The 89146-nt window shown below is 71.7% G+C and carries 73 protein-coding genes and 1 pseudogene (1 of these 74 only partly in view); 38 read left to right on the forward strand and 36 right to left on the reverse strand.

The window, feature by feature from the left end; translation table 11 throughout:
* From TU31_RS18730 to TU31_RS18745, 4 genes are all read left to right on the forward strand, one after another.
* Window positions 1-999 carry the 3' portion of an acyl-CoA dehydrogenase family protein gene (locus TU31_RS18730; protein WP_042156004.1) on the forward strand. The gene continues 192 nt to the left of window position 1, outside the view, so only the last 999 of its 1191 coding nucleotides appear in the window; the start codon falls outside the window, past its left edge; it ends in the stop codon at window positions 997-999.
* Entirely contained in the window at window positions 999-2066 is a 1068-nt protein-coding gene (locus TU31_RS18735) for a Zn-dependent alcohol dehydrogenase (RefSeq protein WP_042156010.1), read from the forward strand. Before TU31_RS18730 ends, TU31_RS18735 begins: the two co-directional genes overlap by 1 nt.
* Window positions 2067-2157: 91 nt before the next feature.
* The gene (locus TU31_RS18740) at window positions 2158-3489 is read left to right on the forward strand and encodes an MFS transporter (protein ID WP_042156016.1); all 1332 of its coding nucleotides are present in this window, start codon (window positions 2158-2160) and stop codon (window positions 3487-3489) included.
* Window positions 3490-3572: 83 nt separating this feature from the next.
* Window positions 3573-4223 carry a hypothetical protein gene (locus TU31_RS18745; RefSeq protein WP_042156019.1) on the forward strand — a complete coding sequence of 217 codons (651 nt, stop codon included), beginning with the start codon at window positions 3573-3575 and terminating at the stop codon, window positions 4221-4223.
* Window positions 4224-4281: 58 nt separating this feature from the next.
* Here TU31_RS18745 and TU31_RS18750 read toward each other — a convergent pair whose 3' ends face one another.
* Window positions 4282-4917: a flavin reductase family protein gene (locus tag TU31_RS18750; protein ID WP_245698591.1), complete on the reverse strand. Its 636-nt coding sequence runs from the start codon at window positions 4915-4917 to the stop codon at window positions 4282-4284.
* A gap of 195 nt (window positions 4918-5112) precedes the next feature.
* On the opposite strand from TU31_RS18750, the gene TU31_RS18755 reads away from it, so the two are divergent.
* Together TU31_RS18755 and TU31_RS18760 are read left to right on the forward strand one after the other, a co-directional pair.
* Window positions 5113-5694, forward strand: coding sequence for an RNA polymerase sigma factor (locus TU31_RS18755; protein WP_078885847.1), 582 nt, complete (start codon window positions 5113-5115; stop codon window positions 5692-5694).
* Between the two features lie 8 nt (window positions 5695-5702).
* Entirely contained in the window at window positions 5703-6356 is a 654-nt protein-coding gene (locus TU31_RS18760) for a hypothetical protein (RefSeq protein WP_245698592.1), read from the forward strand.
* Between the two features lie 37 nt (window positions 6357-6393).
* Here TU31_RS18760 and TU31_RS18765 read toward each other — a convergent pair whose 3' ends face one another.
* Window positions 6394-7317: an enoyl-CoA hydratase/isomerase family protein gene (locus tag TU31_RS18765; RefSeq protein ID WP_245698593.1), complete on the reverse strand. Its 924-nt coding sequence runs from the start codon at window positions 7315-7317 to the stop codon at window positions 6394-6396.
* 112 nt (window positions 7318-7429) lie between these two features.
* Entirely contained in the window at window positions 7430-9685 is a 2256-nt protein-coding gene (locus TU31_RS18770; protein WP_042156031.1) for an acetate--CoA ligase family protein, read from the reverse strand.
* Window positions 9686-9995: 310 nt separating this feature from the next.
* Between TU31_RS18770 and TU31_RS18775 the strand changes: the two genes are divergently transcribed.
* Window positions 9996-10481 carry a Zn-ribbon domain-containing OB-fold protein gene (locus tag TU31_RS18775; RefSeq protein WP_042156034.1) on the forward strand — a complete coding sequence of 162 codons (486 nt, stop codon included), beginning with the start codon at window positions 9996-9998 and terminating at the stop codon, window positions 10479-10481.
* Window positions 10482-10636: 155 nt separating this feature from the next.
* Entirely contained in the window at window positions 10637-11125 is a 489-nt protein-coding gene (locus TU31_RS18780) for a GNAT family N-acetyltransferase (protein WP_107070724.1), read from the forward strand.
* Between the two features lie 33 nt (window positions 11126-11158).
* On the opposite strand, the gene TU31_RS18785 is transcribed toward TU31_RS18780, so the two are convergent.
* Together TU31_RS18785 and TU31_RS18790 are read right to left on the reverse strand one after the other, a co-directional pair.
* A complete protein-coding gene (locus TU31_RS18785) occupies window positions 11159-11893 on the reverse strand; it encodes a pyridoxine/pyridoxamine 5'-phosphate oxidase (protein ID WP_042156038.1) in 735 nt (244 codons plus the stop codon).
* A 1-nt stretch (window position 11894) separates the two neighbouring features.
* On the reverse strand, window positions 11895-13244 hold the full coding sequence (locus TU31_RS18790; RefSeq protein ID WP_042156040.1) for an FAD-dependent monooxygenase: 1350 nt from the start codon (window positions 13242-13244) through the stop codon (window positions 11895-11897).
* A 243-nt stretch (window positions 13245-13487) separates the two neighbouring features.
* Here TU31_RS18790 and TU31_RS18795 point away from each other — a divergent pair, with 243 nt between their 5' ends.
* Complete coding sequence (locus TU31_RS18795; protein ID WP_042156043.1) at window positions 13488-14261, forward strand: VOC family protein; 774 nt, start codon at window positions 13488-13490, stop codon at window positions 14259-14261.
* A 111-nt stretch (window positions 14262-14372) separates the two neighbouring features.
* On the opposite strand, the gene TU31_RS18800 is transcribed toward TU31_RS18795, so the two are convergent.
* A complete protein-coding gene (locus tag TU31_RS18800) occupies window positions 14373-15557 on the reverse strand; it encodes a thiolase C-terminal domain-containing protein (protein WP_042156045.1) in 1185 nt (394 codons plus the stop codon).
* A gap of 301 nt (window positions 15558-15858) precedes the next feature.
* Here TU31_RS18800 and TU31_RS39805 point away from each other — a divergent pair, with 301 nt between their 5' ends.
* The 6 genes and pseudogenes from TU31_RS39805 to TU31_RS18825 all read left to right on the forward strand — a co-directional run bounded on the left by TU31_RS39805 (window position 15859) and on the right by TU31_RS18825 (window position 20278).
* Entirely contained in the window at window positions 15859-16131 is a 273-nt protein-coding gene (locus tag TU31_RS39805) for a YncE family protein (RefSeq protein WP_181018629.1), read from the forward strand.
* A pseudogene (locus TU31_RS40615) lies at window positions 16083-16532 on the forward strand (YncE family protein); the annotation flags it as partial. The gene TU31_RS39805 and the pseudogene TU31_RS40615, both read left to right, overlap by 49 nt.
* A complete protein-coding gene (locus tag TU31_RS35980; RefSeq protein WP_370682747.1) occupies window positions 16533-17540 on the forward strand; it encodes an IPT/TIG domain-containing protein in 1008 nt (335 codons plus the stop codon). It abuts the pseudogene before it with no gap.
* A 204-nt stretch (window positions 17541-17744) separates the two neighbouring features.
* Window positions 17745-18248: an allene oxide cyclase barrel-like domain-containing protein gene (locus TU31_RS18815; protein WP_042156047.1), complete on the forward strand. Its 504-nt coding sequence runs from the start codon at window positions 17745-17747 to the stop codon at window positions 18246-18248.
* 210 nt (window positions 18249-18458) lie between these two features.
* The gene (locus tag TU31_RS18820) at window positions 18459-19808 is read left to right on the forward strand and encodes an acyl-CoA dehydrogenase family protein (protein WP_042156048.1); all 1350 of its coding nucleotides are present in this window, start codon (window positions 18459-18461) and stop codon (window positions 19806-19808) included.
* Entirely contained in the window at window positions 19808-20278 is a 471-nt protein-coding gene (locus tag TU31_RS18825) for a nitroreductase family deazaflavin-dependent oxidoreductase (RefSeq protein WP_042156050.1), read from the forward strand. Before TU31_RS18820 ends, TU31_RS18825 begins: the two co-directional genes overlap by 1 nt.
* Window positions 20279-20489: 211 nt before the next feature.
* Here the strand turns inward: TU31_RS18825 and TU31_RS18830 are convergent, their stop codons facing one another.
* Window positions 20490-21137: a TetR family transcriptional regulator gene (locus TU31_RS18830; protein WP_042156052.1), complete on the reverse strand. Its 648-nt coding sequence runs from the start codon at window positions 21135-21137 to the stop codon at window positions 20490-20492.
* Between the two features lie 930 nt (window positions 21138-22067).
* Between TU31_RS18830 and afsK the strand changes: the two genes are divergently transcribed.
* The gene (gene afsK / locus TU31_RS18835; RefSeq protein WP_042156054.1) at window positions 22068-24710 is read left to right on the forward strand and encodes a protein serine/threonine kinase AfsK; all 2643 of its coding nucleotides are present in this window, start codon (window positions 22068-22070) and stop codon (window positions 24708-24710) included.
* Between the two features lie 118 nt (window positions 24711-24828).
* Here afsK and TU31_RS40620 read toward each other — a convergent pair whose 3' ends face one another.
* Entirely contained in the window at window positions 24829-25782 is a 954-nt protein-coding gene (locus tag TU31_RS40620; RefSeq protein WP_042156055.1) for a hypothetical protein, read from the reverse strand.
* 206 nt (window positions 25783-25988) lie between these two features.
* Between TU31_RS40620 and TU31_RS18845 the strand changes: the two genes are divergently transcribed.
* Window positions 25989-26525, forward strand: coding sequence for a hypothetical protein (locus TU31_RS18845; protein WP_245698595.1), 537 nt, complete (start codon window positions 25989-25991; stop codon window positions 26523-26525).
* 4 nt (window positions 26526-26529) lie between these two features.
* Here the strand turns inward: TU31_RS18845 and TU31_RS18850 are convergent, their stop codons facing one another.
* From TU31_RS18850 to TU31_RS18860, 3 genes are all read right to left on the reverse strand, one after another.
* Window positions 26530-27360 (reverse strand): enoyl-CoA hydratase/isomerase family protein, encoded by an 831-nt coding sequence (locus TU31_RS18850; RefSeq protein WP_042156059.1) that lies wholly within the window; start codon window positions 27358-27360, stop codon window positions 26530-26532.
* Complete coding sequence (locus tag TU31_RS18855; RefSeq protein ID WP_042156063.1) at window positions 27357-27839, reverse strand: Zn-ribbon domain-containing OB-fold protein; 483 nt, start codon at window positions 27837-27839, stop codon at window positions 27357-27359. Before TU31_RS18855 ends, TU31_RS18850 begins: the two co-directional genes overlap by 4 nt.
* Before the next feature lie 108 nt (window positions 27840-27947).
* On the reverse strand, window positions 27948-29099 hold the full coding sequence (locus tag TU31_RS18860) for a lipid-transfer protein (protein WP_042156065.1): 1152 nt from the start codon (window positions 29097-29099) through the stop codon (window positions 27948-27950).
* Window positions 29100-29204: 105 nt separating this feature from the next.
* Here TU31_RS18860 and TU31_RS18865 point away from each other — a divergent pair, with 105 nt between their 5' ends.
* Window positions 29205-30845, forward strand: a complete 1641-nt coding sequence (locus TU31_RS18865) for a FadD3 family acyl-CoA ligase (protein WP_042156067.1) — start codon at window positions 29205-29207, stop codon at window positions 30843-30845.
* A gap of 33 nt (window positions 30846-30878) precedes the next feature.
* On the opposite strand, the gene TU31_RS18870 is transcribed toward TU31_RS18865, so the two are convergent.
* Complete coding sequence (locus tag TU31_RS18870; RefSeq protein ID WP_042156069.1) at window positions 30879-31466, reverse strand: TIGR03086 family metal-binding protein; 588 nt, start codon at window positions 31464-31466, stop codon at window positions 30879-30881.
* 196 nt (window positions 31467-31662) lie between these two features.
* Window positions 31663-32385, reverse strand: a complete 723-nt coding sequence (locus TU31_RS18875; protein WP_107070717.1) for a dienelactone hydrolase family protein — start codon at window positions 32383-32385, stop codon at window positions 31663-31665.
* 124 nt (window positions 32386-32509) lie between these two features.
* Here TU31_RS18875 and TU31_RS18880 point away from each other — a divergent pair, with 124 nt between their 5' ends.
* Window positions 32510-32992 carry a MarR family winged helix-turn-helix transcriptional regulator gene (locus tag TU31_RS18880; protein WP_042156626.1) on the forward strand — a complete coding sequence of 161 codons (483 nt, stop codon included), beginning with the start codon at window positions 32510-32512 and terminating at the stop codon, window positions 32990-32992.
* 87 nt (window positions 32993-33079) lie between these two features.
* Here TU31_RS18880 and TU31_RS18885 read toward each other — a convergent pair whose 3' ends face one another.
* The 4 genes from TU31_RS18885 to afsR form a co-directional block, all read right to left on the reverse strand.
* Window positions 33080-34630 (reverse strand): class I adenylate-forming enzyme family protein, encoded by a 1551-nt coding sequence (locus TU31_RS18885; protein WP_042156071.1) that lies wholly within the window; start codon window positions 34628-34630, stop codon window positions 33080-33082.
* Between the two features lie 250 nt (window positions 34631-34880).
* Window positions 34881-35069 (reverse strand): hypothetical protein, encoded by a 189-nt coding sequence (locus TU31_RS18890; RefSeq protein WP_042156074.1) that lies wholly within the window; start codon window positions 35067-35069, stop codon window positions 34881-34883.
* 245 nt (window positions 35070-35314) lie between these two features.
* Complete coding sequence (locus TU31_RS18895) at window positions 35315-35617, reverse strand: hypothetical protein (RefSeq protein WP_042156076.1); 303 nt, start codon at window positions 35615-35617, stop codon at window positions 35315-35317.
* A 215-nt stretch (window positions 35618-35832) separates the two neighbouring features.
* Complete coding sequence (gene afsR / locus TU31_RS18900; protein WP_042156080.1) at window positions 35833-38766, reverse strand: SARP-family global regulator AfsR; 2934 nt, start codon at window positions 38764-38766, stop codon at window positions 35833-35835.
* A gap of 256 nt (window positions 38767-39022) precedes the next feature.
* Here afsR and TU31_RS18905 point away from each other — a divergent pair, with 256 nt between their 5' ends.
* On the forward strand, window positions 39023-40261 hold the full coding sequence (locus TU31_RS18905; protein WP_042156081.1) for an amidohydrolase family protein: 1239 nt from the start codon (window positions 39023-39025) through the stop codon (window positions 40259-40261).
* Window positions 40262-40310: 49 nt separating this feature from the next.
* On the opposite strand, the gene TU31_RS18910 is transcribed toward TU31_RS18905, so the two are convergent.
* Window positions 40311-43121 (reverse strand): TIR domain-containing protein, encoded by a 2811-nt coding sequence (locus tag TU31_RS18910; RefSeq protein WP_042156082.1) that lies wholly within the window; start codon window positions 43119-43121, stop codon window positions 40311-40313.
* 206 nt (window positions 43122-43327) lie between these two features.
* Between TU31_RS18910 and TU31_RS18915 the strand changes: the two genes are divergently transcribed.
* The 6 genes from TU31_RS18915 (at window position 43328) to TU31_RS18945 (ending at window position 50789) form a co-directional block, all read left to right on the forward strand.
* Window positions 43328-44230 (forward strand): DUF4231 domain-containing protein, encoded by a 903-nt coding sequence (locus TU31_RS18915; RefSeq protein WP_042156628.1) that lies wholly within the window; start codon window positions 43328-43330, stop codon window positions 44228-44230.
* Window positions 44231-44388: 158 nt separating this feature from the next.
* Window positions 44389-45300, forward strand: a complete 912-nt coding sequence (locus tag TU31_RS18920) for an LLM class F420-dependent oxidoreductase (protein ID WP_042156631.1) — start codon at window positions 44389-44391, stop codon at window positions 45298-45300.
* 46 nt (window positions 45301-45346) lie between these two features.
* Window positions 45347-46132 carry an SDR family NAD(P)-dependent oxidoreductase gene (locus TU31_RS18925; RefSeq protein WP_042156084.1) on the forward strand — a complete coding sequence of 262 codons (786 nt, stop codon included), beginning with the start codon at window positions 45347-45349 and terminating at the stop codon, window positions 46130-46132.
* Window positions 46133-46245: 113 nt separating this feature from the next.
* Window positions 46246-47370, forward strand: a complete 1125-nt coding sequence (locus TU31_RS18930) for an LLM class flavin-dependent oxidoreductase (RefSeq protein ID WP_042156086.1) — start codon at window positions 46246-46248, stop codon at window positions 47368-47370.
* Window positions 47371-47398: 28 nt separating this feature from the next.
* On the forward strand, window positions 47399-49138 hold the full coding sequence (locus TU31_RS18935) for an N-acyl-D-amino-acid deacylase family protein (RefSeq protein ID WP_042156088.1): 1740 nt from the start codon (window positions 47399-47401) through the stop codon (window positions 49136-49138).
* Between the two features lie 190 nt (window positions 49139-49328).
* Complete coding sequence (locus TU31_RS18945; protein WP_042156093.1) at window positions 49329-50789, forward strand: aldehyde dehydrogenase family protein; 1461 nt, start codon at window positions 49329-49331, stop codon at window positions 50787-50789.
* Window positions 50790-50986: 197 nt separating this feature from the next.
* Here TU31_RS18945 and TU31_RS18950 read toward each other — a convergent pair whose 3' ends face one another.
* Window positions 50987-51688 carry an AraC family transcriptional regulator gene (locus TU31_RS18950; RefSeq protein ID WP_245698596.1) on the reverse strand — a complete coding sequence of 234 codons (702 nt, stop codon included), beginning with the start codon at window positions 51686-51688 and terminating at the stop codon, window positions 50987-50989.
* A gap of 128 nt (window positions 51689-51816) precedes the next feature.
* Between TU31_RS18950 and TU31_RS18955 the strand changes: the two genes are divergently transcribed.
* Window positions 51817-52206: a hypothetical protein gene (locus TU31_RS18955; RefSeq protein WP_042156096.1), complete on the forward strand. Its 390-nt coding sequence runs from the start codon at window positions 51817-51819 to the stop codon at window positions 52204-52206.
* A 127-nt stretch (window positions 52207-52333) separates the two neighbouring features.
* Here TU31_RS18955 and TU31_RS18960 read toward each other — a convergent pair whose 3' ends face one another.
* Window positions 52334-53854, reverse strand: coding sequence for a CehA/McbA family metallohydrolase (locus TU31_RS18960; RefSeq protein WP_181018630.1), 1521 nt, complete (start codon window positions 53852-53854; stop codon window positions 52334-52336).
* A gap of 172 nt (window positions 53855-54026) precedes the next feature.
* Here TU31_RS18960 and TU31_RS18965 point away from each other — a divergent pair, with 172 nt between their 5' ends.
* The 4 genes from TU31_RS18965 (at window position 54027) to TU31_RS18980 (ending at window position 61956) form a co-directional block, all read left to right on the forward strand.
* Window positions 54027-54851, forward strand: a complete 825-nt coding sequence (locus TU31_RS18965) for a TIGR03619 family F420-dependent LLM class oxidoreductase (RefSeq protein WP_042156101.1) — start codon at window positions 54027-54029, stop codon at window positions 54849-54851.
* 308 nt (window positions 54852-55159) lie between these two features.
* Complete coding sequence (locus TU31_RS18970) at window positions 55160-55558, forward strand: VOC family protein (RefSeq protein WP_042156103.1); 399 nt, start codon at window positions 55160-55162, stop codon at window positions 55556-55558.
* Between the two features lie 133 nt (window positions 55559-55691).
* Entirely contained in the window at window positions 55692-58337 is a 2646-nt protein-coding gene (locus TU31_RS18975) for a bifunctional FO biosynthesis protein CofGH (RefSeq protein WP_078885850.1), read from the forward strand.
* A 127-nt stretch (window positions 58338-58464) separates the two neighbouring features.
* Entirely contained in the window at window positions 58465-61956 is a 3492-nt protein-coding gene (locus TU31_RS18980; protein WP_052718981.1) for a tetratricopeptide repeat protein, read from the forward strand.
* A gap of 266 nt (window positions 61957-62222) precedes the next feature.
* On the opposite strand, the gene TU31_RS18985 is transcribed toward TU31_RS18980, so the two are convergent.
* Window positions 62223-62486: a hypothetical protein gene (locus tag TU31_RS18985; RefSeq protein ID WP_018092249.1), complete on the reverse strand. Its 264-nt coding sequence runs from the start codon at window positions 62484-62486 to the stop codon at window positions 62223-62225.
* A gap of 349 nt (window positions 62487-62835) precedes the next feature.
* Entirely contained in the window at window positions 62836-63795 is a 960-nt protein-coding gene (locus tag TU31_RS18990) for a D-2-hydroxyacid dehydrogenase family protein (RefSeq protein WP_042156110.1), read from the reverse strand.
* Window positions 63796-64198: 403 nt separating this feature from the next.
* Here TU31_RS18990 and TU31_RS18995 point away from each other — a divergent pair, with 403 nt between their 5' ends.
* Window positions 64199-65317, forward strand: coding sequence for an ADP-ribosylglycohydrolase family protein (locus TU31_RS18995; RefSeq protein ID WP_042156113.1), 1119 nt, complete (start codon window positions 64199-64201; stop codon window positions 65315-65317).
* 81 nt (window positions 65318-65398) lie between these two features.
* On the opposite strand, the gene TU31_RS19000 is transcribed toward TU31_RS18995, so the two are convergent.
* Together TU31_RS19000 and TU31_RS19005 are read right to left on the reverse strand one after the other, a co-directional pair.
* Window positions 65399-66184 carry an SDR family oxidoreductase gene (locus TU31_RS19000; protein ID WP_042156115.1) on the reverse strand — a complete coding sequence of 262 codons (786 nt, stop codon included), beginning with the start codon at window positions 66182-66184 and terminating at the stop codon, window positions 65399-65401.
* Window positions 66185-66371: 187 nt separating this feature from the next.
* On the reverse strand, window positions 66372-67595 hold the full coding sequence (locus tag TU31_RS19005) for an aminotransferase-like domain-containing protein (protein WP_042156636.1): 1224 nt from the start codon (window positions 67593-67595) through the stop codon (window positions 66372-66374).
* A gap of 255 nt (window positions 67596-67850) precedes the next feature.
* On the opposite strand from TU31_RS19005, the gene TU31_RS19010 reads away from it, so the two are divergent.
* The gene (locus TU31_RS19010) at window positions 67851-68732 is read left to right on the forward strand and encodes a hypothetical protein (protein ID WP_245698597.1); all 882 of its coding nucleotides are present in this window, start codon (window positions 67851-67853) and stop codon (window positions 68730-68732) included.
* A gap of 141 nt (window positions 68733-68873) precedes the next feature.
* Here TU31_RS19010 and TU31_RS19015 read toward each other — a convergent pair whose 3' ends face one another.
* From TU31_RS19015 to TU31_RS19025, 3 genes are all read right to left on the reverse strand, one after another.
* A complete protein-coding gene (locus tag TU31_RS19015) occupies window positions 68874-69083 on the reverse strand; it encodes a DUF397 domain-containing protein (RefSeq protein ID WP_042156639.1) in 210 nt (69 codons plus the stop codon).
* Between the two features lie 197 nt (window positions 69084-69280).
* A complete protein-coding gene (locus TU31_RS19020; RefSeq protein WP_042156117.1) occupies window positions 69281-70147 on the reverse strand; it encodes a helix-turn-helix domain-containing protein in 867 nt (288 codons plus the stop codon).
* A 268-nt stretch (window positions 70148-70415) separates the two neighbouring features.
* Complete coding sequence (locus TU31_RS19025) at window positions 70416-71177, reverse strand: GOLPH3/VPS74 family protein (protein ID WP_042156119.1); 762 nt, start codon at window positions 71175-71177, stop codon at window positions 70416-70418.
* A gap of 224 nt (window positions 71178-71401) precedes the next feature.
* On the opposite strand from TU31_RS19025, the gene TU31_RS19030 reads away from it, so the two are divergent.
* Both TU31_RS19030 and TU31_RS19035 read left to right on the forward strand, forming a co-directional pair.
* Window positions 71402-74548, forward strand: coding sequence for a D-alanyl-D-alanine carboxypeptidase (locus TU31_RS19030; protein WP_245698598.1), 3147 nt, complete (start codon window positions 71402-71404; stop codon window positions 74546-74548).
* A 428-nt stretch (window positions 74549-74976) separates the two neighbouring features.
* A complete protein-coding gene (locus TU31_RS19035; RefSeq protein WP_370682748.1) occupies window positions 74977-76416 on the forward strand; it encodes a glycosyltransferase family 39 protein in 1440 nt (479 codons plus the stop codon).
* Window positions 76417-76668: 252 nt separating this feature from the next.
* On the opposite strand, the gene TU31_RS19040 is transcribed toward TU31_RS19035, so the two are convergent.
* Window positions 76669-77076 carry a hypothetical protein gene (locus TU31_RS19040; RefSeq protein WP_042156123.1) on the reverse strand — a complete coding sequence of 136 codons (408 nt, stop codon included), beginning with the start codon at window positions 77074-77076 and terminating at the stop codon, window positions 76669-76671.
* Between the two features lie 296 nt (window positions 77077-77372).
* Here TU31_RS19040 and TU31_RS19045 point away from each other — a divergent pair, with 296 nt between their 5' ends.
* Window positions 77373-78209, forward strand: a complete 837-nt coding sequence (locus TU31_RS19045; protein ID WP_042156125.1) for an isocitrate lyase/PEP mutase family protein — start codon at window positions 77373-77375, stop codon at window positions 78207-78209.
* 2 nt (window positions 78210-78211) lie between these two features.
* On the opposite strand, the gene TU31_RS19050 is transcribed toward TU31_RS19045, so the two are convergent.
* From TU31_RS19050 to TU31_RS19065, 5 genes are all read right to left on the reverse strand, one after another.
* Window positions 78212-78496: a hypothetical protein gene (locus tag TU31_RS19050; RefSeq protein ID WP_042156128.1), complete on the reverse strand. Its 285-nt coding sequence runs from the start codon at window positions 78494-78496 to the stop codon at window positions 78212-78214.
* 256 nt (window positions 78497-78752) lie between these two features.
* Window positions 78753-80729, reverse strand: a complete 1977-nt coding sequence (gene recQ, locus TU31_RS19055; RefSeq protein ID WP_107070725.1) for a DNA helicase RecQ — start codon at window positions 80727-80729, stop codon at window positions 78753-78755.
* Between the two features lie 101 nt (window positions 80730-80830).
* A complete protein-coding gene (locus TU31_RS39820; protein WP_245698600.1) occupies window positions 80831-80995 on the reverse strand; it encodes a hypothetical protein in 165 nt (54 codons plus the stop codon).
* 5 nt (window positions 80996-81000) lie between these two features.
* Entirely contained in the window at window positions 81001-81351 is a 351-nt protein-coding gene (locus TU31_RS19060; protein ID WP_245698601.1) for a hypothetical protein, read from the reverse strand.
* Entirely contained in the window at window positions 81348-81962 is a 615-nt protein-coding gene (locus tag TU31_RS19065) for a hypothetical protein (protein ID WP_078885851.1), read from the reverse strand. The genes TU31_RS19060 and TU31_RS19065 overlap by 4 nt, the downstream gene beginning before the upstream one ends.
* Before the next feature lie 589 nt (window positions 81963-82551).
* Here TU31_RS19065 and TU31_RS19070 point away from each other — a divergent pair.
* Window positions 82552-83739, forward strand: a complete 1188-nt coding sequence (locus TU31_RS19070; RefSeq protein ID WP_158894534.1) for a sensor histidine kinase — start codon at window positions 82552-82554, stop codon at window positions 83737-83739.
* Window positions 83736-84416: a response regulator gene (locus tag TU31_RS19075; RefSeq protein ID WP_042156133.1), complete on the forward strand. Its 681-nt coding sequence runs from the start codon at window positions 83736-83738 to the stop codon at window positions 84414-84416. Before TU31_RS19070 ends, TU31_RS19075 begins: the two co-directional genes overlap by 4 nt.
* A 555-nt stretch (window positions 84417-84971) precedes the next feature.
* Here TU31_RS19075 and TU31_RS19080 read toward each other — a convergent pair.
* From TU31_RS19080 to TU31_RS19090, 3 genes are read right to left on the reverse strand one after another with little or no spacing between them, the layout of a single operon-like run.
* Complete coding sequence (locus TU31_RS19080) at window positions 84972-85745, reverse strand: ABC transporter ATP-binding protein (protein ID WP_042156136.1); 774 nt, start codon at window positions 85743-85745, stop codon at window positions 84972-84974.
* Window positions 85742-87091 (reverse strand): MFS transporter, encoded by a 1350-nt coding sequence (locus TU31_RS19085; protein WP_158894537.1) that lies wholly within the window; start codon window positions 87089-87091, stop codon window positions 85742-85744. The genes TU31_RS19080 and TU31_RS19085 overlap by 4 nt, the downstream gene beginning before the upstream one ends.
* 5 nt (window positions 87092-87096) lie before the next feature.
* A complete protein-coding gene (locus TU31_RS19090; protein ID WP_042156141.1) occupies window positions 87097-89049 on the reverse strand; it encodes an FtsX-like permease family protein in 1953 nt (650 codons plus the stop codon).
* Between the last annotated feature and the right edge of the window lie 97 nt (window positions 89050-89146).

The following is an 89146-nucleotide window of genomic DNA, read 5'->3' on the forward strand; positions in this document are numbered from 1 at the left end:
GAGTGTGCGGAGGGGGCGTACGGGAACCGGGTGGGGAGTCTGACCCAGCAGGTCGTGTGGGCCGAGGAGTATGCGCGGGTCCGGGCGCCGGGGCGGGTGGGGCACATCGGGGAGAATCTGCTGGCGCCGACGCTGATCGCGGCGGGGGACGAGGCGCAGCGGCGGCGGTTTCTGCCGGCCATCGCCCGGGGTGAGGAGCTGTGGTGCCAGGGCTACAGCGAGCCGGAGGCGGGGTCGGATCTTGCGGGGCTGCGGACGGTGGCGGTCCGTGACGGCGGTGGCTATCGGGTCAGCGGGCAGAAGATCTGGACGTCGCTGGCCGGGGAGGCCGACTGGTGCTTCGTGCTGGCCCGGACCGATCCGGGGGAGCGGCGGCACCGGGGGCTCTCGTTCCTGCTGGTGCCGATGGATCAGCCGGGGCGGATCGAGGTGCGGCCGATCCGGCAGATGTCGGGGACGGCGGAGTTCAACGAGGTGTTCTTCGACGGGGCGCTGGCGCCGCACGTGGTGGGCGGGGAGGGCGCGGGCTGGCGGGTGGCGATGGGGCTGCTGGCGCGGGAGCGGGGGGTGTCGACGCTCGTGCAGCAGATCGGGTTCGCCGCGGAGCTGGCCGCCGTGCTCGCCGCCGCGGTCCGTGGCGGTGCGGTGCGGGATCCGGTGCTAAGGGAGCAACTCGTGCGGCAGTGGGCCGAGTTGCAGGTCATGCGGTGGAACGCGCTGCGGACCCTGGGCGCCGCAGGGGACGCGGGGGCGCCGAGTGTGGCGAAGCTGCTGTGGGGCGGCTGGCACCAGCGGCTCGGGGAGCTGGCGATGCGGGTGCGGGGGGCCGCGGCGGCGCTCGGGCCCGTCGACTGGAGCGCGCGGGCGCCGTACGAACTGGACGCGCTCCAGCGGCTGTTCCTGTTCACCCGGGCCGACACCCTCTACGGCGGCTCGGACGAGATCCAGCGCAACATCATCGCCGAGCGTGTGCTCGGCCTGCCCAGACTGGAGCGGTGATGAGAGGCGTCATATTCGACGGCGAGCAGCCCCGGGTCGTGGACGATCTGGCGGTACGGGACCCGGGGCCGGGTGAGGTGCTGGTCGGGATCCGGGCCGCGGGGCTGTGCCACAGCGATCTGTCGGTGATCGACGGGACCATTCCGTTTCCGGTGCCGGTGGTGCTGGGGCACGAGGGCGCGGGGGTGGTCGAGGCCGTCGGCGCGGGCGTCGGCCATGTGGTGCCCGGCGATCATGTCGCGCTGTCGACGCTGGCCAACTGCGGGGCGTGCGCGGAGTGCGACCGGGGGCGGCCGACGATGTGCCGGAAGGCGATCGGGATGCCGCAGAAGCCGTTCCGGCAGGGCGAGCGCGAGCTGTTCAGCTTCGCGTCGAACTCGGCGTTCGCGGAGCGCACGGTCGTCAAGGCGGTGCAGGCCGTCAAGATCGCCGAGGACATTCCGCTGACCTCGGCGGCACTGATCGGGTGCGGGGTGCTGACCGGTGTCGGGGCGGTGCTCAACCGGGCGAAGGCGGACCGCGGGGACTCGGTCGTGGTGATCGGGGCCGGCGGGATCGGCCTCAATGTGCTCCAGGGGGCGCGGATCGCCGGGGCGTCGGTGATCGTGGCGGTGGACGCCAACCCCGCGAAGGAGGCGGTGGCCAGGCAGTTCGGGGCGACGCACTTCATCGATGCGTCGGCGGTGGCCGACAGTGTCAAGGCGGTGAAGGAGATCCTGCCGACCGGCGCCGACCACGCCTTCGAGTGCGTGGGCAGCACCCGGCTGATCCGGCAGGCCATCGATCTGCTGGACCGGCACGGCCAGGCGGTGCTGCTCGGGGTGCCGCCGGCCACCGCGGAGGCGTCGTTCCTGGTGTCCTCGATGTACCTGGACAAGTCGATACTGGGCTGCCGTTACGGGTCGGCGCGGCCCCAGCGGGACATCGCGCTGTACGCCCGGCTGTACCGGGAAGGGCGGCTGATGCTGGACGAGCTGGTGACCCGGACATATCCGGTGGAGGACTTCGCGCGGGCGGCGGACGACGCGCATCACGGGCGGGTGGCCCGGGGGGTGCTGACCTTCTGACCGGGTCCCGGGGCGGCCCTGGCCCGATCCTGATGAACCCTGGCCTTCCGGCCACTCGTTCCGCCCGGGGGTGACGGACGAAGCTGCTCCGGTGACCCAGACACCCGAACTGCCCCTGCGCAGGGCGGTCCCCGCCCCTGCCCCCGTCCCCGGTCGGCGCCGCCCGCACCGGGCCTGGTCCGTCGCCGCCGTCACCTTCCTCACCCTCATCGGCGCGGCGGGTTTCGCCTCCCTCCCCGGCCTGCTCATCGAGCCGCTGCACGCCGAGTTCCACTGGTCGCGCGGCACCATCGGCCTCGCGGTGTCGGTGAACCTCGCGCTCTACGGGCTGACGGCGCCGTTCGCCGCCGCGCTGATGGACCGGTTCGGTATCCGGCGGGTGGTGGCGGTCGCCCTGACGGTGATCGCGATCGGCGCCGGGCTGACCGTCTTCATGACGACGAGCTGGCAACTGGTCCTGTACTGGGGCGTGTTGGTGGGGCTGGGCAGCGGCTCGATGGCGCTGGCCTTCGCGGCGACGGTCACCGGCCGCTGGTTCACCGCCCGCCGCGGGCTGGTCACCGGCATCCTCACCGCGGCCGGCGCCTCCGGGCAGCTGATCTTCCTCCCGGCCCTCTCCTGGATCGTCGAACGGTACGACTGGCGGCCGGCCGCGGTGACCGTCGCGCTCGCCGCGCTCGCCGTCGTCCCGCTGGTGTGGCTGCTGCTGCGCGACCACCCGGCGGATGTGGGCGTCGCGCCGTACGGGGCGGCGGAGTTCGTCCCCAAGCCGCCGCCGCAGCGGGGCGCGGCCCGGCGTGCCGTACGGGCACTGCTCTCGGCGGCCGGTACGGGTCCGTTCTGGCTGCTGGCGGGCACTTTCGCGATCTGCGGTGCCACGACGAACGGCCTGGTCAAGACGCACTTCGTACCCGCGGCACACGACCACGGCATGCCGATGACGGCGGCCGCCTCGCTGCTCGCGGTGATCGGCATCTTCGATATCGCCGGAACCATCGCGTCCGGCTGGTTCACCGACCGCTTCCACACCCGCCGGCTGCTGGCCACCTACTACGGACTGCGCGGCCTGTCGCTGATGTTCCTGCCGCTGCTGCTGTCCGACACCGTCCACCCGCCGATGGTCTTCTTCATCGTCTTCTACGGTCTCGACTGGGTGGCCACCGTCCCGCCGACCCTCGCCCTGTGCCGCGAGCACTACGGGGACGATGCCGCGATCGTCTTCGGCTGGGTGCTGGCCGCCCACCAGGTGGGCGCCGCGCTGATCGCCTTCCTGGGCGGCCTGGCGCGCGATGCGTTCGGCACGTACAACCCGGTCTGGTACGCGTCGGGCGCCCTGTGCGCCGTCGCGGCGCTGATGGCCCTGGTCATCCGGCAGGGGCGGGCGGGTGCCGGGGACGGGCGGGTGGTCGCGGCCCAAGGGTGATCACCAACACAGGCCGGAGAGCGCTCCGTTGGTGAGGCGCGCCCCTGCCCGGGGCATCATCCCGGTGAGAGGAGTGATGGGGGATGGTGACGACCGGAGGCGTGGTCGGTAGGGCTGAGGGGGCTGGTGAGGCTGACGGGAGCGAGGCGGTCGGTACGCCCGGGCGGGCCGGTGAGCCCGGTACCCTCGGCCCGGTCTGGAGCGGCCGGACCCTGCTGGTCTCGATGGCGGCGCTGCTGGCCGAGGCCGTCATCACGACGGTCGGGCTCACCCTGTACTCCTTCACCCAGGGGGGCCCGTCCGGCAATGGGTTCATGGCGGCTTTCGTGCTGCCGTTCGCACTGGTCCTGGGCGCACTCCCCGGCTTCGTGCTGGCGGCCACCCTGGTGCTGCCCACGGTGTCGCTGGCGCGCCTGGCGGCCCGGTGGGGAGGGTGGCAGGGACGGCCGAAGTGGTGGTGGACGGCGGCCGCCGCCCCGTTCACCGCGGCCGGTGCGACCCTGGCGTACGGGACGGTGCTCGCGCTCCTCGCCCGCTCGGTGGGGCCGCCCCGGGCCTACCTCGTGTGCTGGCTGGCGCTCACCGCGGCCGCCGTTCCCGCGGCTCTGCTCGCCGCGGTCGCCGGGCGGGGTACCGGCGCCCGGCGGACCGTCTGGCTGATGCTCACTGTCGTGGGCACCGGCTTCCTGGCCGCGTTCGTCCTGGGTGCGGGCCTTCTCGCGGCGGGCCTGTAGTCCGTGCAGGAGGCCCCGGGGCCGGGCGGGGTCGGTGCTCGTCGGCGTACCGCCGCCCTCACGGCACGAAGTGCCCGAAGGCCCCCCGGTGAAAGAGGAGCGGGCCGTTCCCGGCGGCGGCCGGGTCGGTGCCGAGCGCCTCGACCCGGCCGACCACGATCAGGTGGTCGCCGCCGGTGTGGACGGCCTGGACCGTGCAGTCGATCCAGGCGGGGACGTCCGCCAGCCGCGGTGAACCGGTCACCGGCGCGGCCCCGTAGGGGACACCCGCGAACTTGTCGCCGCCGCTGACCGCGAACCCGCGGCAGAGACCGCCCTGTCCGGCGCCGAGCACATTGACGCAGAAGACCCCGGCGCGGGCGATCCGGGGCCAGGTGGTCGACGTACGCGCCACCATGAACGTGACCAGCGGCGGGTCGAGGGAGAGCGAGGCGAAGGACTGGCAGGCGAATCCGGCCGGGCCCGGCTCCCCGGGGGCCGTGATGATCGTGACGCCGCTGGCGAAGTGCCCCAGGACGGAGCGGAATTCCGCCGGGTCCAGAGGGGCGCGCTCGTCCTCGCGTACGGCGCGCAGCGCGGGCCGCGGCGGCGCGGTGGCGGGGGACGGCGCGGCCGCCGTGGTGGGCGCGCCGACGGAGCGTAGGTACCGCACGACCGTGGCCGCCATTCCCGCATGTCCCATCATGTCTTTCATTGAATCTGATGGAGCGTCAGATGTGAAGGTGTCCGGCGCGGGCGCCACCCGCAGGTGTGGTTTCCCGTTCCTCCGGGATGATCTGCGGTGGATTCGGGGGAGATTGGGGGCTGGATTCCTGATTGCGTGTCGTTCGCGCGGGTAGCGTCCACTGCGGCCGCGTCCGTAGCCGAGCACGGGGGAGAGTTCCGGTACATGGCCGATGCGAGAGCGTCGTCAGCTTCGTCTGCCGCGCCAACCTTCGACGAGGTCTTCTGCGGGCTGCTGCCCCGGCTGTACCGAAGGGCGGTGATGCTGGCCGGATCGAGACAGTCCGCGGAGGACGTGGTGCACGAGGCCTATCTCAAACTCGCGGCCCGCCCCCAGCGCTTCCTGGCCCATCCCGAGCCCTATGCCTATGCCTTCACCGCCGTCCTCAACGTCGCCCGCGACACCTACCGCAAGGACCGGCGTCAGGTGCTGGTCGACGGCATGGAGGGCGTCGAGGAGGCCGGCGCGGGCGGCGGCGCCGGCGGGGCCCCTGGTGGGGCGACCGGCGGCTGGGACGGCGGGGTGGAGCGGCGGCAGTCCGAGATCGAAGCGGTGCGCCTGCTCGGGAAGTTGTCGCACCGGCAGGCCGGCATCGTCATCCTCGTCGACCTCGACGGTTACACCATCGACCAGGCCGCCAAGATCATGAAGGTGCATCGCGGCACCGCCGCCCGCCATCGCGCCCGTGCGCTGGACAGGCTGCGCGCCTACCTCGTTGAATCGGAGCACGGGCAGGCCGGGAGGTGAGCGGCACGGTGGACGTGGGGCCACGGTACGACGGCGGTGCGGGCGCGGCGGGCGGTGACGGCCCGGGCCACGGCGGTGGCCGGGGCGACGGCGGCGGGGACGATGCCGAGGCGCTGCTGCGCGCCCGGCTGCGGCTCGCGGACGAACAGATCGAGACACCGCCCGGCCTGTGGGACCGCATCCGGGAGCCGGGCACCGCGCAGGCGCCGGCAGTGGTGCCGCTGTCCAGAAGGCGGCCGCGGATGGTCGTGCTCGTCGTGGCGGCGGCGGTGGCAGCGGTGGCACTGGGGGTGTGGTGGATGGTGCGCCCCGGGCCCGTCTCCCTCCAGCCGGCGGGACCGGCCCCGACCGTGAAGATCACGGTCTACAACAGCGAACGGGCCTGTCGCACGGGCCGTTCCCTGGAGTGCGCGCTGCGGCTGGCCAACGATCCGCGCGCCAAGTACGCCGCGCGCGGCAACTCCGCGGGCCGGGTCTGGCACGGCGATGCGCTGGCCGCGCGCTGTGTGGTGACGGACGGCCGGATGGTCCGCGACGAAGCGGGCATCACCTCCACCCGCTGGTATCTGGTCACCAGCGGGCAGGGGGTGCGGGGCTGGCTGCCGGGGGTGCGGACGCGGAACACCCGCGAGGTACCGGAGTGCCCGGGGGATGTGACGTAGGCCCACGGGCTCCGGGAGACCAGGGGGCTCCGGGTGGTCACCGGCCCCGGAACGCCGGGCGGCGGCGCGCCACGAAGGAGGCGACGCCCTCCTGTGCGTCCGCCGTCGTCATATTGATCTCCTGGGCGGTGGCCTCGGCGGCGAAGGCCGCGCTCCGGTCGGTGTCGAGCGAGACGTTGACCAGCTGCTTGGTCAGGGCCAGCGCGCGGGTCGGGCCGGCCGCCAGCCGCTCGGCCCACTCCCGGGCCGTCTTCGCCAGCTCGCCGTCCGGCACGACCCGGTTGACCAGACCCAGCCGTTCCGCTTCGGCGGCCGGCAGGGCGTCCCCGAAGAACATCAGCTCCTTGGCGCGCTGCGGGCCGATCAGCCGCGGCAGGAGGTAGGCGCCGCCGCCGTCCGGTACCAGGCCGCGGCGCACGAACACCTCGATGAAGCGGGCCGATTCGGCGGCCAGCACCAGGTCGCAGGCGAGCGCGAGATGGGCGCCGAGCCCGGCCGCGGTGCCGTTGACGGCGGCGATGACCGGCTTTTCGCAGTCCAGCACGGCCGTGATCAGCCGCTGGGCGCCGTTCCGGATCATCCGGGCGACATCACCGGCGACCCGCTCGCCGGCCGGCGGCGCTCCGCGCAGATCGGCGCCGGCGCAGAAGCCCTTGCCGGTCGCGGTGAGCACCACGGCCCGGATGCCGGGGTCGGCCGAGGCGTCGGCGAGCCGGCCGATGAGGCGTTCGCGCTGGTCCCAGGTGACGGCGTTCATCGCTTCGGGCCGGTTCAGGGTCAGCCACGAGACGCCGTTGTCAGTGGCGTGCAGTACCAATGAATCGACGGCATCGACGGCATCGACGGCATCGACGGCATCGACGGCATCGAGGGCATCGAGGGGTTCCGCGCGGGTGGTGGGCCCGTCGGGCCCGTCGGGCACGGCGGGGGGAACGGAACCGGGGGACGGTGAGGGTGTCATGGGGGAGCGGCTCCAGAGGGTGCGGTCGGGGTGGGCACGGCGGCCGGCGGTCCGGTGGACGGCGGCCTGGGCGCGGGCCGTGGCGTGGGTGCGGTCGCGGATGCGGGTGCGGTCAACGGCAGACGGCGAGGGCGTCGAGGGCCACGGCGCCCTGTCCGCGTGGCAGCACCACCAGCGGATTGATGTCCAGCTCGGCCAGTTCGTCACCGAGTTCGAGCGCCATCCGCTGCACTCTCAGGACGGTCTCGACCAGCGCGTCGAGGTCCGCGGGCGGCGCTCCGCGCACACCGTCCAGGAGAGCCCGGCCGCGGAGTTCGTCGAGCATCGCGCGCGCCTGGTCCTCCCCGAAGGGCGGTACACCCACCACGACGTCCCGCAGCACCTCCACCAGCACCCCGCCGAGGCCGACGGTCACGGTCGGCCCGAAGAGGCTGTCCCGGGTGACGCCGACGACCATCTCGACGCCCCGCTCGATCATCTGGCAGACCAGCACCCCGTCCAGCGGCACGTCCTCGTAGCGCGCGATGTCGGTGAGCTCGCGATAGGCGTCCCGGACCTGGCTGGCCGAGGTCAGCTGGACCTTGACCAGGCCGAGTTCGGTCTTGTGCGCGAGCTGCGGTCCGGAGGCCTTCATGACCACGGGATAGCCGACCAGGCTCGCGGCCCGTACGGCCGCCGCCGCGCTGGTCACCAGCTGTTCCCGCGGGACCCGGATGCCGTAGGCACGCAGCAGCTGCTTCGCCGCGTGCTCGCTGAGCTGCTGACCCGGCCGCATCAGGGCCTGTGCCTTGCGCGCGGACGGGGACAGGACGCGTGGGGCGTCGTCGAAGGGCGAGCGGTAGCCGTCGACGAAGCGGTGGTGGTCGAGGTAGGCGCGGACAGCGGTGATGCAGTTGGCGAAGGTGCGGAAGGTCGCCACCCGCGAGGAGCCGAGGAGGGTGCGGCGATAGGCGTCCTCCGTACCGACCGGCGAGCCCCACACCACACACACCAGCTTGTCCGTCTGCTCCGCCGCGTCCACCAGATCCTGCGCGAGCTTGTCGCTCATCGGCGGGAAGGGGCCGGTGATCGGGCAGATCAGTACGCCGATGGCGGGATCGGCCAGGATCGCGTCGAGGATCTTGCGGCCGCGCCAGTCGCCGACCGGGTGCCCGCCGTTGTCGACCGGATTGGCGACGTGCAGGTACTCCGGTATCCACTGGTGCAGTTCGGCCTGCTTGGCGGGGCCGAGGGTGGGCAGCCGCAGGCCGGCGGCGGTCGCCAGGTCGGAGAAGTGGGCGCCGGTGCCACCGGAGATCGAATAGACGGCGACGCCCTCGGCGGTGGGCTTCCTGGCGCGGGCCAGCAGCGCCGCGGTGTCCTGAAGCTCGTCGAGCCCGTCCACCCGGATCACCCCGAACTGCCGCATCGCGGCGTCCACGACCTCATCCGCGCCGGTGAGCTTGCCGGTGTGCGAGGCGGCCGTACGGGCGCCGGTCTCGGTGCGGCCGACCTTGACGGCGACGACGGGCACCTTGTGACGGGCGGCCCGGTCGGCGGCCAGCAGAAAGCTGCGGCCGTCCTTGAGCCCTTCCACATACGCCGCGATGGCCCCGACCTCGGGGCGGGTGGCGAAGTAGGAGAGGAAGTCGGCGGTCTCCAGATCGGCCTCGTTGCCGGTGGGCGCCCAGTGCGAAAGGCGGATGCCCAGCTCCTGGAGGCTGAAGACGGGACGGCCCTGGTGGCCTGACTGGGTGATCAGAGCGATGGCCGGCCCGTCCAGGTCCGTACGGAACTTCTCGAAGGCGTTGAGGTTGGTGTTCGGGCCGAGCAGCCGCAGCCCGGAGCGGGCGACGGCCTCGGCCAGTCGCTCCTGGGCGGCCGCACCACGCTCACCGGTCTCCGCGAACCCGGAGGCGAAGGCCACCGCGAACTTCACCTTGGCCTCGGCGAGTTGCTCGATGACCGGCAGCGGGTCGCCGACCAGGAGGACCGCGAGATCGACGGGTTCCGGCAGATCGGCGACGGTGGCATGGCAGGGCTGTCCGAAGACCTGGGCGCGTCCCGGGTTGACGGGGTGCAGCCGGGCGCCGACCCGTTCCGCCCAGGCGATCAGCTGACGGGTGATGCCGGTATTGGGACGGCCCTCGCTGTCCGAGGCGCCGATCACCGCCACGGACTCGGGCCGGAAGAACCGGTCCAGGTCGGGCACCGGAGCGTGCAGCGGACGGCCGCTGACATCCCGGTCGACGGGGCAGGCGCCCTGGCCCCCGCCGTCGCGATGCGGTTCACTCATGCCGTGGACGGTGTGTGGTGGTTGCTCCCCACAGGCCACGACGCGGGCCGGCCGGGAGTGAGTGGTGAGGGTGCCGTGAGTCGATCCAAGCATCGCAGACGCCCGCTCCTGTGTGACGGCTCTCCATAACTGACGCATAGTCAGATTACTGAACTGACGCTCTGTCAGGAATGGGGTTGCAGGGGAAAAGGTTGTACGGTCCCCGGTTGTCGCTGCCGGCCCCGGGGGGATCGCGCGGCCCCCTTGCGCGTCCGGCCCGCTTCGGTTCAACTGACGTACCGTCAGGAGCGGGTGGTCGCCCCGCTCGCGATGAGCCGGCAGGCATGGTCGTTCGGCGAGGTGCTGGGGGTGTTCCGTGAGGGCCAGGGCTGATGCGGAGACGCGGGGTGCGGAGACTCGGGGCGTGGCGCGGAGTGCGGCACGGAGCGCCGCGCGGTTCGATCTGCCGGAGGTGGACGACTTCACCCGGCCGTACTGGGACGCGGCGGCCGAGGGGCGGCTGCTGCTGCGCCGCTGCCGGGCCGAGGGCTGCGGTGCGGCCCACCACTACCCGCGCGAGTTCTGTCCCTCCTGTTGGAGCGAGGACGTCGGCTGGGAGCCGGCCACCGGCCGTGCCACCCTCTATACCTGGTCGGTCGTGCACCGTAACGATCTCCCGCCGTTCGGCGACCGGGTCCCGTATGTCGCGGCAGTGGTCGATCTCGCCGAAGGCCCCCGGATGATGACCGAGATCACCGACTGCCCGGAGCCGGAGCTGCGGATCGGGATGCCGCTCGTGGTGCACTTCCGGGAAGCGGGCGAGGGCGTCGGCGGGGGCAAGGGCGGGGCCGAGGGCAACAGCGGGGCCGAGGGCGCCGCGGTCGCCGTCCCCGTCTTCCGCCCGGCGTGAACCCTCGCCCCGGGGCCCGGCCCCGCCCATGGCGCTCGGCCCCGCTCGCGGGGCTCCGGCCCGGTCCACGGCGCCCCGCCCGCACGGCGTCCGGCCCCCGGCCGCCCCCCCGAATTCCGGTGGCGCCCCGCCCGGGCCCGAGGCATGCTGTGGCCGTGCAGATCCGTGAGGCGACCGCGGCCGACTGGCCCGCCATCTGGCCCTTCTTCCACGCCATCGTGGCGGCCGGGGAGACCTATACCTATCCGCGGGACATGGACGAGGCGACGGCCCGCGAGACCTGGCTGCTGACGCCGCCCGGCCGCACGGTCGTCGCCGTCGACGACTCCGGCACGGTCCTCGGTACGGCCAAGATGAACCCCAACCACATGGGCGGCGCCTCGCACATCGCCAGTGCCAGCTTCATGGTCGACCCGCGGTGCGGCGGCCGTGGCGTCGGCCGGGCCCTGGGTGAAAACGTCCTGGCCTGGGCCCGTGCCGAGGGCTACCGGGCGATGCAGTTCAACGCCGTCGTGGAGACCAACACCGGTGCCGTCGCGCTCTGGAAGTCGCTGGGCTTCCAGATCATGACGACCCTCCCCGAGGGCTTCCGGCACCCCACCAAGGGCTATGTCGGGCTGCACATCATGTATCAGCAGCTGTGAGGACGAGCCGGTGTCACCCGCACCGGCCGCGCCTCACGGCCAGAGCAGCTCCTGCGCCCAGCGCCCGTTCTCGTAGCGGTAGTTGAGCCGTACGTGCCGGCGTTGCGCATCGCCCTGGAAGAACTCGACCTCCTCGGGGCGCAGCACATACAGCGTCCAGCTCGGCACCGGCGCCGCCGGCTCGCGCCGGGCGCGCTCCCATGCCGCCTCCGAGGCACGGGCCAGCTCCTCGACCGAGCCGAGCACCTCGCTCTGCCGGCCGACCAGCGCCGCGGCCAGCGCGCCCGTGGAGCGGTGGTGCAGATCGGCCGCGCTCTCCTCGGGTCCCGCCACGGTCACCGGCCCGCTGACCCGCACCTGGCGGCCGACCGCCGGCCAGTAGAAGCCGAGCGCCGCCCGCGGCCGCACCGCCAGCTCGCGGCCCTTGCGGCTGCCGCGGTGCGAGGCGAAGTGCCAGCCGCGCTCATCGGCGTCATGCAGCATCAGGGTCCGTACGGAAGGGGTGCCGGCCGCGTCCGCCGTGGCCAGCGTCATGGTGTGCGGCTCGGGAACACCGGCCTCGGCGGCTTCCCGCAGCCACTGCCGGAACAGGGGAAGCGGCTCGGTCGGGGCCGTCGCCGGGTCGAACGACGGCAGTGCGACATCCCAGACCCGCAGCCCGCGCAGCAGCTCGCGGAACGCCTGGGCGTCCGCGTCGTCGGCGTGCTGCGCCGGGGTGCCGGCGGGGCGGGCGTCCGGAGAGTCCTGGTGCGCGGGGTGATCGCTCATGTCAGGCAGCGTACGTCGGGCTTCCGGTGGCCGGAGCGTGCCCGGTGGCCGGAGCACGCCCGGTGACCGCGGCCGGCGCCGGATGGTCCTTGAGGGTGATCGCGTTGGCGCCCCGCTGCACCTCCTCGGCGATCTTCTTCGCGACCAGGTTCTTCCATGGCATGTACGGCAGGATCCGCATCATCAGATGCCGGAAGCGGATCTGCCGCCGGGTGTCCGCCGTCATCTCCTTGGCGAACTTCGCGGCCAGTGCGTGGTTGACCGCGACATAGCCGCGCAGCTCCTTCTCATAGCGGTCGAACGCCTCCTCCGGCTCGCGGCCGGCCGCCGCGAGCTCCCCCGCCAGCACATACGCGCCGACCAGCGCCATCCCCGTGCCCTGCCCCGAGGCCGGGGAGGTGCAGTGCGCGGCGTCGCCGAGCAGCACCACCCGGCCGCGCGACCAGCGGTCCATCTCGATCAGCTGGAGCCCGTCGAAGTAGAAGTCGTCCGCCGCACGGGCCGCTTCGAGCAGCCGCGGGATCTGCGTCCAGCCGCCGGACGGGGGGACGCCGACATCCTTGAACGCGGCGTCGAGCAGCGCCAGTTGTTGGGCGGGCTGCCGGTGGTCGTAGGCCAGTCGCGGCGAGCGGAAGGTGAGCAGTCCCTTGGCCGCCGGGTCCCCGGCCGAGCTGTAGACACAGCTCAGCCTGCCGGGTACCGCGTGGTACAACTCCTCGCGGTCCAGGCCGAGTTCATTCGGCAGCGAGAACGCGGAGATATACGCCCCGAGGTGCCGTACGAACTGCTCCTCCGGGCCGAAGGCCAGTCGCCGGACGTTCGAGTGCACACCGTCCGCGCCGACGACGAGGTCGAAGCGGCGGGGCGCACCCCGCTCGAAGGTGACCTCGACACTGCCGCGACCGTGGTCGTGAGCGTCCGGCCGCTCGGTGAGGGAGGTGATCGAGTCGCCGAAGACGTACTCGACGTCCGCCCGGGTGCGTTCGTAGAGGATGCGCGCCAGGTCGCCCCGCATGATCTCGTCGTCCCGGCCGACCCGGGCGCCGAAGAGGGCGGCGGGGAGGGTGGCGATCCGCTTGCCGTCGTCGTTCACATACGCGCCGGTCCGCATGTCCGTACTGGCGCGCTGGATGTCCGCCAGGATGCCCATCCGTTCGGCGACCTCGACCGCCGCGCCCCGGATGTCGACCTTGTAGCCGCCGGTCCGCAGCTCGGGGGCGCGTTCGACGACGGTCACCGCGAAGCCGTAGCGGTGCAGCAAGTGGGCGAGCGCCGGCCCGGCGATGCTCGCGCCGGAAATCAGCACGGTCCTGGGGCTGGTGCGGGAGGACGGCGAAACGGTGCCGGACATGGCGGGGTTCCCTTCGGGGTCGTGGTGCTCCTGCATGCACTGCGCCACGCGGCCGCGGCGCCCGGTCGTGGTGCATTCGCCGACCGGCAGCCGGAACTATACGAGCGTCTTAAACGCTTGTCTATGACGTTTGTTCAAGGGCGTGTGAGGGCGGCGGGTCCCTGGCGGCTCTAGGACGTCTCCTGTCCTAGATGCTCGCTACCGTCGATACCTACGGGCAATGGCACTGCGAAGGAGCAGACGTTGAGCGAGATCAGCAGCAATCAGCCGCTCGGTACGCCGACTTGGATCGATCTCGGGGTCCCCGACCTCGACCGGGCGAAGGAGTTCTACCGTGCCCTGTTCGGCTGGGAGTACGAGGAGCGGTCGGCGGCGACCGGCCCCTTCACCCTGTGTCTGCTGCGCGGCCGGCGGGTGGCGGCGCTGCGGCCGGTCTCCGCCGCGGATATCGAGGGCGAGTCCTGGTGGCTGCCGTACCTCGCCACGGACGACTGCGACGCCCTGACGAAGCAGATCGCCGAGTGCGGTGGGACGGTGCTGATGCCGCCCTCGGACGTGGCGGGGCTGGCCCGTACGGCCGTCGTGGCGGACCCCGGCGGCGCCCGCTTCGGGCTCTGGCAGGGACGTACGCTGCCGGGCTGTGAGCTGGTCAACGAGCCCAGCGCGCTGATCCGCAACGACCTCGCGTCCCCGGACCCCGAGCCCGCGCGCCGCTTCTACGCCGCCGTCTTCGGCTTCACGCTCGACGGCAACGACGATCTCCCCGACTTCGACTTCACCTTCCTGCGCCGGCCCGACGGCCATGAGATCGGCGGCGTCTTCGGCGATCCCGCGGCGCGGGCGTCCCGCTGGCAGACCGTTTTCGAGGTGGCGGACACCGACGACGTGGCGGCCCGCGCCGTCGCCGCCGGCGGCACGGCCGGCACCCCCGAGGACGCCCCGTACGCCCGCATGGCCGCGCTCACCGACCCCTTCGGCACGGCCTTCAGTATCGGCACCCGCCCGGCCGCCGACTGAGCAACGGCCGGCCTCCCGGGCTCCCCTCGGACCCCGGCGCCGGGCCCGCCCGCGAGTCTCCGCCGGGACTCCGGCCGGGCCCGGCCTCCCGAGGCCGTCGCGGGCCCCGCCTCACCCCCGCCCCAACACCACCGTCCCCGACGAACAGAACCAGCCGCCCGTGCCGGAGGCGACCGCGAGCTGGGGCAGCCGGCCGCCGGGTTTGTGTACCTGGCGGTCCGGGCCGGCCTCGCCGCGGAGCTGGCGTACCGCCTCGACCAGCAGGAACAGCCCCCGCATCCCCGGGTGGCAGGCGGCCAGCCCGCCGCCGTCGGTGTTGACCGGCAACGCCCCGTCCCGCAGCAGCCGTCCCTCCCCGACGAACGCGCCGCCCTCGCCCTTGGCACAGAAGCCCAGGTCCTCCAGCGTCACCAGGGTCATATAGGTGAAGGCGTCATAGAGCTCGGCGAGGTCGATGTCGGCGGGGCGGACCCCGGCGCGGTCGAAGGCCAGCCGGCCGGAGACCGCGGCGGGGGAGACGGTGAAGTCGTCCCACTCCGACATGGTGGTGTGGGATACCGCGGTGCCCGAACCGAGCACCCATACCGGGGGTTTGGCCAGGTCGGGGACGTAGTCCTCGGCGACGAGCAGGACCGCGCAGCCGCCGTCGGAGCGGATGCAGCAGTGCAGTTTGGTGAACGGATCGGCGATCACCGGCCCGCCCAGCACGTCGTCGACGGTGATCGGGTCGCGGTACAGGGCGTCCGGATTGGCCGCCGCGTTGGCCCGCGCCTGCACCGCGACCTGGGCCAACTGCTCCAGGGTGGTGCCGTATTGGTGCATATGGCGGCGGGCGGCCATGGCGTATTTGGCGATCAGGGTGTGCCCGTAGGGGACCTCGAACTGGAGCGGGCCCCGGGTGCCGAAGGACAGGTTCGCGGTACGCCGCCCGGCCTTGATGTCGGCGCGGGCGGTGGAGCCGTAGACCAGGAGTACGGCGTTGGCATGGCCGGCGGCGATCGCGTCGGCGGCGTGCGCGGCGAGCACTTCCCAGGTGGCGCCGCCGACCGAGGTGGAGTCGACCCAGGTGGGGCGCAGTCCCAGGTACTCGGCGACCTCGACGGGCGCGAGGGTGCCCAGACCGGCCGAGGCGAAGCCGTCGATCACCGCCCGGTCCAGCCCGCTGTCGGCGAGTGCCCGGCGGGCGGCCTGGGCGTGCAGGGCGTACGGGGTGGCCCGGTCCACGCGTCCGCAGTCGGACAGCGCGACTCCGGCGACGGCGACCTTGCGATTCCCGTAAGTGGTCCCTGAGGTCATGAATCTGACGGTACATCAGATCTGGTGGGGCGGGCAGGGCGCGGGATGCGGCTCCGGAGGTCCCGCCTCGCCGCCGCGTCGTCGCGGCCCCGCCGCCCTCAGAGGCCGACTTAAAGCGATTATCCGAGAATCGGAGGTTTCCGGTGGCCTTCAAATGACTCCCGGGGGACGGTATTCTCACATCGCTTTGTGCATTTCACCGGTCGCTTCCGGCCGGTTGACTGCTCGCTGTTTGCCCATGCGGTGGAGCAGACATTTCCGTGTGCGGGACGAGATGTTCCCGCCTGCCTCAGGGAGTGTCATGTTCGCCTATACACCACATATTTCGGTGCTTGCGCCGGCCCGTAGTTCCGGATTACGTGCCGAATTCGTTCCGGGGGCAGTTATCCCCGTGGGCACGCTGCCCCAGGGAATTACCCTCTCGCCCGACGGAACCCGTGCCTATGTCGGCAACCGGGGCTCGGACACGATCAGCGTGATCGACACCGCCACCGATACCGTCACGGCCACCATCCCCACGGGGCCGGGCCCGTATTGGTGGCCCTTGGCCCGGACGGCACCCGCGGATACGTGACCGTCGCAGACGCCGGTCTGGTGAGCGTGCTCGACACCGCCACGAACACCCTCGTCACGGACATCCCCGTAGGGGCGGGACCGTCGATGGCGGCGGTCACCCCGGACGGCACCCGGGTCTACGTGACACAGCAGGCCGACACCACGGTGAGCGTGATCGACACGGCCACCAACACCGTCACCGGCACCATCCCTGTCGGGGTCGGGGGGACCGGCGTGGTCATCACGCCGGACGGGACCCGCGCCTACGTGGCGTGCTATTCGGTCGGCGTCCGAGTGATCGACACCGCCACGAACACCGTCACGACGACGATCACGACCGGCGATGTCCCCATCCTGCTGGCGCTCAGCCCCGACGGGGCCCGCCTCTATGTCACCAATGTCGGCAGCGCCACGGTGAGTGTGGTCGACACCGCCACCAACGCCGTCATCGACGCCGTCGGCATCAGCGCTCAGGCGCGGTTCCCGGCGGTGACCCCGGACAACGCCCATGTCCTGGTGGCGAATTCCCTCCCGGACACGGTGAGCGTGATCGACACCGCCACCCATACCGTCGTCGAGAACATCGGCGTGGGGGCCGGCCCCACCGGCCTCGCGGTCTCCCCCGACGGGACGCACGCCTATGTGGTCAACTCCGAGGCCGGCACCATCAGCGTCCTCGCGACGACCGTGCTGCCCGACCAGGGGACCACGGCGGGCGGTGCCACCGTGACGGTGACCGGTCACCACCTGGCCAACGCCACCGCCGTGCGCTTCGGTACCGCGCAGGCCGCCATCACCGCCAATACGGATACCTCGCTGACCGTCACCGAGCCCGCCGGATCGGGTGCCGTCCCCGTGACGGTCACCACCGCGGGGGGCACCGGCTTCCTCGGCACCTTCTACTACGCCCCGCCGCCCGCCCTCACCGGCATCAGCCCCGCCTCGGGGCCGGTCGCCGGCGGCGACCAGGAGATCGTCATCACCGGCCGCAACCTGGCCGGAGCGATCGATGTGTACTTCGGCACCAGCCGCGCCGTCATCCAGAGCGCCTCCGACACCCAGCTCACCGTGCGGGCCTCCGGTGCCCCGGCACCGGGCGGCGTCGCCGTCACCGTGACCACCGCCGGCGGGAGCGCCGGGGGGCTGACCTATACCTACGTCAGTTCCTCCACCGTCACCGACGTCAGCCCCAATACGGGCCCGACCTCGGGTGGCACGGTCGTGACGATCACCGGCACCGGTCTGACCTACACCGAGCAGGTCACCTTCAACGGCACACCGGCGCCCTTCGCGGTCATCTCCGACACCACCGTGAGCGCCACGTCCCCGCCCAGCGGCGCCGCCGGCACCGTCGCCGTCGTGGTCACCGGTCCCGCCGGCGACATGCCCTCCGGCTCGTTCACCTACGTCGCCGATCCCGAGATCTGACCCACCCGGACATGCCGTACGGCCGACCGGGCGGACCGGCCGGCGCGGCACCGGCACACCGAGTTTCCGGCCGACCGGAATCCCGGCCGACGGGCCGGGCGGGAGTCGCGGGGCCCTGCCGTCCACGCGACAGCGGACCGGGAATGAGAGCACCTCACGGCAGCGCGTCAGAGCAATTCCCTTCCAGTCCCAGAGGAGAAAACTGTGCGTCCCTTCAAGCAGATCGTGCTGAGCGCGGCCACCGGAGTGTCGGCCCTCCTTTTCTGCGCACCCGCCGCGGCCGCGGCAAGCGGTGCCGGTGCCGATTCCTTTCCCCCGAGAGAGGAAATCTTCCAGTTGGTCGCCAAGCAGACCCAGGGCACGTTCGTCGATGTGGACGGGTCGTCCGGGCCCAGCCAGGGCGATGAATTCGTCATCTCCGGGAATCTGCTCCGCGGCACCATCCCGGTCGGCACCTACAGCCAGATCTGCACCATGACCCGGACCGCCCCGAACGACGAGTTCGACCTCCAGTGCGCGGCCGATCTCGCGCTTCCTCTGGGGCAGATCACCGTGCAGGGCCGGTTCACCGTCACGTCCGCCGGCCCCGGCGACATCGACCTCGCGATCACCGGCGGCACCGGGCGCTACCGCACGGCCCACGGCCACATCCACGCCGTCAACGTCAGTGACACGGAAACGAACCTCATCGTCCATCTCATCCGCTGACCGGCGGCGAGTCCGGGAGCCGGGTCGCGGTGACGTGACCCGGCTCCGTCCCGCGCTCCGGCGTCGACACCCCCTGGCCCACGATGACTTTGCGGACCCGGCCTAGGAAAGTGCACCCCCCGTCCCTACTATGACGGCCCGTCAGATCGGAAGCGGGGAGGGCCCGTCGGACCGGACGGGCGTTGTCGCACGGCCGGGAGGAGCCCGCCGATGGATGCCGCGTTCACCGAGGAGCAGCACGAAATCCGCCGTACGCTGCGCGAACTGCTGCTCAAGCGCTGCGGTCCGGACGAGGTCAAGGCGGCGGTACGCACCCCACCGGGGTACGACACCCAGCTGTGGCAGCAGCTCGCCGGCCGGCTCGGCCTGCCCGGTCTGGCGCTGCCCACGGCGTACGGAGGGGTGGGCTGCGGGCCCACCGAACTCGCCCTGGCATGCGAGGAAACCGGCCGTGTCGTCCTCCCCTCACCACTGATCGCGACCGCCGCACTGGCCGCCCCGCTCCTCCTCGCGCTGGGCAGCGAGCGCCAGCGCACCGCGCTGCTCCCGGCCCTCGCCGCCGGGGAGCTGACCGCGACACTGGCCGTCCCGGGTGGCCGGCTCGCCACCGCACTGGCGCTGACCGGGCCGAACGACGGCGACTGGGCGGGCGGCGGCCGGGCCGGCGGCATCCAGGCGAGGAGAGTGCCGGAGGAGGACGCGGCGGCCGCTTCGCGGAACGGCGGGCGGCCGGCGGGCGGCGGCTGGCGGCTGTACGGCGAGGCCGGGCAGGTGCTCAACGGGCACACCGCGGAGGTGCTCGTGGTGGCCGCCCACACCGGAGGGTTCGCGCGAAGTCGCACCCTGCTCTTTCTCGTACGGGCGGCGGACGCGGCCCGGCCCGGCGCGGAGCCCGGTGTGCCCGGTCTGCTGCGGACCCGGCAGACCGCCATGGACGAGACCCGGCCGCAGGCCCGCCTCGAACTGCGCGACGTACCGGCCGAGTTGCTGGGCGAGGGGGACGGCGACGCGGCGGCGGTGGCCCGGGCGCTCGCCGCGACGGGGCCGGTGGCGGCCGCGGCGCTGGCGGCCGAGGCGGTGGGCGCGGCCGATACGGGGCTGGCCCGTACCGTCGCCCACGTTCGGCAGCGGGTGCAGTTCGGCCGGCCCATCGGCTCCTTCCAGGCGGTGCAGCACCGGCTCGCCGATCTGTATGTGGCGCTCCAGGCGGCCCGCTCGGCGGCGTACTACGCGGCCTGGGCGGCGGGCGGCGGACGGTCCGCGCCCGAGGGTGCCGGGGCGGCCGAGCCGGGGGTGGGGGCGCTGGCGCTCGCCCAGGCGCTGGAGGCCCTGCGGGCGGTGGCGGCCGAGGCGGTGCAGCTGCACGGCGGTATCGGCTTCACCTGGGAGCACGAGGCGCATCTGTACTTCAAGCGCGCGGCCTGCGACGAACTGCTGCTGGGGCCGGTGCACCGGCTGCGGGCGCGGGCCGCCGAGGAGGCGGGGCTGTTCCCGGGCGGGGCGGGGGAGCCGGGCGGTGCGCCGATTCCGGACGGTGCGCCGGAGGCGGTGGAGGTCTGATGCGCCCGGGTGAGCGGTTGCTGATGAAGGTCTCCGCGACCCGCGCGTTCGCCCGGACCGCGCCGTACGTCATCCCCGCGCTGGACCGTGCGATACACCGGCTGACCCGCGGAAAGGTGCTGCTCAGCGCCCGGATGCTGCCCGGAGTGGTGCTGACCGCGACCGGTGCCAGGAGCGGGCTTCCGCGGCGTACCCCGCTGGCGTGCGTACCGGAGGACGACGGCAGCTGGCTGCTGGTCGGCAGCAATTTCGGGCGGCCGGGACATCCGGCCTGGACCGGGAATCTGCTCAAGAATCCGGAGGCCGAGGTGAGTTGGCGGGGCCGCGACATACCGGTGCGGGCCCGGCTGCTGTCCGGTGAGGAGCGGGCGCTGGCCTGGCGGGCGGCGCTGGCGCTCTGGCCTCCGTACGCGGCGTATCAGGCGCGGGTGACGCGGGAGATCCGGCTGTTCCGGCTGGAGCGCCGCTGACCGGACCGGTGCGCCGGGCCGGCCGGTGGGCCGTCAACGCGCAGCGGGCGCCGTGCCGAACCCCTGAGGGCCGCGCGGCGCCCGCTGCGTGTGGTGTACAGCTATGGCAGGACGGATACAGGACCGATGGCGAACCGTCCCGGGAGCACCGGGACTTCGAGGCGCGGCAGCTTCTCCGGCCGCTTCCCCGACTGCTATCGCGGTGGCTTCGTTATTTGGTCGGCTTCTTTCCGGTGACACCGAGGTGCACCAGCAGCGCCAGATTCGGCTTGAGCTCGGCCTGCTTGACGCCCCAGCTCTGGAAGCCCTTCTGGTGCGCGGCGACCGCCGCCAGCATGGCGACCATGGAGCCGGCGATGGCGGCCGGGCTCACGTCCTTGTCGACCTTGTTCTTGCTCTGGAGGTCCTTGATGGAGTCCGTAAGGGAGTTGGTGACGGCATTGAGGATCTTCATGCGGATCTTGTAGAAACGCTTGTCGCCCTCGGCCGCGCCCAGGTCGACGACGCGCAGAATCGCGTCGTGCTTGCGCCAGAAGGAGAGAAAGCCCTCGACCAGATCTTCCGCGGCCTGCCAGGCGGATTTGCCCACCCAGGAGCGTCCGGCGACAAGATCGGTCAGAGTGGCGCCTTCTTTGGCCATCTCCTCGGCGATTTCGAGGACGGCGCCCTCGACGTCCGGGAAGTACTGATAGAACGTTGCGGGTGAAGTCCCCGCTTTTCGGGCTACATCGATGACCTTGACGTCCCGATAGGGGGACGAACTGAGCATTTCACTGAGGCAGTCGAGAAGCTTTTGCCGCGTCGCCTGTCCGCGGCGGCCGGCAACTCTGCCGTCGACGGTTCGAACTTGTCCTGTCATGCCGTCAGCTTACCGAGGGGTGATCGGAGCGCGATTTGGCTGCCTGCAAATGGGGATGGGGGAGTTAAGGGTGCATGGCCCCGGGGAGTGCCCTGATGGCGGGCCCGGCCGCGGTCACGGTTCATATGGCGCCGCTTGGTCCGAACCAGTGAACGGTGTTATCAACAGCCTGTGGACAACTTTGGTGGATAAGCGGTCACCCTCCGTGCAGCAAGTGCACGCCGGTGACAGCCGGTTGAGCTCCACCGCCTCCCTTACGCCGGTCCCGCCGCCCCTTTCCGGCGCCACCGGACTCGATTCCCCGTTCGAATTCCCGCCGGGCGGACTGTGTGAACCGGCGCTAGCTTGGACATATCGCCGCCACGGCAGCGACCGCTTTCCGCTGTCCGCACATCAATCAAGGCGCCACGCCCGGCGCGCTGGCACCGAAATGACCTTCGAACGCGCAGAATTGGGGCCTGGGGCCGCACGCGACGACGGGGAGGGCAGGGCCGGTGGGGGATGGGTGCGTGCGGTCGGTGGAACGGCATGGTTCCGGCCACCGCGGCCACCGGATGCGCCGGGGACTCAACCGATTTCCTCATGTGCGCGTCAAACGGAATGGTGAACGTCCAGATAGTCGGCGGTGCCCCGCGCAGGGGACCTGGAACCGATCGGTAACCCCGTGGTCAATCGCCCGTCGGCGGACGTATCGGAGCACGTCAGGCGGGGTGGGGTGACATCGGGTAACGGGCCAGGTGTGGGCTACGGGAGGTATGCCGTGACACGACGGACAGGACCCGGGTTCGCAACCGTCGGCTCGGCCAGGAAGAATCAGCACGCGTACGGCCGTTTCGGCCAGGCGGTGAGACGCTGCACGGGGCAGTGGCTCTCGGCGGCTCGTGGCTATTGAGAGTCTCTTTTTACGCCCCACGGGGAGGTGGCAGGTAAGTGGTGGAGCAGCTGAAGCAGCTGACGCAGCACGATCCCCGGCGGATCGGCCCGTTCGAGGTGCTCGGTCGTCTCGGGGCCGGCGGCATGGGACTGGTCTATCTCGCGCGCTCGGCGTCCGGGCGGCGCGTGGCGATCAAGACGGTGCGTACCGAGCTCGCCGAGGACCAGCTGTTCCGGGTCCGCTTCACCCGCGAGGTCGAGGCGGCCCGCGCGGTCAGCGGCTTCTACACGGCCGCGGTGGTGGACGCCGATCCGCGCGCGGCGGTGCCCTGGCTCGCGACGGCCTATGTCCCCGCGCCCTCCCTGGAGGAAATAGTCAATGAGTGCGGGCCGCTCCCGGCCCAGGCGGTGCGCTGGCTGGCGGCCGGGATCGCCGAGGCGCTTCAGTCCATCCACGGCGCGGGCCTGGTACACCGCGACCTGAAGCCGTCGAACGTGCTGGTCGTCGAGGACGGCCCCCGGGTGATCGACTTCGGTATCGCCTCCGGGGTGTCCAACACCCGGCTGACGATGACCAATGTGGCTGTCGGCACGCCCGCCTACATGTCGCCCGAGCAGGCCCGGGACTCGCGCAGTGTCACGGGCGCCAGCGATGTCTTCTCCCTCGGGTCGACGCTGGTCTTCGCCGCCACCGGACATGCGCCGTTCCATGGCGCCAACCCCGTCGAGACCGTCTTCATGCTGCTGCGGGAGGGCCCCGACCTGGCGGGCCTGCCGGACGAACTCCGTCCGCTCATGGAGTCCTGTATGCAGATGGAGGCCGGCCAGCGGCCGTCCCCCGCCGACCTCCAGTCCCAGCTCGCGCCGCACCTCTTCGGCTCCGGCAGCGACGACAGCGGTACCGCCTCGGCCTGGCTGCCGCCCGGCGCGGTGGGCCTCATCGAGAGCCGGCGCGGCGGCCGCACCGCCGTACCCGGCAACGGTCAGCGGGCCGGTTCCGGCCGTGGTGCCGGCCGCCCGGCGCCCGCTGCGCCGCCGGCCCCGCCCGCCTCACCCCCGATGCCCGCCGCGCAGCCCGTCCAGGCGCCGCCGCGGCCGGAGAGCGTCCACGCCGCCGCGGAGTCCGGCTGGCCCGGCCAGATCGGCGCGGGCCCCGGCGCGCACCGCGGCAGCGACCCGCGCAGTGGCCACCCGGGCCCGATGCCGCAGCCCGCGGTGCTCGGCCCGGATGCGTCGACGGCCCGGGTGACCCCGGTCTCCGCGCCGCCGCCCGCCGCCCCGTCCCCCGCCGCCGCGCTGTCCTCCGCCCCGCCCGTCCCGTCGGCCGCCCCCGGGGGCGGCGCCGCCGGTCCGGTACAGCTCGGTGGCTCGGCCGCCCCCATAGGGCCGGGGCCGCGCGCCGACGCTCCCCCGCCGCGGGCTCAGGCCGGTGCCGCGACGAACTGGGTACGGCCGCCCGGCGCCGGACCCACGACCGGGGTGCCCCCGCAGGGCCCGGCCAACGGCGGGGAGAGCCCGCCGCGCGGTGAGGCCGCGCCGCCCCCGCCGCCCGAGGCGCCGCCCGAGGCGGGCCGCTGGCGCCCCTGGCGGTTCCGGATGTCGAACGATGTGTGGGGCACCCCCGCCGTCGCCGACGATCTGCTCTACGTCACCTCCTTCGAGGTGCATGCGCTCGATGTGGCCAGCGGGCGCCGCAAGTTCAAGACCCGTGACGTCGCCTGGGCGATGGCCGTCGCGGACGGCCGGATCCACGCCTCGGACGGCCCGAGCCTGTACGCGCTGGACGCCGACGACGGCACCGAGCGCTGGCGGCTGAACACCGACGGCTGGGTCTACGCCCTCAAGGTCGACCGCGGGACCGTCGTCACCAGCACCCGCGGCGGCGGCGTCCAGGCATGGGAGGCCGCCAACGGCGAGTTGCTGTGGGAGACCGGCGGCGTCCAGACCGACTTCGAGACCGCCGAGGCCGGGCCCGTGGTGCACGAGGGCACGGTCTTCGTGTGGGCCGACGCCCGGCTCAAGGCACTGGAGGCCCGGACCGGCGCCGAGCGCTGGTCGTATCCGGTGGGCGACGCCGCGGCCTGCGGCGGGGTGCCGATGCGGCTGCTGCCGGCGTCGGACGGTGCGGTCTACGTCGTGGCCGGTACCCGGGTGCTGGCGATCGACATCGCACGCGGCGACGTGCGCTGGCACTTCGAGGCGCCCGCGGTGTTCCTGAGCCCGCCCGCCTTCGCCCCCGGCCCGGCCGTCACCGGCGGCGGGGTCTATCTGGCGGACTACCTCGGCACGGTCTACGCGCTGGACCCGGCGGACGGCCGTGACCGCTGGCGGATCGCCACCGAGGCACGGCAGTCCACCGAACCGGTCCTGGTCGCGCACGGTGCGGTCCATCTGGGCAGCGGCAAGGCGCTCTACACCCTCGACGCGGTGACCGGCACCCCGCGCTGGCGGTTCCAGGCCGGCGCGGAGGTCATCGGCGCTCCGGTCGTCGCGGAGGGCCGGGTGCACTTCGGCTCCGCCGACCACTGCCTGTACACGCTCGACGCGATGGGCGGCCAGCTGCGCTGGAAGCTGGAGACCGGCGGCGAGATCACCGGCTCGCCGGTGGCGGTCGGCGGTGTGGTGTACGCGTGCAGCAAGGACCGTTGTGTGTACGCGCTGGACGCGGCCAAGGGGACGGGGCTGGCGCGGCGGTCGTGAGGCGGGGGCGGGCTGTGCGCTGTTTCCCGTAGGGGCTGGGCTGGCGCCCGCTTCCCGTAGGGGACGGGCCGTCGCCCAGGGGCCGGGCCGTTCGTCGGCCCCGTATCTGCCCGTGGGTCTACTCCCGTTCCTCCGGGGGGCGTTCACGCCGTTCGGGCGGCTCGGGCTGCTCGGCCCGGGTGGGGCGCGGCTGACGGTGCTCCCTGCCCCACTCGACCGGTGGTGTGGGCGGCTGCTGATGGCCGGGCCGGGACGGCGGTGGAGGAGGGGGCGGAGGCCGCTGTTGTTGTGGCTGCTGTGGGGGCGGTTGCTGCGGCTGTTGTTGCGTTTGCGTCCACTGTTGCTGTTGCTGCGGGGGCGGCGGTGGGGGCGGGGTGACCGGGAGGGGAGTGGTGGGGGTGTCCTGCCCCTGCCCGTACGGGCCGCCTCCGGGTCCGCCGGGAGCGGTCGGGGGGCCGGCGGCGGGGGTGGGGCCGGTCGGGTACGGCTCCGGATTCCACTCCTCGGCACCGGGGCGGCCCGCGTCCCATGGTTCGGGCGTCCCCGGGGGATAGGGCGTGTACGGGTCGTAGGGCGCGCGCTCGTCGTAGCGCTCGTCGTGCGGATAGCGGCCGTAGTGGCCGTCGTCGTACGGCCGGTCGTCGTAGTCCGAGCCGTAGACCCGGCGGGGGCGGCCCCGCATGATCAGGGCGCCGAGCAGCAGCAGCGCGCCGCCGCCCAGGGCGTTGGCGACGCCCACCCCCAGGCCCCGGGCGCCGGCCGTCAGTTCGCTCGCGGCCTGGCCCTGGCGGACCATCCACAGAATCGTGAAACCCAGCACCACCAGGCCCGCGAGGGCGACCAGCCCCCGGGAGCGCAGGGCGACACCGATCAGGGTCAGCAGGGCGGCGAACGCCATGGGGAGGAGGACGGAACCGAAGAGTGCGGCGCTGTTGCGGGTGACCCCGTTGAAGAGGTCCTCGATCCGCACGTCACTGCCCTGACGGCCGTCGTACCAGGGACGGAAGGGGCTCCAGACGGCGGCCGCCGCTCCGGCGAGGGCGATCAGCGACCCGAGAACGTTGCGCACCACGGGCGTCGCCTCGCTTCGGGTCGTCCGGTCATCCTCCGGGACCGACGCTACGCCTGAGCCCTGGTACTCGCGAGCCACATACGCCCGCCCGCGTTGCCGGGGCCCGTAAGGGGTGTCACCCACGCTTGCTAGGGTGCCGTGCACGCGTCAATTGAAGAGTGACGAGCTCAGAGTTTTCACGGGGGATGGGCAGAATGAAGCAGCGCATGCGCAGGAGCACGGGCATCCGCGGGGGCGCCCGTACGGGTATCAGGGCAGCGGTCGCGGCCGGGCTGGCGCTGGTGACGGTGGCGACGGTGAGCGGCTGCGCCTTCGGCCGGCCCCGGGTGAAGGTGCCGGTCTCCTTCCCGAGCCCCACGTACTCCAGCTCGTACGACGCGTCCGCGTCCCCGGCGTACGAGCCCACCTACTCGCCCTCGCCGACCCAGGAGACCTACGACCCGGACGGGCGGTCGGATGTCAGGGGCAGCAACTGCGACTTCTCCGATTCGCTGCGCCAGTTCACCTACACGGTCTCCATCACCAACCCGTCGATGAACGATTCCTTCTCCTACGACATGGCCGTCAACTGGATGAAGGCGAAGCCGGCCGACGGCAAGGCGTACGGGCTGCACGAGCGCTCGATCACCGTCGGGCCCGGCGACACCGAGACGTACACCGCCAAGTACACCGTCAATCAGTCCTCCATCGGGCAGTTCTGGTTCACCTGCGAGATCACCAGGGCGCACAAGACCCGTATGTGAGGGGTCACCTGACCAAGGGGTGACCGCGCCGCCCGCCGTCCTCGTTGCCGTCCGGCCTCCCGTCCTGGTCGCCGGGCCGGCCGTCCTGCCGCTTCCGGTCGGCGAACAGTCCGGCCTGGCGGTCCGGGGGCAGATTGCCCAGCGCGATCAGCTGGGGGGCGTGCGCCAGGGCCTGCGATCTGGCCGCCTCCTTGGCCGCCCACAGGGCGCGTACCGTGCCCTGGACCGCCCCGGTCGGCTGGGCGGCGAGCACGGCCGCGCGGCGCAGCGCCACCTCGGCCGCGGCGCCGGGTGCGGTCAGTTCGGAGACCAGACCGATCTCGTACGCCCGGGAGGCGCCCAGCCGCTCCGCCGTCCCCATCAGGGCCAGCCGGGCGGCCTCCCCGTAGGGCATCCGCTGCGCCATGAAGACCGCCTCGTACGCACTGACCATCCCGTAGGTGGTGTGCGGGTCGAAGAAGGTGGCGTTCTCGGCGGCGATGAGGAACTCGGCCTCGCCCAGGAGGTAGAACGCGCCGCCGCAGGCCATGCCCTCGACGGCGGCGATGACCGGCTTCCACAGGTCGTTGGCCTTCGGGCCGATGTGGAGCAGCGGATCGTCGACGGAGTAGGGGGAGGACGGCTGGGGGACGTCGACGGAGCGGTCGATGCCGGTGCAGAAGGCCCGGCCGCCGGCGCCGGTGAGCACGGCGGCCCGTACGGTGTCGTCGAAGCGCAACTCCCGCCAGATTCCGATGAGTTCTGCTGCGGTGGCGAGGTCGATGGCGTTGTGCCGCTCGGGCCGGTCGAGGGTGATCAGCGCGACCCCGTCCGCGCGCTCCGTGCGGACCGTCATGGCCGCTCCAGGAGCCAGCGGGGTACGGTCACGCCTCCCGGCATGGTGTGGAAGACGGCCTTCACCGGGGCGCCGATGCGCAGCCGGGCCGGGTCGACGGAGTTGAGCGGGGCGTCGGCGGCGGTGACGAGGTTGCCGACGAGGCGGATGCCCGGGGCCTCGGCCAGTTCCACGACGATCGCGTTGTAGCCCGGCTGTCCGGCGTACGCGGGCAGCAGCGGCGGGTGCGGCAGGACGAAGGACCAGATACGGCCGCGGCCGCTCATCCGCCGCCAGCGGGCGGCGAAGGACCGGCAGTGCGGGCAGCAGGGCCGGGGCGGGAAGCGCAGGGCGTCGCAGTCGGCGCAGGCCTGGATGCGCAGTTCGCCCCGGGCGGCGTACTCCCAGAAGGGCGCGCCGTCGTCGTCCGGGACAGGAAGCAGCAGGTCGGCGCCGCGGTCGGAGCGATTGTCAGTGGCGGGTGTCACGCTCGGTGTCATGGCATCACGAACGGACTCCCGCACGGACTCACGCCCCGGCTCACGAACGGGCTCCCGCACGCTTTCCCGCACGGACTCGGGCGCGGCATCACGAGGGCTCATGGCGTATCAACTCCTCAGCAGCAGGGCCGAGGTGGGCACGCCCTCGCCCGCGGTGACCAGACAGGTGGCGGCGCCGGGGACCTGCGCGGTGCTGGTGCCGCGCAGCTGCTTGACGCCTTCATTGATCAGGTTGAAACCGTGCACATACGCCTCGGAGAGACCGCCGCCGCCGGTGTTGAGCGGGAGCCGGCCGCCGATCTCCAGTGCGCCGCCTTCGGTGAAGGCCGCGCCCTCACCACGTCCGCAGAAGCCGTAGCCCTCCAGCGAGAGGGGGATCAGGGGGGTGAAGGCGTCATAGATCTGTGCCACGTCGACGTCCTGCGGTCCGAGGTCGGCGCCTTTCCACAGGTGCCGGGCGGCCGTCCAGGCCGGGCCGGTGAGCGGGTCGTCGGTCCAGTAGTTGACCATGCCGTGGTGCTGGGCGGGCAGGCCCTGGGCGGCGGAGTGCACGTAGACGGGCCGCTGCCGGCAGTCGCGGGCGCGCTCGGCGGAGACCACGACACAGGCCAGCGCGCCGTCGGTCTCCAGGCAGTTGTCGAACAGGCAGAGCGGCTCGCTGATCCAGCGGGCGGTCATATACATCTCGCGGGTCAGCGGACGTTCGTACATGATCGCGGCCGGGTTCTGGTTGGCCCGGTTGCGGCAGGCGAGCGCGACATTGAAGAGGTGGTCGCGGGTGGCGCCGTATTCGTGCATATAGCGGCGGGCCAGCATGCCGATCTCGTCGGCGGGGCGCAGCAGTCCGAAGGGGCGGGTCCACTGTCCCGGTGTGGGCAGCTGGACCCGGGTGTTCTTCCAGGGGCGCGGTCCCGAGCCGCGTTTGCGGGACCGCCAGGCGACGCCGACGCTCGCCTGGCCGGTGGCGATTGCGGCGGCCAGATGCGCCACCGTCGCGCAGGAACCGCCGCCGCCGAAGCCGACCTTGGAGAAGTGGGTGAGGTCCCCGGCGCCGATGGCCTTGGCTATCTCGACCTCGTCGGTCTCCTCCATGGTGTAGGAGGCGAAGGCGTCCACCTCCGAGGGGGCGATTCCGGCGTCGTCGAGCGCCGCGACGATGGCCCGGCAGGCCAGGGTCTTCTCGGATTCCGGGAGTTGCCGGGCGAACGGGGTCTGTCCGATACCGGCTATCGCCGTAGCGTCCTTGAGGGTCGCCCCCATCGCCACCTCCGTGGTCGGTCGCCAGTGCTGACAGCGGAGGAGGCTACCGCTAATCTGACGGACAGTCAGCTAGTGGCGTACGGCTCTTCGGCGGGAGGCAGTGCGATGCACGACGAGGTGGATGCGCGGGCGGACCTGGAGTACGGCGTCATCCCCCGTCTGGTGCGCGCGGCCGCCCGGCGGTACGGCTCCCGGGAGGCCGTGGTCGAGGGCCGCACCCGGATTTCGTACGCCGAGCTGGGCGAGCGGGTGGAGCGGGCGGCGGCCGCCTGTATCGCCTCCGGGGTCGCGCCCGGCGACCGGGTGGCCGTATGGGCGCCCAACACCCTCGACTGGATCGTCTCCGCCCTCGGGGCCGTCACCGCCGGCGCCGTCCTCGTCCCCGTCAACACCCGCTTCAAGGGCGCCGAGGCCGCCTACGTCCTGCGCCGCACCCGCGCCAAAGTCCTCTTCATCACCGGCACCTTCCTCGGCACGTCCTACCTCGCCGCACTCCGCCGCGCCGCCCGGGAAGGCACCGGCCCCGGCCCGCTGCCCGGACTCCCGCGGCTGGAGAAGGTCGTGGTGCTCTCCGACGACGCGCCCGCCGACTTCACCACCTGGCAGGAGTTCCTCGCCGGCGGCGCCGCGGTGCCGTCGGAGACCGTCCGCCGCCGGGCCGACGCCCTGTGCTCCGACGCCCCCTCGGACATCGTCTTCACCTCCGGCACCACCGGCCGCCCCAAGGGCGCCGTGATCACCCATGCCCAGACCCTGCGCGCCTACGACGTCTGGAGCGAACTGGCCGGTCTCCGGGAGGGCGACCGCTACCTGATCATCAATCCGTTCTTCCACACCTTCGGCTACAAGGCCGGCATCATCGCCTGTCTGCTGCGCGGCGCGACGATGATCCCGCAGCCGGTCTTCAGCGTGGAGACCGCGCTCGCCAAGATCGCCGCCGAGCGGATCTCCGTCCTCCCGGGCCCGCCCACCCTCCATCAGCAGCTCCTCGACCACCCCGACCGCGGCCGGCACGACCTCTCCGCGCTGCGCCTGGTGGTCACCGGCGCCGCCGTGGTCCCCCTGGAGCTGGTCGAGCGGCTGCGCAGCGAGCTGAAGATCTCCACAGTCCTGACCGCCTACGGCCTTTCGGAGAGCTCCGGCGTCGTCACGATGTGCCGCCGCGGCGATCCACCCGAGGTGATCGCCGCGACCTCCGGCCGGGCGCTCCCCGGCACCGAGGTCCGGATCGTCGATGCCGCGGACCGCCCGGTGCCGCCCGGCGAGCCCGGCGAGGTGCTGGTCCGCGGCTACCACGTGATGTCCGGCTACTTCGAGGACCCGGCCGGCACGGCCCGCGCGATCACCCCCGACGGCTGGCTGCGCACCGGCGACGTGGGCGTGCTCGACGCGGACGGCAACCTCCGGATCACCGACCGCATCAAGGACATGTTCATCGTCGGCGGCTTCAACGCCTATCCCGCCGAGATAGAGCAACTCCTCGGCCGCCACCCGGACATCGCCGAGGTCGCCGTGGTCGGCATACCCGATCCCCGCCTCGGCGAGGTGGGCAGGGCCTATGCGGTCCGCCGCGCCGGTTCCCTGCTCACCGCCGACGATCTGATCGCCTGGTCCCGCCGCGAGATGGCCAACTACAAGGTCCCGCGGGAGGTCACCTTCGTCCCCGCCCTCCCGCGCAACGCCAGCGGCAAGATCCTCAAGACCCGGCTGCGGGAGGGCGCCCCGGGGCCCGCGCCCGCCGGGTGACCGGGCCGCCCGCCGGCCGCCCGGGGACTCCGGCTACGACGCCGGCGGCGTCCAGTCGGGCCGCCGGCCGCTGAGCGCCACCACCTGGTCGAGGAGCGGGGCGTCCGCCGCCACCGCCACCGGCGGCCCGAACGGCCCGCGCTCCCCACCCTCGGCCGAGGGCGCCAGCAGCGCGTACGAGACCCCGAGGCTCGCCGCGTCGGGTGCGTACTCCTGGCCGGTGGCACGCGCCAGGTCCCAGCCGTGCAGCACCAGCTCGTTGAGCGCGATCCGGCCCGCGATGGCCGCGGGCAGCGTCACTCCGCCCGCCTGGGTCTCGCCCTCCCAGGCCTCCGGCGCGTGCCAGGCCTCCGTCATGCCCACCAGATTCCGGTCCAGCTCGGCGCGCCAGCCGGACTCCACATCGGGCACCGACGCATCAGGGGCGGTGTCCGTCATCACCCCGAGGTTCTTGCGCGCCGCCTCCTGGAAGGCCGCGGTCAGGCCGACGAGGTGTCCCAGCAGATGGCGCACCGCGTACGCCTCGCACGGCGTGGGGGCTTCGAGCTGCTCATCGGCGGTCCGGGCCGCGAGCTGCGACACCAGCCGGGCCTGCGTCGCGAAGTCGATCGTCTCGGTCATCGTCCGGGTCCTTCCGTCCTGCCGGTGCGTGCTGCCGGGCCGCCACCGGTCGGCCGGCCCACACGCGCTGCCACTCCCAGTGAAGACTCCACCGGCCCCCGGAACTCATCGCCACACCGCGGCCCGGCCCTGCCTGGGGCTGTCCGGCGGAGCAGGGACGGGCTCAGGGGCGCCGGTGGTGACGGGGGCCGGCGCCTCAGCCGTCGGTCAGGGTGCGGCCGAGGAGGGGGAGCAGGCGCTCCCAGTGGAGCTGCCTTGCGGCGGGGTCGAAGGCGTCGGTGTCGGCCATGGTGAAGCCGTGGACGGTGCCGGGGTAGATCTCGGAGGTGTGGTCGACACCCGCCGCGTCCAGGGTCTGGTTGAGCTCGCCGAGGGCCTCGGGCGTCATGTCGGATGCCGCGTGGCCGAGGTAAACCTGAGCGGTGATTCCGGCGAGGCCGTCCGGCCCGTCGGCTGCCACGGGGCCGTGGAATCCGGCGACGGCCGCCACCTGGCCGGGGTGGGCCGCGGCGGTCCGCATCGCCAGGAGGCCGCCTATGCAGTAGCCGGTCACCGCGACCGGGCCGGTGCTGACCTCGGGCCGGGTGGTGAGGAACCGGAGGTAGGCGTCGGCGTCGCGCAGGACACGTTCGGTGGTGTGCGCCTCGATCAAGGGCATCAGCCGGGCGAAGACCGCGGGCCGGACCTCTTCTCCGATGTGCTCGGGGAGTTCGATCACCGGTGCCGGGCCGTGCCGGTAGAAGAGGTTGGGGACGAGCACGTAGTACCCGTGCCCGGCCAGTTCGCGGGCCATCTCCGTCAGCACGGGCCGGATGCCGAAGCCGTCCGCGTACATCAGCACCCCTGGGTGCCGCTCGCCGTCGTCGGGGAAGGCGGCAAGGGCGTCGGCCTGGCCGTCCGTGGTGGGAATCTGCAACATCGTGGTGGGAATAGCGGAGCTTCCTTCCTTGGGGTTCACCGCATAAACGTTTACTGCACTAACGTTTTCGGCGTGAGGACGGTACATCGTTAGTGGGACTAACGCAATGACTAGAATGGGCGTCATGACCAGAGCCGAAGCCGCGGACCGGTCCGACGACGGAGCGCGCCAGACGCCCGCCAGGCTGCGTCGACGGGCGAGCCGGCTGCTGTCGCAGCTGACCGCGCGGTCGGACCGGCTGATCAATGAGGGGCTGGCCCGGGTCGACGCCCGCAAGTGGCACTACGCCGTGCTCGCCTCGCTGGTGGAGTACGGGCCGGGCAGCCAGGCGACGCTGAGCCGGCGCACCGGCATCTACCGCAGCGACATGGTCGGCGTGCTCAACGAACTGGCCGAGCATGGCCTCGTCGAGCGGGTGCCGGACCCCGACGACCGGCGCCGCAACATCATCACGATCTCCGCCCGGGGCCGCCGTCGCCTGCCCCGCCTCGACAAGGTCCTGGACGACCTCCACGACGAACTGCTCGCGCCGCTGAGTCCGGCCGAACGCGACCAGCTCGTGCGGTTGCTCACCCGCTTGCTGGACCACCACACCCGGGCCTCCTGACCTCGGGTAGCGGCATCCGGCAGCAACGCCGTCCGGGGCGCTGTTGCCCCGGTGGTCTCCTGCGTCCGGCGTGTCCGGGGCATGCCCCTACTCCGTATACCGCTCCCGCAGCACCGTCTTGAGCACCTTGTTCAGCGGCCCGCCGCGCGGCAGCTCGCCGACGGTCTCCAGTTGCTCCGGCAGCTTCTGTGTCATCAGCCCGGCCGCCCGCAGATGCGCGGTCAGCCCGTCCAGGGTCAGTGGCGGGGCGGCCGGATCGGCCGGCGTGACCACCGCGCACACCCGCTCGCCGCGCTCCCGGTCCGGCAGCCCGATCACCGCGGCCTCCGCCACCGCTGGATGGGTGCGCACCAGCTCCTCGATCTCCTGTGCGGACAGGTTCTCGCCCTTGCGGATGATGATGTCCTTGAGCCGCCCGGTCAGCACCAGATGCCCGTCGGGGCGCAGATACCCCAGGTCACCGGTGCGGAAGGAGCCCTCGGCGGTGAATGCCTCCGCGGTCAGCGCCGGATCGGTGTAGCGCCGGAACAGCATCGGGCCCTCGACCGTCACCTCACCGCTCTCCCCGGCCCCGGCCTCGGTCCCGTCCGGCCGGACGATCCGCACCCGCGCGCCCACCACCGGCCTGCCGACCGTCCGCGCGAGCTGCTCGTCGCTGTCGTACGGCGTGCCCATCGCGATCATCGGGCACTCGGTCATCCCGTATCCGTGCACGATCGCGCACTCCAGCTCCCGCCCCGCCGCCGCATACAGCTCCGGTGGCATCGGCGCCCCGCCACCGGACAGCAGCCGCAGCGACGGAATCAGCCGCCCCGCGTGCGGCAACTGCTGCCGGTAGCGGCGCGACTCGTCCAGGAACGCCTGGTAGAACGCGGTGCTGCCGCCCGCCATGGTGACCCCGTGCCGCCGGTAGACGGCGGCCGCCCGGCCCGGCTCGAAGGTGTCCAGGATGACCGCGGGAAAGCCGCTGACCAGCATGGCGATGACATAGTCCGGACCGGCGATATGCGCGTACGGAAAGGCGATCGAGCCGATGTCGTCCGCGGACATGCCCAGCGCGGTGGCCAGCCCGACGCCACCGGCGATGAGGGACGCATCGGTGTGCTCCACCCCTTTGGGGGCGGAGGTGGTGCCGGAGGTGTAGTAGATCCAGGTGGTGGCCCCGTCCCCGCCGGCCGACGCGGCGGGCAGCCCGGCCGGGTCCGCCGTCGGCAGCCCGTCCCCGACCGGGAGTACCCGCACCCCGTCCCCGGCGAGCTTCCGGACCATCGCGGTGTGGTCGAACCCCCGCCACACGCCCGGTACGAGCACGAACTCCGCCGCCGACTCCGCCAGGATGAAGCCGACTTCCCGCTCCCGGTGCAGCGGAATCACGGGCGTCTGCACGGCCCCCAGCCTGGCCAGCGCCAACGACGCGATCACCGTCTCGACCCGCGACGGCAACTGCCACGCCACCCGCGTCCCGGCCCCGACCCCCATCTCCCGCAACCCGGCCGCCACCCGCAGCGCCTCGTCCCGCACGCCGTCGAAGGTGACCGACCGCCCGTCCCCGTCGAAGAACATCGGCTTCCCGCACGAGACCCGCGCGCGGTACTCGACCAGTTCCCAGAGCGTCCGTATGCGGGCGGGGTCGAACATGGGGCGCCTCCTGGCTGCTGGCAGGGCAGATGAGTGCCGCGGCACTGTAGCACCGGAACTGACGGAAGGTCAGATGCGCGTCAGGAGAGAAATGTGGCGGCGACGGCTGATCCGTCACGCACCAGCCCAGGGGGAAACAAAGCACAACGGGGCCCGAGCGTCAGCCCGGCCCCCGCTCTGTGTCACGCGTCGCATCGAGCGCCAGCGGCCGAGGCCCTGTGCGATATGCCGGGTGTGCTCCGTGGCCCGATCAGGGCATGTGGTTGTCCAGCGGCGACAGCGGAGTTGCCAGCGATATCGCCTTGGAGTGGTCGGCCTGGGCCGCGAGGGAGTGCGGCGGGCCGGGTATGTGGTTGTCGGCCGTGGCGGGCAGCGTAGCGACGCCCAGTGCGGCCAGTGCGATACCGGCGACGATAAAGGCCTTCTTTGTGTGGGTCATTCCAACTCCTCGGAGAAGGGGAAGGGTTGATGTTCCCGAAACACGCTAGCGGTAATTGCAGGCAGATGTTCGATCATCATGGAAATGCGAGAAATATCGCCAGTTTTGCTGCGGAAGGCAAAAACGCCGCAGGGGCCGGTTTTTGATGGCATCCCCTCCGCGCCATCGAAACCGGCCCCTGCGATCCCCCGAATACCCCCCCGTTGGTTTAACGGGCCCTCACTCGGAGTCATAGTGAACGGGCGTCAGTCCTTCTGGGAAACGCCGTTCCCCGGAGTGGGCTGGTGATTGTCGTCCGCCAGGGGCGTGGCGATCGGCTGGTGGTTGTCCATGGGCTTGAGGATGTCCCGGTCCTCGGACTTCTTCACCTGCGTGCCGACGCCGGCCCCGCTGATGGGCTGGTGGTTGTCCATGGGCTTGAGGACATCCCGGTCTTCGGACTTCTTCACCTGCGTGCCGACGCCGGCTCCGCTGATGGGCTGGTGGTTGTCCATGGGCCGGATGATGTCCCGCTCACCTGGGACGGCGGTCTTGTTGTCGGCGTTCACTTGGATCAACTCCTGTGTGGGCGCTTACTGCTTGGTCACCCGGCCGGCGACTCCCCCGTGGGTCGCCGGACGGGCGTAGCATGGCCGCTCACGATAACTCCGCGGCCTGGGCACCGAGCCGCTTGCCCCCCGAGGCGGCGGATCGATGTTGATAAGAGTGGCCCGCCGCGATGAACGATCGATAAACGTCGGAGTCCACCGCCGGGTGAACGCGCTTATGCGACCACGGTGGGCGAGAGAAGTGCCTGCACAGCGGTGCCGTCAGAAGAACCCAGGCGCTCGAACGTAGCCAGCGCTTCCTGCCAGCACACCCTTGCACGGCCGGTCTGCCCGAGGGCGTGCAGGGCGCGCCCCAGAGTGGTCAGGACCGTGGCGCGCCAGGAATCGCCACCGATGCCGCGCAGTGCGGTCAGCGCCTGTTCGGCATGGTTGGCGGCGGTGGCGGGCCGGTGGGCGGCGAGCTCGACCTCGGCGAGCCGGAAGTTGGTCATCCCTTCCCAGAAGCGCTGCCTGCTGTCCCGGAAGATGGCCAGGGCGGCGGTCAGCTGCTCGGTCGCCTCTTCCAGGCGCATGGCCTGGGTGTATGCGAGAGCGAGGGCGTACATACCGTTCGCGAGCCGGCGCTTGGCCCCCAGCCGGCGGTATATCGAGAGCCCCTCTTCCGCCAGCTCGATGGCGCTGTCGACGCGCCCGGTGTCCAGATGGACACGGGAGAGATTGCACAGGGCGCTGGCTTCGGCCTGCTGGTTCTTGTCGTCGCGGAAAGCGGACAGGGCCTGCCGCAGATAGCCCTCCGCGTCGGCATGCCGGTGCTGCGCGTTGGCGATGATGCCGCGGTCGTTGGGGGCGGACGACGAGACGTAGGGGTCCTCGGAGGCGAGGCCGAGCAGCATGGCGGACTTGGCGTTCTCATCGGCCTCGTCCAGGCGTCCCGACAGCGTGCGGACATACGTGAGCGCCAGGTGGAAACGCGCTTCCGCGTGCTGGTCCTCGGCCTCCCGGGCGGCCGTCAGCAGCGTGACGTTGGCCTGCTCGTACTGGAGCGCGTCGGCACCGGATTCGGCCAGGTCCTTGGTGAGCAGTAGCAGATCGGCGGCCCGCCGCAGGGTGTCCGGGCTGCTGGACTGCCGGGCACAGGCGAGCAGGCATCCGGCCTCGTTGAACAGCCATTCCAAGGCCGCCGCCCGGTCGGCGAAGACGAGGCCCGGGTAGTTGGTGCTCTCCATGTGGTCGATCAGACGGTCACCCGGACGTTCGAGCGCGTACATCCGTGCGGCGGTCGCCAGATAGAAGTCCAGCAGCCGGGAGATCGCCATGTCCCGCTCCGACGGCGGGTGTTCATCCCGCTCGGCGCACGCACGCGCGTAGAGTCGCACCAGGTCGTGGTAGCGGTAGCGCCCCGGTGCGGCGGACTCCAGGAGCGAGCTGTCCACGAGGGATTCGAGGAGTTCCTCGGTGTCGTCGGCGTCCATGTCGAGTACGGCGGCGGCCGCGGCTAGCGAGATGTCCGGGCCGTCCGCCAGCCCCAGCAGTCTGAAGGCACGGGCCTGCGCGGGCTCCAGCTGCTTGTAGCCCAGCTCGAAGGTGGCCTTCACGGCGAGGTCGCCGGCCCGCAGTTCGTCCAGGCGGCGGCGCTCGTCGCCGAGCTTGCGGGCCAGGATGGACACCGTCCACGTACGGCGGGCGGCCAGCCGGGAGGCGGCGATACGGATGGCCAGCGGGAGGAAGCCGCAGGCCCCGACGACGGCCATGGCGGCCTGCCGTTCCGAGGTGACACGTTCCTCGCCGACGATGCGGGTGAAGAGCGCGAGCGCTTCTTCCGGACTCATCACGTCCAGATCGACGAGGTGGGCACCGGCCAGGTCGATCATGCGGGCGCGGCTGGTGATCAGGGCGGCGCAGCCCTCCGTGCCGGGCAGCAGCGGCCGGACCTGGGAGGCGTCCCGGGCGTTGTCCAGGAGGGCCAGCACCCGGCGGCCGGCCAGGATGGAGCGGAAGAGGGCCGAACGCTCCTCCATGCCATCAGGGATGGAGGCGTCGGGCGTCCCCAGGGCGCGCAGGAAGGCGCCGAGGACGGCGACCGGTTCGGAGGGGTTGTGACCGGCGCCCTGGAGGTCGACGTAGAGCTGTCCGTCGGGGAAGTGGTCGCGGGCGGCGTGGGCGACATGCACGGCGAGGGTGGTCTTGCCGACGCCACCGATGCCGGTCAGGGCCGAGACGGCCATCACGCTGCCCTCGGCGGTGGCGAGCTGGTCGCCGAGCTCGGTGACGAAGGCGGCACGGCCGGTGAAGTCGGCGACCGTGGCCGGGAGTTGTTGCGGGCGCACCACCGCGGGTTCGGTGGGGTCGGTGTCGAAGCTGACGGCGGGCGCGTCCAGATCCGGGTCCGCCCGCAGAATCCGCTGCTGGAGGTCGGAGAGCGAGGCGCACGGATCGACCCCCAGCTCGTCCGCGAGCAGCCGGCGGGTGTCGGCGTACACCGCGAGCGCCTCGGCCTGCCGTCCGCTGCGGTACAGCGCGAGCATGAGCAGTTCGCGCAGCCGCTCGCGCAGCGGGTGGGCGGCGGTGAGCGCGGTCAGCTCGGACACCGCGTCGGCGTGGCAGCCGGCTTCCAGTATGAGTTCGAGGCGGGATTCCGTGAGGGACAGCCGCCACTCGTCGAGCCGGGTGCGCTGGGTGTCGGCGTACGGGCCCGCGAGGCCGGCCAGTGGTTCGCCGTCCCACAAGGCCAGTGCCTTGTCGAGGAGTTCACGGGCGCGGCTGCGGTCGCCGGCCGCCCGGGCCTTCTCCGCCTCGGCGGCGTACTGCTCGGCGTGATCGTGGTCGAGGTCCAGCGGGCGGCCGTCCACCGGGCGGATCGCATAGCCGCCGGACTCGCTGACCAGGGTGTCGGCGTCGTCGCCCAGGGCTTTGCGGAGCCGGGAGGCGTAGGTGCGCAGCGCGGCGAGCGCGGCATGCGGCGGCTCATCGCCCCAGAGGGCGTCGACGAGTTCGGCCGCGGTGGCGGTGCGTCCGCCGCGCAGCAAGAGCGCGGCGAGCAGCGCCCGCTGCTGCGGGGAGCCCGCTGCCAGCGATGTTGCGCCGCGCCAGGCCCGTACGGGACCGAGCACGGTGAAGCGGAGCCGCTCCCGCCCCGGACCGTCGTCCATGGTGCCCCCCTGCCGTGTGTGGCATCTGTTCACGCTGTGCGCACTACCTCGCTGTGTGCAACGGCCAGTCTGCCTTGTCGCGGCTGCTTACGTCAGTAGGGGTCCGGACCGTCCACAAAGCCTCCTCGGACGATCGGTGACGGAGGCGGGGCGGCGCAGGGCAGGGGCGCGGAGCTGAAGCTTCCGTGCGCCCCCGGGCGTTCGGCATGCCTGCGCACTAGCTGACGCGTCGTCAGATCGGCGCTACCGTATCGCCATGGAGACCTTCCCGAAGATCATCTCGGTGGACGACCACACGGTGGAGCCCCCCAACGTCTGGCGGGACCGGCTCCCGTCGAAGTACCAGGACACCGGCCCGCGCATCGTCCGGGCGCCGGTGAAGGAAATGAGCTTCGTGGGCGGAAAATTCGCTCCAAAGATGGGTGCCGTCGGTGACGACGGGCCCATAGCCGACTGGTGGGTATATGAAGATCTGCACCGTCCGCTGACCCGCCTCGACACGGCCGTCGGCTATGCGCGTGACGACATCAAACTCGAAGGCATCACCTACGAGCAGATGCGGCCGGGCTCCTTCAGCGTGCCCGATCGATTGGCCGACATGGATGTCAATCATGTCCAGTCAGCGCTCTGTTTCCCCACTTTTCCTCGTTTCTGCGGCCAGACGTTCACGGAGGCCAAGGACCGCGAACTGGGGCTGCTGGGAGTGCGTGCCTACAACGACTGGATGGTGGAGGAGTGGTGCGGCCCGCAGGCGCGGGGGCGGCTGATCCCGCTCGGGCTCATCCCCCTGTGGGACGCCGAACTGGCCGCCGCGGAGGTGCGGCGCAACGCGGCCCGCGGCGTCCGGGCCGTCTGCTTCAGCGAAATCCCGCCCCACCTGGGGCTGCCCAGCATCCACACCGACTACTGGGATCCGTTCCTGCGCGCCTGCGACGAGACCGGCACGGTCATCGCCATGCACATCGGCTCGTCCAGCAAGATGCCCTCGACCTCCGCCGACGCCCCGCCCGCCGTCGGCTCGACGATCACCTTCGCCAACTGCTGCTTCTCGATGGTCGACTGGCTGATGAGCGGAAAGTTCGACCGCTTCCCGGACCTGAAGATCATGTACGCCGAGGGGCAGATCGGCTGGATCCCGTATGTCCTGGAGCGCGCGGATGTGGTCTGGGAGGAGAACCGCGGCTGGGGCGGCGTCGCCGACAAGGTCCTCCGCCCGCCGTCCGAACTCTTCACCGAGCACATCTACGGCTGTTTCTTCGACGACGCCTTCGGCCTGCAGAACCTGGACGCGATCGGCGTGGGGAACGTGCTGTACGAGACGGACTACCCCCACTCGGACTCGACCTGGCCGAAGTCGAGGGAGGTCGGCGAGTCCCAGATGGGGCACCTGACGCCGGACGTGGTGGAGCGGATCGTCCGGGGGAACGCGATCTCGCTGCTGGGGCTGACGGGGGAGGGGCTCTGGGGGCCGTCCGCTCCGAGGCAGGAGGTGTGACGGCGGGGTCAGGTGTGTCACGGGGGCGAATGCCCCTGCCCGGCTGCTGTCAGTCACAGGTGGGCCGGGACGGCGGGGTGGTCCCCACATAGCGGCGCCATTCGGCGTCGGTCAGATTGCGGTCGGCGATCCTGCAGAGGCCCTCGATCCAGGAGTTCACCGAGAAGTCCCAGGAGAGGACCTCGCCGCCTTCGGTGGCTGTCCACAGGGTGCCTGCGTTGTCCACCGCGAAGCCGGTGTGCTCCCCGATGCCGCCGTTCCCGGACATCGTGTTGAGCGGGATGGGAATGTCGGGCCCGCCCAGCCGGTCCCCGGTGTCCGCGTCCCACCGGGTCAAGGCGCCGCTGTCGGTCAGGGTGAGGACCGTACGGCCGTCCGCGCTCGCGGTCACCCGGGCCCCGTTCGGTTCGTCGCTCCGCCAGCGGAACCGCTGTTCGTCCAGGTCCCAGCGGGCGAAGGTTCCTCTGCTGCCGTCGAGGAACAGGGAGTGTCCCCCGCCGGCCAGTGCGAGCGCGTTCACCTTCTCGCCGTCCAGGCGAACCGACTGCATTTTCCGGCCGGAGCCGACGTCGTAGAGGTCGACGGCACCCTTGGTGTTCTCCACGGCGGCCGTCCGGCCGTCGTCGCTCAATGAGGAGAGCAGCCCGCGCTGAGGGTCGGCGGTACCGCGTGGTACCGCGATCCGGGTGCGCTGCGCGGACGGGCCGGCGACATGGACGGCCCCGTCGTCCGTGGTGATGACCAGGGAGCCGTCCGCGTGCGGGGCGATCATGACGGGGTCCCGGTAGTCGTCCTGCCGTCCGGAGAAGGTCACGGTGTGCCGTTTCACCAGGCGGGTGTCCTGGATCTGCCATGACTGCACCTCGCCGCCCAGACCGGCGTACAGGGTCCGGCCGTCGGGGCTGAAGGCGAGCGCGTCGTAGAGGAGGGTGTCCCCGCCCACGAGCGTGCCGCGGCGCTTCGGGCTCCAGACGTGCAGCCCGGTTTCCTTGTCGAAGGGGTCGTCCTGCATGCGGTTGCTCCAGGCGACCTGGCCGTCCGGGCCGGCGGCCAGCGCCGGGCTGTGGATCATGGTCTGGTCGTCCGAGAGGGGCAGGCCGTGTGGATGAGCCGTCCGGGAAGACTGCTGGAAGTTCCACAGCGCGACCGTCCGGCCGTGTGCGGAAGCGAGCCTGTCGCCCGTGTCCGAGAACTTCAGCAGCGAGGGGCGGCCGACACCGGTGAGCTTGCGGAGCTGGCCGGAATGCTCTTTGGTCTGCGCGTCGGCCACCGTGATGCCGGACGCGGTGCCCACGGCCATCCGGCCGTTGTCGGACAGCGCCAGCAACCCGGCTTCCTCGTTGGGGAGCGTGGGGAAGTCCGGGCAGGTGCCGGCGAGGGACTCGTGGCCCTTGACCTTCGGCAGTCCGCCGCTGATGAACTGCCCGAATTTGAGGTAGCCGAAGCAGTGGCCACCGTTGGAGACGGCCGCCACGGCCTGGCCCGCGGGCAGCGAGAACTGATCGCTCTCCAGGACCGTGCGCAGCTCCGGCACGGTGTACAGGGCACCGCCACCCACCCCGTCGCGCACCAGAAGGTGGGAGTCGACGTTCTGGAAGACGGTCACCTTGCCGGAGTGCCCGCGGCGCTTCGCACGGACCATCTTCCCGCTCTCCTCGTACAGTGCCACCGTGCCGGCCTCGTCCACGACGGCCAGCTGTCCCGCCATGCCGAACCCCAGCGAGGAAACGCCCTTCGGCTGGGGAGCGAGCCGCCGCAGTGTCCTGCGCGTCAGGTCATAGACCCCCACATTGCCCTTGCTGTCCCCGGCGGCCAGCCGCTTCCCGTCCTGGCTGAAGCCCACTGCCGTGATACGGCCCGGCAGCGAGCTCCGGGCGCGCAGGGCGCGGCCGTCGGCGCGCCACACCGCCACCGCACCGCCCTCGTCCCCGACGGCGACCGCCTTGTCGTCCGTGCTGAAGGCGAGCGCGCTGATGTCCTCCGCGCTCGACATCATGCTCACCAGATGCGGGCTGTCCGTGGAGAGCCGGTTCAGCGTGGCGATGGCCTCTGGTGACTCCTGCATGCGGTACGCCTCGATCGCCAGCAGCGATGCCAGGCGCAGATTTCCGTCCTTGAGGTTCAGGGCGGTCGCGGCCAGCTGCCGGGAGGTCGCCAGCCGGGCCTGCCGCTGGGCCTCGTCCCGCTGCTGGACGGCGTTCACCCAGCCCAGGCCCGCTGCGACGGCGAGAGCGGTGATGACGGCGAGCGCACCGCGCACGAGCCGCTTCGTCCTGCGCTGCCGGGTGACGTCCGCACCGATCAGATCCTCTTTGGGGCGCCCGTGCAGCGGGGCCGCCAGGTCGGCCACGCATTGCTGGAAGCGCGAGTCCCGCAGTGAGCCGGGATCCTCTTCCGACATCCAGCGCAGATCGACCCACCGTGGCTCGTCGCTGAACATCCCCGCCATGGTGCGCGGCAGGCAGGTGGTGTGCTCCCAGTCGAAGTCCCCTGCCCCGTGGTCCCACTTCAGCTCGCCACCGGTGACGACGATGAGCATCCGCCGCGCCCCGAGGCCGGCGCGCCACCAGTTGATCTCCTTCTGCACCCAGTCCGAGTCGGCGGACCTCGGGCAGGCAAGCAGGATGAAGGCGCCGGAATCCGCGAGATGACGCTCGATTTCGGGCCACAGCCCCGGGTTCGCGGACAGCGAGGCGTTGTCGAGGAAGATGCGCAGCGCGCGTAATTGCCGCCAGCTGCGGCGCGCGAAATTCTGGAGCCCTCGCCGGAGATGATCGGCCTTGGCACTGTCGGCCGCATGGCTGTAGGAAAGGAAGGCGTCGTATCGGTGGGTGTGCTGCGAGACGTTCTGACCAGCCATTCCGGTTCCCCCGTCGTCAGGTCGGGCGCGGGCCACCGCGCGTCCCCGTCGCCGCATCATCCACATCGTCGGGAAGGGTGGCAACGGCGCCTTGGCGCAGTGAAGTTGGCGTCACCGCACCCGTCCCGCCCTCGTCCCGGTCCCCTTCCCTGAATGCCGGGATGACCCCGTCGATCGGCTCTACACTTCTTTCGTATTTCGGACTCATGTTGCGGGATGCGAGGGGGCGGGCTGCGGTGAGCGAGGGACAAAGACTCAACGAAGCGGATTTTCCGGCGGTGTTCCGGTCGGCGGATGCCGCTTCTCTTTCGGGGCAGCGCCGCCATATGTGGGGTACGAAATGGCGGTTGGTGCTGGCGATCCTGGCCGCCGTCTGCGCGGTGTCGAGCAAGGACGCCGCGGTGGCGGTGGTGCTCCTGGCCTTCTTGGCGACCGTCTACTTAGAGGTGTGGATGCTCGCGGAGCGGCCGGAGCGCGCCTGGTACGACGGACGCGCCCTGGCGGAGTCGGCGAAGACGCTGTCGTGGCGGTACGCGGTGGCGGGCGAGCCGTTCCCGGCCGCGCTGCCCGCGGACGCCGCGGACCGCAGGTTCCACGAGCGGCTGGAGGTCCTGCTCAGGGAGGCGCCGGTCGACAGCATCGTCCCGGTCGGCTCGATGGCCGCCACTCCGGCCATGGGCGAGTTGCGCCGCAGCTCGTTCGCGGTCCGTAAGCAGGCGTACCTCACCGAGCGCATCGCGGACCAGCAGCAGTGGTACGGGACCAAGGCGGCCATGAACATCGCCCTGGCCCGTCGCTGGCGGATCGGCCTCATCGTGGTGGAAGGGCTGGGTGTACTCGCCGCCGTGCTGCGCCTGATGGAGGTCATCGACTTCGATCTGCCCGGTGTGCTGGCGGCGGTGCTGGGTGCCGGGGCCGCCTGGTTCGCGGTGCGGCAGTACGAGTCGCTCGGCCGTGCCTACACCTTCGCGGCGACCGAGCTGAGCATCGTGCACCAGCGGCTGTCCGCGACCCATGAGGAGTCGGACTGGACGCAGGAGGTGGCCGACGCCGAGGAGGCGATCAGTCGCGAACACACCATGTGGCGGGCCTCCCGGGGTGCCGTGTAGTCGATTGCCTCAAAGCGCCACCCTTGCCTGATGGTCCGCCAGGCACCACGATGTCCCGCGCAAGCTATGTGACGATGCGTCAGGTATAGCTGGAGGGGCCTGTGGGCGGCGAGCGTGATGGGGTGTGGCGGCCGGCGGACGGGCGGCTGGTGTACGGCATGCAGTTGCCGGTGCAGTCGCAGAGCACGCTGTTCGCGGAGTGCTGGGAGGCGGCCGCGGGGCCCGCCGATCTGGTCGAGATCGCGCGGGTGGCGGACCGGTGCGGGTTCGCGTATGTCGCCTGCTGTGAGCATCTCGCGATCCCGCGGCGGCTGGCCGAGGCGATGAGCACCGTCTGGTACGACCCGGTGGCCACGCTGGCGCATCTGGCCGCCGTGACGGAGCGGGTCCGGCTGCTGAGCCATGTCGCGGTGGCCGGGTTGCGGCATCCGCTGATCACGGCCAAGCAGTACGCGACGCTGGACCGGCTCTCCGGCGGGCGGCTGATCCTCGGGGTGGGCGCCGGGCATGTGGTGGAGGAGTTCGAGGTGCTCGGGGTGGACTTCGGGCGGCGTGGGGCGGTGCTGGACGAGACCGTGGACGCGCTGAAGGTGGCGCTGGGGCCCGAGGAGTTCCCGGAGTTCGCGGGGGAGCGGTTCGCGTTCGAGGGGCTGGGGCAGGCGCCGCGGCCGGTGCAGACGCCGCGGCCGCCGATCTGGGTGGGCGGCTCCTCGCCCGCCGCCGTACGCCGGGCCGCCGAGCGGGGCGACGGCTGGCTCCCGCAGGGTGACCGGCGCGAACAGCTGCCCGGCCAGATCACCAGGCTGCGGCGGCTACGGGAGGCGGCCGGAATCGAGGAGCCGGTCGTGATCGGCACCATCGCCGAGCCGCTGTACGTCGGCGAGCCGGGGTGGGCGGTCGGCCGGCGGACGCTGTCCGGGGCGGCGGAGCGGATCGCGGACTCGCTGCGGGAGTACCGCGCGATGGGTGTGCAGCAGATCCAGGTGCGGTTCCGCAGCCGGAGCCGCAGTGAACTGACCGATCAGATGGTGGCGTTCGGCTCGGAGGTCGCGCCGCTGCTGAACGGCTGACGGCCCGGACGGGCGCAGGGCAACTCACCAGCGGAGGAGTGCGGGTATGGGCAAGCTCGACGGGCGGGTCGTCATCGTCACGGGTGCGGCGCGTGGGCAGGGGGAGCAGGAGGCGCGGCTGTTCGTCGCGGAGGGCGCGAAGGTCGTGCTCGGCGATGTGCTGGACGCGCAGGGTGAGGCGCTCGCCAAGGAACTGGGGGAGGCCTCCGCGCGGTACGTCCCGCTGGATGTGACGCGGGAGGCGGACTGGCAGGCCGCGGTCGTCGCCGCCAAGGACACCTTCGGGAAGATTGACGGGCTGGTCAATAACGCCGGGATTCTGCGCTTCAACGAGCTGGTGTCGACGCCGCTGGACGAGTTCCAGCAGGTGGTGCAGGTCAACCAGGTCGGCTGCTTCCTGGGGATCCGTACGGTGGCGCCGGAGATCGAGGCGGCCGGCGGCGGCACGATCGTCAACACCGCGTCGTACACGGCGCTGACCGGGATGGCCTTCGTCGGCGCGTACGCCGCGACCAAGCATGCCGTCCTCGGGCTGACCCGGGTCGCCGCGGTGGAGCTGGCGGCCAGGAAGATCCGGGTCAACGCGGTGTGCCCGGGGGCGGTGGACACCCCGATGACCAACCCGGCCGCGCTCGATCCGGCCGTCGATCCGGCCGAGTCCAAGCGGGCGGTGGACGAGCTCTACCAGAAGCTGGTGCCGCTGGGGCGGATCGGGCAGCCGGAGGAGGTCGCCAAGCTGGCGCTCTTCCTGTCGTGCGAGGACTCGTCGTACATCACCGGGCAGCCGTTCGTGGTCGACGGCGGGTGGCTGGCGGGGGTCAGCATCATCTGACGGCACGTCAGGCGAGTGCGTGACGGCTCTTGACGCTCTCCGGGCGCGGTGGAACAGTCGGCTCATTGAATCTGACGGTTCGTCAGATCTAGCCACAGGGACGGTGAACCTCCGTGGAATTCGGGCTCTTTGTACAGGGATATGTGGGCAAGCGGGCCGAGACCGACCCGCTCGCGGAGCACAAGGCGCTGATGGAGGAGACCGAGTACGTCATCCAGGCGGACAAGTCCGGCTTCAAGTACGCCTGGGCGTCCGAGCACCACTTCCTGGAGGAGTACTCGCACCTCTCCGCCAACGACGTCTTCCTCGGCTATCTGGCCCATGCGACCGAACGCATCCATCTGGGGTCCGGGATCTTCAACCCCCTCGCCCAGGTCAATCACCCGGTGAAGGTCGCCGAGAAGGTCGCCATGCTCGACCATCTCAGCGAGGGCCGCTTCGAGTTCGGCAGCGGGCGGGGCGCCGGCAGCCACGAGATACTGGGGTTCCTGCCGGGCATCACCGATATGAACCACACCAAGGAGATCTGGGAAGAGACCATCGCCGAGTTCCCGAAGATGTGGCTCCAGGAGGAGTACCCCGGGTTCCAGGGCAAACACTGGCAGCTGCCGCCGCGCAAGATCTTCCCCAAGCCGTACGGGGCCTCGCACCCGGCGATGTGGTACGCGGCCGGCTCGCCGACCTCGTACGCCATGGCGGCGAAGAAGGGCCTGGGGGTCCTCGGCTTCAGCGTGCAGAAGGTCTCCGACATGGAGTGGGTGCTGGAGCAGTACAAGACGGCGATCCGGGACGCCGAGCCGATCGGTGACTTCGTCAACGACAACGTGATGGTCACCTCGACCGCGATCTGCGCCGAGACGCACGACAAGGCCGTGGAGATCGCGGTCAACGGGGGACTCAACTACCTCCAGTCGCTGGTCTTCCGCTACCACGACACCTTCCCGCGGCCCGAGGGCATCCCCGAGTGGCCCGAGCTGCTGCCCGACTACACCACCGAGATCATCGAGCTGCTGATCGCCGAGGAGCTGATGATCTGCGGCGACCCGGACGAGGTGCTCGGGCAGTGCAAGCGCTGGGAGCAGGCCGGCGCCGATCAGCTGAGCTTCGGGCTGCCGATCGGGATCTCGTACGAGGACACCATGAACACGGTCAAGCTCATCGGCGAGCACGTGATCCCGAAGATCGACACCGATCCGGTGCACCGCACGACCCGGTTCCGGCAGGCCACGGGCAGCTGAATTCCGCCGAGGGGAAGGGGCGCACACCGTGCTCGACCACCTGATCAAGGGCGCGACCGTTGTGGACGGGACGGGCACGCCCTCGTACACCGCCGATGTCGGCCTCCGCGACGGCCGGATCGCCGTCATCGCGCCGTCCGGCACCGTCACCGAGGAGGCCCGGAGCAGCGAGGACGCCACCGGGCTCGTCCTCGCCCCCGGCTTCGTCGATCCGCACACCCACTACGACGCCCAGCTCTTCTGGGACCCGTACGCGACGCCCTCGCTCAACCACGGGGTGACGACCGTGGCGGGCGGCAACTGCGGGTTCACGCTCGCCCCGCTGAACCCGGAACGGCCCGCCGACGCCGACTACACCCGCCGGATGATGGCCAAGGTCGAGGGCATGTCCCTGGTGGCGCTCGAAGAGGGGGCGCCCTGGTCGTGGAGCTCGTTCGGCGAGTACCTCGATGCCCTGGAGGGGCGGATCGCCGTCAACGCGGGCTTCATGGTGGGGCATTGCGCACTGCGTCGCCATGTCATGGGGGAGGACGCCATCGGCGGGCAGCCGACGCCCGAGCAGATGGAGCGGATGCTGGCGCTCTTCCACGAGGCGATGGCGGCCGGGGCGTGGGGCTTCTCCACCACCCAGTCCGCCACCCACTCCGACGGGGACGGCCGGCCGGTCGCCTCCCGGCACGCCGCGCCGGCGGAGCTGCTCGCGCTGTCGCGGGCCGTCGCCGAGCACGAGGGCACCCAGATCGAGGCGATCGTGGCCGGCTGCCTCGACCAGTTCAGCGACGCCGAGATCGAGCTGCTCGTCGAGATGAGCGCGGCCGCCGGGCGCCCGCTGAACTGGAATGTGCTGACCATCGACGCGGCCGTGCCGGAACGGGTGCCACGGCAGCTGGTTGCCGGCGAACGGGCCCGGGAGGCCGGCGGCCGGATCGTGGCCCTGACGATGCCGATCCTCACCCCCATGAACATGTCCCTGGGCACCTTCTGCGCCCTGAACCTGATCCCCGGATGGGGCGACATCCTGGGCCTGCCGGTCCCCGAACGGATCGAGCAGCTCCGCGACCCCGCGGTCCGGGCCGAGATGCTGCGGCGCGCGGACAGCAAGGAGGCGGGCGTCTTCCGGCGGCTCACGCACTTCGGCCGCTATGTCATCGGGGACACCTACTCCGCGGCGAACGAGGGCCTGACCGGCCGCGTCGTGCGGGACATCGCGGCCGAGCGCGGCCAGGAGCCGTTCGCGTGCCTGGTGGAGATCTGCGCCAACGACCAGTTGCGGACCGTCCTGTGGCCGATGCCCACCGACAACGACCCGGACTCCTGGGCGCTGCGCGCCGAGACCTGGCAGCACGAGGACGTCATGCTCGGCGGCTCGGACGCGGGCGCGCACCTGGACCGGATGTGCGGCGCCCCGTACACCACGCGCTTTCTCGGCGACTGTCTGCGGGGCCGGAAACTGATGGGTCTGGAACAGGCCGTGAAGATGCTCACCGACGACCCCGCCCAGCTCTTCGGGCTGCGGGAGCGGGGCCGCATCGAGGAGGGCTGGCACGCCGATCTCGTGCTCTTCGACCCGGAGCGGATCGACGCGGGCAAGGCCACCCTCGTCCACGATCTGCCCGGCGACAGCCCGCGTCTGGATTCCAAGGCGATCGGCATCAACGCGGTGTGGGTCAACGGTGTCGAGACGATCCGCGAGGACGTGGTGACCGGCGCGGTGCCGGGGACGGTACTGCGGTCGGGGCGGGACACGAGGACGGTGAGCACGAAGTGAGGGGCGTGACGGGCGGGGTGCTGGTCCTGGGGTGGGGCGCGGACGAGGTGGCGGTCGTGGGGTGGGGTACGGGGCGGGGCGCGGCTGAGGTGACGGTTGTGGAGCGGGGTGCGGGCGGGGTGTCGGTCGTGGCGCGAGGCAGGGGTGAACGGCCGCTCGTGGGGCGGGCGCCGGTGGCGGTGAGCGTCAAGTGAGCTCCGCACGACAGCTGTTCATCGGCGGGGAATGGGCCGAGCCCGACGGCGGCCACTATGAGGTCATCGACCCGGCGACGGAGGAGGTCGTCGGGCTCGCGCCCGAGGCGAGCCGGGAGCAGGTGTACGCGGCGGCGTCCGCGGCAGCCGAGGCCTTCCCCGCCTGGTCCCGTACGCCACCGCAGCGCCGCGCCGCGATCCTCGACCGGGCCGCGGAGGTGATGCAGCGCGACTTCGCAGCACACGCCGAGGTGGCACAGGCGGAGAGCGGCGCGACGACCGGCACGGCGCGCGGTATGCAGGTCGCGGTGGGGGTGGCGCGCTTCCGGCGGTATGCGAAGGGGGCTGTGGAGCCCGTGGAGCAGGGGCTGCCGCCGCAGATCAACGAGGCGGGGCCGATGGGGAAGGCCGGCGTGGTCGGTGCCCTGGCGGTACGGCAGCCGGTCGGCGTCGTCACCTGCATCACCTCGTACAACAACCCGTGGGCCAACCCTGCGGGCAAGATCGCCCCGGCGCTGGCGATGGGCAACACCGTCGTGGTGAAGCCCGCCCCGCAGGACCCGCTGTCGGTCTACCGGATGGCCGCGGCGCTGGCCGAGGCCGGTGCGCCGCCGGGGGTCGTGAACGTCGTCAGCGGAGCCTCCCCGGCGGTCGGCGCGGCGGCCGTGGACGCGCCGGACGTGGACATGGTGAGCTTCACCGGCTCGACGGCCGTCGGACAGCGCATCGCCGAGGTGTGCGGCCGCGGGATGAAACGCCAGCTCATGGAGCTGGGCGGCAAGGGCGCCGCGGTGGTCTTCGACGACGCGGACCTGGACTCGGCGGTGGCCGGCATCGGCACGACCTACTCCTTCTACAGCGGACAGATCTGCACGGCGCCGACCCGGGTGCTCGCCCAGCGAGGCGTGTACGAGGCGCTGGTGGAGCGGCTGACGCGGTACCTCGGGCGGCTGACGGTCGGTGATCCGCGCGCGCCGGGCACGGTGGTCGGGCCGGTGATCTCGGCCGCGCACCGCGACCGGATCGAGTCGTATGTGGAGCTGGGCCGAAAGGAGGGCGCCCGGGTCGTGGCGGGCGGCGAACGGCCCTCCGCGCCCGAGCGCGGCTTCTATGTCGCGCCGACGCTGCTGGCCGACTGCACCCCGGACATGCGGGTCGTACGGGAGGAGATCTTCGGCCCGGTCGTGGTCGTCCTGCCCTTCGACGAGGAGGACGAGGGGATCGCCCTCGCCAACGACAGCGACTACGGGCTGATCGACTACGTCTGGTCCGGCGATATCGCCCGGGCCTTCCGGGTGGCCCGGCAGCTGCGGGCCGGCGGGGTCGGGGTGAACACGGTCGGCCGGAACATGGAGGCGCCGTTCGGCGGCTTCAAGAAGAGCGGGGTGGGGCGCGACGTGGGCTCGTACGCGCTGCATGCGTACAGCGAGCTTCAGGCGATCGTCTGGCCGGGGTGAGCGGGGCTGGGGTGAGTTGGGTCGGGGTGAGTTGGGTGGAGTGAGCGGGGCCGGGGTGAGTTGGGCCGGGGTGAGTGGGGCCGGGTGGTGCTGACCGTCGGCAGGGAGACTCACGGGCTCCTCCGACGGGCGGTCAGTGCGCCCCACCCGTCCTGTCGGTCCCGCCACTCCCGCCAACCCCGCGACGGCGCCCCGGACTACGCTGCTCTGATCGTCACGCCCCGGGTCAGGAGCCGGCTGGGCCGGAGACCGAACATCGCATGGAATGCGCTGCTGAAATGGGAGGGGCTGGCGAACCCCGCCTCCACGGCCGCCGTGCTCAGATCCGGCCAGGTCTCCAGCAGAAGCGCCACCCGCAGCATGCGCGTCCACAGGCGGTAGCGGCGGAAGGTCGTCCCCGTCTGGGCCCGGAAGAGCCGGAGGAACGTCGATACGGACAGGCCGGCCTCCACCGCCAGTTTCTCGGCGGAGAGCTGCTGCCCCGGGTCCTCCGCCAGCCGCAAGGTGGCTTGCCGGATCCGTGGGTCCCTGGCCTCCGTGCGGTCGTCCGGACCGGCGAGGTCCAGCCAGCGCAGGGCGGCCGGAAGCGGGGTGCTTCCGTCCATCCGCGCGGCCAGCCGCGTGAGCGGGAGTTCGTGGCCGTGCCCCCGGGCGAGCTCGGCGCTCCCGCTCATCATCCGACGGCACGCCCGCTCCCGTGGCGAGGCGGGGTCCAGGTAACAGAACGCCATCCGGCTCCCGTGGGGGAGGATCCGGTGCCGAACCCGGGCCGCTATCAGTGCGGTACGGGCGACCTGGCGGGTGCCGTTCTCCAGCTGGACCGTGAACTCCTCGTCCACACCGACCGCCAGACAGCTCACCGAGCCGGAGTGGAGGTCCAGCGCCAGGGACGGTCCCACGTACAGCGCCTGACCGGGCCACAACCACAGCGCAGCCGGAGCACCGCACGTTTCTGAAAGCGGCACTGATGGCATGCAGGCATGCTAGCCAGCACTTCGACCACCCTTCCCACCCTTTGGAATGACACATGTGGCTCGACCGCGTCACCACCGCTCTGCTCCTCCTCGTGGGCTTGGTGAACCTCCTCCCCGGCCTCGTCGCGTTCGCGCCGTCGCAGATCACGACGGCGTACGGAGTTTCGGCCGAGGGTCCCGGCTCCGCCGACCTGACGGTGCTGCTGCGTCACCGGGCCGTCTTACTGGGGCTCGTCGGACTCGCCCTGCTCTGCGCGGCGTTCGTCCCGTCCTTCCACCTCCCTGCCGTCACCGCCGGAGCGATCAGCATGGGGTCGTTCCTGTTGCTCGCCTACTCCACACCGGGTCTCCACAGCGCCACGATGCGCGTGGCCCGCATCGACACAGCGGCGATCGTGGCACTGGCCGTCGCCGCCCTCCTCATCTTGCGGAAGATCGCCTGAGCGTCCTGTACGGGGCGGGAGCCGGGGCTGTTGCGGTGCGAGGGCGCGCCGCGTGCGTCGCCGCGCGCCGCTTCCTGCCGCCGAGGCACGCCGGGCGCCGCTCGCCGTCCGCCGTGCCCGGTGGGGCTCAGCCCCGGCGGCCCAGGAAGACCGGGTTGGTCATTGCCGCCATGGGGCCCGGCAGGCCCGGTGTCGTTGCGGGGTGGCGGACCTCCGCGCGTATGTAGGCGGCGTGATCCGGGGTGGTCTGCCAGCTGACGGTGCCGTCGCCGGAGGGTGGCAGCGCGGTGGAGTACAGCCGCCCCTGGTCGGTGACGAAGGAGACCGTGCTGCCGGGGGTGCCGGAGACCGTCAGCCGGGCGGTGACCTTCGCCGTACGGGAGACCGCCAGCCGCTCGCCGATTCCGGCGTGTTCACCCCGCTCACCGGTGACGGAGAACGCCAGGCCGACCTTCGACGACTCGGCGATCCAGACCCGTCCGGCCCGGATGCCGTCCTGAAGCGCCCGGCGCGAGAGATCGTCGGCGAGCACCACGGTCTGCGGCAGGCCGACGACATCGGGATCGCGATGGGCGTCGCTGTGGCCGACGGCCGGCACCCAGTCCGCGCGGCCCTGGGTGTGGGCGACCAGGGTGTTGTCCCACTCGGCGAGGGTGACCTCGTCATCGGGGGTGTACGGCCCGTTCCAGACCTCCACCGCATCGGCTTCGTTCAGCCCGAACTTCCAGTTGCAGCCGATGCAGGTGGCGTGCGGATGCGCCGGGATGACCAGGCCGCCGGCCCGCCGGATGGCACGCGCGTACTTCCCGAAGGCGTTGTCGCGGGCCCGGTAGCGCCAGTCGATGAAGACCTCGGGGTCGGTGCCCATCGCGACCACGTGCCCATTGCGGGTGGTGACCTCCTCGCCGGTCAGGATCAGCAGGTCGTCGCCCCACAGACCGTCCCAGGCACGGTGCGCGGAGGTGGTGTTGTGCTCGGAGGTGTTGATGAAGTCCAGCCCGGCGGCGCGGGCCAGCGCGGCGATCTCGGCGGGGGTGCGTTTGCCGTCGGAGTGGACGGAGTGCAGATGGCTGTCGCCGCGGTACCAGGCGCGGCCCCGGCCCCGGGCGCGCTCGGGCGGATGGACGGGCGCCGGGGTGTGCCCCTGGGGGCCGTACTTCAGGGTGATCGTGATGTCGTAGGACAGGCCCTGCGGTGCGACCGTGTACGGGCCGAGGGCGATATGCCAGATGCCGGGGTTGACGGGGCCCGGGAGATAGCCGGGGGTGGCCTCGTCGGCGCGCAGGAAGAACTCCGTACGCGCCCCTCCCGACCAGCCGCGGAAGCCGGCGCCGCCGAGGTCGGTGCCCCGTTCGTCGAAGATGCCGATGTCGCAGGCGTTGCCGGCCGTGCCCTCCGGGACGGTGGGTTTGTCGTAGCGGTAGGCCACGGCGATTTCGCGCACCCCGCGCGGCACTTCGACCGGCAGATATACGAAGTCGGGTGCGCCCGTGGGCAGATGGCCGGTGACCCGCCGGGTCTGCTCGCCCGGCCCGCCGCCGGACCGCCCGCCCGCGGACGCCGCGTCGGCGAAGCTCACACGTCCGAGCGTAAGCGCGCCCGTCGCGCCCGCAACCGCCGAAAGTCTCAGAACGTCGCGTCGTTCCATCCCCGCCCCCGCGTCATGTCGTGTCGGATGAGTGCCGCGTCGCGGCCGCTCGTCGCACCGCGTGAAAACTGTTGTACGCGGGTGTGACACCGAGCGAAAGGGCTGTGGATAACCGTCGGGCGGTGAGGCAACATGCGGTCACGCACACGCCCGACGCGGAGGTGTTCCCAGCATGCGGATCGCGACCACGATCTTCCTGACCGACGAGACGATCCGGCCGGACCGGCTGGGCCGCGAGCTGGAACAGCGCGGCTTCGCCGGCCTCTATCTCCCGGAGCACACCCATATCCCGGCCAGCCGGGACACCCCCGCCCCCATGGGCGAGCCGCTGCCCCGCGAGTACGGCCGCACCCTCGACCCGTTCATCGCGCTCGGCCAGGCCGCCGCGGTCACCGAGCGGCTCGCCCTCGGCACCGGCATCACCCTGGTCGCCCAGCACGACCCGGTCGACCTCGCCAAGCAGATCGCGACCCTCGACTTCCTCTCCGGCGGCCGCTTCACCCTGGGCATCGGCTACGGCTGGAACGTCGAAGAGGCCGCCGACCACGGTGTCGAGTGGTCGACCCGGCGGGAGCTGACCCGGGACCGGGTGGCGCTGATGCGCGCCCTGTGGGCCGCGGAACCGACCGCGTACAAGGGCGCATTCGGGTCCGTGCGGGCGTCCTTCGCGCACCCCAAGCCGGCCCACGGCGCGCCGCGCATCCTCCTCGGCGGCGGGGCCGGGCCCAAGCTCTTCGGGCAGATCGCCGCGTACGCGGACGGGTGGCTGCCGATCGGCGGACGGGGGCTGACCGAGACCCTTCCGGTACTACGGCAGGCGTGGTCGGACGCCGGGCGCACGGGTGAACCGGTGGTGGTCCCGTACGCGGTCCACCCGTCACCGGGGAAGCTGGCGCACTACCGCGAGCTGGGACTGCAAGAGGTGGTCCTGCAATTGCCGCCGGCCGGGGAGGCGGAGGTACTGCGGACGCTCGATGACTTCGCGCAGTTCTTGTGACGTACGGCAGCGTGCCGTACCGGATGCGTGACGGCGGCGCACGGGCCGCCGGAGGGCTTGGTGGCGGGCGACCGGGCCGGACGCGCCCTAGGACCAGCGGTGTACGGCCCTCGCCTCCGGGATCGGTCCCGGAGGCCGATTCGCGCCCGCCCCGTCCAGTCGTAGCGTCGAAGGTGAGGTCCGTTGAACCACCCGCATTCAACGGTCCAAGGAGAACGGTCCACGGCCCCGGAAGAGCCACGGTCCGGACGATCCCGCAGATCAGGGGACCACGCCGATCACGGGACCACAGAGATCAAGGAGACCCCATGCCTCGCCTCGACCACACGATCGTGCACAGCACCGACCGTTTCGCCTCCGCCCGGTTCCTGGCCGGTCTGCTCGGTGCGCCCGAGCCCAAGGCGTTCGGCCCCTTCGCCGCCCTCAAGCTGGACAACGGGGTGGCCCTCGACTACGCCGAGCATGTCGCAGGCGGCGAATTCGTCCCGACGCATTATGCGTTCCTGGTGACCGAGGAGGAGTTCGACGGGATCTTCGGCCGCATACAGGAGCGCGGACTCTCCTACTGGGCCGACCCCATGCACACCAAGCCTCAGGAGATCAACCACCACGACGGCGGCCGCGGTGTCTACATCCTTGACCCCGACGGCCACAACATGGAGTTCTTGACCAGGACGTACTCCGACGAGCTGCTGGCAAGCATGTAAGCGTGCGGTGCGCCGCCGGCGGGAAGTGCCCTCTCCCTGCCCTGACGGAACCTCCGTCCGCAGTGATCAGCGGCACATCAACGGCCTCTTCTCCGGCGGCGGGGCTGTCGGTGGGCGCTCGTATGCTCGGAGGATGACTTCCAGCGCGCAGGTACCCGAGCAGGCATCCGACCGAGGGACCGACCGCGAAACGAACGCCCCCGCCGCCGCGGGCCGCCCCACGGCGAACGCGATGCGCCGCGCGCTCAAGCGGGCCCGCGACGGTGTCGCGCTGGACGCCGGCGAGGCCGCGGTGCTGCTTCAGGCGCGCGGCGAGGACCTCAGGGACCTGTGCGCCTCGGCGGCCCGGGTGCGGGACGCCGGCCTGGAGGCCGCGGGCCGCCCGGGGGTCATCACCTACTCGCGCGGTGTCTTCATCCCTCTGACGCGCCTGTGCCGGGACAAGTGCCACTACTGCACCTTCGTCACCGTCCCCGGCAAACTGCGCCGGGACGGCCACGGGATGTTCATGTCGCCCGACGAGGTACTGGACATCGCCCGCCGAGGCGCCGAAATGGGCTGCAAGGAAGCCCTGTTCACCCTCGGGGACAAGCCGGAGGACCGCTGGCCCGAGGCCCGCGAATGGCTGGAGGCGCACGGCTACGACGACACGCTCTCGTACGTCCGCGCCATGGCCATCCGTGTCCTGGAGGAGACCGGCCTGCTGCCGCACCTCAACCCCGGGGTGCTGTCCTGGACGGACTTCCAGCGGCTCAAGCCCGTCGCCCCCTCCTTGGGAATGATGCTGGAGACGACCGCCGAGCGGCTGTGGAGCGAGCCCGGCGGTCCCCACTACGGATCGCCCGACAAGGAACCGGCCGTCCGGCTGCGTGTCCTGGAGGACGCCGGCCGCTCCAACGTCCCCTTCACCACCGGGCTGCTCATCGGCATCGGCGAGACATACGAGGAGCGCGCCGAGTCCCTGTTCGCGCTGCGCCGTATCCAGCGCGCCTACCACGGCATCCAGGAACTGATCATGCAGAACTTCCGTGCCAAGCCGGACACGGCGATGCGCGGAATGCCGGACGCCGAACTGGAGGAACTGGCCGCGACGATCGCGGTGGCCCGGCACATCATGGGCCCCTCGACCCGTATCCAGGCACCGCCCAACCTGGTCGACGGCGAATACCAGCTGCTCATCGACGCCGGGATCGACGACTGGGGCGGCGTCTCCCCGCTGACCCGCGACCATGTGAACCCCGAGCGCCCCTGGCCGCAGATCGACGAGCTGACCGAGCGCTGCGCCGCGGCAGGCTTCGAGCTGCGGGAACGGCTCCCCATCTACCCGGAGTTCCTCCAGCGCGGTGAGCCCTGGCTCGACCCCCGCCTGCTGCCGCATGTCCGCGCCCTCGCCGACCCGGAGACGGGTCTGGCCATCGAGGACGCCCCCGTGGTGGGCCGCCCCTGGCAGGAGCCCGACGAGGGCTTCACGATGAGCTCCTCGGGCCGTACGGACCTGCACCACACCATCGACACCGAAGGCCGCACCGCCGACCGCCGCGACGACTTCGACGAGGTCTACGGCGACTGGGAGGCACTGCGCGAGGCCGCGGCCCCCGGGATGGCACCGGAGCGCATCGACTCCGACGTACGCCAGGCCCTGGCGCAGGCCGCCGACGACCCCACCCGGCTCACCGACGCGCAGGCCCTGGCGCTGCTGCACGCCGACGGGCCGGCCCTGGACACGCTCTGCACCGTCGCCGACGAGCTGCGCCGCGACACCGTGGGTGACGACGTCACCTACATCGTCACCAGGAACATCAACTTCACCAACGTCTGCTACACCGGTTGCCGCTTCTGCGCGTTCGCCCAGCGCCGCACGGACGCCGACGCCTACACCCTCTCCCTCTCCCAGGTCGCCGACCGCGCCCAACAGGCCTGGGACGTGGGCGCGGTGGAGGTCTGCATGCAGGGCGGCATCCACCCCGACCTGCCCGGCACCGCCTACTTCGACATCGCGCGCGCCGTCAAGGAACGCGTCCCCGGCATGCATGTGCACGCCTTCTCGCCCATGGAGGTCGTCAACGGTGCGACACGCACCGGGCTGTCCGTCCGCGAGTGGCTCAGCGAGGCCAAGGCCGCCGGTCTGGACAGCATCCCCGGCACCGCCGCCGAGATCCTGGATGACGAGGTCCGCTGGATCCTCACCAAGGGCAAGCTGCCCACCGCCACCTGGGTCGAGGTCATCAAGACCGCTCATGAGCTGGGCATCCGCTCCTCCTCGACGATGATGTACGGCCATGTCGACCAGCCCCGCCACTGGCTGGGCCACCTCCGCCTGCTCGCCGAAATCCAGCAGGAGACCGGCGGCTTCACGGAGTTCGTCACCCTCCCCTTCATCCACACCAACGCCCCCGTCTACCTCGCCGGTATCGCCCGCCCCGGCCCCACCACCCGTGACAACCGCGCGGTGACGGCCATGGCCAGGGTGCTGCTGCACCCGCATATCACCAACATCCAGACCAGCTGGGTCAAGCTCGGCGCGGACGGTGCCGCCGAGATGCTGCGCTCCGGCGCCAACGATCTGGGCGGCACCCTGATGGAGGAGACCATCTCCCGGATGGCGGGTTCGAGTTACGGCTCGTACCGCTCCATCCAGGACCTCATCGCCATCGCCGACCGGGCCGGCCGCCCGGCCCGCCCCCGCACCACGACCTACGCCCCGGTCACCGAGGAACGCCAGGCCGCCGCCCTCGCGTCGGACGGACATCTGCCGGAGCTGCTGCCGGTCGTGGAGTAGCCGGTGGGGGCCGGAATCCGCGGTTATCCACAGCCCGCTTCGCGCCCCGCCGCCGGCGGCTAATCTGCGGGAGCAGGGCAGAAAAGCCGGCACCGCGGCAATCGCCGGGGCGGAGGGGGTGGAATCGATGGCACGCAGCAGGCTCTCGCGGCAGGAGCTGATCCGGCTCCGGCGGCGGGAGGGGTTTGTCGGGCGGCGCGGCGAGATCGCCGCGTTCCGGGACAACTTCGCCCGCGCGGTGGAGGATCCGGCGCACCAGTTCCTCTTCCATGTGCACGGCCAGGCGGGCGTCGGCAAGACATCACTGGTCCGGCAGTTCGAGGAGACCGCGCGCGAGCAGGGCGCGCCGACCGCGTATGTCGACGAGACGGTGCACGACGTCCCCGAGGCGATGGCGGCCATCAGCGGTCAACTCGCCGCGCAGGGCCACCCCTTGAAGGTCTTCGACAAGCTGCTCACCACCTACCGGGAGCGGCGCCACGAGGCCGAAGCGGCGGCTGTCGCCGCGGAGGCAGCGCCCGGCCCGGCGGACCAGGACGACCCCCAGGGGGCCGCGCCCTCGCCCGGCAGCATGATCGCCGCCCAGGCCGGGCTGGCCGGCCTGGGGCTGTTACCCGGCGTCGGCGCCCTCACCGGAGGGCTGGACGCCCGCCAGGTGGCGCGCGGCGCCGACCGGCTGCGCGGTCTGCTCAGCGCCCGGCTGCGCAGCCATGACGAGGTGCAGCTGGTGATGGCGCCGCTGGAGGTCCTGACGCCCGTCTTCGTGCGTGAAGTGAGCGCCGTCGCGGACGAGTCGCCCTCGGTGGCGCTCTTCTTCGACACCTATGAGCGGACGGGCCCGCTGCTCGACATCTGGCTGCGTGACGTCCTGGTCAGCGATCGCTACGGCCCGCTGGCGCCCAACGTGGTGGTGACGCTGGCCGGCCGGACCGCCCTGGACCGCCGGTGCTGGGCCGACTGCCTGGACTGCGTGACGGATCTGCCGCTGGATGCCTTCACCGAGGACGAGGCACGCCAGTTCCTGGCGACCAGGGACATCACCGACGAGCGCGTCGTCGAGGTGATCCTGCGGCTGTCCGGCGGCCTTCCGGTGCTGGTCTCCACCCTCGCCGAGAACCGCCCGCGCGCCGTCGAGGCCGTCGACGACCCCAGTGACACCGCCGTCGAGCGCTTTCTGAAATGGGAGACGGACCCGGTGCGCCGGGAAGCCGCATTGGCGGCCGCCCTGCCGCGCCATGTGGACGAGGACATCTTCCGGGCCGCGGTGGACCCGGCCGCCGCCGAACAGTTCGGCTGGCTGTGCGGGCTCCCGTTCGTCACCGACCGGGCCGGGCGATGGCAGTACCACGAGGTGGTGCGGACGGCGATGCTGCGCCTCCAGCGCCGTAGATCACCGCAGACCTGGACGGTCCGGCACCGCCAACTCGCCGAGGCCGCCCGGCGCCACCGCACGGACCACACGCCCCACGCGAACCCCGCGGACTCCTGGTCACACGAACGCCAACTGGACCACCGGCTGCGGGAGATCTACCACTCCCTCTGTGCGGACCCGCAGGCGTCCCTCACCCCGGCGCTGTCCGACACCCTGGACGCCGCCGAACACGCGCCGGCCGCCGTGCGCAGAGTCGTGGAGACCATCCGCCAGGCCGGTGAGGACGCCGGCGCCCCGGAGGTCGGCGACTGGGGCGACCGCCTGATCACCGCGCTCACCGAGGACGGCGGCGGGCTGATCGCGATGCTCACCGCGCTGCTCGGTCACCCGGGCCTCGATGTGCAGGGGCAGGCCCGTATCCACCGCGTCCGGGGCCGCGAACACCGCAAGGCCGAGGCCTGGCAACAGGCGTTCGCCGACTTCGACCGCTGCCTGGAACTCGACCCGCACAACGCCTCCGCCCTGCTCGGCCGCGGTCTGACCCACCGCTATATGCGCTGCTTCGAGCGCGCCGCCGAGGACTACACCCGTGCCCTGGAGATCACCCCGGACTCCCTGGAAGCCGCCTCCCAACTCGGCGAGGCCCATCGCCTCCAGGGCAGCTACGAGCAGGCCATCACCGAGTTCGACCGGGCCCTGGCCCAGCACCCCCGCCACGCCTTCAGCATCGCCAGCCGCGCCGTCTGTCTGCGCCGCCTCGGCCGCCACGAGGAAGCGCTGACGGGCCTGGAGCGCGCCATCGAGATCAACGCGAACTACGCCTGGGCAATGGCCGAACGGGGCGCCACCTACCGCGACACGGGACAGTACGAGCTGGCCCTGGCCGAGTTCGACCGCGCCCTCGCCGTCAATCCCGCCTACGTCTGGGCCCACGCCCGCCGTGGGATCACCCTGCGGGTGATGGGTCGCCACGACGAAGCCCTCGACGCCCTCGGGCGCGCGGCCGAACTCCAGCCGAACGACCCCTGGGTATGGGCGGAGCGCTGCCACACCTGCCTGGAGAGCGGGCGGCATGAGCAAGCGCTCCTGGAGGCCGACCGGTCCCTCGCCGTCGACCCCGACTACGCCTGGGCCCACCGCGCCCGCGCTACCGCACTGCACGCCCTGGACCGCCACGACGAGGCACTGGCCGCCCTTGACCGATCCCTGGAACTCCACGCGGACGACGCCAGGGTGTGGGGCTTGCGGGGCGCGGTGCGCGGCCACCTGGGCCGCTACGAACAGGCCCTCACGGACCTCGACCGGTCGATCGCCCTGGACCCCGGGGACGGCCACACCCATTGGCAACGCGCCCTGGCGCTGACGGCTCTGGGCCGCATCGAGGAAGCCCGCTCCGCCCTCTCCACCGCCGTACGCCTCACCCCCGATTCGAGCCGGTTCACAGCCACCCGCGGGACGATCAACCTGCTCACCGGCCGACTGACCGAAGCGCTCACGGACTTCGACCGAGCCCTCGAACTCGGTGACGCCCCCACCCACACCCTCGCCCGCCGCGGCAAGACCCACCTCCTACGAGGCGATACTCCCCGCGCCCTCGCCGACTTCAACCGCGCCCTTGCCGACACCGGCCCGTCCGCCACCGCCACCCTCCTGTCCCTCAAGGCCGGCTGCCTCCGCCGGACCGGCCACCTGGACGCGGCACGCGAGGCGATCGAGGCCGCCCGGGAGGCGATGCATGCCGGCTCGGGCGACGACTCGGACGCCGGCCTGGTTGTTCGATACGAGGCGTCGCTGCTTGCCGCCATGCGTGGCGGTGGGCTGGCGAGAGGGGCCGGCACCACGAGCGCGGCTGTGTCAGGGGCCGCGGCCGCGGCTGCGTCAGGGGCCGGGGCCACGTCTGGGGCCGTGGTTGCCAACGAACGCGGGCGGCACATCACCCCCAACCCCGACCGGGCCGCCCCTCTGCACGGCAGCAACGCCCCCTCCGCCCCAACCCCACTCCTGGAGACGGCTCTCATATCGCCGGAGTCCGTCGCCGTCCTGGTTCGATGTGCTCTAGGCGACTGGTCGGGTGCCGAGGCCCTCATAGCGGAACTGTTGGACGGCGGCTCCTGGGAGGCCGTTGCCGAGACCGAACTGGGGCTGCGGGATCTCGTGCGCCTGCCGGGCGCGGATACCGAGCGGCTGGAGGCGATACGCAGCGGGCTGATACGCCACTTGCGGGTGGCAGCTGGCGCCCCGGAGTGACGGCGCCCCGGGGTGACGGCGCCCCGGAGTGACAGCGGCCCGGGCGCACGGTCAGCCGCAGGTGATCAGACGCCCCCGGGGGATCGCTACCACCCCTGGCGTCCACTGAGCCGGACCCGACCCGGGACCTATCACCGTCCGGGACCTGCCACCGCCCGGGGCCGCGCCACCGCCCGGGACCGCGCCACCGACCCGAACCCTGCCACCATCCCCGCCCATGCCACCCACCAAGACAGCTCAGCGTCCGCGGCCATGGCCCCCGGTGCTCAATCCCCCACTCCGCCCTCGTACTCCGCCTCGTGCTGAAGGATGCACTGCTGCCACTGCGACAGGGCCTCCTCGCGGTCCCCTCCGCTGTCCTGGGCGGCGACGATCAGGGCGTCGGCGGCCATGGCGGCGAGCCGTACGGCGATATGGCACACATCGCTCTGGGGGAGCGGCCGAAGGAGTTCCACCGCGCCGTCGCTGTCTCCGGAGAGCGCGGAGGCGACGACAGCCATGGTGGTGCGATCCCACTCGTACTCGGACATGGGGAGAGCATGCCCAACGGGCGCCGCCGCCATCATCGAACGGATGCCCGCCCAGGCGGGGGCGCGAGGGGAAGGCGAGACGGGGGTGGCGCCGGACATCCAGTGGGACGAGGGCGGGAAGGAGGACGAGGGCGAGGGCGAGGACGAAGACGAGGAGAAGGGCGGGGACGGGCACGACTGCGCGCCCGAACCGATGGGGGGACCGACCGAGGGCCCCCGGGACGAAGGCGTCGGTCGAGGCCCGGCGGCCCGGTGCGGTGGCACGCTCCGTGTGGCCGGGAGCGGCCGGGTGAGGTCGGTCGGCCCCGGCCCCCAGGGCGGGTCCCACGTCCGGATGACCGGTGCTGCCTCAGCCCAGTTGACGGATCGGGCTGCCCGCCAGGAAGGCCGTGATGTCTTCGACCGCTTGTGGGAAGTAGCCCTCGTAATTGCGGCGGGTGACATAGCCGAGGTGGGGGAGGGCCAGCACGTTCGGGAGGGTGCGCAGTGGGTGATCGTCGGGCAGCGGCTCGTGGTCGAAGACGTCCAGGCCGGCGCCGGCGATCCAGTTCTCGCGCAGCGCCCGGAGCAGCGCGGGCTGGTCGACGATGGCGGCGCGCGAGGTGTTGACGAGGCAGCCGGTGGGCCGCATACGGCGGAGTTCGCCGGGGCCGAGCAGGCCGCGGGTGCGCTCGCCGAGGACGAGGTGGACGGAGACGAAATCGCTGGTCTCCAGGAGCTCTACCTTGTCGGCGGCGGCGTGTACGCCCGTCTCCGCGGCCCGTTCGGCGGTCAGATTCGGGCTCCACGCGGTCACGTTCATACCGAAAGCCTGGCCGATCCGTGCGACCCGGGTGCCGATCTTGCCCAGGCCGAGCAGCCCGAGCGTACGGCCGTGCAGATCGGCGCCAAGGGTGCTCTGCCAGGGCCCGCCGGTGCGCATCGCCGCGCTCTCGGTGGTGATGTTGCGGGCGAGCCCGAGGATCAGCGCCCAGGTCAGTTCGACGGGCGGCTCGGTGTTGCTGGACGTACCGCAGACGGTGACGCCGTGCCGGGCGGCGGCCGCCAGATCGATGGCGGCATTGCGCATTCCGGAGGTGATCAGCAGCCGGAGGCGCGGCAGCCGGGCCAGCAGCGAGGCCGGGAACGGGGTGCGCTCACGCATCGCCACGACGATCTCGCAGTCGCCGATCGCCGCGACCACCTCGTCCTCGGAGCGTAAGGGCTGCCGCAGCGTGCGGACGTCCACGGCATCGGCCAGCACGGACCAGTCGGCCATGGAGAGGGCCACACCCTGGTAGTCGTCGAGTACGGCGCAGCGCGGAGTCATGGGGGATCTCCCTAGAGGGTGGGTGGTGGATGGCCGGACGGTGGTCAGGGGGAAGGAGGGGATGGTGACGATCAGGGAGGGGTGCCCCCGCCCGACCCCGCACCCGCCACCCGACCCCGCACCCACCACCCCACCCCGGACCCACCACCCGACCCCGAATCCACCACCCGACCCCGCACCCATCGGACGCTACCGGCCAAAAGCCTCCTTACGAATGACTATTCGCAATAACCTCCTGGCCAAAAATTGATCATTCTCGGTCGATTACAGTGCTGCGCCAGGGGCCCCGCAGGGCCCCGGGACGTAGTGAGCTTCAGGAGGGCGCAGTGAGCGAGCGCAGCGAGCGTGCCGTTCAGAGGTGTGCGCCGCGCGAATGCGAGGCCGAGCGGAGCGAGGTTTCGGCATGAGCGCAGTGGGCGGCGGCGCCATCTGGGGGCGCGCGGAGCAGCAGGATTTCCGCAGCCGGGTACGCGGCTGTCTGCTCGGCGGCGCCATCGGCGATGCGCTCGGTGCCGGTATCGAATTCGACTCGCTCGACGCGATCCGTAAGGCGCACGGCCAAGAGGGCGTGACCGATCTGGTCCCCGCCTACGGGCGGCGCGGCGCGGTCACCGATGACACCCAGATGACGCTGTTCACCGTCGACGGCCTGATCCGGGCCCAGGTACGCCGCGACACCGGCGCCTGGCATCCGCCCACCGACGTCCACCGCGCCTATCTGCGCTGGTCCGCCACCCAGCGCGACTGGGGACCGGACGAGCGCAGGAAGGACGACGGCTGGCTCGCCCGCGAGGAGTGGTTGTACTCCCGGCGGGCGCCGGGCCGGGCGTGTCTGAGCGGTCTCGGCGACGAGGTGATGGGCACGCTCGACAGCCCCAAGAACCCGGACTCGAAGGGCTGCGGCGCGGTGATGCGCTCCGCGCCGTTCGGGCTGCTGGTCGGCTGGGAGCCACAGCTGGTCTTCCAGCTGGCCGTCGAGTGCGCGGCGCAGACGCACGGCCACCCCACCGGCTATCTGGCGGCCGGCGCGTTCGCGGTGATCAGCCATTCGCTGGCCCGTGGTGAGGACCTCGACAGCGCCGTACAGAAGGCGCTGGCCCATCTGGCCACCCGCCCCGGCCACGAGGAGACCACCGACGCCCTCAAGCGGGCGCTCGGCGCCGTACGGCAGGGCATGCCGACGCCCGCCCGGGTCGAGTCCCTGGGCGAGGGCTGGACGGCCGAGGAGGCGCTGTCGATCGGCGTGTACTGCGCACTGGTCGCCGAGGACATCCGGCACGGCCTCCTGCTGGCCGTCAACCACGGCGGGGACAGCGATTCCACCGGCGCGATCTGCGGCAATCTGCTGGGCACCCTGCACGGCGAGACGGCACTGCCGCCGGTCTGGCTGGTCGAGCTGGAGGGCCGGGACACGATCCTTCAGCTGGCCGACGACTTCTCGATGGAGATGACGCAGGGCGCCGCGCTGCACGGCCCGGGCGGATCGTCGCCGGGCTGGCTCGCCCGTTACCCGCGCGCGTAGGGCGGCCGCAAAGGCAGAGGCTCAGGGGCCGCCCCGGCGACGTCGAGGCACCCCCGCGACGTCGAGGCGCCCCCGCCCCGCCTACCGCATCAACTCCCCCGCATTGACCAGCAGCGACTGCCCCGTGATGGCGCGCGCCCGGTCGGAGGCCAGGAAGACCACGGTCTCGGCCACGTCCGCGTCCGTCGCCAACTCGGGCAGCGCCATCCGTTCGGTGAGCCGGGCCAGCACCTCGGACTCCGGGACGCCTTCGCGCTGCGCCTGGATGCGTACGTACGCCTCCACCGGCGGGCCCCACATCCACCCGGGCTGCACGGTGTTGACCCGTATGCGGTCCGGCCCCAGCTCGCGCGCCAGTGAGTACATCGCAGAGACCAGCCCGCCCTTGGACGCCGCATACGCCGCCTGCTGGACCTGTGACGGCGCGGCGACCGACGACTGGGTGCCGATCAGCACCACCGAGCCGCCGCCGCGCGCCGTGAGCGACGGCAGACAGGCGCGGGTCATCCGCAGCGTGCCGAAGAGATTGACGTCCACGACGCGGTGCCAGGAGTCGAAGTCGGCATCCCGCAGGCCCCCGAACAGCGAGTCCAGGGCGGCGACATGGACCACCGCGTCGATCCCGCCGAACCGCTCCACGGCCAGCGCGGCCAGCGCCGCGCACTGCGCCTCGTCGCCGATATCCGTCACCCGCCAGGCCGTACGTGCGCCCGAAGCGTCCAGCTGCGCCGCCGACTTGGCGAGAGTCGCCTCCGTACGGGCCCCCAGCACCACCGAGGCGCCCTCCCGTACACAGGCCGCCGCGACCTGATGGCCGAGCCCGGCGCCTACGCCCGAGATGACGACGGTCTTGTTCCGCAGCAGCATGTGTGCCTCCCGGCCGGGCCGCCCAGCTGACTCCTGATGGAGCGTCAGATTAGGCCCGGCACCCCGGGAAGACCAGAGCCGTTCGCCAAGACGGAGCCGCGCAGGGGCAGTCGGCCCCAGGGGTTGTCTTCCCCTAGGGCACTTCGTCATCAGGGGACGCCACTGGGCCCGCGGACGCCCCCGGCGCTCAGCCGCGCCGCCGCGCCCCCTCCAGCGCCTTCCTGAGCCGGCCGAGCCCCTCGCGGATCTCCTCCGGGGAGTGCGTCACGAACGACAGCCGGACGGCCGTGGCGTCCGGCGGCCCGGCGAAGAACGGCGCGCCGGGCACGTACGCGACGTCATGCCGCACCACCTCGGGCAGCAGCGCCGTCGCGTCATACCCCGCCGGCAGCGTCGCCCACACGAACATGCCGCCCGCCGGCCGGTTCCACCGCGAGCCCTCGGGCAGCGCCGCGGCCAGCCCGTCGACCAGCGCGTTCCGCCGCTCACGGTAGGCGTCGCGCACCCGCAGCAGATGCGCGTCCAGGTCCGCGACCGCCAAGTACCGGGCCGCCGCGGCCTGGTCGACGGTGGAGGTGTGCAGATCGGCGGCCTGCTTGGCGATGACACACGCGCGCCGCAGCGCGGCCGGCGCGCGCAGCGACCCCAGCCGCAGACCGGGCGCCATCACCTTGGAGAACGAGCCGAGCAGCGCCGTACGGTCCTCGGCCCCGGGGAACGACGCGATCCACGGCACCGGCTCGCCCTCGAAACGCAGCTCACCGTACGGGTCGTCCTCGGCGATCCACAGCCCGCGCCGGGCGGCGACCTCGGCGACCGCGGCCCGGCGCTCGGCGGACAGCGTGCGGCCGGTCGGGTTCTGGAAGGTCGGCACGACATAGAGGAGCTTGGGCCGCTCCCGCGCGGTGATCTCGTCCAGCGCGACCGGGTCCAGCCCCTCGTCGTCGGTCGGCACCGGCACCACCCGGGCACCGGCGAGGGAGAAGATCTGTAGCGCCGCGAGGTAACAGGGGTCCTCGACCAGCACCACGTCCCCCGGCTCCAACAGGGCGCCGGCCAGCAGCGTCAGTCCCTGCTGCGAGCCGGTGGTCACCAGCAGGTCGTCGGCGTCGGTGGCCAGCCCACGCGCGGTGGTGCGCGCCGCGACGGCCGCCCGCAGTGCCGGACTGCCCTCGCTGGTGGAGTACTGAAGCGCCCGCAGCGGATCCTCCGCCAGCACATGCTGAAACGCGGCCGCCAGCCCCTCCGCATCGAACAGCTCGGGCGCGGGCAGCCCACCCGCGAACGAGATGACCTCCGGCCGGGCGGTGAGCGCCAGGATGTCCCGCACCGGCGAACTCCCGGTCCGCGCCGCCCGGGCAGCAAGCCCGGGAACGGGGGCAACAGCGTGGCCAAGTATCGCGTCCGCCATGACGACTCCCATCGCTCGTGTTCTGCGCGCAACCACCGCCGGCCACAGATGCCCGGCAGCTTAAGCGTCCGGGGGGCGGGGCGCAGGGGTGACCGGATGATGAGCCGGGGCGGGCGGGGACACGGGGGCGGATGCGGACGGGGGCTGCGGGGCCGGGGCTGCGTCTGGGCAGGGGCGGTCCCGCGCGCGCGATGCCTGACGATTTCGCGCACCACCCCTCCCCACCTGACGGCTCGTCAGCTACACCTGTCTGTCATGACCGCAGACAGCGAACGAGCGCCAGAGGTCGCCACCGCCGCAGCCGCCGGCACCGGGCCCGCCGCCTATGCCGAGCTGGCCGCCGTCGGCCCCTACGGTGTGCACCCCGGACATGCGCTGATCACCATGGTCGAACCGCACCCCGGCCATGAATACGCCTACAACCGCTGGTACGAGGACGACCACTACATCGCGGGCGCGATGGCGATGCCGTGGATCTTCGCCGGCCGCCGCTGGGTCGCCACCCGCGAGCTGCAACTGCTGCGCCGCCCCGAGAAGTCCGCCGTCGCCCGGCCGGTCACGGCGGGCTGTTATCTCTCCACGTACTGGATCACCGCGGGCCGCTACGACGAGCACATGAAGTGGACCGTCGGCATCAACAAGCGCCTCAACCGGGACGGCCGGGTCTACCAGGACCGTACCCATGTCTTCACGGCCTTCCAGGACCACCTGGCGACGGTGTACCGGGACGGTGCGGCGGGCCCCCGCGACTTCCACGCACTGGACCACCCGTACGCCGGGCTGGTGTTGGAGGTGATCGACACGGACGGCCCGGAACGGCGGGACCAGCTGCTGGAGTGGCTCTGCGCCCGGCATCTGCCGCGGCGGCTGGCGGGTTCCCCGGCCGCGATGGTCACGGTCTTCCGCCCGACGCCGCTGCCGGGGGACCGGATGTCGTATGTGCGGCAGGTCGAGGGCGTCGACACCCGGCTGACCCTGCTGTGGTTCCTCCAGCAGGACCCGCGCGAAGGCTGGCCGGAGCAGTTCGCCGGCCTGGAGGAGGAGGTCGCGGAGTCGGGGCTGGGGCGGGTGGAGCTGGTGGCGCCATTTCTGCCGACCGTGCCCGGGACGGACCGCTATGTGTCCGAGCTGCGCTGACGGACGTCGCCGGCGGTCGTACACGGACGGCCGCCGGCCCGCCGGAACGGGGAGCCCGGGCATGGCCGAGCCCCCTCGGCCGGGACGGCGATCCAGTCGAGAGGGCTCACAACTGCGAATTGCGGACGGTGACGGCTCAGATCACGCCGCGTCGAACGCGCCACCGGCGACGTCCGACACGAAGTGGCGCCAGGAGGAGTTGTCGAAGGTGAGGCGCGGACCCTCGGGGTCCTTGGAGTCGCGCACCGCGATGGCTGCGGCGGTCGGCACGGCGATTTCCACGCAAGCGCCGTTGCCACCGGAGTACGAGGACTTGATCCAGGAGAATGCGGAATTGGGCTGCACGGCCATGATCACTCCAGCTCACTCTGAGTTACCGGGGATTCGGTACTGACGACGCTACGCGCCAACATCACCAGCCGCAGAGGCCGTTCACCCGTACGAAGGGCATATTTCTTGATCTCTTTTCACGGGAGCGACGGCAGGTGTACCGTGCGATCCCATTCACCGGAATCCTGGATTCCGCGCCATTGACTTCCTGGGGGATGTCATCCCATGGCGTCCGCATGCGATTTCGCCGCAGCGGCGATGAACTCCCTGCTGTGCTCCGCGCTCAACGCCTGCGCACGCAAATGCTCGTACATGATCGTGTATTTGTGCACATCGTTGGTCTTCTCCAGATAGAGGTCACTGGTGACGCCCTCGATGTACACCACGCTGGAATCGGCGGCGTCGTCGAATTCCAGGATGGAGAAGGTTCCCGACATTCCGGCATGCGCACCGGTGTCGTACGGCAGAACTTGCACCGTCACATGCGGCAATTGGCTCATCTCGACGAGATGGTCCAGTTGCTCGCGCATGATCAGATGGCTGCCGACCACCCGCCGCAGCGCACTCTCGTCCAGCACCACCCACAGCCGCAGCGGGCGCTCGGGATCGGTGACCCGCTCCTGGCGGCGCATCCGCACCTGGATGCGCTTCTCCAGGTGGTCGGACGCCAGCTCGGGGACCGTGCCGGGGATGACCGCCTCGGCGTAGCCGGGGGTCTGTAGCAGACCGGGCACGAGCAGGGACTCGTAAATCCGCAGCGAGGCCGCCTCGGTCTCCAGGCCGATGTAGACGCTGTAGGGGATGTCGCCGAAGGCGTGCCACCAACCCTGCTGACGCGAATCCTTGGCCATCTGCATCAGTGAATCCACAATGCGGTGGTCTTCGACCTCGTAGACCCCGCACAGATCGCGGACATCGCGCTGACTGATGCTGCGGCGGCCGTTTTCCAGTCTGCTGATCTTCGACTGGGAAACCAGCAGCCGCTCGGCCACCTCTTCCGCCGTCATGCCTTTGAGCTCACGGAGCCTTCGTAGCTCCTGGCCCAATCGGCGTCGCCTGACGGTGGGATTGACATTGGACGCCACGGGACGTGCACCTCCGGCTCCGTGCTGCTGTCGTTTTCTGTTCAGCAGACTGCCACTCCGGGGTGACGCCGCGCAGTGAAATGCACACAGAAGGCGAGCGAGCAGATGCGCGGGGTGGCGGGCCGGCCGTTTTCTGGAACGGTCGGTCCGTCACCCCGCGCCTGTTGCTGCGGCTCCCGTACGGGACTTTGGGGACGGGTGGTGCGGGTGATGCGTGGTACGAGTGCTGCGCTGGGTGGTGCGAGAGGTCGTACGGCGTTCTACGGCGTCAGCGGGCGCCTACCCGGGCCATCCGGCCGTGGCCGTGCCGCGACTGGACCGGCGCGCCGGCCGGGTCCGCCGTGGCCCGTGCCGCCGGCTGCCGGACCGGTCCCGCGGCGGCCGCCTGCTGCCTCCGGGGCTGTGCCGCGACACCGTTCTGCACATCCATGACGGCGTGTGCGACCAGCCCGCCCATCGGGTCGTGCCGGATCAGATCCCGGAGACGGGAGCGCGATGACCGCCCTTCGTTCCCTGGATACAGATGCTTGCCGAGGCCGACCGCATGGGCCAGCGCGGCGAGCGCCGCGGTCCGCGGGTCCGGGGGTACGCCGGTGCGGATCGCGTTGTCCAGCCGGGCCCTGATTTCCCGGCTGATGGCCGTCTCCGTCGCTTGGTAGCGCGTCGTCGGCAGCACCCCGCACATCTGTCCCGCCACGGCATGCACCATGCCGCACCGTTCGAGATGTGTGAGGTAGGTCTGGCGCAGCCCCAGTCGGGGCCCGCCGATCCAGTGGACCGCGCGCACCGGACTGCCGCGTCGGCGCAGCAGTTCGAGCGCGGAGTCCAGAGTTGGATCTCCTGTCGGCCGTGCCATCACCACGGCGATACGATCCCCGTCTGGGGCTATCCGTCCTGCCAGAGCCAGCTCTACTAGCTGTGCCCCGGCCAGGCCGAGGTCGAGCGACTGCGGCTGCGCTGTGGTGCCCGTTGTCGGGTCCAAAGCGAGCAGCAGAAGCTCCTCCGGAATTGTTCTGCGGCTCCTGCCCATCCATGCCTCCCCGCGTGGATGAATGACAGGGTGACCCCTCTCACATTCATCTGTCGAGAGTGCGTGGGGGGTTCGGTATGGAACCGGTAGGTATGTCGTTCTCGTCTTGCACGTCGGCGACATCTTTCTGAGGGGTGCGGCACCTACCGGTACGCGTGGCGGCGAGATGAGGCCACGTGGACACAGGACACTTGGGAACACTGGGCCAGGCAGCAGTGGGACGTATGAAGGAGACATCGGTGGCGGGCGAGTCCCCCGACAAGTCGGACAAGAAGCAGTCGTCGGGGAAGACGGCGCGGAACGAACGTGATCCGCGGCTGTCGGCCTTCCGCGGGAAGCCGGACGAATCGGCGAAGGAATCGGATGCCGGGAAGCATCCGAAGCCTGAGGAGGACGGGGCGGAGGCCGCGGCGGAGGCGGAGTCCCGGGTCGAGTCGGCGTCCGAGGGCGCGTCTGAGGGCGCGCCTGCGGAGCCTCAGGGGGCCGAGGAGGGCGGTGCGGGCACCGAGGGTGGCGACGCCCGTCTGCGCGCCGCTGTGGCCGCCTGGGTCGCGGGCACGGGCGATGAGGACGGCGAGAGCGGCGAGGATGCCGAGGGCGCCGAGGCGGGTGAGGGTGGCGACGGTGAGGCCGGCGCTGCTGCGGCGTCGGCGTCCGACGTGAAGGCTGAGGCAGAGGCGGAGTCGGCCGCTGGGTCGGGTGAGGCTTCGGGGGCTGGTGCTGGTGCCGCCGCAAAGCCGAAAGCGAAGTCTGGTGCAAAGGCCGATGCAAAGGCCGATGCGAAGCCCGGTGCGAAGCCGGGCGCGAAGTCTGAGGTACGGCCGTCGGTGAAGGCGGAGGCGAAGGCGGAGAAGGGCGCGGACGAGGGCGCCGATGAGGGTGCTGAGGCCGGGGCGACGGCGAAGGCCGGGTCCGGGTCCGGGGCCGGGGTGAAGTCTGCCGCGTCCGGGGCGGAGGGCGACGGCGACGCCGATTCCCGAGCTGACACCGACGCTGACACTGACGCCGATGCCGAGACGGATGCCGGTGGCGAGGCGGACGCCGGCGCCGATGCCGGCCGTGGTGGCTCCAAGGCCGGCGTGAAGTCGCAGCCCGAGGCGAAGACCCAGCCCAAGGGTAAGGGTGAGGCCCGGAGCGAGGGCGGCCCTGAGGGCAAGTCCGAGGCCGAGGGCAAGTCTGAGGGGCAGGCCAAGCCCGGCTCCGAGGGCAAGTCTGAGGGTCAGGCCAAGCCCGGCTCCGGGGGCAAGTCTGAGGGGCAGGCCAAGTCCGGCTCCGGGGGTAAGCCCGCCTCGTCTTCCAAGGCCAAGGTTGTCGATCAGCCGACCGCCGTGTTCAAGACCGTCGGGCCGCAGAAGGGCAAGCCCGGTGGGGCGGCCGGTGCGGCGAGTGAGGGCAACGGGGACGGCACGGGCGGCGAAGCGGCTGAGGCCGAGGAGTCGGCGGTCGATGAGGCGACGCGCGTCTTTGCGTTTGCGAAGTCAAAGAAGGGTGCCGAGGCGGAGGCCGTCGATCAGGCGACCACCGCGTTCAAGATCACCCCGCCCGCCAAGGACGGCGACGCGGCCAAGAGCAAGGCCAAGGACAAGCCCGAGAGCAAGGGCAAGGCCGACGCCAAGACCGACGCCAAGGACAAGAACGCCGAGGTCAAGAACGAGGCCAAGGCGGCGAAGGTCGCCGAGCGGGACTCGGAGCGGACCAGCCAGTTCGTGGCGCTGAAGTCGGCGGACGACGGCACGGCGGGCAAGTCGCTGGGCAAGACGGCGCCGAAGACGCCCGCCCGTACGCCTGACAAGGCCGCGGACAAGCCCGGGGACAAGGCCGTCGGCAAGCCCGCGGACAAGACGGCCGACAAGCCCGAGGGCAAGGTCGCGGAGAAGCCCGCCGGCAAGTCCGGTGCCAAGCCGGCCGGCAAGGCCACCGGCGCGCTGCCGGCCGCCGAGCCCGCCGGCTCCGCCAAGCCGGCCGCGGCGCCCAAGCCCGCGGACCGGCCGGGCGCCATGCCGCCCGCCACCACGGGCGCCACGGCCGCCCCGTCCGAGCTGCCCGAGGCCGAGCGCACCAAGCAGCAGCCGCTGCCGCCGCTCGACCTCCTGGCGCAGCTCACCAACACCCCGCCGCCGCCCGAGACCCCGCTGCGTACGGTCGTCCGCCGGTTCAAGATCTGGACCCCGCTCGCGGTGCTGCTGGCGATCATCTTCGTGGTCGTCCAGGCGGTCCGTCCGCTGCCTGCCCCCGAGCTCGCCGTCGGTACGTCGACCGGGTTCACCTTCGAGGGCGGCAAGCTCTCGATTCCGTGGCCCAACCAGGGCCAGGCCGCCGTCAAGGTCGTCGGCGTCGGAAACATGGGCACGTCCGGCGAGGCCAAGCCCGTACCGACCGCGAGCGTCGCCAAGGCGATGACCGCGTATGTGATCCTGCGTGACCACCCGCTCAAGAAGGGCGAGAAGGGCCAGACGATCACGATCGACGCGCAGGCCGAGGCGGACTCGCAGAAGCGGGACGAGTCGCGTGTGACGCTCAAGAAGGGGCAGACGTTCACGCAGTACCAGATGCTTCAGATGCTGATGATCCCCTCCGGCAACAACGCCGCGCGGCAGCTGGCGCGTTGGGACGCCGGGTCCGAGAAGGCCTTCGCGAAGAAGATGCAGGCCGCCGCCAAGGACCTGGGGATGACCAAGACGACCTACACCGACCCCAGCGGCCTGGACGCGTCGACCAAGAGCACCGCGGTCGACCAGCTCAAGCTCGCTGAAGAGGTCATGAAGAACGACGCCTTCCGCGAGGTCGTGCGCACCGAGAACGTCCAGATCCCGGGCCTGCCGGAGCGGATCTACAACAACAACACGCTGCTCACGACGATGGCGGGCAAGGTCGCCGGCATCAAGACGGGGTCGAGCACGCCGGCCGGCGGAACGTTCATGTGGGCCGGCTACCGCACCGTCGGCGACAAGGACCAGCTGCTGATCGGTGTGACGATGGATCAGCACGTCAGCGGCCCGGACCCGAACGGCTCCAGCTCGCTCCCGCTGGCTCTGAACAACACCTCGAAGGTGATCACGGGTGCCCGCGACGCGCTGACCTCGGCGACCGTGGTCAAGAAGGGCCAGGTCGTCGGCTATGTGGACGACGGGCTCGGCGGTGAGACGCCGGTCGTGGCGACCAAGAACCTGTCGGCGGTCGGCTGGGCCGGTATGAAGGCCAAGTTCTCCATGAGCGACGGCGGCAAGAGCATCCCGCACACGGCGAAGGCCGGCACCGAGGTGGGCGTGCTGACGGTCGGCGACGGCGAGAGCGCGCAGAAGGTGCCGGTGGCCCTGAAGCAGGACCTTGTCGAGCCGGGCTTCGGCGCGAAGCTGATCCGCATCGGCTGAGCAGGGGGCCGGGGGCCGGGGGCCGGGGGCGCTGGTTGGCTGAGGGGGAGTGCCCCAGGCCACCGGTCGTCCCCGGCCCTTCGGCCTTTCGGCCTTCGGCCTTTCGGCCTTCGGCCTTTCGGCCTTCGGCCTTTCGGCCTTCGGCCTTTCGGCCTTCGGCCTTTCGGCCTTCGGCCGATCGTCCGCCCGTCTCGTCGTTCGACCCCTCGCCCACCCCCTTGTTTGTCTCATCGATTGACTCATCTCGTCCGACCCCGTTCGTCTGAACCCCTTGGTCCGGCCCCGTTCGTCTGACCGTTCGTCTGTCCGTCCGTTCGTCTGTCCGTCCGTGACCGGAGCCCGTCATCGACGTAGCGCAAGCGCAGAAGACGTATGTGTCCGCCGTCGCCGCCCGCGGTACCTGGGTGGCGCAGGGCGCGGTGGTGCTGATGCCCGTGGGGCTGATGCTGTTCCTGGGGGCATGGGGGATCCGCCGCCAGGACGCCATATGGAGGGACGAGGCGGTCACCTACGACATGGCGCACCGCGGCCTGGCCGACCTGTGGCACACGCTCCAGCACGTCGATGTCGTGCATGGCCTGTACTACGCGCTGATGCACCTCTGGTTCGCCGGCTACGACGCCACCCTCCGTGGCACTTTCGGCGATGCGGTCGGGCTGCGGCTGCCGTCCGTAGTGGCGATGACGGTCGCTGCCGCCGGCGTCGCGCTGCTGGGGCAGCGCCTGGTCGGCCGGCGGGCGGGGCTGCTGGCGGGCTTCACCTTCGCGCTGATCCCGGTCGTCCAGCAGTACGCGCAGGAGGGCCGCTCATACGCGATGGTCTGCGCGCTGGTCGTCTGGGCCACGTATGTGCTGGTGTTGGCCGCGACCCGGCCGCGCAAAGGGCTGTGGGCCGGCTATACGGCGCTGATGCTGGCCGCCTGCCTGCTGCATGAGTTCGCGGTGCTGGCGCTGCCCGCGCAGGGCGCCGCGGTGGTCCTGGCGCGGCTGCCCCGCCGCGTACTGCGTGCCTGGCTGCTCGCCTCGGCCGCCGTCCTTGCCGGTCTGGCGCCGCTCGCGGTGTTCAGCACCCGCCAGTCGGCCCAGATCAGCTGGCTCATGTGGCCGGACCCCCTCCAACTGCTGACCTTCGCCGTGCTCGCCGTCCTCGGCATCGCCTGCGCCCGCGTCCGGATCCGTTCCCGCGGCCCCATCGGGCTGCGGGCCCTCGGCGTCCCGCTGCTGCTTCTGCCCACCCTCCTCCTGCTGCTGCTCTCCCATGTCGAGCCGGCGTACGTGGACCGCTATGTCCTCTACTACGTCGTCGGGTTCGCGCTGCTCGCGGGCGCCGCGCTGGCGCGGCTGCTGCGGCCGGCCGGTGAGCGGGGCCAGACCCGTGGCCGGCGACTGCGTCGGGCGGCGGCGGTGGCGCTGCTGCCGGCGGCGCTGCTGCCGGTCAACGTCCATCTGCGCAGCCCGGACAGCCGGGTCGACGATGTCACCGCGGTCGCGCACGCCGTACGCGCGGTGGCCGAGCCCGGCGACGGGTTGCTGTTCATGCCGGCCCGGCGGCGGATCTGGCGGGCGACCCTGCCGCACGAGTTCCGCGGGCTGCACGATCTCGCGCTGGCCAAGAGCCCGTTGGCCTCGCACACCCTCTACGGCACCGAGCGCGCCGGCGATGTGATCCGCGACCGGATGCTGGCCGCCCGCCGGATCGTCGTCGCCGGGGACCCGGACGGTCAGCCGGCCGATGACAGCGGCCAGGAAATCGCCAAGCGGTCCACGCTGCGCGCCGCCTTCGAGATCTGTGGCAGCAGGGAGGTCCGGGGCGCCCGGATCACGGTGTACGGGCGGCCGGGGGCATGTGGTGGGGGAGGCGGTCGGTAGGCGGGGGCTCGGCGAGGGGGAGGTGAGCCGGGGGGCTTGGCGGTGCTTTCCGGGGGCGGCGTAGGTGTGGGCGGCGTATGGAGGGGGCGGCCGGGCGGGGCGGTGGTGCTGGTCCCGGCCGGGCGGCCTCTGGGGCTGTTCCCTGCCGGGTCATTCCCCGCCCGGTCATCCCGCCCCGGCCGTTCGCCGCTCGGTCACCCCCGGCTGGTCACTCCCTGCCGGCCGTTCCTTGACTGGTCGCTCCCCGTCCCCTCATTCCCCGTTCTCCGATGGCCCCTCCCGAGCCGGCCGGAAGCTGCGGACCAGCTCGATGCGCCCGACGATGTGCCGGTTGAACTCCGCCAGCTCCTCGGCGGGGACCCACAGTTCGAGGATCGTCTCGCCGCCCGCCTGCCGTACCGGATAGCGCGCGGCGAAGTCCGCCTCGATCTCGAAGCGGGTGACATGGCCGACGCCGGAGGCCGGCACATTCCAGTCGCGGGCGATCCGTATCGCGTAGTCCTCGTTGAGCACGGGATAGAAGATCGGCTGGTCGGGCAGGCGCGGCGGCCAGGCGCGCCAGCCGGAGGCCTCGACCAGGGCGAGCTCCTCGGGGCCGGTGGGTCGCCAGAGGGTGAGGGTGGTGGGCGCGGCCTCGCTCCGGGGCGACGTCTCGATCATGCTCGTACGGTATGGCGCCGGGGCGGGCGGGCGCGCGGTGATTTCGGGGCGCGGGGTCGGCGGGCGGTGGTGGGGGAGCCGAGGGGAGGGGCACGGGCCGGGCGGCAGTGAGGGAGCCGAGGGCGCGGGCCGGGCGGCGATGGAGGAGCCGAGGCCACCGGGCCGGGCGGTGTGCGCGGTTCCGGGGGGCGGACGGGCGGTGGCGCACGGTGGCTGTACGCCGGAGTGGTCATGACTGCGTCGTCCGCCGCGAGTCTTCGCCCCCTACAGAAGGGACTCCGGCCTACGGTGCCCATATGAGCACCTCCCCGGAGTACGCCACCTTCCACTTCCACGCGCTGCACCACGCCGATCAGCCGCTGCTGCTGCCCAACGCCTGGGACGTCATCTCGGCCGTCGCACTCGCCGGGGCCGGATACGCGGCAGTCGGCACCACGAGCCTGGGCGTCGCCGCGGCCCACGGCTACCCGGACGGGCGCGGGCTCGCCGAGGTCCGGGACGCCACGGTGGCGCTCGCGCTGCGGCTCAATGGTCGGCTGGCCTGCCCCTACACGGTCGACGTGGAGGGTGGCTTCGGCGGCGATGCAGGCCAAGTGGGGGATCTGGCCGCAGAGTTGGCGGAGGCGGGGGCGGCCGGGCTGAATCTGGAGGACGGGCTGCCCGGCGGCGAGGGGCTGAAGGATCCGGTGCAGCAGGCCGAATTGATCAGCGCGGTGAAGGAACGGGCCCCGGGCCTGTTCCTCAACGCCCGGATCGACACCCACTGGCTGGCGGACAACCCGCCGCCCCTCTCGGTCACGCTCTCGCGCGCCGAGACGTATCTGGCCGCGGGCGCGGACGGCGTCTTCGTGCCGGGCGTCGTCGCCGACGAGGAGATCTCGACCCTGGTCGCCGAGGTCCCCGCCCCGCTGAACATCCTCTTCGCTCCCGGCCGGCACACCGTCAGCCGTCTGGCGGAGCTCGGCGTACGCCGCATCAGCACCGGCTCCCTGCTCTTCCGGACCGGCCTCCAGGCCGCTCTCACGGCGGCGGACGCCATCCGTACCGGCCAGCAGCCGGCGGAAGCGGCCGGGGCGGCCGGCGAGGTCCTGGGCTACGCCGAGGTACAGCGGCTGGTGGGGGAGGAGGAATAGGTTCAGGCCTGCTGGCTGCGGCTTCCGTGCCGTCGACGGTGGACGGTGAGGGCCGTGGCGGCCACGCCCAGCACACCGGCGCCACCGATCAGGCCCGCCTTGGGCAGGTGGCCGGCCTTCTCCGCGAGTCCGACCAGCCCGTCGTCGGGCAGCATGATCGAGGTCCGGCTCTCCGAGGAAACGCCGGGCTCGGCGGCGAAGGCGGCGCCCGTGGGGAGCAGCAGCACGGCCAGCGCACCGGTGGCCACGGTGGCGGTACGGATCACGGAGCGGCGCTGGGCCCGCATGGGTACTCCTCGTCGTGGGCGGCCCGGGCCGCCGTAGGGATGCGATAAAGAACGCGATGAGAGTCAGCACGCTACGGAGCGTCCTTAACGGCGACCCATCTGTTGTGTAACAGTCACCGAGATCTCTGGGATCGGTCCTGTGAAGGAACGCCCGCGCAGGCCGGGCCAAATCCATCGAATTCCCCCCTTGGTCGTGCCCATTCGACGCGCCCACCCCAGCCGCTCTCACCCCCCGACCGCTACGACACCCTCCGGCTCACCAATCGATGTCATCCGGCGGCTCCGGCAGCTCCTCGTCCTCCGGCTCCGGTACGGCGTGATGCGCCTCGCCCGCCCCAGCCACCTGCGCGGCACCGGCGGCTGCGCCCACGTCCGCGCCCACGCCCTCCGGAGCCTCTCGCCCGGCCAGCACATCCAGGATCGGCTGGCCGTACTTCGCGAGCTTGTTCTCGCCGACACCGCTGACCGTGCCCAGCTCGGCCATCGTCGTCGGCCCGAGCGTGGCGATCTCCCGCAGCGTCGCATCGTGGAAGATCACATACGCGGGCACGCCCTGCTCCTTGGCCGTACGGCCCCGCCAGCCGCGCAGCGCCTCGAAGACCGGTAGTGCCGCCTCCGGCAGGTCCGCCGGTACCGCGCGCTTGCCCTTCGCCTTCGTCCGGGCCGCCCGCGCCGCCTTCTCCGGCTCCCGCCGCATCGGCACCTCGCGCCGGCCGCCCAGCACCTCGCCGCTGGCTTCCGTGAGCACCAGCGTGCCGTAATCACCCTCGACGGCGAGCAGCCCCTGCGCCAGCAACTGCCGTACGACGCCCCGCCATTCGGCCTCCCGGAGGTCGGCGCCCACGCCGAAGACGCTCAGCCCGTCGTGATCGAACTGGATGACCTTGGCGGTCTTCTTCCCCATAAGAATGTCGATGATCTGGCCCGCGCCGAACTTCTGCCCGCGCTCACGCTGGAGCCGTACGACCGTGGACAGCAGCTTCTGCGCGGGCACCGTGCCGTCCCAGGTCTGCGGCGGGGCCAGGCACGTATCGCAGTTGCCGCACGCGCTGCTCTCCTGCCCGAAGTAGGCCAGCAGCCGCACCCGCCGGCACTGCACCGTCTCGCACAGCGCCAGCATCGCGTCGAGATGGGCCGCCAGTCGCCGCCGGTGCGCCTCGTCGCCCTCCGACCCGTCGATCATCTTCCGCTGCTGCACCACATCCTGGAGCCCGTACGCAAGCCAGGCCGTCGACGGCTGCCCGTCCCGCCCGGCGCGCCCCGTCTCCTGGTAGTAGCCCTCCACGGACTTCGGCAGATCCAGATGGGCCACGAACCGGACATCCGGCTTGTCGATGCCCATTCCGAACGCGATCGTGGCGACCACGACCAGTCCGTCCTCCCGCAGAAACCGGCCCTGGTGCTCGGCCCGCGTCCGCGGATCGAGCCCCGCGTGATACGGCACCGCCGCGATGCCGTTGTCCACCAGGAACTGCGCGGTCTTCTCCACCGACGCCCGCGACAGGCAGTAGACGATCCCGGCGTCTCCGGCGTGCTCGTTCCGCAGCAGCTCCAGGAGCTGCTTCTTCGGCTCGCTCTTCGACGCGATCCGGTACTGGATGTTCGGCCGGTCGAAGCTCGCCACGAAATGCCGGGCGTCCGCCATCCGCAGCCGTGAGGTGATCTCGGTATGCGTGGCCTCGGTCGCGGTGGCGGTCAGCGCGATCCGCGGCACCTCGGGCCACCGCTCGTGCAGCATCGACAGCGCCAGATAGTCCGGCCGGAAGTCATGGCCCCACTGGGCGACACAGTGCGCCTCGTCGATCGCGAAGAGGGAGATCTTCCCGCGGTCGAGCAGATTCAGCGTCTGCTCGACCCGCAGCCGCTCGGGCGCCAGATACAGCAGATCCAGCTCTCCGGCCAGGAACTCCGCCTCGACGAGCCGACGCTCCTCCAGATCCTGCGTCGAATTCAGGAACCCGGCCCGCACACCGAGCGCCCGCAAGGCGTCGACCTGGTCCTGCATCAACGCGATCAGCGGCGAGATCACCACCCCCACACCGCTTCTGACCAGCGAGGGAATCTGATAACACAGCGACTTGCCGCCACCGGTGGGCATCAGGACGACCGCGTCCCCGCCCCCTATGACGTGCTCGATGATCTCCTGCTGGCTGCCGCGGAACGCGTCATACCCGAACACCCGGCGCAGCACCTGCACCGCCTCGCCTGCGTCCGAAGCGCCTTCCACATCCATGTCCACGACCACTTCCACGTCCGCCAGAGCCATTCCGAAAGCCTACGAGCTTCGCGGGGGTCCCCGTCGACCCTGTGGATAACTCACACCGTCCGGCGCCGTCAGCCGGCCCTGCGGCGCCGATGCCAGTACGCCACCGTCACCCACCCCAGAAGCGGGCCCCAGGCCAGCAGCGGCAGATAGGAGACGGTCATCACCCAGGCCGCCACGCCCTTCGGGGCGCCGGGGTCGGACATCTCCTCGCCCCAGCCGAACGACGACACCACCGTGATCACGGTGACCGCGGCGGCGCCCAGTGAGGCGGGGACCACGGCGGCCGGGACGGGAATGCGCCGCCCGCCAGGACGGGCACCCGGCGCGGCACCCGCTCGCCCCATGGCTGGACCAGTCCGAGGGTGAGCAGCCCCAGCCCCTCGGCAACCAGGCTCAGCCCGATCAAATACAGCGACGTCCACCCGGGGAAGTTGCTCCGGTGCAGCGGATGACTCACATCGAACCCGGACGGCACCCCGAAGGCTATGGCGCACCGCCACAGCCCCGACGGCAGCAGCGTCAGCGGCGCGGCATGCGCCGCCCACCGCACCGGACGGGGTACGAGCGGGCGCACCGCGGGCGTCGTCATCGGGTGCCGGCCCCCTCGGCCTGCTTCCCCCACCCCGTCGGCAGCGGCGGCAGCTCCGCATGCCTGACCTTGAAGCCGCCCTTCGTCACCGCGGCGAAGGGAGCCGGTGCCATACACGTGCCGACATGCGGGAAGACGGCCTTGCCATTGACGACGTCGACGTTCGACACGGCCCAGGAGAAGCCGATCCGCCCCTTGCCGGGCCCACCGCTCGTGACGCTGAAGCCCAGCCGCTCCCCGATCTCGTCGGGGTCCTCGGACTTGGTCACTCTGGCGCTGAGCGTCGCGGTGCCGCCCCCGGTGACCAGGCAGTCCACCGCGGCCTCCGCACGCCGGCCCTGCCCCTTCCCGGGCGACCAGTGGGAGACCGTGACAGTGCCCCGTGCGTCGGTGGGCATCCCCTGAGGCAGCCCGCCGACCGGCCGGCTGAACGGGGCAGCTGTCGCATCGACGGAGAAGCGGATCTCGTCATGCGGCGAGTAGGCGTAGAAGACGCGCGCCTGGCCACTCACCCGGGCGAGCCCGGTCGGCGCCTTCGAGACGGCCGCGGCACCCGAGGGAGCAGCGGACGCGGCGGGCGTACTCCCCGTCAGCCCGACGAGCACGGCCACAGCGGCACCGGCTCCCACTACGGCCCTACGACGGCGAGAACTGGCGAAGCCCGTACCGGCGAGGCACGACGAACGAACGGAAGAAGTAATGCCGGGCACGATGAACTCCTTCAATACGCAGCAGCCTTGACGGCCACCGCCCTGTCGATGACACCTCCCATCTGACGCCGGGCCGCGGCGCCCGGCCATCTGCCGATCAGCGGATTCCGGGCGCCGAAGCGGGCGTCCTCTCTGCCGTTCGGCGGAGGGAGTGCCCGGGCGGCCGCTCGTAGGATCGACGGCGTGGGCCGATGCACGCCTTGAGCAGCCAGGGCGGCGCATGGCCATACAGCGATACGGGGGCTGTGCCCGCCCGTGGCGGGCGGTACATGGGGGGTGGGCCTGGATGAGGCGTCACATGGGGACGGGCTTAACGGGCTGCGCAGCCCTGCTCGCTTTCCCCCTCGCGTACGGCACCTGGCCGGCGGTCCCCTACGGAGCCGTCCCGGCCCTCGCGTCCGCCGCCCTGCTCCTCTGGGCCGTTGCCCGTTGGCCGGGCTCGCGTGACCGCCTCGCTCGCCCGTTGGCGCTCGTCGGAAGCCTGTCGCTGATGACCACAGTGGCCTGCGACCCTCCGTCGGCGCCCTGGGGGTCCGTATGGCGGCTGGCCGAAATGGCGATGCTGCTGATGCTCCTTGCCGTAGTGGCGCGTTGGGCGCCGCTCCGGCAGGCGGTGATCGCGGCTGTGGTGGCAGGGGTGGCAGTCGCGACATGGACGCTGCCCCTTGTCCCGGACCCGTCCGTATTGCCGCTGGCCGGTGCCGCTGCGTTCTGGACGCTTCCGGTGCTGGGCGCGGCCGTTGTGGGCGGCTATCCACGGCTGGTGGAGAATCGACGGCGCCGGCTGGTCATCGAGACCCGGCGCTCCCAGCAGCTCGAACTCGCCCAAGATCTGCATGACTTCGTCGCCCATGACATCAGCGGCATCGTCGCGCAGGCACAGGCCGCCCGCTTCGTGGCCGAATCCGACCCGGGTCAGGCCCTGCCGGCACTGGAACGCATCGAACGAGCCGGCCTGAACGCCTTGGCGTCCATGGACCGCACCGTACGCATGCTCCACGAGGCACACGGCAACGGCATCAGCCGCCCGGACGCGCCCACACCGCCGCAGGCCCGCCCAGCAACAGATGACCCCAGGCCATCAGAGGCCCACCAACCACCTCCTGCCTCCCAAACACCTGACGCCCTCAACTCACCACCCGCCGCCCCACCGCCCCAGCAGGCCCCCACACTCCCCGCCCCACCCCTGGATTCCACGCCCCACCCCGAGCCCCTACCAGGCGTAGCCCAACTCCCCACCCTCATCGCACGCTTCACCTCCGCCGGAGCCACCGAGGCTCGCCTCACCATGCCGCCCACCACCCCCGAAACCCTCTCCCGCGAGACCAGCTCCACCGCCTACCGGATGGTCGTGGAGGCCCTCACCAACGTCCGCCGCCACGCCCCGGGATCAGCCCGCGTCGAGGTGACCCTCACCCCAGCCACCGGCAGCGACCTCACCGCCCACCCCCGGGTGCCCACCCTCGAAATCCAGATCACCAACGACGCCGGAACCGCTCCCGCCACCGCCCTCCGCGCCCGACGGCAACGCGCCGGCCACGGCGGCCGCGGCCTGGCCTCCCTGCGCGCACGCGTCCAGGCGACCGGCGGAACCCTCACCTACGGCCCGCACGACGGCGGTTGGCGGCTACGGGCCGTACTCCCGCAGACCCACCCGCTCCCCCCGGAGACGACATGAGCGGCACCCCCACCCGCATCCTCCTGGCCGACGACCAGGACGACGTCCGCAGCGGCTTCCGGCTCGTCCTCGACTCGCAGCCGGACATGACCGTCATCGGCGAGGCCGCGGACGGCGCCACCGCCCTCGAACTGGCCCGCCACCTGCGGCCGGACGTCGTCCTGGCGGACATCCGCATGCCCCGCCTCGACGGGCTGGAACTCACCCGCCTGCTCGCCGGGCCCGAGTCCCCCCGGCCGACCAAGGTGGTCGTCGTCACCACCTTCGACCTCGACGACTACGTCCACACCGCCCTGCACCACGGCGCCTGCGGCTTCCTGCTCAAACGCTCCGGCCCGAACCTGCTGATCGAGGGCGTCCGCGCAGCCATGGCGGGCGACGCGCTGATCAGCCCCCAGATCACCGTACGACTCCTCCGCCGGCTCTCCCCGCCGCCGCCCTCGCACCCCCACCCCCACCCCGGCCCCGGCCCGGACGCCCTCACGGACCGCGAACGCGACATCGCCCGCCTGGTGGCCCGAGGCCTCACCAACCAGGAAATCGCCACCGAACTCGTCATCTCAGCGGGCACGGCCAAGACCCATCTCGCCAACATCCAAGCCAAGCTGAAACTCCGCAACCGCGTCGAAATCGCCGCCTGGTCCTGGCGAACCGGCCTCACCCCACCGGCCTCATAGCCTCCCCGCCCACTCCGGCAAGCGGCTGCTGATCGGGCCGCCCACCCCCAGGCAGCCTGATCGCGCACGCGTTCGAAGCGAGGTGAGGGGGTTCCGTTGTCCCTGGTTTCGCGTGATGAGTGCCGATGACGCCGACCGATATCTGCTTCCTGGATGCCACCGACCTGGCCGCCCGGATCCGGACGCGGGAGCTGTCCCCGCTGGAGGTCGTCCGGGCGCACCTCGAGCGATCGGCCTCGGCAGCGACGTCGCGATCTCGATGCGCGGATCGGCCCACTACACCGGCATCGTCGCGCTCAAGGCGACCCACGGCCGGATCTCTTTCACCGGCCACTGGCCGGACAGCCTGCGCCGCTACTGGCACGTGGGCCCGATGGCGCGCTGTGAACGCCGCGCCGGCTGGTCGGCTGGGCAGGGGTGGTTGACGGGTATTCAGGTTCGGTTGTCCGGCCGGCGTCTGGCCGGCATATGGACCCGGGGTGTCCAGTCGCACCGACGGATGGTCGGCATCGTGATCGCGATGCCGACAGCTCCGCCGCGCCACGGGCCGCTGCTTCACGCGCCATCCATAGGATCGAACATCCGCATACGGTCCAGCACTCCGTCCGCCGTTGGCTGCTGCAGTTCGTCGACGATCCTGCCGTCGGCGAGGAAGACCACGCGGTCGGCGTAGGAGGCGGCCACCGGGTCGTGCGTAACCATGACGATGGTCTGCCCCAGCTGCTGGACCGACTCCCGAAGCAGCCGCAGCACCTCGGCCCCCGCCCGGGAATCGAGGTTCCCGGTGGGCTCGTCCGCGAAGATGATCTCCGGCTGATTCAGCAGCGCGCGGGCGCAGGCGACTCGCTGCTGCTGACCGCCGGACAGCTGAGGGGGCCGGTGGGCCAGCCGCTCCCGCAGGCCCAGCGTGGCGATCACTTCGGTGAGCCATTGTTGGTCCGGGCGCTTCCCGGCGAGGGACATCGGCAGCGTGATGTTCTCCATGACGGTGAGGGTCGGCAGCAGATGGAACGCCTGGAAGATGAACCCGATCCGGTCCCGGCGCATCAACGTCAGCTGCCGGTCCGACAGCTTGGCGAGATTGACCTCGCCGATCCAGGCCGCGCCGGAGGACGGGGAGTCGAGCCCGGCCAGACAGTGCATCAGGGTGGACTTTCCGGAACCCGAGGGGCCCATGATGGCCGTGAAGTGACCTTGGTGGACGTCGAAGGACACCTGGTCCAACGCTGTTACCTGGTGGCCGCCCATGTCGTGGACCTTGGTGAGGTCGCGGGCAGCGGCTGCCGGGGGATGGTCCGGACGGCCCAACGGGGGGTGCGACGGGATCATGCGCGGCTCCTCATCTGTAGTTCCTGACCGTCGGTTTCTGATCGCCGGCCCTGGTGCCGACCCGTCGCTGTCGGCTCGGCGCCGTCGGTTCCACGGGCGTCAGCCCTGTCGGCACCGGCTCCGTCGGCCGTGGTGTGTCCGGCCGTGTACGGGGGCGAGGCGTGGAGGTGGCGAGCCGTGATGGCGCCGCCGGCGAGGGCGAGGAGCACCACCAGCAGCGCGGCCCCCAGCACGGTCGGGAAGAGCCCGAAGGCTTGGGTGGACACGGCCGCGAGGGTGGGGCCCAGCGGGGAGATGGCCTGGGCGAGGAAACCGGTCCCGCTGTGCACCCGGCCCTGGAGCTCAGCCGGTGTCATCCGGATCTGCACGGTGGCCAGCAGGACGGTGACCACCGGTCCACAAGCGGAGGCGAGAGCGAGCAGGAACGCGGCAGCCCAGCTGTCGTGGACGGTGGCAAAGCCCACCAGCGCCACAGCGATCACGCCGGTGGACAGGGCGATCCCACGCGTCGCTGGGAGACGTCGGGCTGCCGGAGCGGCGATCAGGGAGCCTCCCAGGGCCCCGGCCCCGATCGCCGCGGTCTGCGCCCCGATGCCCAGAGCGGCCTGCGCCCCGCCGTCGGCCGAGGCGATGACGACGATCAGCAGGCCGTTGAAGACCAGGTTGAGGACGGCCGCGTTGACCGCCGCGTACCGCAGGAACGGCGAGCGCCACAGGAAGCGGATTCCTTCGCAGGCGGCCTTCAACGTGGGCCGCCCGACGCCGACGGGGCCGGCCCTCGACGGCAGGGCCGCCATACAGACGGCCGCGACGAGATACGTGGCGGCGTCGAGGGCGAAGACCCACACCGGTTGCGTGGCGAGCAGCGCGCCGCCGGCCGCCGGCCCGGCGATCAGGGTCGCGGCCGTCCGCGCCTGGGTCAACGACAGCGCCCTGGCGAGGAGATCGGGGTGGACGAAACTCCGGATGGCGACGTTCTCGGCCGGGGACAACGTGCTGCCGACCATGCCCAGAAGCAGCGCGGCAAGTGTCAGCACGGGCAGCGAAAGGGCATCCCGTGCCTGAACCAACGCCAGAGTTACCAGAATTGCCGCACCGAGCAGATTGCCGCCGAGCAGTAGCGCCCGGCGGTCGAAACGGTCCGCGAACACCCCGGCAGGCAGACGGGCCAGGAGAACGCCCGCGGACAACGCCGTACTCGCCAGTCCCGCTTCCCGTACGTCCCCGGATGCCTGTAACGCGACCACCGGCAGTGCGACGATCGAGGCGGACGTTCCGAATGCCGACGCGGCCTCCCCGCCGAACAACAGCCAGAAGGGTCTGCCCAGCGTCGGCCTCGACGGCACTGCCATCATTGCCCGCTCCGGGCGAACTGCCGCTGGACGGACAGCAGCGGATGGGCGGTCATGGCCGCGGGAACGCCGAGCGCCACCACGGCACCCGCCAATACACCGACGGTCCATGGGCCGTCGAACGTCGGCAGCGGGCCGAGGCCGAGCGTCACGGACAGTGGGACCAGGCACACCACGGCGACGAGGCCGGACAGCACCACCCCGATCGCTCCCGCGCCGAGTGCCTCGTAGAGCACACAGCGCAGCATCTGGAACCGACTGAGGCCCAGGGCCCGCAGATGGGCGCGCTGCGCCACCCGGTCACGCTGTGCCAGCGCACTGGTATTGGCCGCCGCCAACAGCGCGTACGCCGCGACCACCGCCGCTATCAGGCGAGTGGCCAGATCGTCGGCGGGACTGCGGGTGAAGGTCTGCGCGTAGTCCTCGCGTGAGGCGATGGTCTGGCCCTTTGCCACTGGCCAGGCGCTGCTCGGTCCGGTCAGGAAAATGCGGTCGGCGGTGGGAGAGGTGGTGTGCGCGAGCGCGGTGGCTCGCGGGAGAATCATGTGGGGAAAGGCCAGGTCGCGTGCGTAGACGGCGACGAGGGTGAGCCGCTTCGGCGTCGCGTCGGCCAGGGTCAGTTCCACGGACTGGCCGACCTTCCACTTCGCCTGGTCCGCGAATTCGGCACCCGCGGCGAAGGTGCCTTCGCCCACCTTCGTGATGTCGCCCTCTCGCTCGGACAGGTTCACCACTCGCGACAGCACGCGTCCGTCCACTCCCCAAGCACGGGTCGGCTTGGGCGCTGAACGGCGTTTGGGGCCAGGCACAGTGACCTTGGTGGCTATCACAGGGGTGGCGGTGGCTCCGGAGAGCGGGCCGGGCGTGGCCGGAAGCCGGGCGCCGGGTTCCGCGCTGATAACAGCGTCGGCTCGGAGCGCCGCCTCGACCTCCTGCTGGGCCGCGCGCCCCATGGTGGTGCCGCCGCCCAGCAGACAGGCGGTGACTCCTGCGGACAACAGGACGGGAACGGCCAGGGCCGTGGTGCGCGCGGGCGTTGCCCGCAGGCCGGCAGCGGCGATGGTGCCCACGCGCCGGTCCAGCACGCGCAGGACGGCGCACACCGGGCCCGTCAACGGCGGGATGACCCACGGGGCCAGCACGGCCAGGGTGGGGATGACGAAGAGCGCCAGTCCGGGGGCGACACCGGCGCGTACCTTCGGAGGCAGCCCCGGGACTGCCATGACGACCAGCAGCGGGGCGCAGAACAGTGCCGCCATGGACAGACCGGTGATCAGCCGGGCCCGGCTGCGCTTGGTCCCCGGCCCACCCTCGTGGTCCTTGAGGAGATCGATCGCGTTGACCCGCCCGGCGGCCCGCACGCTCAGCAGCGCGGCGAGCACGCTGATGACAACGGTTCCCAGGCACACGGCGACGCAGGCACCCCAGGTCTGGGCGGGCGGCGGCAGTTCGGTGGCGGCGGGGAATAACTTCTGTTCGATGAGGATGCGGCGTCCGAGTCCTGCCAGCGGCAGTGCTCCGGCCGCGGTGCCGAAGGCCGCCGAGACGAGGGCCAGGCGCGCCACGTCCACGGCCGCCATACGCCGCAGCCGTGCGGCGGTCATCCCCAGGGCCCTGAGGACGGCGAACTGCCGCAGCCGCTGTCCGGTCCACAGCGAAACGGTGGAGCCGATGACCAGTACCGCGCACATCAGCAGCAGGGACATCAGCAGTGCCATGATGTCCTGGGTGCTCTTGGCGGCGGCCGCTTCGGGAGAGTCCGCCGGGTGATCGGCAAGGCTCGCGCCCAGCAGCAGGAGCAGGCAGGCCCCGACACCCGCCGCGGTGGCGCAGCATGCTGTCGCCGCGCCGATGACCCGCCCGGGATAAGCCCGTATCTCCGACAAGAGGAGGCGGGTCGGGGTGGCACGGGTGATGGTCAGTGGGGGCGGGGTGGGGAGCGCTGCAGACACGGATTCCTGTCCTCCACGGGGCGATACGCTGGAGACGGTGCGGGGAGGCCACCCTCATCGTGGCCTCCCCGCACTGGTCTCTCATGGATGAGAGCTA

The sequence above is a fragment of the Streptomyces lydicamycinicus genome, assembly GCF_000829715.2.
GTDB lineage: Bacteria > Actinomycetota > Actinomycetes > Streptomycetales > Streptomycetaceae > Streptomyces > Streptomyces lydicamycinicus.

Excerpts from the sequence above, each read along its gene's own strand:
- TU31_RS19080 (WP_042156136.1), bottom strand. The coding sequence starts at position 85,745 with ATGATCCCGTCGCACCCCCCGTTGGGCCGTCCGGACCATCCCCCGGCA.
- TU31_RS18820 (WP_042156048.1), top strand. The coding sequence starts at position 18,459 with ATGGATGCCGCGTTCACCGAGGAGCAGCACGAAATCCGCCGTACGCTG.
- TU31_RS18800 (WP_042156045.1), bottom strand. The coding sequence starts at position 15,557 with ATGACCTCAGGGACCACTTACGGGAATCGCAAGGTCGCCGTCGCCGGA.
- TU31_RS18995 (WP_042156113.1), top strand. The coding sequence starts at position 64,199 with ATGAGCGCAGTGGGCGGCGGCGCCATCTGGGGGCGCGCGGAGCAGCAG.
- TU31_RS19030 (WP_245698598.1), top strand. The coding sequence starts at position 71,402 with ATGAAGGAGACATCGGTGGCGGGCGAGTCCCCCGACAAGTCGGACAAG.
- TU31_RS18765 (WP_245698593.1), bottom strand. The coding sequence starts at position 7,317 with ATGACACCCTCACCGTCCCCCGGTTCCGTTCCCCCCGCCGTGCCCGAC.
- TU31_RS18990 (WP_042156110.1), bottom strand. The coding sequence starts at position 63,795 with ATGACTCCGCGCTGCGCCGTACTCGACGACTACCAGGGTGTGGCCCTC.
- TU31_RS18890 (WP_042156074.1), bottom strand. The coding sequence starts at position 35,069 with ATGACCCACACAAAGAAGGCCTTTATCGTCGCCGGTATCGCACTGGCC.
- TU31_RS18865 (WP_042156067.1), top strand. The coding sequence starts at position 29,205 with ATGCACGACGAGGTGGATGCGCGGGCGGACCTGGAGTACGGCGTCATC.
- TU31_RS39805 (WP_181018629.1), top strand. The coding sequence starts at position 15,859 with ATGTTCGCCTATACACCACATATTTCGGTGCTTGCGCCGGCCCGTAGT.
- recQ (WP_107070725.1), bottom strand. The coding sequence starts at position 80,729 with ATGGATGTGGAAGGCGCTTCGGACGCAGGCGAGGCGGTGCAGGTGCTG.
- TU31_RS18830 (WP_042156052.1), bottom strand. The coding sequence starts at position 21,137 with ATGACAGGACAAGTTCGAACCGTCGACGGCAGAGTTGCCGGCCGCCGC.
- TU31_RS18875 (WP_107070717.1), bottom strand. The coding sequence starts at position 32,385 with ATGTTGCAGATTCCCACCACGGACGGCCAGGCCGACGCCCTTGCCGCC.
- TU31_RS19000 (WP_042156115.1), bottom strand. The coding sequence starts at position 66,184 with ATGCTGCTGCGGAACAAGACCGTCGTCATCTCGGGCGTAGGCGCCGGG.
- TU31_RS18870 (WP_042156069.1), bottom strand. The coding sequence starts at position 31,466 with ATGACCGAGACGATCGACTTCGCGACGCAGGCCCGGCTGGTGTCGCAG.
- TU31_RS18735 (WP_042156010.1), top strand. The coding sequence starts at position 999 with ATGAGAGGCGTCATATTCGACGGCGAGCAGCCCCGGGTCGTGGACGAT.
- TU31_RS18885 (WP_042156071.1), bottom strand. The coding sequence starts at position 34,630 with ATGTTCGACCCCGCCCGCATACGGACGCTCTGGGAACTGGTCGAGTAC.
- TU31_RS18850 (WP_042156059.1), bottom strand. The coding sequence starts at position 27,360 with ATGACGGTCCGCACGGAGCGCGCGGACGGGGTCGCGCTGATCACCCTC.
- TU31_RS18905 (WP_042156081.1), top strand. The coding sequence starts at position 39,023 with ATGGAGACCTTCCCGAAGATCATCTCGGTGGACGACCACACGGTGGAG.
- TU31_RS19025 (WP_042156119.1), bottom strand. The coding sequence starts at position 71,177 with ATGGGCAGGAGCCGCAGAACAATTCCGGAGGAGCTTCTGCTGCTCGCT.
- TU31_RS18915 (WP_042156628.1), top strand. The coding sequence starts at position 43,328 with ATGTTGCGGGATGCGAGGGGGCGGGCTGCGGTGAGCGAGGGACAAAGA.
- TU31_RS18970 (WP_042156103.1), top strand. The coding sequence starts at position 55,160 with ATGCCTCGCCTCGACCACACGATCGTGCACAGCACCGACCGTTTCGCC.
- TU31_RS19035 (WP_370682748.1), top strand. The coding sequence starts at position 74,977 with ATGCCCGTGGGGCTGATGCTGTTCCTGGGGGCATGGGGGATCCGCCGC.
- TU31_RS18960 (WP_181018630.1), bottom strand. The coding sequence starts at position 53,854 with ATGGAACGACGCGACGTTCTGAGACTTTCGGCGGTTGCGGGCGCGACG.
- TU31_RS18755 (WP_078885847.1), top strand. The coding sequence starts at position 5,113 with ATGGCCGATGCGAGAGCGTCGTCAGCTTCGTCTGCCGCGCCAACCTTC.
- TU31_RS18750 (WP_245698591.1), bottom strand. The coding sequence starts at position 4,917 with ATGAAAGACATGATGGGACATGCGGGAATGGCGGCCACGGTCGTGCGG.
- TU31_RS18845 (WP_245698595.1), top strand. The coding sequence starts at position 25,989 with ATGCGCAGGAGCACGGGCATCCGCGGGGGCGCCCGTACGGGTATCAGG.
- TU31_RS18825 (WP_042156050.1), top strand. The coding sequence starts at position 19,808 with ATGCGCCCGGGTGAGCGGTTGCTGATGAAGGTCTCCGCGACCCGCGCG.
- TU31_RS18910 (WP_042156082.1), bottom strand. The coding sequence starts at position 43,121 with ATGGCTGGTCAGAACGTCTCGCAGCACACCCACCGATACGACGCCTTC.
- TU31_RS18860 (WP_042156065.1), bottom strand. The coding sequence starts at position 29,099 with ATGGGGGCGACCCTCAAGGACGCTACGGCGATAGCCGGTATCGGACAG.
- TU31_RS18855 (WP_042156063.1), bottom strand. The coding sequence starts at position 27,839 with ATGACACCGAGCGTGACACCCGCCACTGACAATCGCTCCGACCGCGGC.
- TU31_RS19040 (WP_042156123.1), bottom strand. The coding sequence starts at position 77,076 with ATGATCGAGACGTCGCCCCGGAGCGAGGCCGCGCCCACCACCCTCACC.
- TU31_RS19070 (WP_158894534.1), top strand. The coding sequence starts at position 82,552 with ATGACCACAGTGGCCTGCGACCCTCCGTCGGCGCCCTGGGGGTCCGTA.
- TU31_RS18980 (WP_052718981.1), top strand. The coding sequence starts at position 58,465 with ATGGCACGCAGCAGGCTCTCGCGGCAGGAGCTGATCCGGCTCCGGCGG.
- TU31_RS19010 (WP_245698597.1), top strand. The coding sequence starts at position 67,851 with ATGACCGCAGACAGCGAACGAGCGCCAGAGGTCGCCACCGCCGCAGCC.
- TU31_RS18925 (WP_042156084.1), top strand. The coding sequence starts at position 45,347 with ATGGGCAAGCTCGACGGGCGGGTCGTCATCGTCACGGGTGCGGCGCGT.
- afsR (WP_042156080.1), bottom strand. The coding sequence starts at position 38,766 with ATGGACGACGGTCCGGGGCGGGAGCGGCTCCGCTTCACCGTGCTCGGT.
- TU31_RS19075 (WP_042156133.1), top strand. The coding sequence starts at position 83,736 with ATGAGCGGCACCCCCACCCGCATCCTCCTGGCCGACGACCAGGACGAC.
- TU31_RS18920 (WP_042156631.1), top strand. The coding sequence starts at position 44,389 with ATGCAGTTGCCGGTGCAGTCGCAGAGCACGCTGTTCGCGGAGTGCTGG.
- TU31_RS18770 (WP_042156031.1), bottom strand. The coding sequence starts at position 9,685 with ATGCTTGGATCGACTCACGGCACCCTCACCACTCACTCCCGGCCGGCC.
- TU31_RS19015 (WP_042156639.1), bottom strand. The coding sequence starts at position 69,083 with ATGGCCGTGCAGCCCAATTCCGCATTCTCCTGGATCAAGTCCTCGTAC.
- TU31_RS18955 (WP_042156096.1), top strand. The coding sequence starts at position 51,817 with ATGTGGCTCGACCGCGTCACCACCGCTCTGCTCCTCCTCGTGGGCTTG.
- TU31_RS18880 (WP_042156626.1), top strand. The coding sequence starts at position 32,510 with ATGACCAGAGCCGAAGCCGCGGACCGGTCCGACGACGGAGCGCGCCAG.
- TU31_RS18785 (WP_042156038.1), bottom strand. The coding sequence starts at position 11,893 with ATGAGCGATCACCCCGCGCACCAGGACTCTCCGGACGCCCGCCCCGCC.
- TU31_RS18985 (WP_018092249.1), bottom strand. The coding sequence starts at position 62,486 with ATGTCCGAGTACGAGTGGGATCGCACCACCATGGCTGTCGTCGCCTCC.
- TU31_RS18975 (WP_078885850.1), top strand. The coding sequence starts at position 55,692 with ATGACTTCCAGCGCGCAGGTACCCGAGCAGGCATCCGACCGAGGGACC.
- TU31_RS19045 (WP_042156125.1), top strand. The coding sequence starts at position 77,373 with ATGAGCACCTCCCCGGAGTACGCCACCTTCCACTTCCACGCGCTGCAC.
- TU31_RS18965 (WP_042156101.1), top strand. The coding sequence starts at position 54,027 with ATGCGGATCGCGACCACGATCTTCCTGACCGACGAGACGATCCGGCCG.
- TU31_RS19050 (WP_042156128.1), bottom strand. The coding sequence starts at position 78,496 with ATGCGGGCCCAGCGCCGCTCCGTGATCCGTACCGCCACCGTGGCCACC.
- TU31_RS19005 (WP_042156636.1), bottom strand. The coding sequence starts at position 67,595 with ATGGCGGACGCGATACTTGGCCACGCTGTTGCCCCCGTTCCCGGGCTT.
- TU31_RS18745 (WP_042156019.1), top strand. The coding sequence starts at position 3,573 with ATGGTGACGACCGGAGGCGTGGTCGGTAGGGCTGAGGGGGCTGGTGAG.
- TU31_RS18790 (WP_042156040.1), bottom strand. The coding sequence starts at position 13,244 with ATGTCCGGCACCGTTTCGCCGTCCTCCCGCACCAGCCCCAGGACCGTG.
- TU31_RS19060 (WP_245698601.1), bottom strand. The coding sequence starts at position 81,351 with ATGACGACGCCCGCGGTGCGCCCGCTCGTACCCCGTCCGGTGCGGTGG.